A 115,343-nucleotide genomic window follows, 5' to 3' on the forward strand; every position below is an offset into this window, starting at 1 on the left:
CCATGCGAATCTGAAAGCGCGGACCACGGTGCCGGCCGGCACCGTGGCCTACTGGAACTTCGAGGAAGGCAGCGCCAATAGCCATGTCCCGTATGCGCGAACCGCTGCCAATCTCTATGAGGGCAGTCTCTTCGACCTCTCCGGCAATGCCAACCATCTCTCGGTATGGACTTCCGGCTGGCATTGGTACCGCCCGCTGGTTCCCGCAGCGGTCACGCCGCAAAACGGCGCGGCGAATACCCGCAGCATCCAGAATGTCCACGGCTTCCCGGCGATCTCCGCTCTCAGCACTTCTCTAACAAGTTGGAGCCCGGAGACCTGGACCATCGAGGCCGTCGTCCGTCCGGACGATGCCACCAACGGCTACCAAACCTTCATCGGGCGCGATAGCTACGGCGCTTTCCCGGGCGAGCCCGGACTGGCGGCGCTCTACTTCACCGTCATGCCGAATGGCGGTCTGCGGATCTTGTTCGCGGATGCCGCGCGCAACCGCTGGAACGTGGATGCCCCGGCCAACACGATGCAGGATGGCAAGTGGCATGCCGTCGCCGCGACCTCGGATGGCGATACCCTCTCGCTCTACGTGAAGAACCTCAGCAACGGTGATACCTCATACACCTTGATGGGCACGGCGAACATCTCCGCCAGCACGAATCCGGCCCTCTCCACCGGCATGGGCGATGGCGGCGATTGGGATGCCGGGGTCTTCACCTTCGCCCGCGGCCTCTACAATGGCGGCCACACCGACCGTTTCTTCGGACACCTCGACGACATCCGCTTCAGCAACGGCAGGCTAGTGCCGGACTCCTTCCTCTACAGCGAGCCGCAGGATACCTTCGCGAATTGGATTGCTACCTATCCCGCCGTGGGCGGGCAGGCCGGCTTCGATGAGGATCCCGACCGCGATGGCTTGGCCAATGGCATCGAGAACTTCCTCGGAACCCATCCGGACCAGCCGAGCCAAGGATTGGGAGCGATTGTTCGCAGCGGCAATACGCTCAGCTTCCAGCATCCGCAGAATGCGGACCCTGCCGCGGACCTTGTCGCCAACTATCGCTGGTCGTCCGATCTGGCGACTTGGAACAACTCGGGACAAACCGGCAATGGAACAACCGTGGTGTTCTCCGCTTCGCCGAACACCCCGCTGCCGGGAATCACGACCGTGACCGCTACCATCACCGGCACGAATCCCTCCAGCCTGTTCGTGGATCTTCAGGTGACCACGGATTGATGGCCCCGCGCGGGGTAGTAGCGGTAGGCCTCTAAGTTTGTCAGGTCGATATAGCCCTCGAGACTACCGCCGCCATGAGTGGCGAAGTAAGCTTGCTGCGAGCGATGTGCCCGGAACGCGCCAAGGCGCTGCTCGCGGTACCCGGAGCCGTCGATCTTCAGATCCGGCGGATCGTCGCGGTTGAGCAGGCCAGGCAGCGCGTGCCCGTCCTGCCAGGCATGGATCGTCAGCACCGGGATCTTCCCGCCCGCTGCCCGGAAGACAGCCCGGTGGATCAGGATGTGTGCCGGGTGCCAGTACTCGCCGCCGCTGCCGTGCGTGATCAGCAGGGAAGGGGAGCGCTCCGCCAGTAGCGTGCCGATCTGCCGGGCGAGATCATTCGCGGAAACCGCGGGCGCATAAGTCCGGTGAGCCTTACCCAGCGGGTCCACATGATTGAGGAAGTCGACGCGCGAAGCTCCCAGCACCGCCGCCGAGGCCCTCAATTCTGCCTCGCGGATTCTCCCCAGCTCCTCCCGCGTCCCTCCTCCCGTGTCACCACCCTCACCCCGGGTCAGGCACACGATGTGGACCTCGTGCCCCCTGGCCGCCAATTCGCACAGAAGCCCGGAAGCGAACAACTCGTCATCCGGATGCGCGATCAGGGCTAGCACCGGCCCCTCTTTCTCTAACAGATGCTCCAGCCTCGTTTGGCGAGTCGCCCGCGGTCGCCTCAGCGGGCGGACCAATTGTAGGAGCCTCTTCCGGTAGAAGAGCGGGTCCGTCAGCCGCTGCGTCAGTTTGCTCCACATGATTCAGGCTTTGGCCAAGTCGCGGCCCATGAAATCCTGCACGATCTCGACCAGATTCTCCGCGAATCTCTCCGGCCGGAAGCGAGTGACCTCCGTGCGCAGCGACCTCCGCAACTCCGCCTGGGCGGCGGATGATTCGATCATCCGGCAGATTTTCTCCGCCGCATCCTCGGCGTGCCGGAAGATCAGTTGGTCCCGCCCGACGATCTCGCCCACGCCGCCATCCGCCGGCACGAAGGGGATCAATCCGGCAGCAGCCATCTCCGCCACGGCGATGCCGAAGGCCTCCACCCGGCAGGCGTGGATGCCGAAGTTCCGCGTCGAGAAGAGCTCTTCCTTCTTTTGCGGGTCCAAGAAACCGGTCAGGCGGATCCATTTGTTCCGCTCCTCCGCCATGGACCGGATCTTGGCCGAATATTCGTCACCACCGAAGTGCCCGACCAGATCGAGGGTCACGGCATGACCTGCACTCCGCACCCGGTCGAGAATGCCGATGATCGTCTCCACCTCCTTCTCCGGAGTAATCCGGCCCATGCAAACGAAGCCGAGCGGGTCGCGGCGATCGTCCGCATCTTGGCTTTGGAGGCTGGAGGGAGGGTAGAGGATCGGGCTGTCCGGCAGGTGAAAGCGCTGGCTGAGGACCGCGGCGGTCCAGCGTGAGTTTGCCACCACCCAATCGCCCGAGCCTGCGATCTCCGCATCCGTGCGGCCGGCCAATTGTTCGCCCACGGAGACATAGAGGCGCCGCAGGAGCGAGGGCCGGTGGTGGGCTTGCTCGGAGGCATTCGGGTAGAGGTCCAGCCGGGCCTCTTCGTTGAAGCTGAAGTCGCCGATCAATTGGATGGCGGGGCGGCTGAAGCGGATCGGATTGTAGGCACTGATGCAGGTGTCGAAGCGTCCGCTCACCGAGGAACAAAAGCGCTCGAACCAAGCCCGCTGCCAGTAGGCGAAAGACGTGCCCGTCGTGACGCCCGGGAGTCGAGGTGCTGGCAGCAATTCGATCCGTTCCGGGGAAACCTGCGTGCCGTAGGTGGAATTCAGCTTGTCCCAATCCACCGGGGAGGCGGTGGTGAAGGTGATCTTGGCCACATGCTGCAGCGCATGCAGAGACCACATCGCGGTCGCCTCGGACCCGCCACGACCCATCCATGGGTGTGCTACCAGAATCTGTGGCTGGAGGGGGATGGCCATCAGTCGGGACCGTGAGGTGACCGGGCGGGTCACGGTATTGCCGGGAAAAGGGGTTGAGGGGGGATGGCGCATCTTCCTGCGAGGCGCCCTTGGACGCCTTAAGATGAAGGGATGAGGGCCGGAGTTGTCGATTCTTTTGCTGCCGCGACAAGGCGGTGGATGACATTGCAGTCCGCGCGCCCGGGGGGAGGACCATCCTCCGAACGGGTAGGAAGAAGGATCGTCCCCGGTGGGGTTCTCAGGATATAACATGCTCATGGTCCGATCTTCTCTGCCCGCCGCGATCGCCGCCTTCTGCCTGCTCCTACCTGCACGGGGCGAGCGGGTGATGGAGAAGCTCGGGCGCGGGCTGGTGGCAGTGCGACAGGCGGACGGCGGCGTTTTTCTCAGCTGGCGCTCGCTGGCTAGCGATCCCCGCGGTCTCCGTTTCCATGTCTACCGGGTCACGAGTGGGAGGGAGCAGAGGATCACCCGGGAGCCGCTCGATGGCGCGACCCAGTATGTCGACCACGAGAGCGCGGAGGCGGAATCCTACCTCGTCAGGCTGGTCACCAGAGAGGGCGGGGAAGGGGAGCCGAGCCGACGGGCCAAGGTACTTGCACAGCCCTTCGTTGAGATCCCGATCCAAGCCATCCCGGACTATCGTCCGGGCGACTGCTCGGCGGCGGATCTGGATGGGGATGGCGAGTACGAGATCGTGGTCCACCAGGTTTCGCGCGGGCGGGACAACTCTTTTACCGGCATGACCGGCACGCCGGTGCTCGATGCTTACAAACTGGATGGCACGCATCTCTGGCGCATTGATCTCGGCATCAACATCCGGGAGGGCGAGCACTACACGCAGTTCATGGTCTATGACCTCGATGGAGATGGCCGCGCGGAGCTCGCCTGCAAGACCGCGGATGGCACGAAAGACGGCACCGGCACGACCATCGGCGACGCGACGAAGGACTGGCGCAACAAGGAGGAGCGCTCGCAGAAGTTCGGACGTATCCTCAGCGGGCCCGAGTACCTTACCGTCTTCGATGGCAGGACCGGTGCCGCCTTGAAGACGGCAGAGTTCATCCCCGGTCGTGATCCGATTGATGGCTGGGGTGGTATCGGGGGTAATGGAGGAAACGATAGCTACGGCAACCGCTGCGACCGCTTCCTCGCCTGCGTGGCCTATCTGGATGGCGTGCGCCCGAGCTTGGTCATGTCGCGCGGGGTTTATGGGCGCACGGTTCTTGCGGCTTGGGACTGGAGGGGAGGGGAGTTGAAGTCGCGCTGGGTCTTCGATTCCGGTGTCGCCAAACCGCCCTTTGAGAAGGTGTCGCCCTACTCGGGTATGGGCGGGCATGCGCTCTCCGTGGCGGACGTGGATGGCGATGGGAAGGACGAGATCGTTTATCAGGCCATGACCGTGGATGACGATGGCAAGGGGCTCTACAGCACCGGCCGCCGTCATGGGGATGCGCTCCACGTCGGTGACTTCGACCCATCGCGGGAGGGACTCGAGCTCTATCTGGTAACGGAGAATGAGGAGCGGACTGTCAGCTTACAGACCCCCGGTGCCGGGCTGCACGATGCTCGTACCGGGAAGCCGCTATGGAGTCATAGCCCCGGCATGGATATCAGTGATGGCGTCGTGGCGGATATCGATCCCCGGCACCCGGGAGCGGAAGTCTGGGGCGGTTCCGGAGGTTTGCGAACGATCAAGGGCATCGAGATCGGCCCCCGGCCCCGCCACTCCGACTGGGTCGTGTGGTGGGATGGCGATCTCCTCCGCGAGATCTACGGGGGCTTCGCGGTTCACAAGTGGAATCCTGTCGAAGGGAAGGAGCAGAAGATCTTCGACGCCTCGCCCGGCAGCGGTCGTGGCAACCGCTACATGGGTATGCGCCCGAATCTCGCGGCGGATCTCCTAGGCGATTGGCGCGAGGAGTTGCTGCTCCCCGGGCCCGACGGGAAATCGCTACGCCTGCACATCAGCACCATGCCGACCAAGCACCGGCTCGTCACCCTGATGCAAGACCCGCAGTACCGCCTCTCGATTGCTTGGCAGAACGTCTCCTACAACAAACCGCCGCACCCGTCGTTCTTTTTAGGAGAGGGGATGACTTTGCGGGATACTCCGCATTCGCTCCAGCGCACAAGGGAATGATCTTGCGCCGTTAGATCGGCATGGCAGCTTGGAGGAGAAGACCCATGTCCTTTTCCGCCGCGCAGAAGCACCTGTTCTACACCGAGATAGCGAAGCTCCTTGAAGCCGGTTTCGGCATCCGGGATGCCGGGCGCGTGATGCTTGATCACCGCTTGCCGAGCCGGCAGGCCGCGCTGCTCAAGGAGATGGAGCAGGAGCTGGATGCGGGAAAGTCGATCGCGGAGGCCTTCTCCCACGACGCCAGCGTCATCAGCGGCATGGAGCGCAGCATCATCGGGGCGGGGGAGCGCGGCGGGCGGATGGCGCCTGCCTTCCAGCACTTGGCCGACTACTACGGCATGCTCGCGGAAGCCCGACGGGATGCCCTGACCGCGATGGTCTATCCGGTGGTGATGCTTCACCTCGGGATCTTCACGCCCTTCCTGGTGAAATACTTCGGCTCCGGTCAAACGGCGGCGGAGTTGTTTACCAGCTTCGGACTCACGATGCTGGTGGTGTATGCCTGCTGCTTCGGGATCTGGCTCGGGATCAAGGCGCTGCTTGCTGCCGCGACTACCAATCCGGCGGTCGATTCCCTTCTGCAGCGCATCCCGATGATCGGCTCGGCGCGGAAGGCGATGATGATGGCGCGCTTCACCAAGGTCTATCACACCGCGCTCCTGGCAGGCCTCTCGATGCGCGAGACCGTGGAGACGGCCGCGGAGGCCTCGCGCAGCGCCTGCATCAAGCAAGCTGCGGCAGCGATGGCGAATTCCCTGCTGAAAGACGGTGGAGCTTTGGGCCCGATCTTCATGGCGAGCGGTGCCTTTCCTTCCACCTTCGCCCGCTCCTATGCCACGGCGGAAGAAGCCGGTAGTCTCGACAAGGATCTGGCCCGCTGGGCACGCGTCTTTCAGGAGGACGCGGCGCGCGGATCCAAGATGCTGGCGAACGCTCTTCCTAAGATCGCCTACTTCCTCGTCCTGCTCTATGTCGCGTGGACGATCGTTTCCTTTTACGGACAGGCCTACTCCGGTGTGCTCGACATGGAGTAGGCGGGGAGCCCCTTAGCGCCGGCGGCGAATCAGCAAGCCAAGCAGGCCCAAGCCGCCGAGAAGGGCAGCGGAAGGTTCCGGCACCACGGTGCGGATCTGGATTCCGTTCAGAGCGGCGAGATCCGAGGAGCCGCCGGAGCCGTCGGGTGCTGCATCGGTGGTCACATTCAGGCCCGCGATGACGTTCTGCCAGATGAAGTGGATGTTCCCGCTGCCGTCGGCTACGGCCACGAGCCTCACGTACTCGATGCCTTCCGTCAGACTACCGTCGCCGCCTTGGGTTCCGTCCCAACCCGTCTGCCCGCTCGGACCGGTAATCGTATCGTGAGCAGCATTCGTGATGGCGAAGAAACTGTTGGCTCCGGAAGTGGTGGTGCCGCCATTGGCATTGGACCCGTAGAGCTGGCCTTGGCCGTAGAAGTAAATCTCGTAGCTCGTCCCGGAAACAAGCCCGGTGATCGTGCCGTTGATGGTCCCCAGACTGCCTGCGGAATCGGCACCGGGAGCATCCAGTTGCAGGTAGTCGGCCATCAGATCCTCGTAGCCGAGGGAGTTGCCCAGCTCTTGGTGACGGGTTTCGGAGGGCAGGCTGCGCTGCTGGCCGATGTTGGTCTCCGTGGAGCCGGAGCCCGTCGAGGTGAGCAAGATATCCACCGTGGTCGCCACGCCGGAGGAATCGCGGATCGGACCGCCACCCGCGGGGCCGTTGTTGATCGCGGCCGAGCTTGAAACATTGCCGCTGCTGGTGCGCCGCACGCTGTTCCAATAGGTATTGCCGACACTATCCGGTGCCGCTCCGAAGCCGTTGTAGGTATCGGGCACGACATTGGAATCGTCATCGCCGGGAAGACGCACGTTGAAGTCGAAGTTAATCACGGTCGCGAGAGACGACGCGGGATAGGCGACCAAGGCGCAAAGCAGAGAGGTGGCTAGCTTCATGGGACGTGGGGGGGCTGAAACAGCGAAGGCCTTCTAACGGACCTTATAAATTTTTCAAGGGACAAATTACCCCGCCATCCACCCAACCCCTTGAAAACGGGTGATTCACACACCTGAAGTCCGGGAGGAAAGGGAAAGCTAGGAGGCGACAGCGTCTCCCTTATAGCTGTAAAAAGCGTGCTTGGCACCTACGCGATCACGTAGGTGCCCTATTTCCCGCGGAAATACTTAACTTAAATTAATCGATGGAATTAGGTTAAGTAACCCGAACCAAAAAACTTTTAGCGGCTCCTTATCCTAGCCCTCTTCCACCATCAAGGGCTGGAGACACGGTAATAGGCACGGCCTCCCGGCGGCGGGGATAGATCGATGTGTTCCACCACTCCATCGACTCCAGCGGTCACGCTGTGGATCGTAAACCACTGGCTCAAATTGGTGGAGCGCTGGAAGGAATATTGGATCCCTGGCATCCCGTGGAAGCGAACCCGTGCCTGATTCCCGCTCAGCCGTTCGAGCGACGGGGAACCGAGCCCGGTGATCCCGTCCTCCGGCTCCACCGTAAACACGATATCGGCGGAGGTGAAGCCGCCCCGGCCATCCTGCACGGTCACCGGGAAGCTGTCCGTGCCCCTGTAGTCGATCGGCGGTGTGTAGGTCAGGCTGCTCGCGCCCATCGAGACATAGCCACCCGCCGAGCTGCTGCCGCTGGCGATCACCACGCTCACCGGATCGCCATCGGGGTCGCTGACCCCGCCTAGCAAGAGGGTATAAGAGATGAGGCTGGGATTGTTCACCGGGGTGAAGGTCGAGAAGCCGGCGAAGTTCGGAGCCGCGTTCGCGCCCGTGCCCACGACCAGCACCGGCCGGGCGGAGACCGTGGCATTCTCGGCGGACGCGAAAGAGACGTCGCGGGCCACGCTATCGGCCTCCAGGATGAAGCTGTAGACGCCGGGGGAGATCACGCCGGCGGAGACGTCGAACTCGACGACCTGTCCCTCCGCGACGTCGCCGGTGAAGCTGGCCAGCAGGGCTCCTTTCGCGGGCGAGCTGGCGCTGGTGATCGTGCTCTCCGTCCAAGCATTCGACTGCGCGGCGTAGAGCCGCAAGGTCATGGTGCCGCCGGAGGTATCGTCCCCCTCCGTCAGCTTCAGCACGGCATTGGAAGGCGAGTCGCTCAGGCTGCCGAGGTCGAACTGCAGGTAGCTGATCCGCGTGCGCGTGCCCGAGTTCTCCACCCGGAGCTGGGTCAGGTTGTTGTTCGCGCCGCTGTCGGTGTAGGCGTCGTGCACCGCTTCAAAGGTCCGCTGGCCGCTGCTGGCCGGAGGCAGAATGGTCACGGTGATGTCATCGCTCGCGGAGAGCAGGCTATCGGAGGAACTGAAGCGCAGGACGTAGGCGCCCAGCTCGGTGAAGGTCGCGGTGGCGGTCGCCGTGTTGGCGTCGGTCAGCGTGACCGCCGCCGGTCCGGAAACAAAAGTCCAGGACCGGCTCGGGGTGACCCCCGCGGGCAGACCGTCGTCGGTCACCGTGCCGCTCAGGCTGACATTTACCGGTCCATCGCTCAGGAAAGCGGACTTGTCGGCACCCGCGCTTACCACCGGAGCTGCGTTGGTCGCGCCGCCGCCGGTGCTGGTGTTGCGGACGAGCGCCACCCAATCCTGCGTGGTGGTGTCCGGGGGCGAGCCCAAGCTCACCGTGCCGCCGCCGCTGACGGTTGGACCGTTCACCAGCGCCGCACCCGTGCGCGGGTTGAACCACTTCACCGTGTAAGTGCCGGTCACGCCGCTTAGGTTCAGCGTGTGGCCGCCGCCGCCGTGCAGTTGCACCAGATAGGTGTCCCCCGGCTTGGCCAGGCAGCGGTTCGCATTGTTGCCGTAGCCGCTGACCAGCGAGTTGCGATTGGTCATTTGCTCGAAGGGGATACTGTTCTCGCGGATGAAGTTCAGCGTGTAGCGGCAGTAATCCCAGAAGGCGTCGCGGCTGCGGAAATCATTGCAGGTGAGATCCGAGTTCGGCTTGTCGTAGCCGAAGTAGAATTCACAGCCCGCACCGCCGGCCATGATGTTGCCCCAGATCGCGTTCTTGCGGGCATCGATGTGGCTGTTACCCGGGTCGTTGTCCGGCCGCAGCGAGAGCCGCGCGTCTCCCGGTTCGTCGCAGGCCACCACCCAAGGGCGCCCGGCATCTTCCGAGCGGTCGATGTAGTCCTTGGTCATCGCGAACATGTCGGTGAAGTCGGAGGCGTTCAATTGCAGCGAGAAGCCGGTCAACTTCGAGCCGCTACCAAGCAGGTCGTAGTGGTTCGCCCCGTTGTGAATCACGATCGGGTGCTTGTAAGGATCGTTGTCGTGGAAGTACTGCGCCCAAGACTTCTTTTGGTTGGAGCTGGCGTCGTTGATCTCTTCACCCAGATTCCAATTCAAGGCCGGGTGGTGGCCGAAGCGCGCGATCAGCTCGCGGTAGTAGAGCTTGCGTTGGGTGCCCGTCTCGCCGCTGTCGAGCATCAGCTCGTTCTCGGTTTCCTGGGTCTTGAAGTTCATGTGCATGCCCTTGCGGGTGCCGTGTTCGAAGACGACTTCCCACTGGTCGAGCTTCGAGACATCCAGCCGCGTGCGCTCGCTGTAGCTCGTGTAAGGGAAGACGTTCTTGTCATCCCCGTCGATGTTCATGGTCAGGAAGGAGAAAGCGTTCAGGCCTTCGGAGGCCAGATAGTTGATCGCACCGATCAGGCCCTTGCCCCTGCCGCTACCCCAGGTTGGATCGCCGGTCTGCCAATCGGCCACGTGCGGAGCCCAATCCTTGATCAAGGTGTCGCCTTGGCCGTCGGTCTTGAAGTCGCCGTCGAAGTCCGCGTAGGCTAGCAGGTTCTCCGGCGCGTCCACCCCCATCTTCATGAAGTAATCGCCGGTCCCGGCGAAACGGAGGTGGTGCTGGTTTACATACTCCAGGCGCCCCTTGCCGCGGAAGTCGGTGCCACTCTTGTCCGTGGCGGCGATGGTGAAGCTGCCGCTGTCACCATCGAAGAAGCCGGCCCCGGCCCCTGCGGTTCCGCCTGCGATGGTGGCCACGTTCGTGCCGCTGCGGAAGGATGCGGTGTAAGTCCACAGCCCGGTCTCGTCCGGGGCAAAGTGGGCCCGCCAGATATTGCCGGAGTTCGCCCCGGTATTGCCGGCATTGCCGTCCGCCGCGAAGTAGCCGGGCACCACATAGCTCTTGCCGCTGCCGGGATGCGAGAAGGTCAGGTTCAGCCGGTAGTCGGTGAAAGGATTCGGCGTGGCCGTCTCGCTGGTGTTCGGCCCGGTGAAGTTCAGCGTGACCTTGTGCCACTTCTTTAGCTCGCCGGTGATCTGCGCCGTGCCGCCGCTATCCGGTAGCACGAAGGCGGAGACATCGTCGCTCGCGCTATTGCCCGCATTGTCGGTGGCGCGGTAGCGGAAGATGTAGGTGCCCTGCACCAACCCGGAGGCCGTGAGATTCGCCGTCGTGTTTCCGGATAGGCCGGCTGTGTTCGGCCCGCTGAGCTGCGTCCAGAGGTGTGAGGCGATGGTGCCATCCGAGTCGCTGGCGCTTCCGTTGAAGCTGGCACTCGAGGTCGGTAGCACGATGGTCTTGTCCGCACCCGCGTTCACCACCGGGATGCCGGAGATCGTGCTGTTGATCACGGTGAAGACCACGGTGAGCGGCGTGCCTGCCGCTCCCGCCCCTGCGGACTGGGTGTAGGGTGTGGCCGTTAGAGTGTGGGTCCCCAGCGCCGGTACCCATGCGGTGTAGTCGACTCCGCCCACATCACCGTTGATGGTATAGGGCGGGCCGCTCTCGGTCCGCAAATTACTAATGTCATCGTAGGAGAAGCGGACCGATCCCACGGGATTCGGCGAGGTGTCGGCGCGCACGCTCAAGTTCGGCGTGACCGCGAGGTCGATGGTCATGCCGGTGCTCATCGGGCCGATCGCTTGATCCGTATCGGCATTGATCAGCATCAGCGTGGTCACGGACTGGCCGCTGCTGCCGGAAGCATTCACCGTCACGATCGCATCGTCGGAAGCCGTGAGGCCGCTGTTGTCGGTCACGGTCAGGCGAAAGACATAGGCTCCCTGCACCAGGCCGGAAGCGGTCAGATTCGCCGTTGCTTGTCCCGAGCGGGTTGCCGTGTTCGGACCACTTACCTGGGTCCAGGCGTAGCTGGAGATCGAGCCGCCGGTATCCGTGCCCGATCCACTCAAAACCACTGAATTGTTCGGCAGGGTGATCACCACGTCCGGTCCCGCACTTGCCACCGGGGCCCCGGATCCCGCGGAAACCGTGACTGTCGCGTCATCGCTTGCGATCAGGCCGCTGTTGTCGGTCACGGTGAGGCGGAAGACATAGCTTCCCGCCACCAGCGACGAAGCGGTGAGGTTCGCCGTCGTGTTGCCGGAAAGGCTCGCAGTGTTGGGGCCGCTTACCTGGGTCCAGGCATAGCTGGAGATGGACCCGCCGGTATCCGTGCCCGACCCATTCAGAACTACCGAGTTCGTCGGCAGCGTGACCGCCCTGTCCGCCCCCGCGTTTGCCACCGGGGCACTCGATCCGGCCGAGACGGTCACCACGGCTTCGTCGCTGGCGGTGAGCCCGCTGTTATCGGTCACAGTGAGGCGGAAGACGTAGGTGCCCGCCAGCAGCGAGGACGCGGTGAGGTTTGCCGTCGTGTTGCCGGAGAGGCTCGCCGTGCCCGCGCCGCTGACTTGGGTCCAGGCATAGTTGGAGATGGAGCCGCCGGTATCCGTGCCCGTGCCATTCAGGACCACCGAGTTCGTCGGCAGCGTGATCGCCTTGTCGACTCCGGCATTCGCGATCGGCACACCCGTCGCTCCCGCCACGGTCACCGTCACGTCGTCCGCACCGATCAAACCGCTTTCGCTATAGACCTTCAGGCGGAAGATGTAGGTGCCCTCGATCAGGTTGGAGGCGGTGAAGTTCAGGCTGCTTTCGCCGGTACGCGAAACCCAGTTCGGCCCGGACATCTGGGACCAAAGGTAAGCATAGATGGCATCCTCCGGATCGCTTGCCGTCGCGCTCATGGAGACGGAGTTGGTCGGCAGGGTCACCGCCTTGTCCGGCCCGGCATTCACCACCGGTGCGTTTGTAGCAGGAGTGACCGTCACGGTCATGTCGTCGTATCCGCTCAGGCCACTGTTGTCCGTCACGGTGAGGCGGAAGCGGTAGGTGCCTTGGATCAGATCGGAGATCGTGGGGCTGGCGGCCAAGCTGTTCGACCATGCGACGGGTGCCGGACCGGCGACCATGTCCCACTTGTAGCCGGTGATCGAGCCGCCGCTGTCGCTGCCCGAACCGCCGAGGGCGAGCGATGATGTCGGCAGGATGAGGCTCCGGTCCGCACCGGCATTGGCCACCGGGGCTCCGGCGCTCGCTTGATTGATCACGGTGAAGTTGATCGTCACCGGTGCTCCCGCGCTGCCGCCGCCATCCGCTGCGGAGTAGGGCGTTACGGTCAGTGTGTGATTCCCCACGGAGGGGGTCCATGGCAGATAGTCATCCCACACATTGTCGCCGCCGATGGTGTAGGGCGCACGGCTCTCCAGCTTGTGATTCGGATTCCCGTTCAGGTTGAAACGTACTGAGCCGATGATCGGCGGATAGGTATCCGCGCGCAGATTCAGGTTCGGCCCCATCGTGGCCAGTTTGATCGTCCCGCCATCGGTCAACACTGCGGCATCCCGATCGGTATCGGCGTTGACGAGAGTGATCTTCGCCACCGTGGGCGTGGTGCTACCGGGCGTATTCAGCACGGACTCGGGGATCGCCGTGGACTTCGCGCTCGTGTCGAGGATCGTCGAGCGCCGCAGGACGATCCGGTCCATGTTGAACTTGATCGAGCGGCCGGAAATCGTGAGCTGGTAGACCGATCCCGCGTGGAAATTGTAGACCGGCCAGCGCTTGTTGGTGATCGCGTCGAGCTGGTTGGCCCAGCCCCAGCTGGTGGGGGAGCCGCCATACATCTTGGTGTTCGCGGTCAGCAGGCTCTTGGGCGCATCGTTCAGATTGCCGGTCCCGGGGTTCGGCCCGGGACCGAAGTCGGTGCCGCTGATCGTCGCCATCTTGACGTAGCAGTCGTTGTTCTTGTCGCTCGGCGCGCCATCCAGCCGCGCCCGCGCGCGGATGTGCAGGTGGTAGTAGCCGCTCTGGTTGATCTGGAACTTGTAGGTCAGCGGTGTCTTGGCATCCCCGCCGTTCGAGGAGTTTCCTTGGAACTCCAGATGCGCATCCTGCACCGCGCCGTTCACGTAATTCGTTTCTCCCGGCGTGTGGGTCTCCCAGCGGTCGGTGCCCGTGCCTAATGAGGAAGGCGTCCGTTCCGCTTCCATCACGACGATCCCGCCGGATTCCTGATACACGTCGTTCGGTCCCACCGCAGCGGTGGCGACCGAGACCATCCCGGTGAAGGCAAACAAGGCTCGAAGTGGCGACATGAGCTATGTAATGTTTATCTGAAAATCAATATTACTGAAGTGACGGGCGCGAAACCGCCCCGGGCATGAATCCAAGGAGGCGGGCTCTTTCACAGACCTGCGGCCAGGGGAAACCGGAGTAGGTGTCTGTGCAAAGTAAAGACCTGTAACTACGCCTCATCCGGATCATCCGCGAGTAAAAAAGACTAACATTCGCGATATTCCCCCGGGTGAATTTCCGTATCTCCCGATTCTGCGGATGTCGGCTCAAGGCCCCTCGACACGGTAGAATCCCTTGCCCGGCAAAGGATCCGGATCCTGCCACTGCAGCTCTCCTCCGCTTCCCGCACGCTTGTTCCCCACAGCTTCCCATTCTTGCAGATCAGGGGAGCGCCAGATCGAGTAAAGCATTCCCGGTACCCCCGTGAGCTTCAGCTTCGGCCCCGGCGGCAGCGAGAGATCCAGCTCCGGCGCTTGATTCTGCATCAGGTCGGAGGGCACCACGTGCAGCGTGAGCAGGGCACTGGCGAATCCGCCGCGGCCATCCTCCACGAGGAAGGAGAAGCTGTCCGGACCGAAGAAGTCGATCGGCGGTGTGTAGCTCAGAGCTTCCCCGGAGATGGTCACTTCACCGCCCTCCGAGGTGCTACCGCCCTCCGCCACCAGCGAGACGGGATCGCCGTCCGGATCCGAGCTTCCCGCGAGGAGTTCCGGCAGGGGGATTACCAAGGGCAGATCTTCCAGCGTTGCTGCCGTAAAGGCTGCGGCAAGCGGCGGGGAGTTCGGCTTCGTGGTCACGATCAGGCGCGGCCGGTCTGCTGCGATCTCGTATTCCTTGGACGCGAAGACCGCGTCCTTTGCACCCGAATCCGTTTCCACGATGAACCCGTAGGTTCCCGCTGCGGTGACATGCTCACCGAGCTCGAAGCGGATCCTTACACCTTCGCCGCTCATCCCGTTGAAGCTTGCGAGCAGGGGGCCCTTCGTCGGTGCGCTGGCAGAATCGAGCAATTCCTCGCTCCAGGCATCGCCTGCCGCCGCATAGAGCTTCAGCGAAACCTGGCCGTCGGTCTCGATGTCCGCTCCGGTGAGTTCCAACGCGGCATCCGCGGGTTCTTCATCCAAGGCGGTAAGATCGAACTTCAAAAAGCTCTGCCGCACCCGGCTGCTGTTTTCCACCCGCAGGAACTCGCTGTCCACACCGGTCCCGTCGTCCAGATAGGCGTCATCGGCCGGCCCATACACCAAGGTCATGCCGCCTTCCGGTTGGCTCACGAGCACCGTCACCTGATCGGAAACGGTGAACTCCGTATCGCTGACCACGAGGCCCAGCACGTAGGCACCGGGAGCGGTGAAGTGGGCCACGGTGCTTGCCGTGTTGGTGGTGGAGAAATCCACCGCTTGCGGTCCGGAGAGCATCGTCCAAGTCCGCGTGAGCGAGAAGACATCGGGCAGCCCGTCGTCGTTTACCGTGCCGTTCAGCGTGACCTCGGCGAGGCCTTCATTGAGGAAGACCGCCTTGTCCGGGCCTGCATCGACCTGGGGTGGATAGTTCGTCCAACTGCCGCCGCCCGTGGAGCGAACCAGCACGATCCAGTCTTCCGTCGGGGTATCGGGCGGAGCTCCGAGGGCAACCCAGGCTCCGGCCTCGATCACGGGGCCTTCCACCGGTGCTGCTCCCGTGCGCGGGTTGAACCAGAGCGTGGTGAAGGATCCGCTCACCCCGCTGAGGTCCAGACTATGGCTTCCTCCGTCGCGGAGTTGCACCAGGTAGCAGTTGCCGATCTTCGCCAAGCAGCGGTTCGCATTGTCGCCGTTCGCCGTGACCAACTCGTTGTGGTTGGTCATCTCCTCGAAGGGGAAACGATTCGCCTCGAAGAATTGCAGGAAGTGGCGGCAGTTGTCCCAGAAGACATCCCGGCTGCGGAAGTCCTGCAGCGTCATGTCGGATTCCGGATAATCGTAGCCGAAATAGAATTCGCAGCCCGCGCCGCCTGCCAGCGCCGTTGCCCACAGCGCGTCGCGCCGCGCATCGCGGTGGCTGTTTCCCGGATCGTGGTCGGGTCGCACGCTCCGGCGCGAGTCGCCCGGCTCGTCGCAAGCGATCACCCATGGCCGTCCGAAGTCCTCCGAGCGGTTCACGTAGCGCCGAACTTGATAGAAGGTGTCGCTGAAGTTCGACTCGTTCATCTGCAGCGAGAAGCCTGTTAGAACGGAGGCGCTGCCCATCATCTCGAAGTGGCTCGCCCCGTTGTGGATCACGATCGGGTGGCGGTAGGGATCCTTGTCGTGAAAGTACTGCGCCCATGCCGCCTTCTGCGCGAGGGAGGCATTGTTGATCTCCTCGCCGAGGTTCCAGTTCAGCGCCAGGTGATGGCTGAAGCGTGCGATCAACTCGCGGTAGTAGAGCTTCCGGCGGTTGCCCATGTTCCCGTTGTCGAGCATCAGCTCGTTCTCGGTTTCCTGGGTCTTGAAGTGGAGATAGAAGCCCTTGCTCGTGCCGTGCTCGAAGATGATCTCCCACTGGTCGAGCCGCGAGACATCCATGCGGTCCCGCTCGTCGTAGTTCAGGTAGGGGAAGACGTTCCGGTCATCCCCCTCGATGTTCATGGTCAAGAAGGAGAAGGCGTTCAGTCCTTCGGAGGCGAGGGAGTTGATCGCACCGATCAGGCCCTTGCCCTTGTCGCCCTGCCACACCGGATCGCCTTCCTGCCAGTCGGCCACGTGGGGCGCGTAGGTCTTTACCAGCTCGTCTTCCTCGTCGTCCGTTTTGAAGTCGCCGTCGAAGTCCGCGTAGGACAGCAGGTTTTCGGGAGAGTCCGTGCCCGCTTTCATGAAGTAGCGGCCCGTGCCCGCGTGGCGCAGGTGGTGCTTGCCGACATAGTCCAAGCGGCCCTTGGCGCGCATGTCGCGGCCCGTTTTGTCGCTTGGTGCGATCGAGAAGGATCCGCTCGAGCCGTCGAAGTAGGCCGCGCTCGCGCCCGCCTGCGGATCCTCGCTGGTCGCCACGTTCGCGCCCGTCCGGAATGAAGCCGCCCATGTCCATTCGCCTTCCGCATCCGGTGCGAGGTGCACTCGCCAGACATGACCGGTCTCCGCCGAGCTGTTGGCCGCATTCCCGTCCGCCGCGTAGTAGCCGGGGACCAGCAGGGTCCGTCCGCTGGCCGTGTGGGTGAAGGCCACGTCCAGGCGGTAGTCGGTGAAGGGATTCGGAGTGGCCGTCTCCGCGGTTTCCGGGCCCATGAAGTCGATCGTGACCTTGTGCCAAGTCTTCAACTCGCCGCTTGGCGGCAGCACCGAGCCTTGCTGGGCTTCGGCCTCGGGGCAGGGGCATAGTGCTCCTGCGGTCGCTACCAGCATGGCGCGACAGAACGAAGCCAGAGCGGGCCGGGGGGCCCGTGGTGAGGGGGAAAACATCGGTCAGGGGGAAGGAAAGGGGGCCTCCGACGCTGCGCGAATCGTGCCGAATCCTTGAGATAGCAAGGAATAATCACCCTAACGCCCCCAAAAGGAGCAAAAAAGCGGGGCATTTCACGCGGGCGGCGACTCTCAGTCCTCCGGCGAGCGGTTCGTGTCCGTCGCTCGCCAGAGATACCATGCCGCTACCGAACGGAAGGGCCGGAACCTCTCTCCCAGACCGTGGAGTTCCTTCGGCGATGGCAGTTCCGGCAAGCCATAGGCGATCTTGTAGCCGGTGCGCACCCCGTAGTCATCCACCGGCCACACGTCGGGACGGCCGAGGGTGAACATCAGCAGCATCTCCACGGTCCAGCGGCCCACGCCGCGAACTTGGGTGAGCCGCGCGATGATCTCTTCGTCGGAAAGCAGCGCGATCGCCTTCGAGCCCGGCACGATCCCGGACAGGGACTTCTCGGCGATGTCGCGGATCGCTGCCGCCTTGGCCCGTGAGAATCCCACCCCGCGCAGTTGCTCATCGCTCACCATGGCGAGCGACTTCGCAGTCGGGAAGCGGCCGCGCGGGAATAGATTCTGGAAGCGTCCCAGAATCGTGGCGGCCGCCTTTCCATTCAGCTGCTGATGAGCCACGGCGCTGACCAGCGATTGGAAGGGTGAGCGGGTGCCGTGGGTTTCCATCAGGCAGGGCCCGATACGCCGGATCAGCGCCTTCATCGAAGGGCAGGATTTCCGCAAGTGGGCGAGGGCCGGGTCGTGGATCGGAGACATGGCGCGCGAGGATTTCGCAGCATCTCCGGGCCTTTGCAAATCGCAAGCCCGCTGCTGTTACCTTGCGAACTTGTGGGCACAATGTTCTTTCCATCTTCGGGCAGGCCGGATCATATCTCCCAACCATGAGAAAACTTGCCATCGGAACCTTGCTCGGCGCCAGCCTCGCGCTCAGCTCCTGCGGAGAAAAATCGAAGACCGAAGGGGGTGGAGCCGCCACCGCGGAAGAGGCGAAGTCCCAGTCCCACGTGCTCGCCGGCAAAGGCGGCAAGATCCCCGCGAAAGGTGTGACCCACACGGTGGAGAGCAGCGGCGACATGAAGGAGGCCAAAATGAAGATCGAGGCCGCCGGCCAAACCATGGAAGGCTCCATGACCCGCAGCGAGAGCAGCGTGGAGAAGTGGGAGCACGTGGCCGACAACAAGGCGCGCCGCACGCTTGAAAGCAAGACGGTGGGCGGTGCGATGAACGTCGCCGGTCAGGATCAGCCCATCCCGGAAGAGAAGGACGCTCTCGTCGGCGTGCCCGTGATTGTCGAACTGAAGGATGGCAAATACGCCGCGAGCCTGGAATCCGGCACTGCCACTTCGGAGCAGACCAAGGCGCTCGAGAAGCTCGCCGAGACGGTGGAGAAGGACAGCGACTTCGGCATGTATGGCGATGCCCCGCGCAAGGTGGGTGACAAGTGGGATGTCGATCCCAAGTCGCTCGGCGCCTTCGGCGAGGCCTCGGACCTGAGCGGGACCTACTCGATCGAGTTCGTGGAGGTGAAGGATTTCCAAGGCACTCCCTGTGCCGTGCTCAAGTCGGTGTTCGACATCTCCGGCAAGACCGAAGCGGAAGGCGAAGGCGAGCCGGCCATGACCGTGAAGATCAAGGGTGAGGCCATCTCGCATCGTTCCTTGGCGGACAAGACGGATCTCGATGCCAAGATCACCTCGACCATGACCATGGAAGGCAGCCCCGCTCCGCAGGTGAAGATGAATGTGGAGGGCCCGTTCAACCTTCATCAGAAGGCCACGGTTAAGAAGAACTGAGCTTTCCTCTATCCAAGGAACTCCTTTGATGAAACGCCCGCCGCTAGATCCGGCGGGCGTTTTGCCGCCCACCGCCTGCCGGGTTGCCTTGACCGCGGCGGTCCGCTCCCTAAGATCACAGATTGCGAGCGAAAGCTCCTTCAGTCCCGGAAGGATCCATGGCTTCCTCCCCCTTGCATTTCGAGTCTTTCGAAGTTCTCCAGAACGACCAAGGCGAGCCTTGGGTTCTGGGGCAAGGCTCTTTCGGCACCACTTACAAGGTCCGCCACCGGTCTTTGGACCGGGTCTGCGCGCTCAAGGTCATCCGCGATGATGCCGTGCGCGGGAAAGGCCAGGGGGCCGAGAGGGAGACCGCCAGGTTCATCGGCGAAGTGAAGGCGCTGGCGAAGATGCAGCACCATGGCATTGCGGTCGTCTTCGAATATCAGGATCGGCCGGACGAAGGTTATTTCTATTATGCGATGGAGTTCTGCAAGGGTGGCAACTTGGAAGAGCTCGTCGCCCGGGAAGGTCCGCTGTCCTGGCCGGTGGCGCGCTGGATCCTGCTTCAGGTCGCGGAAGCACTGGCGTATGCGCACGAGCGCGGCATGCTTCATCGCGATATCAAGCCTGCCAATCTGGTGCTGGCCGAGCCATGGCCCGAGCAGCAGGTGAAGCTGATCGATTTCGGCATCCTCCAGCCGCCGCAGGGTGCCGTGGAGGGATCGAAGCTGAGTCTTTCCCATGGCTCCCACGGGGTTTTCAACGACACCACCGCAAGCCCGGAGCAACTGCTCTCCGTGAAGCTCGATGCACGCTCGGATCTCTACTCGCTCGGCATCACGCTGTGGTGGTTGCTGATCGGGGCGAATCCTTTCGCGAAGCAGCCGCGAGCCCAGGTGATTGCGGAGCGGCTGCGCTCCGATTACGCGAACGAGTTCCCCGCGGACTTGGATCCGGAAGCCCGCGAGATCTTGCTCGGACTTTTGGCGAAGCGTCCCGAGGACCGCTTCCCTGATGCGCGGACCTTGGTTGGGCGGATCACGGACGGCGTGCTTCAGACTTCCTCGCAGGTCGCCGCCTCGGCCGCGCAGGTGACCGGCAGCCCCGCGACTTACGACGAGACCTATTCGATCCCGAACCCCGGCAGCGACCTGATCGTCAAGATGGCTCAAGCCGCGATCTATCGTGCCAAGCACATGGCCAGCGGTGAGACCGTGGCGGCGATCACGGCGGAGGCAGGCATGAGTCCGGAAACCCGCGAGGGCTTCCGCGCTGCCGCTGCCGCCCGGGAAGACTTCGGGTGCTATCGCATGCTCGATTGGTGTTCCTCGGCGAATGAGGACTACTTCATCGCCACCCTGCCGAGTGGTCAGAGCTTGCTGGATCTGTTGCGGAAGTTCGGAGCTGCCCGTGCCCAGGATGCGTTTCCGCTCCTGACGGTGCTTGCCAAATCCTTTGATGCGAGCGTGGCCCGCACGACCCGTGGCATCCGCTTGGAGCTGGCGGATATCCGGGTCTCCAGTCATGGCGGAGAGAGTGGGATGGCGGCCTTCAGTAGTTGGGCCGATGTCGATCCCGGCTCTGCCACGAGCTTGCCCTCCTTCCAAACGGACGGCGATCAGGACGCCGCGGGAACTCTCGATATCTCGACCGCGGGACCTGCGAACCCGGCAGCCCGCTTCGCCGCGCTGATCTACCGCCTGATCTCGGGAGGCAGTCCGCCCTATGCGTCTTACTTCACCACCAGCGGCTATGTGATGGTGTCAGGCCTTTCGGAAGCAGGGAACCACATGCTCGCGAAGGTCTTGGCCGGCGGGGATCCGGATCTGCTTGTGTCCACCTTGGTGGAGCGGCTCTCGAAATTGGAGATACAACCGCGTCGCGCGCCGAAGCAGGAGCCTGCCGCAGCACCTGTGCCGGTGGCCGTGGCGGAAGTGCCGCCGCTGCCTGTTTCTGCGCCGGAGATTCCCGCTGCGCCTCCTCCTGCGCTCCCTGTGGTTGCCCCGCCTCGTCCGCCACGGAAGGCTTGGCCGGTCTGGGTCTTGCCCGCGGCGATTGCCGGGGTCGCGTGTCTGGTCGTTCTCGGCCTGATGATCTCCGCGGCAAAGGACCGCAAGGACGCGACCGCACGCTTCGAGGCCCAGCGCTTGAAGACGGAGCAGGAAAGCGCCGCCCAGCTCAAGGCTTTGCAAGAGCGGCTCGAGACCGACGCGAAGAAGGCGGCCGAGCTCGCCGCCAAGACCCCGGAGAAAACCACGCCGCCTCCTGCTCCGGAACCACCTCGGCCCAAGGTCGACCCGGTTCCCGTGGTGACCCCGTCCCGCTCGGCGCGTCACGTGCTAGCGTCGCGGAACGCCTTGATCCCGGCCAAAGGAACGACCCGCACTGTCAAAAGCCAGTCCCAGATCACGAGTGTCCGAACGAACCTCATGTTCAACGGCCAGAAACTGGAAGGCGCTTTCTTCCGCAGGGTCAGGAATGAGGAACGTTGGGATCATGTCTCCGAGAATAAAGCGCGGTATCTCCTCAAGAATGAGGAGAACATCAGCAAGATGACGACTGCGGGACAGGAGAAGGACATGCCTTTGGACAAGGATGCGCTGGTCGGCGTGCCCGTGTCGCTCCGCTTCTCGAATGACAAGTATCAAGCCGGCTTGGAATCGGGCAAGGCCAACTCCGCCCAGACCGATGCACTGCAAACCTTGTGCCGGAACGCCATGGACCACGACTTCCGGATCTACACGGACACGCCGCGGAAGATCGGGGACAAGTGGAAGGTGGACCCGAAGTTCCTCACCGCGATCTTCTATGCGGAGGCGATCAAGGGCAGCTTCACGATCGAGTTCGTCGACATCAAGAACGTCCAAGGAACTCCTTGTGCGGTGCTCAAATGGGTCTTCGACATGACCGGCAGACAAGGCACTCCCGCGAATGGTGAGAAGCCCCTGAACTTGAAGCTGAAAGGGGAGGCGATCTGTTATCGCTCGCTCACGGATTTGATCGACCTCGAGGTCAGAGTCGACTCAACCATCATCTTGGACGGGCACCCGAATCCTTACTCCCGGATCATGATTGAAGGCCCTTACTCCCACCACCAGAAGACCACGATCAGCAAACGCTAGGCGGCTTCATCGCCACAGCAGGCGCAGGCTGTTCAGCACCACCAGCACGGTCGATCCCTCGTGCCCGAGCACGCCGATCGGCAGCGCGATCCGCGAGCCCAATGCGGCCAAGCCTAACAGCACGACCACTCCCAGCGAGATCGCGAGGTTCTCGCGGATGATCCGGCGGCAGCGGCGGCTCAGCTTCAGCGCATCGACGATCCGCTCCAGGCGATCCTGGGTAAGCACGATGTCCGCCTGTTCCAGCACCGCATCGCTGCCACGCAGGCCCATGCCGATCGAGATATCCGCCGCGGCCAGGCTCGGCGCATCGTTCACGCCGTCGCCAGCCATCGCCACTTTCTCTCCTTCCGCGCGCCACTGTTGAATGGCGGCTACCTTGTCGCCGGGGTGGAGTCCGGCGCGATAGTCGTCTAAGCCGAGTTCCTTCGCGATCACCGCCGCGGACTCTTGGCGGTCGCCGGTGAGCATCGTCACGCGGATGCCCTGCTGCTCCAGTTCGCGGATCAGCGGGGCGGCTTCCGCGCGCGGGGCATCGCGCAGCAGCAGGCGGCCTTTCAGATCACCCGCCGCGACGAGCACTTCCGTGAGCCCCGGCTCGGGATCGGGCAGAGCACTTAGCCATGGATCGCCGCTGAACATCGCGCGTCGACCCTGGCGCGCTTCGATCCCGTCCACCCTACCTTCCAAGCCCTGACCTGCGATCGATTCGAAATCGCTCAGAGCGCGCTTCGTCCCCAGGTTGCGCCGCATCGCCTCCTTCACGATCGCCCGCGACAGCGGATGCGTGGAATTCTCCGAAAGCGTCGCAGCGATGCCGATCAACTCGTCCTCCCTGCCTGCTACCGAAGCCTCGCAGGATAGAAGTTCCAGTTCGCCCTTGGTCAGCGTGCCGGTCTTGTCGACCGCCAGGCGATTCACCGTGGCCAAGTTCTCCACCGCCACCCCGCCGCGGAAAAGGATGCCGCGCCTCGCACCGGCCGCGATACCCGCCAGGATCGCACTGGGGATCGAGATCACCAGCGCACAGGGCGAACACACCACCAGCAGCGTCATCGCGCGGTAGAAAGCGGAAGGGCCCTCGCCGTGCGAGTAGAAGGCCGGGATCCCCGCGGCGAAGTGCCACCACAAGAACATCACCAGCGACAGCCCCAGGATGCCCACCGTATAGCTCGTGCCGAAGCGATCGGTGAAACGCTGCGAGGGTGCCTTGCTCGCCTGCGCTTCCCGGATCAGGCGGATGATCCGGGCATGAGCGCTATCCCCGGGCTCGCGCGAAACCCGCAGCTCGACCACTCCCCAGGTATTGAGCGTGCCGCCGAAGACCGTGTCGCCCGTGGCCTTCTCCACCGGCAGCGATTCACCGGTCAGGGAGGATTCATCCGCCGCACTCTCGCCGCTCAGCACCGTGCCGTCCGCCGGATACTGCTCGCCGGGTAGCACCCGCACCCTCAAGCCCGCGGCCAGCTCGTTCACCGCCACTTCCTTGGTCGTGCCGTCGCCTTGCACCACCAGTGCTTGCTTCGGCGCTTCGTTGAATAGACTGCGGATCTCCCGCTCCGTTCGGGCCATCGCCATGGCCTCCAGCGCCCCGCTCAGGGAGAAGAGGAAAAGCAGCGCCGCACCTTCCCAGAAAGCTCCGATGATCGCTGCTCCTACCGCCACGGCCAGCATCAGGAAATGGATGTCCAGGCGAAGGCGGCGCAGATTGCTCAGGCTATCCAAGGCCGCCTCCCAGCCCCCGGCCAGATAGGCCATTGCATACAGCCCTAGCGCCAGTTCCGGCGGCGCGGAGGTCCGTTGCAGGATCACCCCGGCGATGGTGGCCAAGCCGCAGATGATGGCGGACCCCAGCAGCCAAGGCCAGCCGGGCTCCCCATGATCGTGGTCATGCCCATGGTTGTGATCGTGCATGGATTCGCTCGGTCATGTTAGACGATCTTCTCCGGAAGACCACGCAATAGTCGGATACGCGCCGGCTATTGCCTGATGAAAGCCCGCGCTGCTTGCTCGGCAAATGCCCGCGCTTCCGGTCCGGAAGTGCAGTCGCGGCCATCGTCGTTGGATGACGCGATCTCCAGACCTGAATCCGCCCTGGAAACCGCCCACCACCAGTCGCGGTCGTTCATCTCCTCGGCTCGCAGAATCAAACCGCCCCAGAAAGCCGTGCAGTCGTCCTCAAGATCTCCGGTCCAAACAATGGGTGAGCTGGCATCGATGTTCATGGCTTGGTTCCGCGGTAGCATCGGGACCATTGGTATGGTTCCGTGGTCATCAAGTTTCCAGCGTCTGTTTCGGGATCTGCTTCCCTGTCCGTGCCAAAGATTGCACCCCTTCTCCCGATCCCTATGCTCCGCGCCCATGCGCAAGCGGCATCTGGTTACGGCTCTCCTCACTCTCCCCACCCTGGTCCTCGCGGATGAGGGCATGTGGCTCTTCACCAAGCCTCCGGTGGAGAAAGTGAAAGCGGCCTACGGCTTCGAGATCACCCCGGCTTGGCTGGAGCATTTGCAGAAGTCCGCCGTCCGCTTCGGCACCGGCGGTTCCGGTTCCTTCGTCTCGCCGAACGGGCTGATCCTCACCAATCACCATGTCGGCTCCGGCATGATCGAGAAGCTCAGCACTCAGGAGAGGGATCTCCGCGCCCTCGGATTCTACGCCGCCACGCTGGAAGAGGAACTCCGCTGCCCGGATCTCGAGCTGAACGTCCTCATGAGCATCGAGGATGTCACCGCCCGCGTGCGTGCAGCGGTGAAGGACGACATGAGCGCGGATGAGGCGAAACTCGCCCGCACCGCCGTGATCGGCCAGATCGAGAAGGAATCCCTGGATGCCACCGGCTTCCGCAGCGATGTGGTGAAGCTCTACCAAGGCGGTGCCTATCACCTCTACCGCTACCAACGCTACACGGACGTCCGCCTCGTCTTCGCTCCGGACGAGCAGGCTGCCGCCTTCGGCCGGGATCCCGACAACTTCGAGTTCCCCCGCTTCTGCCTCGATATGTGCTTCTTCCGCGCCTACGAGGATGGCCAGCCCGTGAAGAGCGAGCACTTCCTGAAGTGGAATGCCCAAGGCGCGGAGGAGGGCGAACTCGTATTCGTGGCAGGCCACCCCGGTCGTACCAACCGCCTCGCCACCCACGCCGAACTGGAAGACATGCGCGACCACGGCATGTCCGGCAAGCTGGAGCAGATCTATCGCTCGGAAGCTCTGCTCGAAGCATGGGCCAGCCGCGATCGTGAGAACCGCCGCCGCGCGACGGGAGCGATCACCGGCATCCGCAACGGCCGCAAGGCCGTCCTCGCCGGGCTCGATGGCCTGCTCGATCCCGAGTTCATGGCCGCCAAGCTCGAGTCCGAGCAAAAGCTCCGGGATGCCTTCCGCGCCAAGCCCGAGTGGCAGGGGGCGGACGAGGCCTTCCAAGAGATCTCCGCCGCGCTCAAGTCCGGCGAGCCCCGCGAACTCCGCGCCCGCATGCTGGAAGGCGGCGAAGCCTTCGCGACCGGCTTTTTCGGCATCGCCCGCACGCTTGTTAGGGCCGCGGATGAATACCCGAAGGAGAACTCCCGCCGCCTGCGCGAGTTCCAAGAGGCAGGCCGCATCTCGCTTGAGCTCGACCTCTTCTCCAACGAGCCGATCTACCGGGACATGGAGACGCTGAAGCTTGCGAACTCCCTCATGGTGCTCTGCGCCAAGCTCGGGGCGAACAACGACCTGGTGGAGAAGATCATGGCTGGCAAGGCGCCGCAGGAGCGTGCCGCGGAACTCATCGCAGGCACCAAGCTGGACGATGTCTCCGTGCGCAAATCCCTCTACGAGGGCGGCAAGGCGGCGATTGACGCCTCTTCCGATCCCATGATCTTGCTGGCCAAGCTTGTCGATGGTCCTGCCAGGGTAGAGCGCGATCACCTGGAGGAAGAAGCCGAGATCCTGCTCCAGGCCCACGAGAAGATCGCCACCGCCCGCTTCGCCATCGAGGGGGATTCCACTTATCCCGATGCTACCTTCAGCCTGCGCCTCGCCTATGGCGTGGTGAAGGGCTATCAGGAGAGCGGAGCGAATGTGCCATGGGCTACCACTTTGGGCGGGCTCTTCGAGCGCTCGGAATTGCAGGGCAATGTCGAACCCTTCGATCTCCCGCAGCCGTGGAAGGCGGCGCAAGACAAGATCAACCGCAAGGCGGAGTTTAACTTCATCTGCACCGCGGACATCACCGGTGGCAACTCCGGCAGCCCGGTGGTCAACAAGGCCGGTGAACTTGTCGGCCTGATCTTCGATAGCAATGCTCCCGGCCTGAAGCTCGGTTACGGCTACAAGGAAGGGAACGGTCGCGCCGTTTCCGTTCACTCCGCCGGCATGCTGGAAGCGCTCGATACCATCTACGGGGCGAAGCGCGTGCTGGAAGAACTCGAGAAGTAGTCGCCATGCTCCACATCGTCCTCGTCGCTCCCGAGATCCCGCACAATGCCGGTGCGGCGGGCCGTCTCGCGCTCGCCACCGGCTCGCGCCTGCATCTGGTCAAGCCGCTCGGCTTCTCCTTGGATGACAAGCATGTGAAGCGCACCGGGCTGGATTACTGGAAGGACGTGGACCTCCATGTCTGGGAATCCTTCGAGGAGCTGAAGGCCGCCGCCGATCCTGCCGCAAGGTACTGGTACCTTAGTACTAAAACCACGCGCGCCCATTGGGATGCCGATTTCAAGGATGGCGACTACCTGGTCTTCGGCTGCGAGACCCGCGGCTTGCCGGAGTCGGTGGTGCAGGCCGCCGGGGATCACGGCCTGCGCATCCCCATGGTGGATGGCGGCACCCGCAGTCTGAACCTCTCGACCGCCGTTGCGATCACGCTTTACGAAGCCGTCCGCCAGCGTTCCGTCGTATCTAACTGATTGAGACGAAGGGGGATATTCTAACATCTTGAGGATATCGTCTCTTCCCTATATGCGGGGAAGCTCCATGAACCGCACCCGGCTCTTCTCCCGTGCCGCGGCACTCCTGGCCCTGGCAGCCTCCTTCCTCTCCCCGGCTGTCGCGGACCAGTTGCCCTTCACCGCAAATCAAGTCGCCCAGCTGGCCTACAACCAAGGCTTCCGCGGTGGCTCGCTGATGACCGCGGTCGCAGTGGCCTCCGCCGAGTCATCCTTCGATCCGGATGCGGTCTGCAATAACCTGCATGAGATCGATGCGGCGAACAACCCGCTCTTCTATCCGAACGGCAAGCCGCGCATCGCGATCATCGCCACCTACGACGGCACCATGCTGCCGCTCAATCAGATCTATAACTTGAGCTCGGGCGGCCGGGGCAGGGTGATCGGTCATTGCCGCGGGCTATGGCAGGTCAATAGCCTGCAGCATCCGACCATCAGGGATTCGGACACCTTCACGCCCTCCATCGCAGTGCGGCGTGCATGGGGGATCTCGCGCGGCGGACGCTTCTGGGGCAAATGGACCAGCGTGGTGACCGGCACCGCATGGGAGCCGACCCGTCTTTCCGCCGCGCGTGCAGCGGCTCGTGCCATCGACCCCACCGTGCTGCAGCAGAATGCGCCGGTCGGCACGCGCGTGCGCGCATGGACCACCGGCGGCGGGGTGCGCGCCACGCCGGGCGGGACCTTCCACCGCGGGATCCGCCTCGGCGATACTGGCACCATCCTTGCCGGGCCGGTGATCGCGTCCATCACGCAGGGACCTCTGACTAGCCAGCACCTGTGGTATCAGGTCCAGTGGGACCACGGCACCACCGGCTGGTGCGTGGAGGAGTATCTCACCCAGACCACGCTCCCGGTTCAGAATGCCTCCCCAGCCTACAATCCGATTCCTGCGGATGGCCAGGTGCGCATGCCGGTGGCGGGAGTCACCCTCGACTGGGCTATCGGAGGAAACACGAAGGAGCTGCGGCTGCGCTTCGGCACCGATCCGGCGCTGACCGCGGCGAATACCCTGAAGCTGAACGGCGGCCTGCCAACCCAGTGGCCCACCGGCCCCCTCGAGACGTATCGGAACTACTACTGGCGGGTCGATTCGGTGAGCAACAATGGCAGCGTGGTCCAAGGACCGACTTGGACCTTCCGCACGGTGCCGCCGGTGGCGCAGCCGGTCACGCTCTCTAACATCACGGTGACACCGCGCCCGGCAGGCCGCGGGCAGACGATCACCATCAGCGGCACGGCCTCATCGCCGGGCCAGCAAGCGGTGCTGCTCGGGGCTAGCGTGGGCAGCTACAGCGATCCCGCGCGCGACGTGGCCTTCACCGTGCCCGGCGGGAATGTGCCCACGCAGTTCTCGCGCAGCTTCGTATTGCCCGCGGACATCCCCTTCGGCACTTACGCCGTCACCGTCGGTGCCTGGCAGGATCTCGATGGCAGCGGCACGATCGAAGCGGGTGACGTTCGGATCACCGAAGCCTCCGCCGCGAACGGTGCCGTGGTCGCCGATGTCACCTTGCCCAGCTTGACGAACCTTTCCGCGAGCTCGCCTACCAACCTGCCCAATCAGCTGGTGCAGCTCTCCGCCACCGCGAGCGATAGCGGTGGCAGCGGACTGGTAGGCGTCTACTTCTATCGCGCCGTCAGTGAGACCACGCCCTCGCTCGGGAGCTGGCAGGTGGTGGCCTACCGCCCGGCGACTGGGAATGGCCCCATCACCCTGACCGCCCAGGACAACCCCACGGTGGAGGGCCGCTATTGGTACGAGATGGAAGCGATCGATGGTGCGGGCAATCGTCGCCGGGTCTCCGCTGGCACCTTTCGCATCCAGATCCCGGACCTCGCGCCGCCGGTAGCGAAATGGCTGAACCCGGAGAACGGGGCGACAGTTGGTGGCGGCGGTATCAGCGTGACCGGTCAGGCGACGGATGACCGCACGGTGGCGAGCGTCTACTACCGGATCAATGGCGGCGCGTGGACGCAGGTCTTCCAGAACTTCAACAACTGGTCGGTCTTCGTGAATCTGGAACCCGGGTCGAACCTGATCGAGATGCGGGCCTTCGACCAAGCAGGCAAGGTCTCCCTCATCGAGCCGCTCTATCTCTACAATCCAGGCGGTAGCTTCGATTCCACCATTTTCGATGATCTTATCAACTTCGACGGCGATCAGGTCAACCAACGCTGGCAGCTCGAATCGCAAGGTCCTTCGTTCGACAATGGGATCGTGAGCGGCCGCCTGCAATCGAACTCCGGGAACTCCGCGCTGATCCGTTCGAACAAGACCGTGCCTGCCAATACCCGCGCGGTGGAGATGCGTTTCGCGGCGGAAGGCGAGGCGGGGATCTATTGGCGGGACAATGCCTTCCGGAACTGGCGCATCGTATTCCAGCAGAACCAGAACCGTCTGGAGATCGGTCACGAGACTTCGCTGCAATACCTCGCCGTGCCCGCCGGTGGTGGCGGACCGCTCGCGAAGGTCCGGAGCCTCTGGCGGGATGGCGGGATCGAGATCGAAGTCTCCCGTCAGGGCAGCACCCTGGCCCATACCATTTCTTTCCCGCAGTTGCGGCTTGCGAATCTCTCCGGCCAGATGGAGGCCCGGACACAGAGCAACTTCAACAGCTCGGTGATGGATGACATCCAACTGCGGGCCTTGCGGCCTTGGGATCTCTTCGCGATCGACTCGCACAGCTTGAAGGCGGGACAGAGTTCCAAGGTGCGCTGGCCTTCCTTCGCCGGTCGCAGCTATACGGTGGAGACCTCGGCCACGCTGAATAATCCCTTGTGGAGCAGCGCTGGCCAAGTGTTCTCGAACGGCACGGTCACGGAGCATACGTTCACGCTGCCGAGCGGATCGAAGCGTTTCGTGCGGGTGCGGGAGCTACCTTGAGCCCGGCCTCCACGCCGCTTGCCGAGTTTGCGGTTGCTGGACCGGCGGATTTCGGGTTTGTGGCAGCTTGAATTGAAGACGGAACTTCTCGCGGTTTTTGGGATCGGCACGATGGCGGCAGCGGCACAGGACGGCTTGCCCGACATCACGGTGCTCGCCGAGCGCCGTAGCGATGGCGTGGTCGATATCCCCGGCTGGACCTTGGCGGAGTGGAACCAGGTGCAACTCTCGGAGGAAGCTCCCCGCACCTTGGATGAGCTGCTGGCCAAGGAGCCTTCCTTCTCCCTCTACCGCCGCCAGACCTCGCTCTTCGGCAATCCCACCTCCGCCGGTGTCAGCCTGCGGAATACCGGGGCCACCGCCGCCTCGCGCACCTTGGTTCTGTTAGATGGTATCCCGCAGAATGATCCTTTCGGTGGCTGGGTCTATTGGGCGCGTCATGATCCCTCGACCCTGGATTCGGTCCGCATCGTCCCCTCGGCGCATTCCGTGGTGTGGGGGAATCAGAGTCCCGCGGGCGTGGTCCAGCTTACCAGCCATTCACCCTTCGAGGAGCGGCACCTGCTGCGCGTCGGTGGTGGCAGCCAGGGCACCGTCTCCGCAGCCAGCACCCACACCCTGGTCGCGGATGATGGCTCGCTCGGTGTCACCTTCTCGGCCTTCGGTCTCCATTCGGACGGCTTCTTCGCCGTCCCCTCCTGGCAGCGCGGCACGCTCGACCGCAGGCTGGATATCGACACCGTCGGTGCCGACCTGAAGCTCGCGTGGAAGGCTGCCCCCGGGCTCGTGGTCGAGCCGATGTTTTCCTTCTACGAGGAAGATCGTGGCAATGGCACCCCTCTCGCGGGAAACTCGACCGAGGCCATGGACTTTGCCCTGCGAGTGACCTCGGAGGAAGCAGGCGGCCTTTCCTGGCAGGCTCTCGCCTATCATCAGCGCCGCCGCTTCGAGTCGATGTTCACCTCGGTGAATGCCACCCGCAGCGCGGAGAATCCCTCGCTCGATCAGTTCCACGTTCCGGGGAATGGCAGCGGCGGTGCCTTCACCCTGATATGGGAACCCGAAGGCCCATGGTCGCTGAATGCCGGAGCCGACTTCCGCCAGATCGATGGTGCCACCAACGAGAAGGCCAGCTTCATCGGCGGCCGCTTCACGCGCTTGCGCCATGCGGGCGGCGAGCAAGGTCAAGCCGGGCTCTTCCTCGCCGCCGGATACGAGACGGACGCGAAGACCCGCATCGATGCCAGCCTGCGCGGCGATGCCTGGTGGCTCGACAATGGCAAGCGGCTCGAGACCTCTCTGGTCACCGGGCTGCCGCTACGCACCGATCTCCAGCCGGATCGCGACGGGCTCGAGCCTTCCTTCTCCCTCGCGCTGAGCCACCCCTTCACGCCCTGCTTGCAGGCCGGACTTTCCGCAGGCACCAGCTTCCGCCTGCCGAATCTCAATGAACTGCATCGCCCCTTCCGGGTGCGGAACGACATCACCGAAGCGAACCCGAACCTCGATCCCGAGCGTTTCTACAGCGTCGAGGGCACCCTCGATTGGCAGGCCTTGGATTCGCTGAGCTTCGATCTCGCGGTCTTCCATCACTGGATCCGCGACGCCATCGCGAACGTGCCGATTACGGATCCCGCTCAGATCGCCGCGATCTTCGGCACCATCCCTGCGGGCGGCTCCGGCCAGCAGCGCCAGAATGTCGATGAGGCGCGGGTGCTCGGCCTCGAGGCGGGTGTCGAGTGGCGGCCGCGCGAAGCGTTTTCCATCGGGCTCGACGGGATCTGGAGCGATACCGAGTTCAGCGAGTCCTCCAAGCAACCCTTGCTGGCGGACAAGCCCTTCCCGCAGGCCCCCGATCTGCGCCTGATCGCCTCCGCGGATTGGCAGGCCTGGGAGCGCCTGACGCTCTCCGCGGGCTACGAGTACGGCTCGCATCAGTTCGACGATGCCCTCGCCGCCCGCCGCATCCCCAGCTACACCAGCGCCCGCGTTGGCGCGACTTGGAAGGCCCGGGAGGACCTGCTTCTCCATGCCCGCGTGGACAATCTCTTCGACGAGGAGATTGCCACGGGCCTCAGCACCGATGGCATCCGGACCATCGCCGGCCCGCGCTCTTTCTGGGTCGGGGCGGAGTGGGGCTTCTAGATTGAAATTTGGTTAGCGCCGAACACGCGGGGAATTGAAATTGCCGCGATCCCTCTTAGAACCCGTGCATCCCATGAAACGCTTCCTCCTCTTGCCGCTGCTGCTGCCCGCGCTTTCCGCCCAGGACAAGCCCGACTTCTCCAAGATGAAGGCGGATCAGATCTTCGATCAGCTCTGCTCGAGCTGCCACGGCAAGGATCTCAGCGCGGGAGTCGGCGGCTCGCTCGTCGATGGCGAGTGGAAGCACGGCAGCTCGGATGACGAGCTGATGAAGTCGATCAAGGAAGGCAATGCCCAGCTCGGCATGACTCCGTTCAAGACCGTGCTCGACGACCGCCAGATCCGCTCGCTGGTCATCTTCATCCGCGAGAAGGAGAAGCAGGCCAAGGAGCGTGGCGTGGAATTTCCAAAGCCGGAGCCCGGGAAGGTCACCAAGACCCAGCACGAGGACTACAAGATCGAGATGGTCGTCGAGGACGGCCTCAAGAATCCCTGGGCCATCGCTTTCCTGCCGGACGGCCGCAAGCTGGTAACGGAGAAAGCCGGTCGCCTCCGCATTATCGAGGCCGATGGCAAGCTGAACCCGGAACCGGTGAAGGGTATCCCGACAATCATCGATCATGGACAGGGCGGCCTGATGGAAGTGGCGACCCACCCGGACTACGAGAAGAACGGCTGGATCTACCTCGGCTTCGCAGATGGCAAGCGCGAGGGCCGCGAGGTGAAGACCATCACCGCCTATGTCCGCGGCAAGCTGAAGGATGGCCAATGGAGCGACCAGGAATGGATCTGGAAGGCGGACCCGAAATTTTACGGCGGTGCCGGCGTCCACTTCGGCACCCGCATCGTCTTCGACAAAGGCTACATTTACTTCCCCGTCGGGGAGCGCGGTGGCTGGCATGACGCGCAGGATGTCGAGAATGCGAAGGGCAAGATCTACCGCCTCCACGACGACGGACGCGTGCCGGAAGACAACCCGAAGTTCGAGGGCAAGACTCCCGTTCCCGGCCTCTGGAGCTACGGCCACCGCAATCCGCAGGGCCTCGACATGGATCCCCGCGATGGTTCGCTCTGGGATACCGAGCACGGCCCGCGCGGCGGCGACGAGCTGAACTTGATCCTGCCCGGCCACAACTACGGCTGGCCCGTCATTACCTACGGGATGAACTACGACGGCACCCCGATCACCGGCAAGACCGCGGAGGAAGGCATGGACCAGCCTGTCACCTACTGGCAGCCGAGCATCGCCGCCTGCGGTCTTTCCTTCTACCGCGGCGATAAATTCCCGAAATGGAAAAATGATCTCTTCGCCGGCGCGCTTGCCCAGCAGGAGATCCGCCGCCTCCGCCTCGTCGATCACAAGGTCGTCGAGCAGGAGGTTGTGCTGAAGAACATCGGCCGCGTCCGAGACGTGACCGATGCTCCCGATGGATTCATTTATGTGATCTTGAACGGACCGGATCGTGTGATTCGCTTGGTTCCTTCGGAATGAAACCGTTCGCGTTCCTCCTCCTTCCCGCCATCGCGGCTGCCGCGCCGCTCTCGATCTCTGCTCCACCCGATGCCGCGCTCGTCACGCCGCACCGGGTGGAGACCATCGCGACGGACCTGGTCGTCCCATGGGAACTGCGCTTCCTGCCGGACGGTCGCCAGATCTTCACCGAACGGGTCGGACGCGTCCGGATCATCGAGAAGGGTAAGCTGCTGGATGAACCGGCGCTCGTCCTGCCCGCCGCGCAGGACAACAAGATGGGTCTGCTCGGCCTCGCGCTCGCGCCGGATTTCGCGCGGACCGGCCTGCTCTTCCTCGCTTGGGATAAGGCACTCGGAAACAACCGCTTCGAGCTCCGCATGGAGCGCTACCGCTTGGAAGGGAACAAGCTGGTCGAACCGAGGACCATTGTCGAAGGCATCGCCGCCAACCGCAACCACACCGGCTGCCGTCTTGAGTTCGGTCCGGACGGCAAGCTCTACATGAGCACCGGCGACGCCGACCGGCAGGACGACGCGCAGAAGCTCGATCACCTTCACGGCAAGATCCTGCGTTTTAATGCTGACGGCTCCGTGCCGCAGGATAACCCCTTCGTCGGCCGGGAAGCCGCCCGCCCCGAGATCTGGTCCTACGGCCACCGCAATCCGCAGGGCCTCGCCTTCCAACCCGGCACCGGTCGCCTCTACGAGTCCGAGCACGGCCCCCTCCACGGCGATGAGGTGAACCTGATCACAAAAGGCGCGAACTACGGCTGGCCGCTCATCAGCCATCGCCGGGAAGCGGAGGGCATGCTCACCCCGCTGATCGAGATCACCCCCGCCGCCGGCCCGGGTCGCCTGCTCTTCTACCAAGGCACCGCCTTCCCGGAACTGCGCGGTTGCCTGCTCATGGCCTGCCTGCGCGGGGAGGGCGTCTTCCGCATCTCCCTCGGCGGCGATGGCCTGCCGACCCATGTCGAGCGCCTCTGGCACCGCAAGTGGGGTCGCATCCGCTTCATCACCGAGGCGCCCGACGGCTCGCTCTGGATGGGCACCTCCATGCAGGACCCTGCCGAGGGTAAGCCGCGCGAAGGTGACGACCGCATCATCCGTCTTGTTCCAGATCCGGCTGGCACGGTCGAGACGGTGGCAGGTCAGGAGGCTGCGCCGGTCGTGCTTACCCCGGAAACGACGGATGCCGAGACGATCATCGCTGCCGCCTGCTCCGCTTGTCACGGAGCCGGGCTCGCGGGAGGGGAGAAGCGCGGCTTGCTTTCCGGCGAGTTCAAGCATCTGAAGGATCTTGCCGAGCTTGAACGGATCATCCGCGATGGCGTGCCCGCCGCTGGCATGCCTCCCGCCGGAGGCTTGCTCACGGAAAGCCAGATTTCGAAAGTGGCGGACTATATCCGTGCGAAACGACGCTAAGGGGAAGGTTCAAGCGGGCTGCAAGGAAGCCCGGCGGATCTCGATGGCACGGAAGAGCTTCAGCTTCCCATAGCTGATCCGGCCTCCGAGATGCTCGAAAACGGGCTTCAGCGAAGGATCGTCATAGCCATCCAGGGCTGCGCGAATCTCCTGTTCTTCCCCGGTGCTGTAGATGCGCCGGGGATCGATGTCCTCGCCTGCTTCGATTGCCGAGACGAGATGACCCTCGATGGTGGAGGCCGCGAACCCCCTTTTGGCAGCGATCTCCTCGACGCTTTTCCCCGCACGCCAGAGTTCCAAGGTCGCATAGGCAGTGCCGTTGAGCACGGGCTTCGGGAACTTCACTCCGGGGATCTCATGCACCGGCAGCGGTGCGAACTCACGCCGTTCATGGTTCTCCAGCCACGCGGAAATCTCGCGGAGAAAGCCGTTGCCGTGGTCGCTCAGCTTGCGCTCCCCCACACCCGGAATGCGGAGGAAGGAAGCATCGTCGCCGGGATACTCGCGCGCCATGTGGCGCAGCGAGACATCGGAGAATACCACGTAGGGCGGCACTCCGGCGGCGTCCGCCACCTGTTTGCGGTGGGCGCGCAGGGCCTCGAAGAGCTCCGCGTCACACTCGATGTCACCGGCCCGGCGGGCAGAAGGTTTCTCGACCGTCATCAGCCGGGTGAGACTGACTGCCTGACGCTCGCGGAGCACGGCGTTGCCTTCGGTGGTGATCGAGACCACCGGATAGTTTCCTCCCTCCACGGCGAACCACCCCTTGTGCACCAGTTGGCGGGCGACCTCCGCCCACTTGGCGGCGGAGTGCTCCTTGCCGATCCCGTAAGTACTGAGCTTATCGTGATTGCGTGCCAAGAGCTTCTCCGCGCGGGAGCCTGCGAGGATATCGGCCAGATGGCGAATGCCGACGGGCGACCCACCGGCTTGCTTCACGCGGATGGCGCAGCTCAGGAGCTTCTGGGTTTCCACCGTGGCGTCCCAGCTTTCCCGTGGGGCGAGACAATTGTCGCAGGCACCGCAGTTATCCACCGCCCATGTTTCGCCGAAGTAGCCGAGCAGACCGGTGCGCCTGCAGGCATCGCTCTCGGCGAAGTCGGCCATGTGCTCGAGCTGGAAGCGGGCTGTCTCCCGCGCGTCCTCGTCCGTGATCTCGCCGAGGAAACGCTGCTGCTTGACGACATCGCCGCGGGAGAAGAGCAGCATGCAATCGGCAGGCAGGCCATCACGGCCCGCCCGGCCGGTTTCCTGGTAGTAGCCTTCAAGGTTCTTCGGCAGATCGGCATGGATCACGAAACGGACGTCCGGTTTGTTGATGCCCATGCCGAAAGCGACGGTGGCACACACCACCCGGATCTCGTCGCGCAGAAAGGCTTCTTGGTTCCGCGCGCGTTCCGCGGTCTCCAGACCGGCGTGGTAACAAACAGCGGGGATGCCGGCACCGCGCAGGCTCGCGGCCAGTTCCTCGCTGCGTTTGCGGGACTGGGCATACACGATCCCTGAATCCCGGCCGCGCTCGCGGATGAATCCAACGATGCGGGCCGTCGCATCCTGCTTCGGCTCGACGAGGTAGTTCAGGTTCGGGCGGTTGAAGCTGGCCAGGAAGACCGCGGGTTCGCGCAGGGAGAGCTGAGTCAGGATGTCTTCTCGCACCCGCGGAGTCGCGGTGGCTGTCAGCGCAATTGCGGGTAGATCCGGCAGCGCCTGCCGCAGTTCGCGCAGGCGCCGGTACTCGGGGCGGAAATCGTGCCCCCATTCGCTGATGCAATGGGCCTCGTCCACGGCCAGCGCAGTGACATTCCAGCGGCGGATTTCGGAAAGGAAGTCCCGGGAAAGAAGGCGCTCCGGCGCGAGATAGACGAGCTTGAAGCCGCCGCCGCGGATCGCCTCAAGCCGCTGGCGGTTCTCCTGAGGGTCCAAGGTGGAGTTGAGGAAAGTGGCCGCCACACCAGCTGCGGTGAGCTGGTCGACTTGGTCCTTCATCAGCGCGATGAGCGGGGATACGACCAAGGTGACCCCTTGCCGGGCCAATGCCGGGAGCTGGTAGCAGAGACTTTTCCCCGCCCCGGTTGGCAGGATTGCCAGCACATCGCGGCGGACGAGCGCCGCTTCCATGATCTCCCGCTGTAGCGGGCGGAAGGCATCGTAGCCGAAATGCCTTTTAAGAAGGCGGGACAGGTCCGTTACCATGGTCATGGTGACGGGAATTGAAAGTGTTCATTTGATCACTTCAAGCAGAAATATCATTGGTCTGATAGGGATGGCCGGTGGCTCCTTCGACGATGGAGGCATACCGGGGCAATGTTGGAAGCTCCGCTCTCGCCAGCGCATCCAGTGGGTGGCCACTGATTATCAGCTGGATAAGCCCTCCGTCGCACTGGTCCGGAGGTAGACGAAAGGTTGGCAAAAACTAAAAATTAGAATTATTCTTGCCTTAGGGGTGGCTGGGCGTAGCTTCCGCCGCCCGACCCATGGTGGATCTTTCAACAGACAGCGATTCCGATTTTTCCGCGGAGACTCCGCAGGAAACGGGAGGGCTGCGGATGACACGCCAGAGGCAGGAAGTCTATCGCCTTCTACTTGAACAGAGGGATCACCCGACCGCGCAGGATGTTTTCATGCGCGTGAAGGACACCCTGCCGAACATCTCGCTCGCCACGGTTTACAACACCTTGGAAGCGCTGGTTCAGCACGGGCTGGTCCGGCAGGTGAATTTCGACCGCGAGCCCTCACGCTTCTGCCCGAATCTCGCCGACCACGGTCACTTCCACGACAAGGCCAGCGGCAAGATTCACGACGTCACTTTCAAGCCGGGCGTCTGCCTTGCCGACCTTCTCGATCTTCCGGAGGGAGCAGTCGTTACCGGTATCGAGATCACTCTCCGCGGCGAGCTGCCCTCCCCTTGATTTGAAATCTGGAACTCAGAATTTGGAAATTTAACGCATCATGTCCCTCGTCATCACCGACCTCCACGCCACTCTGGAAGATGGCACCGAAATCCTGAAGGGCGTCTCGCTGGAGATCCCTGCCGGTGAAGTTCACGCCATCATGGGTCCGAACGGCTCCGGCAAGTCCACCCTCTCGAAGGTGATCGCCGGTCACGAAGGCTACGTCGTGACGGGTGGATCGGTCACTCTGGATGGCGAGGATATCCTCGAGCTGTCGATCGACGAGCGCTCCCGCGCCGGTGTCTTCCTCGCCTTCCAGTATCCGGCGGAAGTCCCCGGTGTCTCGAATGCGAACTTCATCCGTGCCGCCCTCCAGTCCCGTCTGCCAAAGGGCGAAGAGATCGATGCCGTCGCTTACTACAAGAATCTCTACTCGAAGATGGACCTCTTGGAGATGGACCGGAAGTTCACGGCTCGCTCCGTGAACGAAGGCTTCTCCGGCGGTGAGAAGAAGCGCAACGAGATCCTCCAGATGCTAATGCTGGAGCCTAGGTATTGCATCCTCGACGAGACCGATTCCGGCCTGGACATCGACGCGCTCAAGATCGTCGCCAAGGGCGTGAATGCCATGCGTTCCCCCGAGCGCGGCATGCTGCTGATCACTCACTACCAGCGCTTGCTGGATTACATCGCCCCGGACTACGTGCACGTCATGGCCGCGGGCAAGATCGTCCGCTCCGGCGGTCCGGAACTCGCGCACGAGCTGGAGCGCAACGGTTACGACTTCCTCAAGGAAGAAGCATTGGCCACGGCCTGATCCCTGCTACGGCAGGCACTGCCATGAAACTGCGCAAGACACGTCACCCCCTCGATTCACAGAGCCGCGAAAAATCCGTCGCTCTGCTGAATGACTTCCTTGTACTCGTCATCGACCTCCGCCTCCAAGTGAAGCAAGCGCACTGGAACGTGCGCGGGCCGAACTTCATGACCCTTCACGAGCTCTTCGACCGCTTGGCCGGGGAGCTGGATGAATCCACCGACGAGCTGGCCGAGCGCATCACCGCCTTGGGTGGCCGCGCGCTTGGCACCGCCAGCCGGATCGCGAAAAAGACCGACTTGGACCATCTGCCGAAGAAGGCAACCTGGGGGCCGAACCTGGTAGCCCTGCTGGCAGACCGTTACGCCGCCGTCGCCGATTGTGCCGGTCTCGCCATCGAGCGGGCACAGGAAGTGGACGACGAAGTCACCGCCGACCTTTTCATCAAGACCGCGCATGGTCTCGACCGCGCGCTGTGGTTCCTCGAAGCCACGCTCGAACCGGCACCGGAGCCGAAGCAAAAACCGGAACCTGAACCCGAGCAGGCTGCCGCGCCCGAAGAGGCGGTCGCCTAGCCCATCTCCCGATTTTTTCATGTCCTACGACGCATCCAGTACCATCGACGCCGACACGCAGGAGGCCATCGACATCGACCGCTCGAAGGGGGATTTCTCCTTCCCGGAGCGCCACAAGTTCGATGCCGGTCGCGGCCTGACCGAGCGCACGATCGATTATATCAGCGATGTGAAGGGCGAGCCGCAGTGGATCCGCGAGTTCCGTCACAACGCGCTCAAGGTCTTCCGCGAGAAGCCCATGCCCACGAATTGGGCGACGGAGGACTTGGACAACATCGATTTCGACATCATCCGCTATTACCTGTCGGATGGTGAGAAGCCGAAGCGTTCCTGGGAAGATGTGCCCGAGGACGTGCTCCGCACCTTCGAGCGACTGGGCATCCCGGAACAGGAACGCGCGTTCCTGGCCGGGGTGGAAGCCCAGTACGACTCGGAGGCGGCCTACTCCAACATGAAGGAGGAGCTGACCAAGCAGGGCGTGATCTTCGTGAACTCGACCGAGGGTCTGAAGAACCACGAGGAGATCTTCCGTCCTTACTTCGGCAAGGTCATCCCGACCGGCGACAACAAGTTCTCCGCGCTGAACAGCGCGGTGTTTTCGGGCGGCTCCTTCATCTACATTCCGAAGGGCGTGAAGCTGAAGCAGCCGCTGCAGGCCTACTTCCGGATCAACTCGGAAAACTTCGGCCAGTTCGAGCGCACGCTCATCATCGCGGACGAAGGTGCGGAGGTGATGTACATGGAAGGCTGCACCGCGCCGAAGTTCGAGACCTCCACCTTGCACTCCGCAGTGGTGGAACTCGTCGCGCTCAAGGGCGCGAAGATCCAGTATGTCACGGTCCAAAACTGGAGCAGCAATGTCTTCAACCTGGTGACCAAGCGCGGCATGGCGATGGAAGATGCGGAGGTCCGCTGGATCGACTGCAACATCGGCAGCCGCCTGACCATGAAGTATCCCGGCGTGATCATGAAGGGTGAGCGCGCCCGCGGCGAGGTGATCTCGATCGCCCTCGCGAACAGCGGCCAGCACCAGGACACCGGTGCGAAGATGATTCACGCCGCGAACAACACGACCTCCAACGTTGTGTCCAAGTCGATCTCCGTGGGCGAAGGCCGCGCGACCTACCGTGGCCAAGTTCACATCCCGAAGCATCTGAAGGGCTGCAAGAACAACACCGAGTGTGATGCCCTGCTGATCAACACCCGCAGCCGCACGGATACCTATCCGGCGATCACGGTGAAGGGTAACCAGCACGCGACGCAGCACGAGGCCAGCGTCTCGCAGGTTTCGGAAGAAATGCTCTTCTACATGCAGCAGCGCGGCCTGAGCGAGGGCGCCGCCATGTCCCTCGCCGTGAACGGTTTCATCAACGATCTGGTCCGTGAATTCCCGATGGAATACTCCGTCGAGCTCAAGCGCCTGATCGATCTCGAAATGGAAGGCAGCGTAGGCTGATCCCTCTCCCAATCCTCTCTCTACACTTCTTCACTTCATTTCGATGCCCGCCGTGCTCGAACACTCCGCTTCCCTGCTCGAATCCGCTCCCGAAACCTCTGCCGCCCTTCCCGCGTGGTTCGCGGAGCGCCGGCGCGCGGCATGGCAGCGCTTTCTCGAAACTCCCACGCCCAAGCGTGGGGACGAGCCATGGCGTTTCTCTTCCTTCAAGCAGCTCGATTTCTCCGGCTATGCCGTGGCCGAGGCCGCCTCGGTTGCCGGCTTGGTCGAACGCTCGAAGGCTCTCGAAGCCCCGGCGGCCAAGTTCGTGTTCGCGAACGACGCCCTGCTGCATTCGGAGTCGGATCTGCCAGCGGGCGTAATCTGTCTCCCCTTGGCCGAAGCCTTGGTCTCGCATGGCGATCTGGTGCGTGAGCACTTCATGAAGCGTGATACGCGTCTCGGCTCGCTCAAGTGGACGGCGCTCCACGAGGCGAACGTCAGCACGGGCCTCTTCGTGCATGTGCCCGCCGGTGTCGAAGTGGCAGGCAGCATCGAGGTCTACCACTGGCTCTCCGGCGAGAAGAGCGTGATCTTCCCGCACACGCTGGTCGTGACCGGGGCGAACTCCAAGGTCCGCGTTGTCGATTACTTTCAGTCCGCCAATGACAGCGATGTCGGCCTTGCGATCGCAGTGAATGACCTGAATGCAGGTCCCGGCTCGAAGCTCGATTACATTGCCATCCAGGCCTTTAACGAGAAAACCAAGGTGATCCAGGTCAATGAGACCGGTGTTGCCAAGGATGCCTCTGCCACCGGTTTCATCCTGAACACCGGGGCTGCATGGGCGCGCAATGAATCGCTCAGCCGCCTCGAAGGCGAAGGCTCCCGCTCGGACATGCTCTCCGTGAGCGTTCCAGCCCGCGAGCAGGAGTATGACCAGCGCACCTTCCAACACCACGTGAGCCCGGGAGCCTACAGCGACCTGCTCTACAAGAACTCCCTCTACGATGAGTCTCGTACCATTTTCTCGGGCCTGATCTTCGTGGATGAAGGCGCGCATCGCACCGATGCCTACCAGACCTGCCGGAACCTGTTCATGAGCGACAAGGCGGAAGCCAACTCGATGCCCGGCCTGGAGATCAATGCAGATGACGTGAAGTGCTCCCATGGCAGCACCAGCGCCCAGATCGCGGACGAAGAGATCTTCTACCTGCGGGCCCGTGGTATCGATCCGGTCCGTGCCCGCCAGCTCATTGCCCGCGGCTTCTCGGTCGAGGTGATCGAGCGTCTTGGTGACGACAAGGTGGAGGAGATGGTCCTCAAGTTCCTCGACGATAAGTTCGCGCACATCGCGAGCGGAGGAGCCTGACAGGGCACTCTTGCACATCTCTGAAACGTCGGGATCGCCAAGGGCGAATCGATCTGAATCGATTCAGGTGAGACCCGTGTTTGTGGAACTGATAGACAAGTTCTCGTCACGTATCGGAATGATACGTGAGCAGGCCTGACGGGAAGCGGTTTAGTCGCAAATCGCACGTAGGCATTTCTATCTGTTAGATCCTGCGAGTCGCTCTGATCGAGCCACTAACAGGAGGCGGATTCGCAAATTCAGCCGCCATGTGTCTGCGCTGAAAATTATCGGACGCAAGTATAACGATTCCTGCGGGCGACGGTTAGAAAAGCATTGCCCGGAGGGTCATGCAGGTGGTAGGGGCGAGCTTCGATCCTAGAGCTGCCCATTGGATCGGAACACTGCGGAAGCCATGAATTTGCGCCCTGCAATTCTATGAAATTACAACCCAACCCAAACCTGGCAGGGAGCATTTCTTGGCTTCGTGGTAACCCACTAAAAAAAGCCAATGAACTCCCGTATCAACCCGAACCACAGCAGGCGGCGGACATGGAGTAGAGCCGCAGCAGCCACAGCGCTGATCACCCTCGGCATCGTCTTCGTGCCGCGCGGTGAGAAGAACGAACATGATCCCGTCGCGACTCAGGCGAAAGCCTCGGCGCGGCCCGACAAGCCCGCACCTCCCGATCATGAGAAGGAAATGCGGCGGCTCACCGACCTTGTCGAGAAAGGCAAGGCCGCCATCCCGCTTGCGCAATTGCCTGCCGATAGTCCTCCGGTGCCCACCGCGGTGCCCGAGCGTGAACTCACCGCAAGCGCTTGGCTGAAGGACCCTCATCCGGCGATGCAGGATTTCGCCGCGTGGGCTCAACGCTACCTTGCGACCTCGGAAGCCGGCCGCAGCCTGCTTGAGGAAGAGGGTATCGCTGCCGCCACGGCACGTCGTGACGCGCTCGAAGCTCAGATCGGCTCGGATCCGCGGCGCGCGCTCGCCAATGCCGTGCCTCTCAAGGTCCGCGATCAACTTCCAGCCTCGATCCAGGCGCTTCTCGAATCCCGTGTCGATGGTTTCGGGGATCTCTCGATACTGAACGTGATGGCGGTTCCCGGTGGCGAGCCGATTCCGCCGGCCGATCGTGTCGCTGTCGATGGTAACTTCTACGAGGCCTTCCGCTACGGCAATCGCGAGAACGTCTCGTGGATGCGGGACATCTCGCTGCACGGCATCGTCCTCGATAACAAGATGGCTGTCCTCGATAGCCCGGTGCGGATGCTCGAAGAGGGTGAATCGCTTGACGGCGAGGTGGTGAACGAAAGCTGTCCGGTCTCCGGCGAGACGGTCGCGAAGGCGGGAACAGGAATCGTGCCGCAAGGCAGTAGCACCCTCTTCCAGCTCGGCCGCGGTATCTATGAAGTCTGCGAACCGGAACACGTGATCAATGTGGAATCCGGGATCGTGGCGAGCGAGAAGGCGAACGAGCCTACCGGCCAAACGCTTGCGGATCTCGGCCTGCACACGCTGTGCATGCCCAAGCCGCAGGCACTGGGAGACAGTGCGGTGTCGGGTTCGGTCGGCTATCTCGGCAAGCCGCCGACCAGCATGACCTTCGGCGGGAAGAAGATCCTGATCATGCGCGTGCAGGCAAACGACACCGGCTTTCCGGCCAATGGCAGTCCCACCGACTTCAACAACATGGTCTACGGCGCCGGCGGCTTCGATGTCCGCATGCGCCGCATCTCCTACAACAACACGTGGATTTCGCAATCCGACGTGACGCCGGTGATGACCCTGCCGCAGCCGCGAACCTACTATGTGGGCAATCCCCTCGGCGCCGGCTACGACTGCAACCGCTGGATCACGGATGCCAAGAATGCCGCGCAGGCGTTGGGCTACAATCTCTCCAGCTACGCGCAGCTGATCGTCGCGCACGAAAGCTACAATACCGGTGCCGCCGGTCTGGCATGGGCGGGCTACATCTTCCTCAATGGTTTCTTCGGCGTGGAGGTGACGTTGCACGAATACGGGCACACCTTCCGGCTGCCGCACGGGAACTCCTGGTACGCGACGGATGGCAACCCGATCTCCGCGAGCAAGCAGCATCGCGAGTATGGCGATGCCGCGGACCCGATGGGCAATGCCTGGGGTGCCAACCAGTACAACAGCTTCAATCCCTACTATAAAAACATCTGTAGCTGGCTCCCCGACAGCGCGGTCCAGACCGTGAATCGCAGCGGCACCTATCGTGTCTATCAGCACGATGGCTCGACGGCGCTGAATCGCACCGTGGCCATCAAGATCGGCCGCGACTACGAGTACAACTATTGGCTGGGCATCCATGGCGATCCGATCGCCCAAGGCAACTTCAACAACGGCGTGGCTGTTTATGCGGTGTCCTCGTTCAAGTTTTCGGATAGTCACCTGCTGGACTTGAACAACCCGGGCGATGATAACCGGGACAATGCCCCGCTCGCGGTGAACCAGACCTGGTATGACTCGGCGGCGGATCTCACGATCAAGACCGTCGCGGTGGGAGGTACGAATCCCAATCGTTATGCGGATGTGCAGATCACCTTCGGTCCGCGCAATACCGCGAACTATCGTCCCTTGGTCAGCGGCGGGGTCTATCGCTTCAAGAACCGCAACAATGGCAAGTATCTCGGCATCGCCGGGAATAGTTCGGCCAACGGCGTGCCACTGACGGTATTCAACGCAACGAACACCGCTGCGGAAAACTGGGTGGCTTGGCGCGAGAGCGATGGCAGCTATCGTTTCAACCACCAAGGCACCGACAAGTGGATGGACGTGGACAACAACGGCCAGGGCGATGGTCCCGAGATCTGGCAATACACTGGAAACACCAGCGACGCGCAGCGCTGGTACATCGGCCAGAATCCCGACGGGCACATCTACTTCACCCACAAGGGCACGGACGGCAAGGTGATCGACATGGATCCCGGTGGCGTCAACGACGTGCATCAGTGGGGATGCTTCGAGGCCACTTGGCAGCAGTGGTATCCGGAGCTGGTGGGAATGAGCCCGGGCACCTACCGGCTTATCCCGCGTCATGCCCAAGCCCAATGCCTGGATATTTCAGGTGGTGGCACGAACAACGGCGCCGGCACCATCTTGCAGCAGTGGAATGCCAGCGCGAACCAGAGGTTCACCCTGAGCGATGTGTCCGGTTTCGCGGGCCGCATCCGGTTGACACCCACCTCCGCGACGGCCAAGGCGCTCGATGTGAATGCCTCGGGCACTGCCAATGGCACCAAGCTCCAGCAGTGGGATTGGCTGGGCACCGGCAATGCCGCGCAACGCTGGGCCTACACCCGCACGGACGGCAACTGGCTCCGCTTCACCCCGGATTGTGCGACGGGTAGCTGCATGGAAGTGAGCGGCAACGACAACCAGTTCGCCAATGGCAGCGTGGTCCAGCTCTGGCAATTCACCGGCGCGGTGGACCAGCAGTGGCGCTTCGCCGATTCTGACTGAGACTGATTGGACAGCGCATCGCGGCCCCGGGAGGAGACTCCCGGGGCTTTTTTTACTCGATCGAGACCGGCCAGTGCGCCGTCTCCCAAATCGCCGCGCAGACCGCGGTGATGAGCTGCTCCATTCTTTTGGCGCGGATCTTCGAGCCCTTCTCGCGGCCCATGCTTTCCAGGATATCGGCCGCGGTAGCAGCCACTTGCTCCTGCGCGGTTTCCACGAAGAGCCCTTCCAGGCGGTCTTCCATTTCCTCCCCGGGCACCCGGTTCGCCATCTTCAGGTCATACCAAGAGGACATCCGGAAAGCATCCGGCTCGTAGTCCTTGCCCACGGTCGGATGCATCGCCCCGAGCGCCATGATTGTCACCGTGAAGACCGCCTGCAGCTCGTCGTCATTGAGCGACTCGTCCAGATCGGCCAGCTCCTCGAGCAGGTCGCCCAGCCGGATCTCCAGACGATTCCACAAGGCCGGGTCCCCGATCACCGCATCCATCCGCTTCTGCAACAGATCACCCTTCAGCAGCGGCTGGGAAGGTGGGGGATCGAGCGGGGCGTCCTCGTAGTCATCGTCGGGTTCCATGGTCCCAGCGTGGGAAGCGCCACTGCTTCCGTCCATTCTGAAAAGCGTCGCCGGATGGCCGTTACTTACCCTCGACTCCGCACGCGGCTGCGGCATGCTCAGCGGCCCTTTGGAAAGCCAGCCCGACATCCACGGATTCTTCGACGACGAGCTCTGGAAAGAGCGCTTCGAAGAGGAGTGCGCGCAAGCCGGGCATCGGCTGCGGCCTAAGGTGCGCGAGCTGAGTGGCGATTGGGTGGATGCGGATAGTTTCACCCTCAAGGCGAGCATTGCGGGCGAATCCTGCGAGGTGTCCCTCTGGCCCTCCGGCAGCGACTGGGATTTCGAGAGTAACTGTAGCTGCGAGACGGGCCGCTTCTGTGCGCATGCGGCGGCCCTCCTCGAAGAAGCGGGAAAGGGGAAGAATCTCTCCCGCCTGCTCGACGGCCTTTCGGCACGCACAACGGCGCCCTCGTCGTCTGCGGTTTCTACGATTGCTCCTGAAGATCTTCCCCACGTCGAGTTCAAGCCGGGCTTCGTGCTCACGATCCTTCGCGAGCCCACCGAGACGAAGGTCGTGCGGTTGCTGCTTCAGGCGCTCAAAATCCCGGATGCCGGCGACTGGGTCGTCGCGCGTCCCCACGCGATCTACGGTGAACATCGTATCCCGCTCGGCGGCATTCCCGGGCCTCGTGAACACCGGGTCGATACCTCAAAGGGGCCGCTGGTCATCCGCCGTGATATCGCGGCGGAGATGAATGCAATCCTTACCCTCCAGCAGGCCGGTCTCGCCAGTCTTGCGGGGCATTCGCAGTTCCGCTTCTTGCTCGGGTTGGCGGGGAAAGGGAAGCAAGGCACGCCCTCGGAGGCTGGCCTCTGGTTCCCGAATCCCAGCCATGGCTCCTTGGCGGAATTCTGGCCATGGCTGCGCGCGACCGGTGCTGCTTCCTTGGAAGCCGCAGGTTGGGCCGTGGTCTTCGATCCGGAGGTCGGGCATGAGGTGATCGACCTCGATCCCGATGGCTTCATCTACACCCTCGAAGATGATGGCTCGGGATGGTTTCATCTTTCCGTGGGCTTCGAAGTCGGCGGCAAACAACTCGATCTCCTTCCCATCCTCGCCCAGCTCCTCGACCGCGGTGCGATGGAGACCACGCTTGAGTTTCCGGCGGACGGACATTTCCTGCATCATCTCGAGGACGGTCGCGCCTTGCGCCTGCCTTCCGCGCGCATCCGCAAAATTCTGAAGCAGTTCGCCGCGTTGATCGATCCACGCCGCTTCAAGGGCAGCAAGCTCCGGCTCCACCCGCTCGACGCGGCGGCCATCGCCACCTCGGAAGAGCTCGGCATCCAGGCGCCCGAACGCTTGGCCGAACTCGCGCAGAAGCTGGGGAATTTCGCCGGCATCGAGAAGATCCCTTCTCCCCCCGGCATCAAGGCCGAGCTCCGGGAATACCAGGCGGAGGGCTACCACTGGATGCAGTTCCTCGCGCGCCATGAGCTGCACGGCATCCTCGCCGATGACATGGGTTTGGGCAAAACGCTCCAGACCATCACCCACATCCTCGCCGAGAAAGATTCCGCCCGCTCGAAGGGCAAGCCGGCCCTGGTCGTCGCACCGACCAGCGTGGTGCCGAACTGGCGGGCGGAGGTGCAGAAGTTCGCGCCCTCGCTCCGCATCCTCATGCTGGATGGACCGCAGCGTAAGAAGTACTTCCGCTCGATCCCTTACGCGGATCTCGTCCTCACCTCCTACGCTCTGATCCAGCGGGATATCGACAAGCTCAAGGAACACTCCTTCCACCTCGCCGTTCTCGACGAGGCACAGTACGTCAAGAATCCCGCCTCCAAGATGGCACAGGCCGTCTGCCAGCTCGATGCCCGCCATCGTCTCTGTCTCTCGGGAACTCCGGTGGAGAATCACCTCGGCGAACTTTGGAGCCTCATGCGCTTCCTCATGCCGGGATTCCTCGGCGGGCAAGAGGACTTCAACCGCCGCTTCCGCACTCCTATCGAACGCGATGGCGATGAAGACCGCCGCGCCGCGCTCAAGACACGCGTCGCCCCGCTCATTCTCCGCCGGACGAAGGACCAAGTCGCGAAGGAACTGCCTCCGAAAACCATTCTCATCCACCCGGTCGAGCTCAATACCGGTCAGAAGGACCTCTACGAAACCGTGCGCGCCACCATGGACAAGCGCGTCCGCCAGGCGATCGCGATCAAGGGCCTCGAGGGATCGCGCATGGTGTTCCTGGAAGCTCTGCTCAAGCTCAGGCAGATCTGCTGCGAGCCGAAGCTGCTCAAGTTCGAAGGCGAATCGAAGCTCGAAGCCGAAGCCGCTGGCTCGGCGAAGCTCGATTACCTCGTCGAGCTATTGGAGACATTGATCGAGGAAGGCCGTAGGATCCTTCTCTTCTCCCAGTTCACCTCCATGCTCGAGATCATCGAGGGCCTCCTCCAAGTACGGAAGATTCCGTACCTCAAGCTTACCGGGGAGTCCAAGAACCGCGGCGAGTTGGTAGAGAAGTTCCAGGGCGGTAACTATCCAGTCTTCCTGATCTCGCTGAAGGCGGGTGGCACCGGCCTCAATCTCACCGCGGCGGATACCGTGATCCACTACGATCCATGGTGGAACCCCGCCGCCGAGGCCCAGGCTACCGACCGCGCCTACCGCATCGGGCAGACCCAGCCGGTCTTCGTCCACAAGCTCATCTGCCAAGGCACCGTCGAGGAACGCATCCACCAGCTCCAAGCGAAGAAAAGCCAGCTCGCGGACTCGCTTCTCTCCGACGCCGCCCGTGCTGCCGCTCCGGACGAGATCACTTTGTCCGCCTTGCTGGCTCCTTTGGGTTAAAGTCTGCGGAGCGCATCGGTAATCTTCTTCTGAACTTCAGCCCACGAATCTCCATTCAGTGAGATGGGATCGGGTTCCAGTTCCGCATCCTCGAACCAAGCCATGCTGCGCAGGACGATAAAGCGGTCCGAGTTCCGGTACTTGCTTTCGAAGTCCGTCATCATTTCGTCGAGCGACCGATGTTTGAGTAGCTCGCATAGATCGAAGAAATCCTTCTTCGATCCCCGGTTTGCAATCGCGTTCAGCTTCATCGCCGTCACGTCGCGGATCGAAAGCATCGCAACGCCATCGATGTGATCAGGCTTCGCGAGGAGGGGGTAAGCGTGACGAAGGAAATCCAGCTTCACACCGCCTGCATCCAGCGTCAGCGTTCCCGTGCTCCGGCCAACCACGTTCGCACCTGCCATGTTCAAGGCCGTTTGGAGTTGTTCGGGTTCAAAAGTATCCGTGGCAAAGAAATCAAGGTCCACGGAAAGGCGATGCCCGAAACGCAAGGCGAGCGAGGTTCCTCCCCCAAGCTGGAAAGCACGCAACTCCTCTCGCGTGGCAAGTTGCTCTAGCAAGAGCCGGACTGCGACGGGGATGGCATCAAGGTGGAGCATCGGAAGGAAGAAGCGGGTAGATCGAAGATGGCCCGGCAGAACGCAAAGGCACGAGGATCCAGTGTTCTCAGGCGCGTTACCGTCTCACGTAGCCGGGGTTTGCCATAGAGATCGACGATAAGTCTCCAGTCGTTCCAGTAGCCATGTTCCAAGACCCTCCGCACCAGCCAAGCCTCGTGCTTCTCGGGATCGATCTCCCGAGCATCCACATCCCAGAAGAGATGCTTTGATAGGGGCGGCATGCATCCATCATAGCCCCCACGGCTGGGCGGGGAAGAACGAAGATGCGCCGCTTCTAGTTCCGCTTCCGGAACTGGCCCAGAGCGGAGGGCACCGTTCCCCACACTCGCGCTAGAACGGATCTCCCGCCGCCATCGCCTCGTTCTGCAGCGAGCAGAATCCGGGTGCCGCTCTTCTCCACGTCCCATGTTCCGCTGGATTCCCCTGGCTGCCAACCCTGTGCGAGAAGGTCCTCCAAAAAGTCTTCCCTCGATGCTCCATTGGCGGACCAAAGGGAAAACTCGATACCCGGTCCCAATCCCGACGAGTCGTCGTGGCTCTTGGCAGGGCGCCACCATCCACGGCAGCGAAACCAAGCCCGGATCCGCGGTTGTAGGTTGGAGACCAGATCGAGCTGTGTTCTCGATAAAAGATTGTCGAACCGCGTATCCAGGGGGCGCAGCGGCTGCATGCGATCCACCACGCCCTGATAGCCCGCCAGACCCATCTGCCCGTAGTAAATGATCGAGCCCTCCACCGCCCTCACCGGTCCGCCCGAGTAGACAAAGCCCTCCCACTTCGCATCACCATTGGAGGTGAAACGCCGCGGATGCTTCGCGATCAGCAGCGCCTCCGCCTTGCCGTAGCCGATCTGCTGCCGCAGGTAGCCGCGCAGCGCAGGCCGGCGGTGATGCCACACGAAGGCGGTCGGCGCGAAGCCCAGCCGGTAGCCCTTGTCCCGCAGCCGCCAGCAGAAATCCACATCGTCGCCCGCGGTCTTGAACTGCGGATCGAATCCGCCGATGTCGAAGTACGCCGTACGTCGTACCGCGATGTTGCAGCCGGGTAGATGCTCCGCCTCTTCGTCATCCAGCATCACATGGCTGGGAGCACCCGGCGCTGCCGCGACCACGGCCTCCACCGCATCTTTCGGTGGCGGTGGTAGGTTCGGCCCGCCGACCCCATCCCAGCCTTTGGCGAAGGCGGTCGCCAGGCCTGCCAGCCAGTCGCGATCCGGCTCGCAGTCGTCATCCGTGAAGGCCACGAACTCGCCCGTCGCCGCCTCTGCCCCGGCATTGCGCGCGGCGCTCAGGCCTGAGGGCTCCAGCCGGATCAGGATCGCGCCGGGGAATTGCTTCTCCACCAGCCCGGCAGTGCCGTCGCTTGATCCGTCATCCACCACGATCACCTCGTGCGCGGACAGCGACTGCTTCTCCAGCGCCTTCAGACAGGCCCCGATCCGCGGCCTGCCATTCCGCGTGCACACGATCACCGAGATCTTCGCATCCGGGGTTATCGGGGGCTTCACGGCAAAGGCCTTGGCCACTGCCGGGAGTGCCGGCTTCGGCCGGCCATCGCGATCGACCAGGCCGAAATCCCAGTCCTTCACCTCCAGCCCCGCATTCCACCAGCGGTCGCTCCACGCGTAGATCGTGAGCCCCGCCGTGCCTTCCTCTCTCATCGCACGGATGCCCCACGCGAGGGTCTCCGCCTGCCGTTCCAAGCCGTTGCGGCGGGAATCCAAGCCAAATTCCGAGATCATCACCGGACGATCTCCGGCGATGTGGTGGAGCCGCCGCAGATACTTCCGGAAAGCCCCCTCGTCCTCCAAGTACACGTTGAAGGCCGTGAAGTCGGCATTCTCGGGCTCGAGGTATTCCGTGCTCGGGTAGTTCCCGTAGCACCAGAGCAGTCCCGGCCGCAGTTCCTTTCCTAAGGTGATCACGCTCTCGAGGGCTTTCCGAACCTTCACCGGGCCCATCCATCGCACCAGGTCGGCAGGTACCTCGTTGGCTACGAATACCGCCGCCAGAGCCGGATGGTCCTCCAGCGGTCGCAGCGCCTCGGCCAGCGACACCTTGGCTGACGCCAGGATTCGCTCGTCCTTCAAGAAATCCACGGCTTGCGGCCATTTCAGCCCGCCCATCACCCGCAGCCCGTGGGCCAGCGCCGCATCCAGCAGATTGCGCGTCGGCATTTCGTACAGGCGCAGCGCATTGAAGCCCGCCGCGGCAATTCCTTGGAAATCCGTGCTGAAGTCCTCCGGCCAGCCTCCGGGGAAGGGGCCGTAGGTCACGGCGCGCACGGCGATGCGGCTTCCTCCGGCACGGAAGAATTTGCCATCGACGCACAGGGCCTCCATCGGGGCGAAACCCTAGGCGGCGCGGCGGAAGTTCCAAGCTCCAAGCGCGATCAGGCCGCGCTCCAAACGATTCGTTTGGCAAGCCGCCGATCGTGGTTAGAAAGGACTCATGCGCGAAGAGCTCCTCCGGAACCCGGTTTTCTCGATGGCGGCCACCCAGTTCGACCTCGTGGCGGACTTCCTCGGCCTGAATGACGAGATCCGGGAGCGCACCAAGTGGCCCAAACGTCTGATCACCGTGACCGTGCCGATCCGTCATGACGATGGTGCCGTGAAGGTCTACTTCGGCCACCGGGTGCAGCACCACCTCACCCGCGGCCCGGTGAAGGGCGGCCTCCGCTATCATCCGAATGTCGATCTCGGCGAGGTCGCGGCCCTGGCCATGTGGATGAACTGGAAGTGCGCCCTCATGGACCTGCCCTTCGGCGGGGGCAAGGGCGGCATCACCTGCGACCCACGCAAGATGAGCATCGGCGAACTCGAGCGCCTCACCCGCCGCTACACCATGGAGATGATTCCCTTCATCGGGGAGGACATCGACATCATGGCGCCGGACATGGGGACGAACGAACAAACCATGGCATGGATGACGGACACTTACTCCACCCATGCCGGCCGACTGATTCCCGGTATCGTCACCGGCAAGCCGATCGGCCTGCAGGGTTCCGCCGGGCGCACCCAAGCAACCGGCCATGGCGTCGCCTTCCTCGCCTGCCGTGCATTGAACAAGCTCGGCATCAAGCTCACCGACGCCACGGCGATCGTTCAGGGTTTCGGCAATGTCGGCTCGCATGCCGCCTACGGACTCTCCAATTCCGGGGTGAAGATCACCGGCATTTCGGATGTCACCGGAGCGATCTGGAATGCGAATGGGATCGATACCCGCAAGCTCCGCGATCATGTCGCCGCGCGCGGAAGCATCGCGGGATTCACCGAGGCGGATCCCATCGATCCTGCCCTGCTTCTCACACAGCCTTGCGATATCCTCGTTCCGGCTGCGACCGACATGGTGATCACCGGTGACAATGCACCGCAGTTGAAATGTAGGATTCTCGCGGAGGGTGCGAATGGTCCGACCACTCCTGAGGCGGACAAGGTGATCGATGCCCGCGGGGATATTTTTGTGATCCCGGACATCCTCTGCAATGCGGGCGGCGTCACCGTTTCTTATTTCGAGTGGGTGCAAAATCTCCAGCGCTTCCAGTGGTCCGAACGCGAGGTGCTGACCAAGCTGGAAACCATGCTGGAGAGTGCCTTCTCGCGGGTGCTGGTCTTTGCCGAACGCAACAAATTGTCGCACCGCATGGCCGCGCAGTCGCTTGCCGTGAAGACCGTCGCCGATGTCAAGGCACAGCGCGGCCTCTTTCCCTGAACTTGCCGCCATTCGTTTGACCTGCTAGCTTCCCACCGTGAGCCTCGCGATCCAACTGCCGCCGCGGGAGAACCAGATGGAGTTCAATCTCCGCATCTGGGAGCAATTGCTTGCCGATCCGGTGCTGGCGAAGATCGAGGGTCGCATCGAAACGGACCGGCATGGCCGTATCATCATGACTTCTCCTCCCGGGCCGTCCCACGGCAGCAAACAAGCAGAGATAAGCTATGTTCTTCGCGTCCTTCTGAGTGGCCGCGTTGTCACGGAATGCCCGATCTCCACCTCGGATGGCGTCCGAGCTGCCGATGTCGCTTGGTTTTCCGATCTCCGTTATGCGCGGGCTTTCGACCGCCGCTGCTTCCTCGAAGCTCCCGAGATCTGCGTGGAAGTGATCTCTCCCGGGAACACGAAGGCGGAAATGGAGGAAAAGATGGCGCTCTATTTCGATGCGGGAGCCATCGAGGTTTGGTTCTGCGATGAAGACGGGCGGATGCGCTTCCATTCCCCGCAGCAATCCTTGGAGAAGTCTTTGCTCTGTCCTGATTTCCCGGCGATGATCGAAGCCTGATGCAGGCACTACGATTTCATCAGTTCGGCAAGCCCCTCGAAGTGCTTCGCTTGGAGGAGCTCGAGCTTCCGCCGCTGAAGCAGAATGAGGTCTGTCTCAAGATGCTCGCCGCGCCGGTGAACCCGGCGGACCTCAATCTCATCGAAGGCACGTATGGAGTGAAGCCGCCCCTGCCTTCGACTCCCGGGATTGAAGGTTGCGGGGAAGTTGTGGAAAGCACTTCGCCGGACTTCGCGCCAGGCGACCGCGCGATCATTCTCCGCCGGGCAGGAAGCTGGGCCTCGCATGTTCAGATCGATGCGGCATCGCTCTTCAAGCTTCCCTCCGGCCTCGATCCTGCCCAAGCCGCGATGCTGAAGGTGAACCCCGCGACCGCGTGGCGCTTGCTCACCGGCTTCGGGATGCCGGAGAAGGAATCATGGGTCGTGCAGAACGCCGCGAACTCCGCGGTGGGTCGCTGCGTGATCGTGCTGGCGAAGCAACTCGGCCTACACACCATCAATCTCGTGCGGCGGGCGGAGTTGGTCGGGGAGCTCGAAGCCTTGGGTGCCGATGTGGTTGCCCTTGATGACGACGTCGCGGTCGCGGCTCACGGTGACAAGGCTCCCGTTCTTGCTTTCAATTGTGTGGGGGGCGAGAGCGCGCTCCGACTCATGAATCTCCTCGCGCCCGGTGGCACCCACATCACCTTCGGTGCCATGGCCCGGCGTCCGCTCAACGTCCCGAACGGGCTTCTCATTTTCAAGAATCTCAACCTCCGCGGTCTCTGGATCACGAAGTGGATCGAGGCTGCCTCTTCCGAAGAGATTCGGGAAGTTTACGGACGTCTCGCTACCAGCGGTCTGCATATGCCGGTCGATCGCCTCGTTCCTTTGGCGAACTACCCGGAAGCATTGGAGGCTCTCGCCTCACCGGAGCGGAACGGGAAAGTACTACTGGTTCCGTAGCTAGCGCTTCCGCTTGCCCCGCGTGCCCGCCCACTCCCAGAGCTCCGTCAGTAACAGCCTCTCGCAAGAAGCCACCACGGCGGCCGCCGTGGTGTAGCACTTGGCTTCCATCAGCTCGGCCCGTTTCTCGGTGAGTTGATCCGCTACCTGTAGATACACCTTGGCCCGTCGCTTGTGTTCGAAGAGCGGGATCATCGCCAGACACCATGCGGCGATTGCGGGCAGTACCGTTGGCAAGAAGTTGAGGACGACCCGGTTTATCCCCTCCGGTACCTGCCATTTCCACACGCCCGCCGAGATCGCGGTGGCACCCAGGATCATCGCACCGATCGAGGTGATGCGGAAGAGTGTCTGGAACACGCGCAGACGTCGTGCCGCGAGGTGACCTTTCTCCGTGAAGTAGCGGATCTGTCCGTCGAGCCTCTCTGCCAGATAGTGAACGCGGGCCGATCTCCAGTCTTGGCGCTCCCGGACCAAGTGCCAGGCCGAGCTCCGCAAAAAAGGCGCATCCTCATCGAAGAGATCCGCTGCAATGGGGCGCAATGGTGGCGCGAACGAATGTGATGCCAGCAGCGAGCGCAGTAGCTCGGCGTGGAGGCGGTCTTCCATCCACGCATCGCTGATCCGGAAACGTGCTCCCACCCACGGCAATGTTGCCGCGAGCGAGACGACCACGAACTTGATCGCGGGAGCCGCATTCTCCGCCAGCTTGAAGGCGACTAGAACCGCGGTCGCGATCGTCGCAAACTGGTTCAGCGAGATGGATCCGGCAGCGAACCAGCGCGAGCGCGGGGCGCCGTGCACGGCGCGTTGATCCAAGGTGTTGAAAAGTTTCTCCACGTTTGTTGCCGGTGGGAAAGCAGCGAACTCTTGATCGATCCAAGGGAAAGGTTTCGTTCCTTCCACCGGTCCGATCACTCCGCTACCCGCCTCGATGATCCGGAAAGGCAGCTTCCTCTCCCGTGCTTCGGAGATGGTCTCCGCGGTGCCGCCGATCCCGCGTGCCGGCTTGCCATCCCAGAAGAACAGCATCGCGTCGGAAACATCCAGGATCTCCCGCGCCGCCAGATGGTAAGCTTCCGGGGCGACTTCGTTTCCAGGTGCGATCTCAGTAAAGGTCGCGCCTTCCGTCAGCGCTTCCGCCCGAGCCCATTCCGCAGGATCGTCGAAGTCTTCTTGGAAGCGATCCTTCGGGAAGGGCAGCACCACGCTGTAGGCCAGCCCCAGCTCCCGACAGGATTCCAGGAAAATCAAGTCCGCCCCCCCCGCGGCGCTTGCCCGGCCCGTCACCACCCCTTTCGCATGCTGGCAGAAATCCCGCAGCCCGGCGAGGATCGCCGTCTTGGTTGCCACCGCATCGGCAATCGTCCGGTGACCGGCAAACCCGATCACCCAGACGCGCTGGATCTTCCCTTCAGTCATGGTCGAAGTGTTCAAGCTTCACCGCGTGCTCCGCATAGGTCGCCCCCATCTCACCGAGAAAGTCCATCAGCTCGATGTTATCCAGCGTGAAGCCCTTCTTGCTCACCTCCAGCGCGGCCTTCATCTCAGCCTCACCGATCGCCCGGTCATAGCGCGCGTAGAGAAACGCGGCTCGCGGGTTCTCGCGCACCAGCGTGCCCAGCTCGCTATCCAGCGGATCGCCGTAGCGGCATTCCCCTTGCTGGCGGCAGACCAGGTCCTGCATCCATTGCGCCGATCCGATCAGCGCGGCGGGCAACGACTTCGCTTGCGCTAACAGATGCTCGACCAGTTTACCGCCGCGGCCGGTCTTCACTCGCCCCGTGCCGACGGATACCAGGCTCATCCGCTCCTTCCCGTCCGGCCATGCCAGCTTGTATTCCGGCAGCGTGGCCATCGTGTAGAGCAGGTAGGCAGGATTGTTGAAGGGTGTCACGCCCCCGTCCTCGAAGGCGAAGACATGCTTCTTTATGCTCCCATCGATTTGATCCGTGATCTCGATCACCTCCGGCGGGAAAAAGGTCGGCGCGGCTGTGCTCGCACGCACGATCTGCCACAGCGGCAGGTCCAGGTTGCAGCCCGGCTTGCTGCGATCGTTGTAGAGCGCGCGGGGATTGTTCGACATCGGCCACGGTGAGCCAGTCGAAGCATTCCGCGTCACCACCAGCAGTAAGGTCCGAAGCTTCGAGGTTCCGAGTGTCGCCGGGGTGCCGTTGTTCTCGACGAAGAAGCTTCTCAGGAAATCGGAGATTGGTTCGCCATCGAAGCGGTTCTTGAAGATCGCCCCCAGCCCCGCCTTCGTGAACATCAGCTTGGAGTTCTCCCGATACAGCCGGATCACCTCGTTCACCGGCATGCCCCAGGAGAGGAAGGTGGCAATGATTGCTCCCGTGCTGGTGCCACCCATGTAGTGGAAGTGGTCGGCCAACACGAGGTCCGGCTTGCCGGTCTTCTCCCGCAACAGCGTTTCGATCCGTTTCGCGACTTCCAAGGAGAATAGCCCTCGGATACCCCCGCCATCGAAGGCAAGCAAGCGAGCGCGGCCGGAAGGGGGAGCCGTAAGATCCATGGGCGGGTTATCTAACGAATCAAACCGAGCAAGGCCAGAAAGGAACGAGAAATGCGAGGCTTCACTCTGCCTCCGGAAGCCCTCCCTCTTCAGGGACGGGGATGGCTGCCGGTGGTTCGCCCGCGGCTCGCTTGGCCGCGCTCAGGAGGGATTGCTTCAGCTCCTCCGGCCAGTCGATCCCTTTGACACTCTCTTCGGATCCCCACTCCGGGCTGAGCTCAAACAACTCCGCGAAGCTCTTGTCCGCCATCTCCACCCGTTGCGTTTGCTCCGCTGCACAGACAAACATGGCCAGCGTCATTTGCTTCTGTTCCTCGGGGAAAGGGATAGTGAAACCATGTTCGAGGAAGATGCCCGCTTCTTCCGGTCGGCCGTTGGTGAGAAGCATCCACGCCGCATCCAGGGTGAAGCCGGCATCCTCGGGATAGCGGGCCTTGCCCCGGTTCAAAAGCTCGATCGCCGCCGCGGGCTGCATGTCTTCCAAGACGCAGCGAGCCGCCTCCAGGTAGTCGGAGGAGATCACCGCCTTGCCTTCCGTGTCGAAGAGCTGCACCCAGCGGGCGTATCCGCCGGTGAAGTCACCGGCCGCCATGAAGTTACGGGCTTCGATCCGCAGGCAATCCGCGTTCGGTGCCCCGGCCAAGCGGGCACGCTCGACCATTGCCGATACCTGTGCATCAGCGGTCGACTCGTAGGCAAGTTGCAGGGCGCAGTGAACCATCGCGTCCCGCACCCGCTTGATCCCGAAGGTCGCCGTGGTCTCCGGTGCCAGCAGTCGCGTGGCCAGCTCCTGAAGTTGCTCGACGGATGCCTCCGGGTCCGGCTTTAGCGAGGCGACCTGTTGGTCGAGTTTCCCCATGAACTCATGGGTCTCCTTCCATGGCAGCGCTGCCTCCCAGCCGTTCGTGTCCGTGTAGTCGAGCGTCGCTTGGATGTTCGGCACCTCATCGGGCCAGATGCCGAATACCTCGGCATGCTTGCCGGATGCCCACAGCGCCCTCGCCCCCACGTATTCGGCGATCGGGGCGGGTAAATCCTTCGCAAGGGAAAGCGCTGTCGAGATCACTGCGGCATCGTCCGACTTCAGCGCCGCATGCAACGCGGCGAAGCCTGTCGGACCATGTCCATCCGCGGCCTTCATCGCCCGCTCGATGCGCTGTTGCAGCGAGCCGCCGGGTAGTGCCAGCCATGCCTTCCAAAGCCATGGAGAAGCCAAGCGATCCAAGGCCCTGTCGATCGCTTCCGGCGCGGTGGTATCGAGGCGAGCAGCGATCAGGAAATGAGCTTGTGCGAGATCGAGCTCGGCATCTGCGGGGATCTTCCCTTGTAGGAAAGCCTGCGCCTCAGGCATCTGTCCCCGCAAGGCCAAGGCCTCGGCGTGATGGATCGCGTTGCCATGAGACGGCTCCTTCTCGAATGTCGCCTGGGTCTCCGCAACCTTTGCGTCCAGCAAGGTCACGGCCTTGGCTCTCCCGGGCAGTTCGTCGATCACCACTCGCCGCCAGTCGCGCATGTCTCCTTCATTCAGCGCCTCGCGCATCAGCTTCAGCGAATCGGCGTCCAGTTGCTCGAGTGCCTTGAGATCCAGCCCGGGAAACTCGTCGTCTTCCACGCCCTCCGCGAGTTCCTTGCCAAGCCGTGCCGGATCGGTGCGAGCAAGCAGCCAGGCTGCCTGGCTCGCCTCGCCCGCCGATCGCGGATCCCCTGCCAGCTGGTGGTAGGCGACCACCTCGTCATCATGCGGCAGCGGGTTCTGGGGATCGAAGTCGTCCTCCTCCACCGGATTCTCTCCGCGCTGCCACGCATAGAGCTTGGCGTCGGATCCGGCGATGAGACCACGCAGGTAAGTCCGGTACCAGGCATTCTCGGACCCCAGATTGGCGGCCGAGCGCGCGATCTTCGGGCCCGCCCCCGGTTGGGAGGACAAACGCTCCCACAGGGGAACCCAGATTTCGGGCGACGCCGTACGCGGAGCCAGCGCGGCAATTCGATCTAACAGGACCTGCGCTCCCGGCACCACCGCTTCGAGATCGCCGCTGTCGATCCCGGCCGCCAGCTCACGCCGCCGTTCCGGGGAATAAGACATCATCGACCGGGATCCTTCCGCGAAGCCCGTTCCCGCCAAGGCTCCGGCGAGTGCCCGCACCGCCGCCAGCTGCTTCGGATCCAGTCCCGCCGGACGTGCCAGCGGGAGTATCGCTCCGTCTCCCAAAGAGAGGGCGATCGCGCCGTCCTTCTCCACGAACTCCATCGGCTTCCCCGGAGATGGAACTACCAAACCGGAGATCAATGCCCGCCCGTTCTTCAAGGACCAGAGATCCAACCTGCCCTCGCGACGGTATGCCAGCCAACCGCGTGTTGGCTCTTCCGCCCAGTCCTGCGGAAGATCGTTATCCCACCCGCTCCAGCGCTCCGCCACGCTCATCGGCAGCGTAATGATCCGGGAGAAATCTTTCTCATCGAAGAGATGCACTTCATCAGATGTCGCCACCGCCAGTGCCCCTAGCGATTCCACATGATGCAGCGAGAGAGACTCCACCACCGGGATCGTCGCAACTCTTCGGAATCCCTTTTCCGATGCATCGGCAATCACCACTTCGCTGATTCCCATCGCGGCCACGCGATGCGTGTCTCCCAGGAAGATGAGCCCGCTGATCTGATCCACCGGTTCCAGATCACTTGTTAGAGAGCCGCTGGCGGTATCGTTCACCACCATTCCGGAAAAGGAATACCCACCGCTTCCCGAGCTGTAGCCCCCTTGTACCACGAAGGACTCGTCGGCCGGACGCACCGCATACATCGGATACATCCAGTTCGGATGCGCCTCAAGCGACACGTCCTTGCCTTCCTTGTCCTTCAATCTCCAGTCGTGACCCCGGTGCTGCAGGTCCGAGTTCCTTCCCTTGTCTTCGGTCACCCAGCCGTTGTCACTCGTCGTTTCGTCCTCCTTCTTCTCCGCGCTCGGGAAGCTGTAACCGATGCGCGGCAGCACCTCGCGAATCTCCAAGGTCCCCGACGAGCTACCCACCGCCACACGGTTGCCCGAGAATGCCACGGATTCGATCTGCGCATCGGCGCGCACCGGTGCTCGCGGTGCCTGTTCAATGCCATTGATGTCTCTCGTCTCAAGTCGCGTGCCTACCACCTTCAGCGGCGGCGTGGAGTCCCGCGCATCACCCGCATAGTTTTCCCAGAACGGCGATAGCGCCCGTGCCCACGGAAAGCGCTCGGTGAGTGCTGTCGACCCGGTCCAGCGATCATCCGCACCGTATCCCGCGCTCTGCAGCTCGATGTAGCCCTCCTCCGGCTTGGCCGCCACGGCATAGACTTCGCATGGTGACGAATCCTTATCCTCCCGTGTCATCGTCGCCAGCACTTGGCCTCCATCGGGACTGAAGACCGCGGCCTTGAAGGTGCTCAGGGTTGTCCCTCCCCGCAACACCGGTGCCGCGGGATTGATCGGCATCTCTACCAACGATCCATCCGCGGAAACCACCCGCAAGCGCGTGGCGTCGAGCTGCGCCGCCAGCGGTGCCGGACCGCCGGAGATCGGCTCGGATTCACGGATCACCTTTCCCCGTGTAGTGTCGATGATCCGCCAGACATATGGCGAGGCTGCAGCGGCGTCCTCCTCCAGCTTCGCAGGAAAGCCGAGCAGCAACCCGTCCGGCGACCACGCGAAGCAGCTCGCGGGAATCGCATGTGCGCTAGACACGGGCAGACGCGCGATCATCCGCATCGTCTCCGCATCGCAGAGATCCGCATCTTCCAGGAATTTGTAAGCCCGCTGCAGGATCAAACGCTTGCCGCTCGGCGCCACCGAGAGATTCAGCGTCACTTCTCCCCAACTCGGGGAGATCATCCCTTCGATCGCGGTCTTCTCCAGATCCCAGCGCAGCGTCGTATTAAAGCCGGCACCGCTCGATGACGAATCCGTGGATGCGAAGAGCGTGTCGCGATCCGGTCCGAAGCTTAGAGCTCGAAGCGGCAGCGGATGCTTCAGGGTCAGCTCCGGGAAGTTCCATGCCGTATGCCGCAGCGTGCCTAATAGAAGCGCCTGCGCGTCCAGGTTCTCCGGATCGCTCTCCAGCGCTGCCAGCAGATAGGGCAGCGCCTCGTCCGATGCTCCGCTTGCCACCCGTGCCGCACCGGCATCGAAGTCTGCCGCTGCCAGAGAGCGCCGCGTTTCGGCCGCTGAGTTGTTAGCCTTGTCCTCGGCCACCTCCGCCTGCTGCTGCTTCTCTCTCGCGACCATCCCCAGAGCGCCCGCACCGATTGCAAGACCCGCAAAGACCACGGTCGCTCCTTGGAACATCCGTAGCTTCCGTCGCGCCCGGATCCGCGATACCCGCACCAGATCCTCCTCATCCTCGCTCAAACGGAAGACCCCGCTTGAGGTCACCCGCTCCGCCTCGGCCAGTCGGCCTTCTGTTAGATAAAAGCGCGTGGACTTCCGCCCGTCCGTCCACAGCCGGGTCGCATCCTCCAGCCGCCGCCGCGCCAGCAGCAGATCGCGGTGATCCTCGATCCATTGTTTCAGCACCGGCCAGTGTGTGATCAGCGCCTCGTGCGCCAGCGTCACCACCGCGGCCCCGTTCTCCTCGCTCGTCACCAGCAGCTTCGCTTCCACGAATGCCCCGATGAATCCCGGTGCCCCCGGGTGCGCATCCTCTAACAGACTGCGCCGCGTCCTCCGCCGCGTTGCCGGGCCTTCGTTGCCCGTATCGATCGTCACCAGCTCGCCGAAGATCCGCTGCGCCGCCTCGCTCCGTGTCTCGGAGGGCAGTGCGTCGTAAGTCTCCTGCGCCCTTTTCGCGATCGCTCCAGCCAGCCCCCCCAGTTCCTCGTAGGCAGTCCAGGTCAGCACGTGATCGCGCCGCCGCTGATACAGCTCCTCCAGCGTGAACTCCAGCAGCGGCAGAGCATCATGGGCCTCCGCAGCGTCCTGATAGACCTGCTCGGAGAGATCGCGCCCGTTTTGCGGATGCCGCTCGAATTGCAGCCCCGCGGAAAGCGCCGGGTAGCGGATGATCTGGTGCAGCTCCGGCAGCTCCGGCGGGCTCAGGATGTAGCCGCCGCCATGCCGCACCAGTTGGAAGAGATCCCGGTGTTCCGGCACCCGCGGGAAGAACTCGCTCCGCATCGTCGCCACCACCCAGATCCGCCGGGACATCGCCAACGCCGCCAGCACATGGAACCACTGATCCTGCATCTCCTGGGTGACATCCTTCGCCGTGAAGATCTCCTCAAGCTGATCTACTAGGATCAGCAGCTGCGCCGGCTTGCCCGCGCTCACCCGGTCGAGTGCCGCCACGATCGCCGCGATGCCGAAGGCGATTTCCTCCGGCTTGCCCAGAGTCCGCATCAGCCGCGCGCTGTCCCACACCGCCTCTGCCTGCTTCACCGGAGATTTCGCAGCCTGCTGCTGCTTCTTTCCCCGCTTGCCCTTCGCGGATTTCGCGGATGGGGCGGGGGAGGGCGTTGAGGAAGAAGTATCGCGCAGTTTCGCCAGATCCGGCAGCGCATCCACCAGCGCCCGTGCCAGTGTCTCCAGCGGTGGCGAGGTGCCCTCTACCGGCCGCAGCCCGCAGCCGCACCAGGTGCCCACCTCCGGCAGGTAGCCTTCCGCCATCAGGCGCGGGGCCAGACCTGCCTTCATCAGCGAGGACTTCCCGTAGCCGGAGCCACCGTAGATCAGCAGGAAGGCATGCCCTGCCGCGTGATTTTCCTTTAGCTTCGCCAGCGCCTCGGAGATCGGCCGGTTCCGTCCGAAGAAAAGCGGCGCATCCTCGAACTCGAAGGCCCCCAGCCCCTTGAAGGGCGAGCCCTCCAGCGGCAGCGGTCGCACCGCCTCCTCCGCCAGCCCGCGCTGGAAATGAATATGCCGCAGCAGCAGCTTCTCCAGATGCTGCTCGAACAGCGATGAGAACTCGTCCACCGACTCATACGGCGAGAAGGCCCGGCGGATCGTCTTGTCCTTATTGAAGAAGAAGCGCTCGCAAAAGGCATCCAGCTTCTTCCTCTGCTCCTTCCGCGCCCCCTCCTGCGCCGGATCACCCGTCGGCGGCTCGCTTATCCGGCGATACACCAGAATATCCGGCTTCGCCTTCGTCGGGTCCTTCTTCGCCCTCTCCTCGAAGGCCTCCGTCGCCTCCTCCAGCTCCCACTCCGTGCCGGAGTCGAAGCGCGTCCCATCCTTCCGGTTGAACTGCGAGGGCAAGGGAGACCCCAGCCGCGACCACAGGATCCCCACGAAAAGATCGCAATCGGAAGGGCGGATCAGCTCCTCGTTGAAATGGGCCGTCGCCCGCAGCGGCTCCTTCTCCCACAGCACTGGCTCCAACCGGATGAAGTTCCAGTAGCGCGCTTGCAATCGCTCCACGATTCTCCCGACGGCTTGGCGTTCGTCGCGAACGTCGCCGGGGGAGCTGACAAAGAGGGTGAGGACCTGCATCCCGCACGGAGTAAAAACCGCCGGGGCGGAAATTTCTAACTACGATTTCTCCGCAAGATTGTCATTGGTCGATCAATCTACCCAATCCATCCCCATTCTCGCCAGCTCCGCCCTCAACCCTGGCAAGTCCCACAGCACCAGATTCCCGTCTGCCGTGTGTAGGCCCAGCCGCCGCCCGTCCCTACTGAATTGTAGGGTCGCCATCCCCACTTCGCCTGCCTGTTCCGGGACCGCCAGCCGGGCCAGTTCCTGCAAATCCGCGGCCCGGTGAATCACCACTGCCTGCCGCGTCACACTCGCGGCCAAGCCGCCTTCCCGATCCACGGTCAATCCCGGCGGCACCGACCGCACCAGCTCGCCTGCTTGCGACCAGTCCTCGCTGCGCCAGCGGCTCAGGGCCTTGCCACTCCACAGCCACAGCTCCCTGCCCCCGGCCGTGAATGCCGCATTGGTCACCAGTTCCGGATGCTCCAGCCTCTTCTCCAGCCTCCCATCCGGAAGGCTCCAGACCTGTGCTCCCTTGCTGCGGAAACTCCCCGTCACCACCCGCTTCCCGTCCGGGCTGAAGGCCGCACTGAAAGGATCCACCTGCGCCAGCCGCGTGAACTTCCCGTCTTTGGTACTAAGCACGCCCACGAAGTCGTCCTTCGTCTCCGGCAGATTCTGGGTCATCGCCACTGCCGATCCGTCGGCATTCATGGCCACCAGCAGCGGTCCCGGCCCGGGCCCGATTTTCTCCGGCTGGCCGATCTCCGGCCAAGCTCCGGTCTTCACCGGGATCTTCCGCATGGGCGAGTTCCAGCCGACCAGCCACAGCGCGGAGGCATCCGGTGCCAGCGCGCAGGAAAGCCATTCGCGGTCGAGCTTCGGGAACAGCCCCGCCATGCTTCCCGTGTCGGTCGCCCACAGGCGACACCCGCTTTCGTCCGTCGTCGCGGCGAACTTGCCTTCGTGATCGAGATCCAAGCTCGGGATATTCTCCGATCTCGGCTCCGCGATGCCCGGTCCCAGCACCCGCACGTTCCGCGGCCAGTCAAAGCGGAAGACACTCGTCGCGCTGCCATCGAATCGCCGCAGCTTCAGCCGCGTTCCATCGGCAGACCATTCGCCTTGGCCCGCATGTTCCGGCAAGCCGCTCAGGGCCATGACCTCCGCGGCGCAGCCCGCGTGCCACACCCTCAGCATGCCGTCGCGCGCCATGCTGATGAATTCCTGTCCGCCCTTGCGGAACATCACGGTCTCCAGATCCGCCTGATGTCCGCTGAAGCGGTGCAACAAACGGAAGCGCTGCGTGTCCCAGAGGTGGATCAGCCGGTTCGAGCTTCCCCCCGCCACCAGCAGCTCGTCCGCCCAATCGAGGCAGGTCACCGGGTTGTCATGATCCAGCCTGCCGAGCAGCTTGCCGGAAGGCAGCTCGTGGATCTCGATTGCGTTCGCGCTCTTCGGTCCCACCGGGCGCACGATTGCCACCCGCTTGCCCCGGTGATCCAGTTTGAGCAAGGGCGGCTTGTCGTAACCGCCGAATCTCGTGATCTCTCGACCGCTCTCGGTCACGATCACTTCACCCTTCTCGTGCCGCACTTCCCTGCTTCCGTCGGCGCTTCTCCTGTCGGGAACTACGGCGTCCATCGTAGTCGTTTCCAGCCGCAGCCCGGGAAGGGCCAGGCAAGCGATCGCCTCGTTGCGGATCTCGGGGAGGTTTCCGATTTTCCATGCGCTTGCCAGCGCTTGCAGCGCCGCACCCCGCGAGTTCCCCGTCGCCTCCAGCCGTAGTTCGCGTGCTTCGGCCAGCAGCGCCGTCCGTTGCTGCTCGCGGTGTTCCCGCCGCGCCACCATCAGCGAGCCCGCGACCAGGGTCGCACCAAGTAGGATCGACACCCCGAGCAGTGCCGCTACCCACGGCTTCCGCCGACACCAGCGCCAGGCGATCCCCGCCGGCGAAATCGGCCGGGCCCGGATCGGCTCGCGCTTGAGGAATCTTTCCAGATCCGCGGCCAGCTCCGCCGCGCTGGCATAGCGCTTCCGCACATCTTTCCACAGGCAGTGCAGGCAGATAGTTTCCAGATCCTGCGGCACCGCCGGATTCAACCGCCGCGGGGACAGCGGGTCGTCTTCCCGCAGTTGCATCAGGATCGCATCGATCGTCGGACCTTGGAACGGCGGGCGACCTGTTAGGAGGTGGTAGAGCAGAGCCCCCAGACCATAGACATCCGTCTGCACTCCGGTCTCGCCGCCCAGCGCCTGCTCGGGCGCCGCATAGCCGGGAGAGCCTAGGATCTGCCCGGTCCTGGTCAGGGTCGCGTTGTCACCGCTGCTCCCCAGGATCCGGGCGATCCCGAAGTCCGTGACCCGCGGCACGCCTTCCTCGTCTAACAGGATGTTTGAAGGTTTCAGGTCCCGGTGCAGCACCCCGTGCTCGTGTGCGTGTTGAACCGCTTCAGCCACCTGCTTCACGCAGCTTGCGGCGTCCCGCGAATCCATCGGGTGTTCGCGCACGAGTTGTTCCAGACTCTTGCCCTCCACATACTCCATGCTGAACCACGGCGTGCCTTCGTCCTCGCCGATGTCGTGGATCCGCGTGATGCCGGGGTGCCTCAGCCTTGCCGCAGTCTGCGCCTCGCGCAGAAAGCGCTCCCGCTGTTCCTCTCCCGCGAATTTCGCCTGCAGCAGCACCTTCACCGCGATGATCCGGTCCAGCCCCGTCTGCCGTGCCCGGTAGACCACTCCCATTCCGCCCCTGCCGATCTCTTCGTAGAGCTCGTAGTTCGCGATCCGTGTCCATGGCTGTGCCCCGTCCTCCTCGCTTGGAAGCTCCTCCTCAAGATTGCCGAAGGAAGTCTTGAAGAGGCAGCGCGAGCAATGTCCCCCATCCTCCCGCGATACTGGCAGGGGGTCGCCGCATGTCTCGCACAGCGCTGGGGAGCTCGTCGCCATCTTCTAACTACTTACTCCCTACCCGAGCTTCCCCATTACACGCCAGCCTTCGCTCCCGGGAGCGCGATCTTCAGTCCGCTTGGACGGTCGGGCGAAGCACGCTTCTCGTCCCTCCAATCTCGCGTCTTCACATCGCCAACTCTATCCTCCCCCGATGAATTCCAACTCCACCGACGAACAACTGATCCGCAACCTCATCCAGACATGGATCGATGCCAGCGCCGCCGGTAATCTCGAAACCGTCCTCGACCTCATGACGGAAGACGCCGTCTTCCTCCTCCCCGGCCAGCCTCCCTTGCGCGGACGCCCCGCCTTCGCCGCTCGCTCGCAGGGCAACTCCGGCCTGGGAATCTCCGGCACCGCCGAGATCCAGGAGATCGAAATCCACGGAGACTTCGCCTGGTGTTGGAACCAGCTCCGCCTCTCCATCACCCCGGAAGATGCCAGCACGATCTACCGCTCCGGGCCGGTTTTCACCGTTTTCCGCAGGGAAGGTGACGGCAGGTGGCGGCTCCACCGCGATGCCAACCTGCTGACCGTGGAGCCGGTTGATTCTTAGTAATCTATTGGAGGGCACCGGGTGGAAGGTACCCTGTGAACACCCTGCTTCGCGCCATCCTCTCCTTGGGCGTCTTAAGTTTCCTCGCAGCTAGCGCTGCCGCGGAGGAGCCCGTCATCTTCGAATCCGCCCGCATGTATGCGAACTTCGATGGGATCCACAACGGCCAGTTCCAGACCCAGGCTGCCCCGCCCAGCGTCTCCGGAGGTGTCGGCAAGCAGGGTATCCTGCAAGTGGTAAATAGTGTTGCCGCCTATTATCCGAAGACTGGCAACGAGAGTCGCACCCCGCTCTGGCACATGTCGCTCACCGGTGCGGCTTCCGCCTTCCCCACCTCGGTCTCCACCTTCGATCCCCGCGCTTGGTATGATCCTTCCGCGGATCGCTTCGTGATGACGATCCTTGAGATCAAAAATACCGCGCCCAAGTCCTCCACGCTCCACCTCGCCGTCTCGAAGACCGGCCACCCCGATGGCATCATCAACTCCGGGAACCGCGTCTTCGATCCCGCCGAATGGCACCGCTACCGCTACGATCTCACCCGTAGCGGCAGCCTCGGCGGCGATTTTCCTACGCTCACCGGGGATGCCGGCCATCTCCATGTCACTCTGAACTTCCTGGAGATCGCCGATGCCGCGCTCAACCGCCGCTTCATCGGCGGCATCCAGCAGGCCGGCATCTTCGTCTTCGACAAGCCCGCTCTCTACGGCGGTGTCGGCGCGGCTCCGGATGGTTCCGCACCGCCTCCTGCACCGCAGACATACTTCCCGTCCTCCACCGATGGCTCGATCCAGCCGGCGATGCAGCGGTGGGAGACTCTCGCCCCGGGCTGGTGGAACCACGCCTGGTTCAGCAGCCTCGATCAGGATGCCGTCGATACCTTCCTGGATAGCTACTTCATCAGCTACCCGGGCGGCACCGGCTTTGCCACCGATGACGACCAGACCGCTCTCGATGACGTGGCCATGGGCGACCCCGTGCCGCAGCCCGGTGGAGCCCCGCCGATTGGCGTGGAGTGGGACCGCCTGAGCTCCGTCGCCCGCGAACAGGGGGAGATGATCGCCGCCTTTACCGGCGAGTGGCATCAGGGCTACCCGGTCGTTCACACCGCCGCCCTGCGGCCCCTGACCGGGGAGACCACTTTGCTCGCAGCGACCCACCATGACCAGGGCTTCCTCCCGACCATCGCGAGCGGTTACGATCGCTTCTGCATGGTCTATACCCATGCCGACGCCGGGGATAATCCCACGACCAAGATGGCTCTCGTCCGCCGGGTGAACAGCGAGACGGGATTCACGACCCCTGTCACCACGACCCTCATGCGCAGTGCTGTCCCCTACTTCGGGGACTTGGTTCCGGGCGAATCTTATACTCGCTGGGCACGCTATGCCCACGTCTCGCAAGATCCGGTCGATCAGACTTTCTGGATCTGTTACCCGTACGCTCGCGGCACCGGGCCGAACCAGTGGGGCACCCGCTGGTTCAATGTCACCACGCTAACGAATCCGGCCACGGCCGATATCCCGGAGTTCACCAAGCATCCTTACGTCACGGCCCAGGCGGACCCGACACCGCAGAATGGCACGCTGCTGCCGCAGGGCGAGACCGGTCTCCCGGTTCGGACCATCAAGGTGCCTCAAGGCTACCAGGCTTCACTAAATGTCGAGGTGGTGAAGAAGATCTCGCGCGACCCATGGATCGCCCTGGTCACTTGGTTGAAGAACGGCGTCGTCATCCCGAATCTCTATGACCAGCGACTCAACTTCCCCTCGGTCACGCTCGCGGATCAAGGCTACTACCAGGTAGTGGCGAAGAACGAGGTCGGGGAGCTAATCTATAGCGAGGAGATCTTCCTCGATGTCGTCGTGCCACCCTCCGCCACCATCGCCCAGAACAAGCTTCGCCTCTACCCCGGCGCAAATGGTTATCTGGAAGTGATCCCGAATCCCGCGCAGTTGGCGGAGATGGATGAGCTCGCTTATTCATGGAACAGGAGCGGCGGCACCGATGTGCTAAGCGGCAAGGTGAAGGCCTTCCTCGGCATCAACTCCGCCGCGGGCGCCGCGGCCGTGGACGGGTATTGGACTTGCACCGTGGCGAACTTGGCCTGCTCCACCCAGGTCAGCGCGGAAGTCATCGCCGGACCTCGCATCAACAATGGCCCCTTGGTCCCCGGCAATGGGCAGGTTCTCGGACCCTCTCTGGAACTCAGCGTCGAAGCCACCGGCATCCACAATGCCGGCGGCAGCACCACCACCCGCCCTGACTTCCCCGGCTACGAGGCTACCCAGTGGCGGCAGGCCGTTGCCACCGGCATCCATTCCGTCACTTGGCGGAAAGATGGTGTGCCTCTCCCGATCGGTGGCCGCTTCACCACCAGTGGCAGCGCCGCCAGCGATACCTGGCGGCTCTTCATCGCAAACCCCGATTACGAGGACGAGGGCCTCTACGACTGCATCGTCACCGATATCTGGGGCGCGGGCCGCGCCGTCACCTCAGGCAAGCGCGAGCTGCTCCTCAATCCGCTCGCGCCACCCTACATCACCATCCTGAAGGGTCAGGGCCCGGAACAGCGCACGAATTCCGGCATGGTTTACGACAGCCGCCGCAAGCGGACTGTCATCTTCGGTGGTGAAGCCTTCGGCTACAGCCCGCGTTCCACCTTCAACACTCCCATGCACTTCACTTCGAATGATACCTGGGAGTGGGACGGCAAGGTTTGGCTCAAGCGCAATCCCGCCAATCGTCCGCCGCCGATGTCCTCCTTCGGCATCGCCTACGATAGCATCCGCGGCCGCACCGTCGTCTTCGGCGGCTACAAGGACACCCCGCCGAACTATCAGCCCGGTTACGAGGTCATCCACAACGACGTCTGGGAGTGGGACGGAAACGACTGGACCAAGATCACACCGCCCTCATCGCCTCCCGCCCGGCTCAATCCGATCATGTGCTTCGATAGCATTCGCGGCGAGGTCCTCATGCTCGGCGGCGGCAACTTCAATCCCGAGCCATCCGACTACTATGGAGCCCGTAAGACGCTCTGGGGCTGGAATGGTAGCCAGTGGACCCAGCGCGGCGTTCTCCCGAATGGCAACCAATCCCCTTTTGTCAGCGGCTTCAATGCCTTCGGCTTCGATCCCGTGCGTGGGGTCGCCGTCCTCTTCGGCCACTTCGATGACACCAGCTATCCTGTCTGGGAATGGAACGGCTCGGCGTGGAATAAGATCGTCCCGCCCCTCGCACTGAGGGTCGTCGATTCGCGTTACGCCGCCTTCCCGTTCTACGATCCCGTGCGTCGGCGCATCGGTCTCCCGATCATCACGAACAACCTCTTTCCCCCCTCCAGCCAGAGCATCCCGGTTGTCGTCTGGTGGGATGGCGCCAGCTTCATCCGCGGCGACACCAGCACCATCGACGATATCAACAACACGGTCATCACCAACGCCGAGGGCGGTCCCACCGGGCAGATCAGCGACATGGCCGCCTTCGATGCCGACCGCCGCTGCCTCGTCTGGCACGATCTCCAGGGCTTCTTGAACACCGGCGCGGCCTACACCCGCGAAATGCATTTCAGCGCGAAGGTAAAGCACCTCCACCAGCCCGCGGAAGTCTCCTTCGCCCCGAATGGCACCCTCCAGCTCCGCAGCATCAATGCCGGCCTGCGCCCGCTCACCTATCAGTGGTATCGCAATGGCGTCCTCATCACCGATGGCGGCCACTTCTCCGGCGCCACCACCGCCACGCTGACCATCACCGGAGCCACCGCCGCCGATGCCGGCATCTACACCGTCCGAGTCACCAACGCCGGTAACCAGATCGACACCCCGCAGATCCATGTCGTCGTCCAGGGCAACGGCCTCGCCATCGAATCTCAAGGCAACAACCTCGTCCTCACCTGGCCCGGCACCAACGGCATCCTCGAAACCTCCACCACCCTAACAGGAACCTGGACCCCCCTCTACGGAGCCACCTCGCCCTACCCGATCTCCAAGGACGAACCCCGCCGCTTCTTCCGCGTCCGCTATCCCTGAAGCGGGAGCGCAACCGAGCGAATCACTCGTCACCTCAAACTCCCAATGCCGCCGCAAGCGCGCGCATCTCCTCATCCACCATCTCTTTGCTTCTCAAGCCCGCGGCGACCTCTTCCCGCACCATCGTACGGAACTCACCCCGCAGCCGGTGCACCGATACCGCCACGCTCTTCGGATTGATCCCCAGCTTGCCCGCAGCCGCCTCGTATTCCCCCGCCGCTGCTTCCCGCGAAAGGAAGCCGCCTAGCAAGGAGAACAGCTTCCCGCGCCCCGTCGCCTCGCACTCCTCCCGCAGCCGCTCCAGTGCTGCCTCCATCACTGCGTGCGCCCAGCGCTTCTCGAATAGTCCCTCCGGCGTCTCCTCCGTCGCCGGTTCCCGCCCAAACCACCGCTCCGCATCCGCCAGATCCAGCGAGAGCGGCAGCTCTCCGCCACCCCGCTTCTGCGCCACCTCATGGCGGTGCTGCTTGATCAGGAAATTCTTCAGGATTGTCACTAGCAGCGTGCTGAAGCGCGTCTCCCGCCGCTCCACCCGCGCCAGCCAGTCCTGCTCCACCAGCTTCGCGAAGAAAGCCTGCGTCAGATCGCTCGCGTCCTCCGGCCCAGTCCCGCGTCTCCGGATGAAGGCATAGACCGGATACCAGTAGCTCCGGCAAAAATGCGCCCACGCCTGATCACGCCGCGTCGAATCCGCCGCGCCGTCCATGATCGTCCAGCGCGTCGTGCAGAAGCGCGGGGAGGGCGGCAGATCATCGCGGATCATTCGGACAGGGACGGGTGAAAGGCAGACGAACGACTCCCGAATATCATCTGAAATGCGCATCTGGCCAGCCTCCGGACTTCGGGTTCGCATGAAACCCACATCCCCGGAAATCATCGGTCTGTTAGGTGCTAGGGCTAACAAGTTGATTCATCGGACCTTGTCTCTTGATCGCTCATCATGGCCGACCCTCTCGCGGAGAATTCTCCGGAAATCCGGTAATCCTTCCCCGTCTTCCGGGTGAAACCATTCCAAGAGTCCCCCCTCCGTTCGCTGTTCACCCGTTTTCCCCTCCCAGCCTGTCCGCCCGGTCCGCGCGTCTCTCCCCGCGCGACCGGGAGGACAGGTTGCTTCTTTCGTAGCATCCCCGGGAAACCCGTTTGACAGGGTAGGGGCGGCAAGATAGTCCTTCCTTCGTCTCCATGAACCCGTTCTCCACTCCCGCAGCACTTGCAGGCCTGATTGGCCGGCGCGGGGGCATGGCGTAACGGATCGGAATCGCGATCACCGCTTGTCCCCGCCCGCTTGGCTTCCGCCTCGCGGGCTTTTTCGTCTCCCGACCCAACCGTGAATTCCGATTTTCCATGTCTTTCTCCGTCTCTTCGATCCTCGATGAAAGCCGCACCACCTTCCGGCTCGCCATCCCCCTGATCATCGGCCAGCTCGGCCAGATGCTCATCGGTCTTTCCGATACCTTGATGCTCGGCTGGCTCGGCGTCACCCAGCTGGCGGCCTCGTCGTTCGCAAATACCATCATCTACCTGCCGATGATGGTCGGCATCGGCATGTCCATGGCCGTCTCCATCCGCGTCTCCCAAGCACGCGGGGCGGAGGATCCGGTGGTGGCCCGTGCAGCCCTGCGGCACGGCCTCTACATCACCTTTGTCCTCGGCCTGCTCACGATCGCCATGGCCTTCGCGCTGCTGCCCTTCCTGCACCTCTTCAAGCAGGATCCGGCGGTCGTCGCCATCGCGCCCACTTTCTTCGTGCTTATCGCCGTTTCCATGGTCCCGGCCATGACCTCCATGGCGGTGAAAAGCCACGCGGACGCCATGAACCGGCCTTGGCCCGTCTTCTGGATCTCCCTCGGCGGCGTGTTCCTGGATATCTTCCTGAACTGGGTCATGATCTTCGGTAAGCTCGGCTTCCCGGCCCTCGGTCTGGAAGGTGCCGCCATTTCCACCATCATCTCCCGCGCCCTTGTGTTGGGAGCGATGATCTTCTGGTGCGTGCGTGATCCCGGCATGAAGGACTGGGTCCCGCAGCGTTGGTTCCGCGCGCCGGACTGGCCGGCTGTGAAGGACCTGCTGCGCACCGGCTTCCCGGCCAGTATGCAGCTCCTTGCGGAAGTCAGCGCTTTCGTCATGGCTACCTTCATCATCGGGAATATGGGCCAAGCCGCCCTCGCTTCCCATCAGGTCGCCATCACCTGCGCCGCCACCATCTTCATGGTTCCGCTGGGCATCTCCATGGCCCTCACCGTGCGGATGGGGGAGGCCTTCGGGGCGAAGAACCGCGGCGTCATGCGGAATATCGTCCTCAGCGGCTGGCTCATGGGCATCGTCTTCACGGTCTTCAGTGCCGCCAGCTTCGTGCTCTTCAATCACGAGATCGCCTCCGCCTTCATCAAGGGTGAGCGCTCGGCTGAAGTCCTCGAAGTCGCCGCCGCCCTGCTCATCGTGGCCGCCGCCTTCCAGTTCTGCGATGCCCTCCAGATTATCTCCGCCGGGGCGCTCCGCGGCTTGGATGACGTCCACACCCCGGCATGGATCGCCTTCTGGGCCTATTGGGTGGTCTCCATCCCGCTCGGCTGGGCCCTCGCCCGCCCCCTCGGCTGGGGCGTCACCGGCATGTGGTGGGGCATCACCGTCGGACTCACGATGACCTGCATCCTCCTCGGCCGCCGCATCTGGCTGAAAACCGCCCGCGTCGCCATGATTGACGACTCAAAACGGGAAGCTATCCTGAGTGAGTCGTGAGTTCGGAAAAAAAAGCGCCATCGTTTCCGGCCAAGCCTTCAGCGGCTCGCCCGATTCGCTTGAGACCTTCCTCAAGCGACTACGCGACCGCTGTCAGGACCACGGCGGATGCCATGGGCTTGACCGGCCCGGCCGCATCCAAGTCGAAGCCCAGCAAGCGCTTGCTTTGGCTGACGAGCTTGGAATCGTAAGAAGGCCTGCCTTCGGCTGGCAGGAGTTCCTCGCGACCGAGCAAGAGCTCTGGATCGGTACCGAGCACTTGGTCGAGCTCGCGGTGGGGGAGGGGCGGTACCGAAAAACAACTGCTCCTCCCGGCTTTGGACTGGTCCCCGCTGTAGTGGAGATTCCTGTTGTAAACCTCCGCGGCGATCCGGGATTACCCTCCTGTCGCAAGGCGATCGAATTCGTCCATGCGAGCCCGGTAGAATATCTTGAGCGATGGGAAGCCTCGAACGAGATCTTCCAGGACGACGTCCGGCTCGTCTCGGTGATCGAATGGAAGGAGGGCTTCATCTCCTTCGGAATCTCACAGCCTCAATATCACGGGTCGCCAGCCGAATACCGCGATATAGAGCGCTGCTTTCTCTCGGCAGGCTGGACCCGCCTCAAGGATCCCTCCGGTCACGCCGTTTTCTTCAACTACGCTTTCGGCGTCATGGCCATCGATGCCGAACGCCGCAATTGTTACCTCACCGACGGCGAACTCCAGCCCTTCGATGTCATCCTCTGCCGACCCGATGAGGCCATGCAGGCCTACCTCGGAATCTACCCGGATTCCTGAGCGAACCCTAACCATCACATTGCCGGATTGACCGCGCCTCGCCGCTTCCTACTGTCGCCACCTATGAAAATCCGCCTCGCCCTCTACGCTGGCCTCGGTCTGGCCGCCATAGCCCTGTCGTCCTGCAGCGCGGCCAATAGCGTCAATGGCTACGCCAACCGCATGATGGAGTCCGTCCAGCGCACCGTGGGCTTGGCTCAGTGAGGCAAGGTCACTCGCCGCCCGCCCTCGGCCAACACCTCGAAGCGCAGCCAGATCGTCCTCGCCGGCAGCAGATCTGGAAAAAGATCCGCCCATTCCGCGATCACCACCCCCGGCTCGTCCAGAAATTCGTCCCAGCCGATTCCCAGCAGTTCCTGATCATCCTTTAGCCGGTAGAGGTCGAAGTGGAAGACCGGCACCCGCCCGCCACGGTACTCGTGCACCAGCGAAAAAGTCGGGCTCGTCACCTCTCCCGGGAAGCCCATCGCCCGCGCCAAGCCCTTGACCAGCCGCGTCTTGCCCGCCCCCAGCCCGCCCACCAGCGCCAGCACGGAACCCGCTGCCAGCCCGGCCGCCAGCTCTGTTCCCAGCGCCTCCATTTCCGCCTCATCCCGGACGATCCGATCCATGCCCCGCAAAAACCTGATCCGGCGGAGCACGTCGATTTCAAAAAATTCCCTTGCCCGTTCGCCGCACCCGTGGTGATCTCCCCGCCCGCCCGACTCCCGGGTGGACCCGAATCCTTTCTTCTACGGCCATGGCCTACGCAGTGATCAAAACCGGCGGTAAGCAATACCGCGTCCAGCAGGGTGACAAGATCGACGTCGAGAAGCTCGACGCCGAGCTCGATAGCGAACTCACCTTCGACGTGCTCATGGTGGGCGAAGGCGACAGCATCAAGCTGGGTGCCCCGCTCGTGAGCGGCGCCAGCGTCACCGCCAAGGTCGTCCAGCAGCATCGCGGACCGAAGGGTGTTGCCTTCAAGTTCAAGCGCCGCAAGGGCTTCCACAAGACCAAGGGCTTCCGCCGCCACCTCACCAAGCTGGAGATCGTCTCCATCGCGGGTTAATCTTCTTACCACTCTCCAGTCATGGCTCATAAGAAAGGTCAAGGTTCCGTCAAGAACGGTCGCGATTCCCGCTCCAAGCGCCTCGGCGTGAAGAAGTTCGGTGGTCAGGCCGTGATCCCGGGCAATATCATCATCCGCCAGCGCGGCACCAAGTGGCACCCCGGTGCCGGTGTCGAGATCGGTCGTGACCACACCATCTTCGCCGTAGTGGAAGGCCGCGTGTTCTTCGACAAGGACGGTCGCCGCGTGAACGTCGGCGCGAACGCTTCCGCCAACTGAGCGATCCAAGCTTTCCCGAAAGCCGCCACCCGCAAGGGCAGGCGGCTTTTTCGTTTAAAGAAGGAAAGCGAGATGGCCCACCGCGATGGGAGAGACGCCACGTCGCCCCGCCGCCTTCGAACGGCAACGCCGTTCCCTCTTATAGCCCGGGGTCATGCCCGCAGATTCGCCAACCCCATCGGGGTTGCCTCGGGCCACAATTACCTCGTCCCCTTGCTGCGGCTCCCGCTCCGCGACCGCCGTTTCATCTCCCGCAGCCACATCCCCGCGCAGATCAGGAATCCCGCCGCCGCGATCATCACCAGCGCCCAGCCGATCTGGTTTCCCAGCTCCACCGAATTCCGGAATTCTAGCGTGGCATCCACCAGTTGCGGATCTTTCTGGGCTGCCACGAACCGCTGCTTCAGCGCCTCGATCCCCCATGCCATGAAGGCCACCCGTCCATAGAAGGCCAGACCCGCCGCCACCGCGAAGCCCAGCATCCAGTTGAACCAGCGCTTCTCGATCGGGCCCGCCAGCGAATGATCCGGTAACTTGATTCCCATTTCCGGGCTCGATCCTGTCCGCCCCTCCCCCCGCGGTCGAACCCAAATCCCGCCCTACTTCGTCTGGACTCTTGGCCCGTGCCTCTGGACTCTCCCCGCATGTCCGATACCGCCGCCGCGCTCAAAGCCATCCTCCTCGAGAAGTCCGTCCGCACCGGCACCTTCACCCTCGCCTCCGGCGCGCAGAGCGATCTCTACATCGATTGCCGCGTCACCGCCCTCGATCCCTTCGGCGCGAATCTGATCGGCCGGCTCGGCTGGGCGGCTGTCCGTGAAAAAATCCAGGCGGAAGGCCTCAAGATCGACTCCATCGGCGGCATGACCCTCGGGGCCGACCCCATCTCGCTTGCCGTCGGGATGGCCAGCGCCACGCAGCATCCGGAGGAAGCCCTGCAGGTCTTCACCGTGCGCAAGGAGCCGAAGGGCCACGGCCGCGGCAAGCAGATCGAGGGCAACTTCGCCTCCGGCCAGACCGTCATCGTCGTCGATGACGTCATCACCACCGGCGGTTCCACGCTCAAAGCCATCGACGTCATCGAGCGCGAGGGCGGTAAGGTCGCTTTCGCCCTCGTCCTCGTCGATCGCGAGGAAGGCGGCAGGCAAGCCATCGAGGCACGCGGTATCCCCGTCCTCGCTCTCTACTCCCGCAGCACCCTGTTGTGAGTCACCGGGTGCGCTCGCCGCCGCCGTGCTTCCTTGTAAAACTTCCTGAGTCCGCCACCGTAAGGGGAACTTTCCTGAGAAATCCATGAAATCCCTTCTCCTTACCGCCTTGCTCCTTCCTGTCTCCCTTCACGCCGGAGAGACAAAACTCTTCAATGGCAAGGACCTCAGCGGCTGGGAGGGGAATACCAAGCTCTGGTCGGTCCGGGACGGCGCCATCACTGGCAAGACCAGCGACTCGGGCGAAACCAAGATCGCCCACAATACCTTCCTCGTCTGGAAAGACGGCACTGTCGGCGATTTCGAGCTCACCTTCAAATACCGCATCGAGAAGGGGAACAGCGGCGTCCAGTACCGCTCGAAGAAGCTCGAGGACGGTGCCGCCGGCCCCATTGTCTCCGGCTATCAGGCGGATTTCGAGGCCGGCACCACCTACAGCGGCATCCTCTATGAGGAGCGCGGCCGCGGTATCCTCGCCGAGCGCGGGCAAAAGACCGAGATTGGAGCCGACTCCAAACCCAAGGCCACCGGCACCGTCGGCGATTCCAAGGAGATCCAGGCCGCCATCAAGCATGAGGACTGGAACGACTACAAGATTGTCGCCAAGGGCAACCACGTGCAGCACTTCATCAACGGCAAGCAGACCGTCGACGTCACCGACAAGGACGAGGCCCACGCGCCGAAGGAAGGCATCCTCGCCCTCCAGATCCACGCCGGCCCCGCCATGGTCGTCCAGTTCAAGGACTTCGTCCTGAAGACCGACTGAGAGACCCGGGGCCCGCCACATTCTTGTCTCTGGTTTCTTGCGGCCGCTTCGTTCACGCTCAGCCCGTGATCTCCCGCCGCAAGATCAAGTACGAGGTTTCCGCGCCGCTGCGGCAGTATCTCTATCATTTCGACCGCCTCCGGGACATCCCGCTGGTCTACGACGATCTCGCCCGCTTCGTCGGCTCCATGCCCTATGAGGACCCGCGCGGAAAAGAGACCCTCTGGCTCACGGTCTACTACGATCCCGATCTCATGGCCGAGCTCCGGCCGAAGCTCACCAAGATCTATGCGGAGCTGAAGATCGGCGGGGAAACCGACCTGCACGAGCACCTCACCGTCGATCGCATCGACTTCGGCGAATTCGGCAATTCCCGCCCCTTCCGCATCCGCATCACCAACCTCTACAACGACAACTCCGACTACTTCTATGTGAAGCAGGCGGATGCCTCCCGCATCTACGGCCTCGAGCTCGAGCACATCCTCTCGCCGAACCGCATCAATTACCTCGTCAATGGCAACACCCTCATCGAGGAACACATCGCCGGCGTTCCCGGGGATGTATTCCTCGCCAATCACCTCCCGCGTCCCGAACTGAACAAGGTCCGCATCGCGAAGGAGTTCACCAAGTTCAACGAGCGCTGCTTCATCCGCCTGCTGGGTGACATGCGCAGCGTGAACTACGTCGTCGATATCACCCCGGACTTCGAGGAGGTCCAGTACCGCGTCCGCCCCATCGACTTCGACCAACAGAGCTACGAACGCCGCGGCAAGACCTACCTCGCCTACCGCTTCGATTCGAACAAGACGGTCACCAAGCTGGCCTTCGATGTCCTCAATCGGAAGACCATCGACCAGTATGTCGCGGAAGAGCACGCCCAGATGACCCGGCGTGCGAAGGTTGAGGGCGGCCGTCTCAAGGGCCTGCTCGGCATCATGCGGCGCGATGAGATCGCTCCCTCCCACCATGTGGCCTCACTTGCGGCGGATCTGGCGAAGTATCATCACACGGACATCTTCCGCGATTGCACCACGATGGGCGAGCTGACTGCCGCACACGTGGCCCACATGCTGGAGCTCTAGTACTTCGGGTCCACGCACAGCGCTTGGTATCTCCGGGTCGCGAGCAGCACCGAGAAGAACGCCAGATACACCATTTGCATCCCCGCCGCTCCCCAGTCCTGCACCGAGCAAGCACCGAAGAGCAGCGTGAACATCAGCAGGTGACCGGCGATCAGCGTCGCCCGCATCTGCCACCCGGCCAGCAGCATCGCCCCGATCACCGATTCGGCGATTACGATGCCGTAGGAGCTCAGTCCCACCAGACCCACCGGCAGGAAGCTCGGTTCGAACTTCACGCGCATCCCCGCGGCGAATTCATGGATCATCGGAATCCGTGTCCACCCGTGCAGCGCGATGTTGATCCCCAATCCGATCCGGGCCAGCCCATGGGCCCATTGTGCGTCGCTGAGATCCTTCATGATGTTGTTGCATCATGGGAGCCCTTCATGCGTCTACACCTTCCCGGAAAGTCTTCACGGGGCCACCCGGCCCGTTTGAATCATTCGAAGTGAATCCACGCCCGATCCTCGATCACCAGCGGCATCTTCTGTCCCTCACACCATGCGGCGGCATCGGCACGCACTCTTTCCCATTGTCCCGCCGCCCACTCCGGGGCCGCCTGTTCCCACTTCGCCTCGCTCGGCAGGTAGGCAGTGTAGACTCCCATCGTCATCTCGATGATGAACTGCCTCCCGTCCATCATGCAGACGAGTTCCTCTTTCCATCGCGGATTGAACTGAACCTTCGAGGGGATGCTCATGGAATGCGGGGGCTCTGATACGGATCATTAAATCGGGCATCAACGCAAGACCGCACTTGTGGTAGTCGTTGAGGAGTGATGACCCGGAGGCTTCTCTTGTGTGCCCTCTTCGTGCTGTCCGCTCTTCCTCTCCGCGCTCTCGACACCACCTTGCTCCAGCCGGACAATCTCATGGCCTGGTGCATCGTCCCTTTCGATGCAAAGAAGCGCGGCCCGGAGGAACGCGCCCTGATGTTGAAGCGCCTCGGTATCCACAAGCTCGCCTACGATTGGCGCGAGGAGCACATCGCCAGCTTTGATGCCGAGGTGGAGGCGATGCAGCGTCACGGCATCGAGATTACTGCATGGTGGATGCCCGGATCGCTAGATCCTACCTGCCGCAAGATCATCGAAGTCATGCGTCGTCATGAGATTCACCCTCAATGGTGGGTCCTGATCCCTGAACCTCTCCTTGGTAACACCGATCAAACGGCCAAGGTCAAAGCCGCGGCGGATCAGCTCCGCCCGCTCGCCTTGGAAGCGCAAGCCCTCGGCTGCAAGCTCGCGCTTTACAACCACGGCGGCTGGTTCGGCGAGCCTGACAACCAGCTTGCTATCATCCGAGCCCTCGACCTGCCGCATGTCGGCATGGTCTACAATTTCCACCATGGCCACCATCACATCGCGGACTTCCCCCGGCTCTTCGATCTCATGAAGCCGCATCTCTTCGCCCTCAATCTGAACGGCATGCTCGCTGATGCTGAAGCACGCGGCATGAAGATCCACCCCATCGGCCATGGCGACCAAGAAGCCACCATGATCCGACATGTCCTCCGAAGCGGTTGGAAAGGCCCCGTCGGAATTCTGAACCACATCGACACCGCCGATGCGGAAGCAACGCTGCGCGTCAATCTTCAAGGCCTCGATCGCCTGGCGAAGGAACTCAGGTCCCAACCCTGAACTCCACTTGGGCGAAGCACCAAGGAGAGGGTGCGTCTCGCGCCCTCCGATTCTCATCCTTGAGCTTGCTCGGATATTCGGCTGTTATGTCGCCGCTTTCTCCCTTTCCACCATGAACCGAATCAACCGCTATCTCCTGGCGGCCGGGCTGCTCTTGGCTGCCATCGCCCTTCTCCCGCTGCACTTCAGCTCGCAGTCCGCCGGCACGCCTTCCGGGCAGATATCCTCCTCCCTCGCCGCATCGTCTCCGGCACCGGTTGCCCCCCACCTTTCCTCCTACTCGGAATCTCTCAATGCCCACCCGGACCTTGCGAAGGTAGTCACTGCATCCTTCCATCAGATCCGCCCGATCAGCGGCGAGGAAAGCCTCCTCCCTAAGAACGAGGGCTCGCTCTACTTCGCGAACAATCCCGGCCAGTCCTATAGCGCCCGCTTCCAGCAGGATGGCGTCCTGATCCGGAATGCGGACGGTGCCAGAGACCTTAAGATCGCCAGCCGCTCCACCCAGACCGCGTCCATTACCGTTCAAGGCTCGCGCATCAGCTACAAGCGGGCCGATGGATCGGGCGAGTGGTTCGAGAATGGTCCCCGCGGCCTGGAGCACGGTATGACCCTTGCCGCCCGCCCTGCCGATGCCGGGGTGCAGCTTGAGATCCCCTTCACGATCGAAGGCATGAGTTCGGCTCGCGATGCCTCGGGCAACATCGCTTTCAAAGATAAGGACGGCACCACCGCTTACGCCTATAAGGACATCAAGGCATGGGATTCCCGTGGCGAGATTCTCGATGCTTCGCTCGCTGCCATCGATGGCGGAGTGGCATGGATCGTGAATGACCGTGAGGCGGTCTATCCGATCACGATTGATCCCTTGATCGTGAATACTCAGACCCTCCCTCTCCCTTCACCGGGGAATGGCTATGGGACTGCCGTCGACTTGAACGGAAATCTTGCCGCGGTCTCAGCCTTGGGAGAGCCATCTGCTCCGGCTCAGAACTCGGGCGCGGTTTACGTCTACCGAAAGACCGGGACCACGTGGGCACAGGAAGCCCGCCTCACATCGTCGACTCCGAACGATAACGAAGGCTTTGGCGCAGCTGTGGCAATCGAGGGAGACGTACTCGCCGTGGTCACCCAGTTCGACAACAGTCCGTCCAATACCTCATCGATCCAGATCTTCCGTACCTTTGGATCCAGTTGGAATCATCAGGAGACCATTCAGCCGAATCCCTTGGGCTATTATTTCATCGGATCTCCGATCGATATGGACGGCGGGGTTTTGGTGGTCGGTGTGCCCGGTGAAGTGTTCGGACCATCGGTGGTGGGGGCCCTGTGGGTCTATCAGGTGAACCAAGGCGGAGTCACCGGGCCAACCAAGATTTTCAGTTCGGGGATGGTGCCGCAGGAAGGCTTCGGAGGCAGCGTCGCGATCAAGGGCAATCAGATCGCGGCGGGTGCTAGCTGGGCGACCAAGGATGGCGTCCAGAATGTTGGAGCGGTTTACGTTTTCAGTGGCTTTGGAGCCTTCTGGAACCAGCAGGCGAAACTCCACTCTCCCGAGCCGACAGCCAATGAGGCCATGGGGACGGCGGTTGCGATCGATACCGACAAGATCCTTGCCGGAGCCGTGAACCGGAAACCGGGGGCCTATCAGCATGGGGCAGCCTATGTCTTCACGCGCAATGGCGGCTCTTGGGGGCATGAGACGAGCATCCGGGTGAATCCGGCGATACAGCGCAATATCTTCCTGGGAGAATCGGTGGCCATTTCCGGCAACCTGCTCGCCCTCACTGCGGCGATCTCACCGCTCGATGAGACCAACCGGATCGTCCTCTACCAAAGAATCGGGAGGACCTGGTTCCGTCGCAACAATCCGGAGACGGAGTATCTGGGTGATACCCGCTACCCGAAGATCTCCTTGGATGGATCGGCCATGGTCGCCGGTTACAGCTTGGCCGGGGTGGCACGCGCTTACTCCCTCGGAAACGCCAACTCGGCTCAGGAGATCGCCGTCTACACCGGGGAGGATACCGCCTTGGTCGAGACCCTGAATGGCGCCCCACTGAACTTCGGCGATGTGCCGGTATCCACGAACAAGAGTTGGCCGATCACCATTTACAACGACGGGCTCACCGATCTCGAAGTCACCGCGGCAAGCCTTCTCCCCGGAGCCAGCAGCGACATCTCGGTCGATCCGATTCAGACCTTCCCCTTCGGCTCCCTGATCATCGCCCCTGGTGCTACGGCCAAGATCACGGTCAGAACCAACTTCTCCACCACCGGCAACAAGACCGCCACCCTACGCTTGGAGAGCAACGATGCTGATGAACCGAACTTCGATATCCCGCTCAGCTTCCGGTCCTACGAGCCACCCGCCCCCGGTGGCCTGACAATCACCCGCGAAAATGGCATCCCCGTCCTTCGCTACCCGCACCTCCAGTTCTTCAACTATCAGGTCGAAGTCTCTACCGACCTCAACCAGTGGAACCACGCCGGCTTCATGCAAATGGAGTTCGATCCCAACTCCGGAGCCCAAGTAAGGATCTTCCGCGACTTCAACGCCCCCTTCGGCAAGTCCTTCTACCGTGTGAAGGTGAATTGAGTCGATGGCGCCCCGAGCCGTTGAATTTTGATAGTATCATATGATACTATCGCTCCCTTGCCGTTGGCTATGCGTGGAGGCCGACATCTCGGATACTTAGGTGGCCTTCTACTGGTCCGAGGGGGAGGCTGGCTTCTTAGATTTCTTAGTTTGGCGCGTCGAAGGATCTGGATTGGGAGATCGACGGTTGAACAGGATAGAGAACATCGCCAGACGAGTGGCGGCATCGCTCTTTTCAGTGAGGGCTATTATTCCCAAAACTTGGGCTATCCATTTGAGAACTCCGACTGCGATGAGAATGGTGATTGCTGTCAAAGCGTCTGGTAAGAGCTCGGGAGGAATGGAGTGGAAAATCCTCATAAGATCCGAAATGAAGATCGTCATAGTGGATTGGGTGAAGTGAGTTTTGTCTTCGGGCGGACATTACTTCGCACACCCAGTTAGTTCTTAAAAGTAGTATATAATCTAAAGCGCAAGATCTCATTTTTTAGAAATAACTAGTTATTTCTTCTATGAGAGCTATAGGTCTTTTTGATGTCTCTCTCCCCGTCCCCGTTCTCCTCTGCGGAGCTTCATCTTAGCGAGGCAGCATACGATGAACTTCTTTATGTTAGAGAAATGTTGAGTCGGCTTCAATATGCACCTTCTCGGAAGACCATCTTGAATGCATTTCTGGCGGTTCTGCCCGATTGGTGCGTTGAGAACATCGAGAAACTGCCGGATATCCGAAGCCACACTATTTGGAAGAGAAGGATCGCTTTCAAGCTTGATTCCAAAGTTCACGATCTTGTTCGTGGCGATCTATTTGCCACGCCTATGAAAGAGGTGGATCTCTCTCAGTTACTCGACTATCTTCTAGTTCATCAGAGAGAAAGTGGTCATGGACGCGATCTTCAAGGACGTCTCCTCGCTAGTATGGCTAGGAGTCAATATCTTAAAAAGAAGGGAATCCTAATGTTTCGGCTTCCGGAAGCTTTGGAGCAGGGGGTTCATCCAATGTCGAAACAGCTGGTGGGACAAACGCTCGAGGCAGACACTTGGAAGCGGAGATGCTCTGGATCATCGAAGGAATATCAAGAATCCATCCAAAGTCGCATTGAAGAGCTTTTTCTTCATAGGAAGTTCAGCCCGAAAGTCTGGCCTCCCTTAAGAGAGGAGCATGCGTCCTGTCGTGAAGAGGCGGCTCGGCTCTTGAGGAATCCCTCTACGCTTCGACTTATTTCAATTCAACTAAGGGAAGAGGCTTTTGGGAAGGTTAGGAAGATGGACCCGACCGATCTTGAAACCGCTGCTGTTGCCACACTCGTTTGGTGCAAGAATAATAATCTTCTTCAATGTGGGTGATCAGAAATCGAACTGATCGATGTTCTCCTTCGTGAAGGAGAACGGGGTGCCCAAGAGGATGTTGTCTCCTTCCACCTTAAGCGTTCCCAGCTTGCCCGCATTGAACTCCGTATCGCCTTTCTTCAGCGATCCATCCGCCAGCGCGGCACCCGCCTTGATCGCGAGATAGCCGAGATCCTCGACTTTCCACAGGACTACCGATTGGGTCACACCCTCCTTCACGTAGGCCTTGTTCTCGCTCGGCAGACCCAGACCCACGACCTTCACGGTGCCGGTCTTGCCCGCCTGCTTCACCGCTTCCGCCGCTCCGGGCACGCCCGGGGAGCACACGGAGATCACGGCCTTCAGGTTCGGGTAGGCACTCAGCAGGTTGGTGGTCTCCTGCTGCGCCTTGTCCTTCAGGTCGTCGCAGGGCTTGATGTCCACCAACTTCATGTCCGGATACTTCTCGGCTTGGCGCGCCTTGATCGCTGCGATCCACGCATTCTGGTTCGCGGCCGTGAGATTCGCCGTGATGATCGCGAACTCGCCTTGGTTCCCCACCAGCGATGCCGCGTTATCCAACAGCGCATCGCCGATGCCCTGCTCGGTCGCCTGGTTCACGAAGAAAGTCCGCGCATCCGGCAGTGCGTCCGCATCGTAGGTGATCACCTTGATCCCGTCCGCCTGTGCCTTGCGCAGCGCCGTCGAGAGTCCCTCTTTGTTCTCGCAAGCCGCCACGATCACATCCACGCCCAGAGAGATCCAGTTCTCCACGATCTCGTTCTGCTTCGCCGGATCCGAGTTCGTTGGCCCGTCGAAGAGCAGCTCCGCGCCGATCTCCTCCGCTGCCTTCTCCGCACCCTTGTGGCAGGTCACGAAGTACTGGTTGCCCTTGCTCTTCGGCAGGAAGGCGATCGTCAGTTTCTCGCCGCCACCGGCGGATTCACCGGACTTCTTGCAAGCACCCAAGAAGGGCACGGCACAGACAGCGAGCGAGCAGAGAAGAAAGCGGGTGCGTTTCACGGGAGCTTGGGTTGATGGGTTGAGTTCGATCTAAGGTTTGAGAATAGCCTGTCTGCGGGAACGCCGCGTGGCGAGGATTCTTGCGAGCGGGTTCACCGCCAGCGCCACAATCAGCAGCAGCCCCGTCAGCATTCCGGAGAGCTCCGCGGAGATGTTCGAGATCGGCCGGTCGAAGATCTCGATGCTGGTGATCCGCTTCAGCCCGTTCTGTAGTACCGCGATCACCACATAGCCCAGCAGCGTGCCGATCACCGAGCCGGAGCCGCCGAAGATGCTCGTGCCGCCCAGCACCACTGCCGTGATTGCCAGCAGCTCGTAGCCGATTCCCGCATTCGCCCGCGCCTCACCCAGCCGCGCCACGAAGATCACCGCCGCCAGTCCCGCGATTGCCCCGGCCAACACATAGGCCAGGCTGACGTTTCGCCCCACCGGCAACCCCGCATAGCGCGATCCCTCCGGCGAATACCCGATCGCCCGGAACGAGCGCCCGAAGCTGGTGTGATGCACCAGCAGGTAGATCCCCACCGCGACCAGCAGGAAGATCCACACCTGCGCCGGCAAACCCGCCACCGAAGAATTGCCCAAGGCCAAGAATGAGTCAGGAAAACCCGAATAAGATCTCGATCCCTTCGTCAGCGCTTCCGCCAACCCACGGAACAGCGAGAAGGTCCCCAGCGTCACGATCAGCGGCGGCAGCTTCAGCCGCGCGATCAGGAAGGCATTCACCCCGCCACCCATTGCCCCGATCAGGATCGAGATCGCCCCAGCCACCACCGGCGAGAGCGCCGCATCCTTCACCAGCATGCCGAAGCACACCGCGCACAGTCCCATCATCGATCCCACCGAGAGATCAATCCCGCCTGTTAGAATCACCGGCGTCATCGCCAGCGCCAGCAGCCCGATCTCCGTCGAGTGCCGGAAGATGTTCGCCACGTTGGAGCCATCCGTGAACTTCCGCCCCAGCATGCTGAAGATCACCACCTCGATGGCGATCACCAGCAGCAGCACCACCTCGTGGCGGGCCAGTAGCGCTTTAATCGAAAAGGGTTTCGCGTCCGGCATGGTGTTTCACTTCTTGCTCCGGCGCAGTCCGTCGAAGACCACGGCCAGAAGGATTACGAGACCTTGGATTGCCCGCTCCCAGTAGGGCGGTTGATGGAAATGCGTCAGCGCCGGGTTCACGTTCACCAGCAGCATCAGGCCCAGCAGCACACCGATCAAATTGCCTCGGCCTCCCGTGATCGCCACTCCGCCCACCACCGCCGCCGCGATCACCTTCAGCTCCAGACCCTCGCCCGCGCTCGGCTGCACCTGCGGCGATTGCACCATGTTCAGCACCGCGGCGATTCCCGCCAGCGCACCACTCAGCGTGAAGACGCCGAAGGTCATCCAGCGCGGATTTATTCCCGCCAGTCGCGCCGCTTCCGCATCCGTGCCGGTCGCATACACGTAGCGCCCCAGCGCCAAGTTCCGCATCGCCCACGCGAAGAACACCAGCAGCACCAGCGAGCAGCAGATCACGATACCTTGCCCGCCCGCCTGGCTCATCCCGAACCACTGCACCCCGCTCGGCAGCGGCATCAGCCGTCCTTGCTGCCATAGCCGCAGCAGTTCGTTCCAAGTCACCATCGTCGCCAGCGTCACCACGATGCTCGGCAGCCCGAGCCCCGCTACGAGCAGGCCGTTGAAAGCACCCATCACCACACCCGTGCCCACCGCCGCCAGCATCGCCACCGGTAGCGGCATCCCCGCTCCCGCCACGACCCCCGCGACCACCGCGCACATGCTGAATTGCGCCCCGATCGAAATGTCGATCTGCCGCGTGATGATCACCAGCGTGATCCCGATCGCCGCCACCAGCGCCGGCATCTGCGCCGTGAAGCGCGACAGCAGCGGCTGCCCGTCGAAGAAATTCGGCGCACACACCGCCAGCGCCACGAATAGCAGCACCAGCGCCACTGCCACCGTCAGCTCGCGCGAATACTTCCCGATCATGCGACCTCCTTCCCGCGCTGCCCCAGCGCCGCCGCCATCACCGTATCCGCATCGCTCCCGCCCGGAAGTACGGCAGCCAGCGTACCTTCCCGCATCACCGCGATCCGGTCGCTCATCCCCAGCACCTCCGGCAGATCGCTTGAGATCATCAGCACCGCCAGTCCCTCCTTCGCCAGCTCGCGGATGATCCGGTGGATCTCGCTCTTTGCGCCCACATCCACACCCTGCGTCGGCTCGTCCAGGATCAGCAACTTCGGCTTCGTCGCCAGCCAGCGGGAAACGCTCACCTTCTGCTGGTTCCCGCCGCTCAGGCTACCACCCGGAGCCTCCGGCCCATAGGCCTTGATTCCCAGGTCCGCGATGAACTTCTTCGCCAGATCCGTCTCGGCCTTCCCGCGCAGCCAGCTCCCGCGGAACAGCACCGGATGCACCGCCATCGAAATATTGTGCGCGATTGGCATCTCCAGAATCACCCCGTGACGCCGCCGGTCCTCCGGCACATACGCGATCCCTTGCGCAATCGCCTCCCGCGGCGAACCGATCCTCACCGGCCTGCCCTCTAACAAAATCTCCCCGCCATCCGCCGGCGTGATCCCGAAGAGGATCCGCGCCAGCTCCGTGCGCCCGGCGCCCACCAGCCCCGCCATCCCCACGATCTCTCCCGCCCGCACCTCCAGCGACACATCCCGCACCCCGCTCTCCTTGCAGCAAAGCTCCTTCACCGACAGCACCGTCGCTCCCGGCTCGCCCTCCGCAGGCGGATACAGCGTCGCCACCTCGCGACCGACCATCAGCTTGATCATCGCCGCCTCGTTCAAATCCTTCACCGCGTGCGTGCCCACGCTCTCGCCATCCCGCAGCACCGTCACCCGGTCCGCCAGCGCGAAGATCTCTTCCAGCCGGTGCGAAATATACACCACGCCCACACCGCTCGCCCGCAGGTCCCTCACCACGCCGAAGAGCAAGTGCTGCTCCTTCTGGGTCAGGGATGCCGTCGGCTCGTCCATGATCACGATCTTCGCACCCGATCCCAGCGCGCACGCGATCTCCACCAGTTGCTGCTCCGGCATCGAGAGCTCGCGCACCTCCTTGTCCGGCGGAATCTCCGCACCCACCCGCTTCAGCAGCTCCAGCGCCTTCCGCCGCTGCTCGCCCCTGCTCACGATTGAGAAGGCCTTCGGCTTCTTCAGCCGCAGCCCGATGTTCTCCGCCACGCTCAGATCCGGAAACAGCGCCGGCTGCTGATAGATACACGCGATCCCCAGCGCCCGCGCATGGGCAGGCGTCAATGCGGACAGCGTCTCCTCGCCCACCTTCAGCACGCCCTCATCCGGCGCATGCGCCCCGGTGATCACTTTGATCAGCGTCGATTTACCCGCGCCGTTCTCGCCCAGTAGGGCGTGTACCTCTCCCTCCAAAAGGTCGAACGAAACACCCTTCAGTGCGCGCACGGCACCGAAGGACTTCCGGACATCGGAAAGTTGGAGCAGGGTTTTCAAGGCGCTTGGGTTCACGCGTTGGAGCTGCCGTCAGGCGTCGTGCTCACGCATAGCTATGCTCCGTTGCGATGCCAAGTTCCTGCCGTCGCTTCGAGCGTTCCGCCGCCGCCTTCTCCGCGTAACCGGAAGCCCGGTGCGCCGCCAGCGGATCCGCGTCGAGGCCCTTCGACTTCCGCCACTCCGCGATCGCTTCCGTCACATCCGTGTTGAAGGCCTTCTTCAGGCAGCTCTCCGCATCCACGATGTTGCCCTTCCGCTGCGCCTGCTGCAGCGCCGCGTGATCCACCAGTGCCGCCTTCGCGTACAGCTCCTGCGCCGTGCACACCGTCTGGATCATCGCCTCGATCTTCGGCTTCAGGTTGTGCGATTGGTCGATCATGTATTCGATCTCCGGATACTTCCCGCCGTGATCTGCCGCGTAGCTGTGGATCTCGTGGAAGATCCGGAAAATCTGATAGGGATCGATCGAGCCGAGGGTCAGGTCGTCGTCCGCATACTTGCGATCGTTGAAGTGGAAGCCGCCCAGCATTTCCTCGTCCAGCAGCCAAGCCACGATCTGCTCGATGTTCTGCGAGAGATAGTGATGCCCCGTATCCACCAGCACCTTCGCCTGTGGCCCTGCCTTCTTCGCCGTCAGGAAGGACATCCCCCAGTCGGCCAAGTCTGTCTGATAAAAGGCCGGCTCGAAGGGCTTGTACTCCACCAGCAGGATCTGCTCCGGGGACAGCCGCGCATGCGCCTCCTTCAGTGCCGCCTCGAATCGCTGCTTCCGCGCCCGGATGCTGTCCTGCCCCGGATAGTTCGTGCCGTCCGCGAACCACAGCGAAACCGCCCGACTCTCCGTCGCCTTCCCGATCTCGATGCAGTCTAGGATATGCGCCAGCGCCTGATCCCGCGCCGTCTCGAAGGGGCTCCCCACGGACCCCAGCTTGTAGAGCTGGTCTTGGAAAAGGTTCGGATTGATCGAGCCGATCTTGATCCCCAGCTCCGCCGCCTTCGCCGCCACCACACTCGCCTCCGTCCCCGGCGCGAAGTCCCACAGCACGTGCGTCGCCACCGTCGGGCAGCAGGCCGTCAGCCGGTGCACATGCGCCGCATCCGCCAACTTGTCGTTCAGATCGATCGCCGCCGCCGGCTGATGGAACTTTCCGAAGCGGGTCCCCGTGTCCGCATAGCCCCACGACGGGGTCTCGATACGGAACGACTCGAGCGCCCGGAAAACGGTGTCTGAAACGGGAGACATGATGGGTTAGCACCGTGGGTTGAGCGGCGCGAAAGCAATGAAAGTATCGTTTCTTATGAATCCGCAAGACATTTCCATGTCCCCCTACCCGAACGGGCTATTCCGGCAATCCATAGCCCAAGAATACCCCCTTGGATCCTGCTCTCGGAAGCTTGAAATCAAACACCCCGTAGCCCGCCCGCTTCGTATCGCGATAAGTCCGGCCCTCGCTCGCCCCCGCCATCACCGGCTTCCCGCTCGCTTTCTCATGTCCTAGGAAAATCTGCACGTGGGAGACCGGCACCTCGCGTCCATCCTTCGGCTCATAGGTACCGGACCAGAAGAGCAGGTCCCCCGGCTTCAGCTTCGCGAAGACCTCCGAGCTCAGCGTCGTCGTCCCCGCTGGCACCTCCGTCAGATCTCCCGCCTCCTTCACCCAGGTAAACTGCGCCGCTGAGCTCCGCGGCGGCTGGATTCCCGCCTCCTGCAGCACGAAATAAGCCGACCCCGAGCAATCCAGCCCTCCGCTCGCCGGATCCGCACTGCCGAAGACATACTTGATCCACGTATCCCGGGCCGCCAGCTCCAGCGCCTCGTCCACGATCTTCTTCCGCTGGCCTGTCAGCGAATCGTATTCCTTCAGATCCTCTTTCGCGATCGCGCCGGGCCGCACCTCGCCTGTTTCCGCCCCCGTCAGCGGGAGCAGCAGCAGTAGAAAGACACGAGCAGTCATCCTTCACCCTAACACGATTCGCCACCTGCCGCCACTCTTCTTCCAAGAACGGCAACGCCGTTCCCTCCTACAGCCCAGGGTTGGCCGCAGGCCTACCTTGGGTATCGCCCGAAAACATCACCAACCCCGAAGAGGGTTGCCTCGGCGCCCCCTCCAAAGATTACCCCTGATCAACTCCCCCCCCCTCCAAACCTCCGCGATCCCTCCGCGACCTCTGCGTCTCCGCGGTTCCTTCCACCCGTCCCGACTCCATCAAGATTCGTCCCATTCGCGTGATTCGTGGTGCCTTCCTCACCTCTCTCCGCCCAGATGCGCCTTGAAGAAATCAACCCGTCTCCGCTGCGCGTACCTCTCCTCCCCGGACCCATGATTCCTCCCCGTCATCGGCAGGAATTCGAAGTCCTTGTCCGCCGCGATCAGCGCGTTGATCACTTGGTACGTCGATGAGGGGTCCACGTTCGTGTCCACCTCGCCCACGGTGAGCAGCAGCGCGCCCTTCAGGTTCTTCGCATGTGTCACGTTCGAGTTGTCAGCATACTCAGGTCCGATCGGCCAATCCATCCACTGCTCGTTCCACCAGATCTTGTCCATCCGGTTGTCGTGGCAGCCGCAGTCCGCCACCGCCGCTTTGTAGAAATCGCCGTGGAAGAGCATCGCCCCCAGCGCGTTCTGTCCGCCGGCCGACCCACCCAAGATTCCCACCCGCTCCAGATCCATCTGCGGATACTTCGCCGCCGCCGCCTTCATCCACGCCATCCGGTCCGGGAAGCCCGCATCCTTCAGGTTCTTGTAGCAGAAGTGGTGGAACTCCCGCGAACGGTTCGCCGTCCCGCGTCCGTCGATCTGCACCACGATGAAGCCGTGCACCGCGATCTCGTGCTTCGGCATCATCCAGGGATTCCAGCCCTTCGGCACGAAGGAATCCTGCGGCCCCGCATAGATGTTCTCGATCACCGGATACTTCTTCGCCGGGTCGAAGTCCGGCGGCCGGCAGATGATCCCGTGGATGTCGAACTTTCCCTCGCGATCCTTCGCCACGAAAGGCTCCGCGATCGGCCATCCCGTTGCGCGAAGCTTCGCATCGTCGGCCTTCGCCAGCTCCGTCACCAGCTTGCCGTCCTCCCAGCGCCGCAGTTCCGTCACCGGCGCTTGATTCACCCGCGACCAACGACACACATAGTACTTCCCGTCCGGTGAGCGCTCGAAACGGTCGTGCGTCCCGTTCGCTTCCGTCAGCGGCACCAGCTTCCCCGTATCGATCGAGACCCGCGCGTAGTGGATGTAGTAGGGGTCCTGCTCCTTGTAGCAGCCGGAGATCTTCAGCAGCACCTCGCGGTTCTTCTCGTCCACCTGCTCCACCTCGCGCACCACCCATTCGCCCTTCGTCAGCTGCCGCCGCGTCGAGCCATCGCGACCGTCCAGCAGATAGAGATGCTTCCACCCGTCCCGCTCGGACATCCACAGGATCTCCTCGCCATCGTTCAGTTCGCGCCGGAAGGCGTTCCCGTACACGAACACGAAGGTATCGCTCTCCTCCCGCACCAGCACCCGCTGCTTCCGCTCCGTGCTGTCGATCTCGATGATGTTGTGCTTCCCGAAGCCGCGCTCGATGTACTCGAAGGTCAGCCGCCGCGAATCTTGCCGCCATCCCAGCTCCCGGCACTCGAAGGGATTCGCGATCAGCCCAGCATCCGTCGCGATCGGCTCCTCACCCGTCGTCGAGAAAACCCACGGTGCCCGCGTATCGATCGTGTCGCCCGGCTTCGGATACTCCCGCGTGAAGTGCTTCGGCTGCAGCTGGTCCTTCGGAGAGGACTCGATGTAGTGCACGATCCGCTCTTCCACATCCTTCTCCTTCCACATCGCGAAGCGTGAGGAATCCGGCGCCCACACCGGCTCGCCACGGAATTCGCCGCCATCGTCGTTCTTCGCCAGCTCCCGCTCCTTGCCTTCCTTCGTGTCCTTCAGCAGTACCGCGCCCTCGCGCAGCGCCACCTCCCAGCGACCGTCCGGCGATTGCCAGGAGACGTGTTGGCGGCTCTCTGCTGGCCGCGGGCCCCGCCGCCTCCGCTCATCGCGCCGCGGCGGTCCTTCCGGTGGCTCGGCCTCGTTCAGCTTCTCGCCCTCGACCTTGCGCCATCCTTCTTCCACCCGCAGGAAGATCCCGCCCTTCTCCCCGGCGCGGAATTCCTTGAAAGCCGGGCTCCCCGGCACCGCCGCCTCGCTCTGCCCCCGTGCCGGATCCAGCTTCATCAGCCGTTTCCCTTCTGCGGTATCGACCGCGAAGAGCAGCACCGATCCATCCGGTGCCCACGATACCTCCACCGTCTCGTTCAGCACCGGTGTTTTCGCCACCCCGTACCAACGGCCCGTCAGCTCGTTGAAGGAGGCCAGGTTGCCGTGGTCGGCCCGCGCCGCCGCAAGTGACAGCAGGAAGAGGAGAACTGGACGTGCTTTCATGAAGATCCTATCTCAAGGGAACGATGAGATTGCCCGCTCCCCTTCAGGCTCTCCAGCGATTCCATGGACAACGGCTGAATCTCCAGCAGCCGGTCTCGAAATGGCCGAATCGGATCGCGCTCGTGCTGGGCACTGCGGCCCTCTTGGCGGCATGCACGCCTCCCGCGCCAGCCACTGGAGTCGCTCCAGTGGACTCCTCCGGCTGGTCCGGCAGTGAGGCCGCCGCCTATCGCTCCGGTCATTCGGATGGCAGCCGCGACAAACGCCAAGGCCGGCCCCATTCCCCGCGTCCCGGCGAGCGCGTCGAACTTGGTAAGCGTGAATACCTCCGCGGCTACGAGGACGGCTATCGCCGCCCCAATGACAACCCGTGGAGCCAAGCCCGCGCTCGCGAGCTAGGCATGAAACAAGGCCAGCGCGATAAACTCGCCGACCTTTCCATGGATCCCGACCGCAGTCTCGCGAAGGAGGTTCCCCAAGCCGTCCGCGACCACTTCAGGAGCGGCTACCGCGAGGGCTGGCGGGCCGCTCAGTAAGTCGGCAGGTTGTCCTGCTGCTGCTCTTGGCCACCATCCCAGGTACGCCCGTGAGCCTTGTTCTCCATCCCGATCCCGAGCTGGCGAAAATCGCGCCCGATCCCGATGGCGGTGTTGCAGGAAGTCAGTGAAGAGACGGCGACGGCGGCCGCCAGCAGAAGCAGCTTCTTCATGGCGAAATTTTGTAATTCAGAATCAGAACGATGCAAATGCTTAATTTTCCTTAAGTTCTTTTCGCAGATTCACGATTTCTTCTCGGATCTCGAAAATCGAATCGCGCAGCGCTTCCAAGGCCCGGCCGTGATCCGGGTCCTCCGCGACCGCCACCAGTTCGCCGCAGGCCGCCAGCGCATCGTTCTGCCAGCACAGGCAACGCTTCAGCATTGCCAGCACGTAGCCCGTCTCGCGCTCGTAGTCGCCGTTCAGGGCTCCCGCCAGCTTTCCGGCCACCTGCATCAGCGCGGTGTTCAGGGTGATCGCCGCCGCGTGCTCGCCTGCGGCCCGGGTCAGGTCGTAGCTGCGCAGCACCAGATCCTGTGCCTTCTCCTGCAGCGGGTGCTGCCGGAACTCCGCCTCCGGGTCCCAGCCCTCATCTTCGCTTTCCTCCGGCTGCCAGCCCGGTTCTGGTGGGGTGGGGGACTCTTTCTCCTGCGCCATCGATTCCAGCAGGCCGTCCCAACCCATCGCGAAGGCCTCTTTCCGCTCCGCATCCGGATCATCCAGATACTTCTCCAGCACCTCCTGATACGCATCCGCCAGCCGGTCGGATTCCTTCAGTCGCTCCTCCCACTGGAATTCGTCCTCTTCCTCCAGGCTCTCGGAGCTCCGGTCCGCCGGCTCGATCCGGCTTACCAGCTTGTTCATGAAGTCCCTCATCGCCTGCATGTTAGCCAGCTTCTGGGCTTCCTCCTCGTCCTCATCCATTTCCCATTGCCGCTCGGACAGCTCGAGTTCGAAGTCGCAGGTCTCGATCACCACCCGCCCGTTCGCCTCGCTGAACCACTCCAGATAGAGCGTGTTCTTCCAGCAGAAGGGGATCTTCTGCCGCGCCGCATACATTGCCGCGAACTCCTCGTCGGATACGGTCGGTACCTTGTTCTTCCGGGAGGCCGTCATGTCGCCCACCACTCCTTGCTGGAGCGGGAAGAGATCCATGTTTGCCTGTGGCTTCGGCGTCGGGTTGCGGAACTTCAAACGCGTCCCCGCGAGGTCGCGCCAGCAGTCACCGGTCAGATCGAGTGCCACCGGTTGCTCGCGACCGAGGATCCACAGCAGCCCCGTGGTTTTGCCTAGGACCGTGTTGTCGATCTCGCCGCGCTCCAGCGCTTCGTCGATTCGCCATGCCACGCTCCCGATTATCGGAATTCCCGCCCCGCCCCGTCAACAGTTGTTGGAGTCGCGCAAGGTTTAACTTCTTGAAGCATTTACAGTCGCAGCTAGGATAGCGGCGCACGCCCTCTTTCATGGAAGCTCTCGTCAAACTCTCGCAGACCGCGCTCCTGATCCTCGTGGTCATTGCGATCTTCAATCTCATCATCTTCGTCCACGAGTTGGGCCACTACTGGGCGGCCAAGTGGCGCGGCCTGAAGATCGACCGCTTCCAGATCTGGTTTGGTAAGCCGATCTGGAGCAAGACCATCAATGGCGTCCAATACGGCCTCGGCTGGATCCCCGCTGGCGGCTTCGTCGCTCTGCCCCAGATGGCGCCCATGGAAGCCATCGAAGGCGGCAATCTCGAGCGCGCGCCGCTGCCGCCCATCAAGCCGCTCGACAAGATCATCGTTGCCTTCGCCGGCCCGCTCTTCTCCTTCCTGCTCGCCTTCGTAGCCGCCTGCACCGTCTGGGTGATCGGCAAGCCCGCGGAAGTCTGGACTACCCAGACCGTGGGTTGGGTTGAGCCCGGCAGTCCTGGCGACAAGGCCGGACTCAAGCGCGGCGACGTCATCGAGGCCGTCAATGGCGTGCCCGTGAATAGCTGGGATGGCACGCTGGACAGCATCCAGCTGAACATCATGACCAGCCGCGGCAGTCACATCGAGTTCAAGGTGGACCGCCCGGATGTCGGCAAGCTCACGCTGCACTCCGAGTTTGAGATTCCCAAGACCGAGTGGTACCAGCGCCGTGCACCGCGTCGCGTCGGCATCGAGCCCATCGCTACCGCCCCGGTGATCATCAGCGATGTCGTCGGCAAGAATGCCCCGGCGGAGAAGGCCGGACTCAAGAAGGACGACGTCATCCTCGCCATCAACGGGGAGGAAATCGTTTCCGATAACCAAGCTCTCTTCCTCATCCAGAAGAACGGCGGCAATCCGCTCGAACTCCGCTACAAGCGCGGGGAGGAAGTGGCCACTGCCACCGTCACGCCGCAGGTTCCCGTCAGCCCCGTTTCGGATCCGCCCCGTTTCCAGATCGGCATTGGCATCGGCCAGGACATCCGTGCCGACGTCCGCCAGGATATCGTCAAGCCCAGCCCGATCCAGCAGATGCAGGAAACCGTCCGGATGATGGTCCTCACCATCGTCGCCGTGGTCTCGCCGGACTCCAGCATCGGCATCCAGCACCTCAGCGGTCCCATCGGCATCGGCAAGGTGCAGTACAATTTCCTCCTCATGGATCACCCGATCCTCCGCATCATCGCCTTCCTGGTGCTGATCAATATCAACCTCGCGATCCTGAACATGATGCCCTTCCCCGTCCTTGATGGCGGGCACATCGTCCTCGCCATCATGGAGTGGATCGCCAAGCGCCCCGTCCGCGTCCGGCTGCTCGAGTACATCCAGCTCTGCTTCGTCTTCCTCCTCTTCGGCGTCATGATCTATGTCAGCTCGAAGGACCTCTTCGACGACTTCGGCCGCGGCGGTGGTGGGAAGAAAGCCACCGAGACCGTCTTCCCCGGCTAATCCCCGGGAGCGCGGAGCCTCCGGCCCGCAGAAGCAACCCTCGTCGTTTGCCTCATCTCAAGCCTATCGGCTACGCGAACTTCGCGCAGCGAAGAAGTCCGACTGACCCGTTTGATCGGACAACTTCAGTCCGCTTGGACAGTCAGGCGAAGCACCTCTCGCGCGCGCCACACCCTCATGTAGCGGAAGGACTCTCGTCCTTCCGGCAGCTCGCGCGCTCCTCTGCATCGCCGTCTCCTAAACTCTAGCGGCCTTCCCGGGAGCGCGGACTTCAGTCCGCTTGGACGGTCGGGCGAAGCACCTCTCGCGCTCGCCACACCCTCATGTAGCGGAAAGACTCTCGTCCTTCCGGCGGCTCGCTGTCACCCCTCGCATCGCCGCTCTCTATTCTCTAGCGCCCCTCCCGGGAGCGCGGATCTTCAGTCCGCTTGGACGGTCGGGCGAAGCACCTCTGCGCTCACCCCGCCCTCCCTTAGCGGAACGACTTCGCCCCCTTCACCAGAAGCTCCAAGTCTCCCACGCGTCCCAACGGAACCCCAACGGAACCCCTTATCATAGCCACACCCGGCGCCGGGTCTCCTCACCACATCATCGCATCCCGTAAGGAATCCTCACGCAGTGAGCGTCCCCTCTAACACCCCCGGTCTCAATACCCTTTCCAGAACATCAGCGCGCAGCCGATCACCGCCACTCCATAAGCAAGGCCGCTCGCGCTCAAAACCTGCCAGCGCTTCTGTGAGGCCGTCGCCCAAGTCACCGCGTCACGGAACAGGTAAGGCATCCCCACGAAGTAAAGCGATGCGATGATCATCGCGAAAGCATAGGTGGGCACCAACAACCGGCTCTGCGGATCTTTCAGGAACGCCGCGTCCAACAGGGGTGCCGCCGCCATCAAACCCAACAAACCCAAGGCCCGCACCGCCAGAAACTCCTTCACCGCAATCCCCACCCCGATGATCGCCAGCGGCACCAAAATCCGCAGGTAGTTCTTCAGCGGGTTGAACTCGCCCAGATCCATCGCCAGCGCATGCAGGATGCCCTTGCCCGGCTTCGCCACCAGCAGCCAGAACCACAGCAGGCCGATCGCCAGCAGCACCTGACCGATCTGCTTGTCGCGCGGGAAACGCTTCAGGAATTTCTGCACCGGCTCCGGCTTCGCTAGCATCACCGCATGCAGGGCCACCAGCCACACCCCTAGGACCAAGCCCGTGCCGTAGAGCGGCAGGCGTTCGTAAAGGTGCATCGCGTTATCCATCTGCGCACGGGGAATTAGGGGAGCACGGGCCCCGGGACAAGGCGGAAGTCACCGGGCCCCTTTCCAATAAACCCGCCATTTTCAACCCCTCCCCGGGATTTGAAGAAAGCCGCCCCCGGCGAACCGGAGACGGCTGTTAGCGGGTCGGAGGAGAAAAGAATCAATCTTCATCCAAGTTCGCGAAGCCATCGAGGGACTTCGGCACCATGACTTCGCCGATCGAGTGCATCACGCCGTTGCTGAGGACCAGGTCGGCCTTGAACACCTTCTTGTCTTCCACCTCGATCTTGCCGCCGGCTTCCACGTCGATTTCCACCTTCTCCCCGTTGGAGGTGGTGACTTCACCGTCCTTCAAGTCCGAGGACGTGAATTGGCCGGGAATCACGTGGTAAAGCAGCAGCGAGCGCAGCTTCTCCTTGTTCTCCGGCAGCAGCAGCTTGTCGAGGGTGCCTTCCTTCAGCTTCATGAAGGCTTCGTCCGTCGGAGCGAAGATCGTGTAGGAGCCCTTCGTGCCGAGGGTGCTTTCAAGGTCCGCCGCTTTCAGCGCCTTCGAGAGGATCGAGAAGGTCACGCCGTCATTGATCGCGGCAGCGATGGTGCCGGGTTCCGCCACCTTGGCCACTGTCGTCTCCGTGGTGGTGGTCGTGGTCTTCTTCGTTTCTTCGGTCTTGGTTTCCTGAGCGGAAACGGAGCTAAGCGGCGCGATCGCTAGGATTAGCGCGAGTCGAGTAAGGTTGGTTTTCATGGCTTTCTTCTGGTGATGGTTCATCCCCGCCCGGACCACAGGCAATCCTGCCCGCGGCCCCCGGCGGGGCTACTGGATCCCCAGACGCAAGCCGGGTGCCACTAACCGCGACTGAGTTAAAAAATATTAACCATTAATGAGTTATGCTTTAGATTGGCTTTGGTCCCTACCATCCTCCCCTGCTTGAACCCTTGCAGAACCAAGCCCGGACCTTGCACCCTGCACCCTCTCACCCGTTTCCGAATCTCATGACTTTTCCTGACCTTTTCCCTCCCGCCCGCGTAGCGCCCAGCCCATCGCATCCAGCACTCCCGCATACGGTCGATCCCTCCCCGCATAGCCTTGGAGCACATGGAACAGGAAGTAGTAGAAGCGGCAGAACCCCCATACCGCGATCGTCAGAAGCCCGAGTCGCGGCCAGCTGAAGTCCTCCACCATCAGCAAGCCCGCAGCGGCAAGACCCAGTATAAGGAATAGCCATCCCTTCAGCCGCAATGCCACCGGACTCTTCAAGTCATCACCCAGCTTCATCCCGCCATCCTGACTCCCTCCCGCCTACACACAAGAAAAGCGGCCGGAGTCACCCCCGGCCGCCTTGAAATCAGTTTTAGGTCTCAGCCCATTCAGTCGCGCGACATGAACAGCTGGAGCACATACCAGAACAGTAGCGCCACGCTCGCGAAGAGCGACAGCGAGGCGGCCACGTGCTGGCCAGGCGCGTAGTGATACATGATCGCGCTGGTGTTGTAGAGGATCGACCCGGAGGCCAGCAGCACCATGGCCAGCGAGAACCAGATGCCCATGCCGCTCATCAGGCCCGGCATGAAGACTCCCGCGAGGATCACACCGAGAGCGATCAGGAAACCGACCTTCAGGAAGCCACCCAGGAAGGTGAAGTCTTTCTTGGTGGTGAAAGCGATTGCCGTCAGGCCCAGCACCATGAAGCCCGTCACCACGCCCGCCTTACCGATGGCTGCGGGATCGTAGAGCGTCGCCATCATGATCAGCGGCAGGAAGATCACCGCCTCCGCGAGGGTGTAGAGAACCAAGCCCGCATACTGTGTGCTCTTGGAGGCGCCGTTGTTCGCCCACTTGTTCGCGATCCAGGAGACTCCCATGAACGCGCCCAGCACGATCAGCCACGAGAAGCGGCTGGCACCCAGCAACTGCAATGCGATCCGGCCGAAGCCCATCTGGATCAGCAGCGTCTCGATCAGCGCGAAGGCACCGATTGCCCCCGCGAGGTGAAGATAGGTCTTCCGCACGAAGTCGGTCCGGGTCTCCATCGGAGCCTCCGAGACCGAGCCCACGGCGTAGGGATTGTAGGAAGAGTTCATAAATCGTCGGAGTTATGCTGTCGGAAGCCCACTGCTTCAAGGACTTTCGAGCGCTAGAGCCGGGCGATTACAAAACCTTCCCGCTTTTCCAACCGTTCCTCAGAGCGCGTAGGCATCCCGATATCGCAGCACCGGATCGCCCGGTGCGGATGGATGGCAGAGCCGCGTGATCAGATCCTCCCATGCCTCGTGGCCCTTCAGGATCTCCACCTCGATCCGCAGGAAGTAGATCGGCACCGTGATCTCCTTCGGGCGTGGGAAACGCACCGCATCCTTCTCCGTCGTCACCACCAGCTCCATGTCCCGCTCGATGCAGCGTTCCATGAACTTGTCGATCTCCTTGCGGGAGAAGCGGTGATGATCGGAGAAGCGCCGCCGGATCTCCACCCGCGCGCCGAGCTTTTCGATGCTGCGCTCGAAACCTTCCGGCACCGCGATCCCGCTGATCGCCGCCGTCCACTTGTCCTGCAGGAACTCCAGCGGCTTCCGCTCGCCCGTGAAAACCTCCTCCAGATAGCGCGGTCCGTGGGTACACTCGATGATCGGAGCCACGCGGTTGTGGCGACGCAGCTTCTCGATCAGGGCGTCGTTCGGCGTGCCGTCACACTTGGTGATCAGGATGTAGCTCGCCCGGCACAGATTCCGCGGCGGCTCGCGCAGGGTTCCGCGCGGAAGCAGGGCGCCGGTGCCGAAGGGAGCACTGCGATCCACCAGCACGATGTCCATGCCATGCGAGAGATGCAGGTACTGCAGGCCGTCATCCAGCACCAAGGTGTCCGCGCCCAGTTGGCCGACGGCGAAGCGCCCGCCCTTGACCCGGTCCTTGTCCACCACCACCGCCACGCCATCCAGATTGCGGGCCAGCATGAAGGGCTCGTCCCCGGCAAATTTCGAATCCAGCAGCAGCGCCCGCCCGGTCGATACCAGCTTCGGCATCTTCTCTGCCGGGAATTTCGTTCCGTCGTTGCTCTTCCAATTCTGCGGCTCCTTCAGACGCCGGCTCTTGTAGCCGCGGCTCAGGATGGCCACGCGCCGACCGCGGTCGCGCAAGGTTTTGGCCAGCAGCTCCACCACCGGGGTCTTGCCCGTGCCGCCCACCGTCAGATTGCCGATGCTCACCACCAGCGTGCCCAGATGGTGCTGCTGGCGCCAGCGCTTGCGGTAGATCTTCAGCCGCGTCTGCACCACCACGCGGTAGACGCCGGACAAGGCGCTCATCGCCAGCCGCATCATGCTCGCCCGGAAGCCTTTCGCCCGGCCGAAAATCACGTCGGAGCCCCAGCGCTCCAGTTCGGCCAGCGTTTCCTTCATCCGCGGCGGCAGGGGACACCGGAACCGCCCCGGAATCCAAGCCCGAAAAGGCAGTCGCCCCGGCTCTTGCCATCGGTCCGCCCCTTCCGTTCACTTTTCCCATGTCTCTCGCTCGCCACGACGGCCGCCAGCCCGACCAGCTCCGCCCGATCTCCTTCATCCCGCACGTCGCCCCGTATGCCGCCGGTTCCGTACTCGTTTCCTTCGGCCAGACCCGGGTCATCTGCACCGCCACCATTGAGGAGGACGTACCCCGCTGGATGAAGATGCAGCGGGTGGAGGGCGGCTGGCTCACCGCCGAGTACAGCATGCTGCCCTACTCCACCTTGGAGCGAAAGCAGCGGGATATCACCCGTGGCAAGCTTGATGGCCGCTCATCCGAGATTCAGCGCCTCATCGGCCGGGCCCTCCGTGCCGTCACCGATCTGAGCAAGCTCGGCCAGCGCACCATCTGGATCGACTGCGACGTGCTCCAAGCGGACGGCGGCACCCGCACCGCCTCCATCACCGGCGGCTGCGTCGCTTTGGCCATCGCGCTGAACCGCCTGATGGCGCAGGGCAAGCTGAAGGCTTTCCCGCTCACCAAGCTCGTCTCCGCCATCTCCGCCGGGGTCGTGGAAGGAAACCCGGTCCTCGACCTCGATTACATCGAGGACAAGGGAGCCGCGGTCGATTTCAACGTGGTGATGACCGAGAGCGGGGATTTCGTGGAAGTCCAAGGGAGCGGCGAGGAGGCGGTTTTCTCGGGCGACGAGATGAGCGCCATGCTGGATCTGGCGAAAAAGGGTGCCGCCGAACTCACCGCCCTGCAGCGCCAAGCCATCTTGGATGCGGACCGGCCCTCCGGCGACTCGCTGGCGGCGCTTGCAGCCGCCTTTTCCCGCTGAGGATGGGCTTCTTTCTCCTTGCACCGCCCCCGGGCGGCCTTAGCTTCACGTGATCCTCTACCGTTTTCGGACGGTGGCGGATTCATATAAAACCGGGGCACTTAGCGGCCCCACTCATAGTAGACCAGTAAACCAAAACCAAAACATGAAAGCCAAATATCGCCAGCACGGCGGTTTCACCTTGGTGGAGCTGCTCGTGGTGATCGTGATCATCGCGGCCCTCGCGGGCCTCTCGGCTCCCGTGATCCTGAAGCAGCGCAAGGCTGCCGACCGCACGGAAGCGCTGAATAACATCCGCCAGATCGGGATGTCCCTGTTCGAATTCGACAGCGAATACGGCACCTTCCCGGACAACAACACGTCGGAAGACGTGAAGGAGAATACCGGAACGAGCCTGAACTTCGCCGGCACCTTCTCGAATGACTACTTCCGCCAGCTCATCGCTGTCGGTCTGAAGTCCGAGAAGCCTTTCTGGTGCAAAACCTCGTTCTCGCCCAAGAAGCCGGACGATGTCTATCAGACCCCGGCCAAGGCGCTGGAAGCCGGTGAAGTCGGCTTCAGCTACATCATGGCTAGCCAGACCGAAGGCCAGAGCAGCTCCGGTGACCCGGGCCGCCCGGTCGTCGTCTCGCCGTCTTACAAGGCTCAGACCGACTGGACCTTCGACCCCGAGCCCTACGGCGAAAAGGCGATCGTCCTGAAGCTGGATAACAGCGCTGCGGCCATGAACATCCGCGTGGACAACAAGTACATCGCGACCGGTGTGGCCGGCCGTTACCTCCAGACCGTGGGTGACAATACCCCCTGGGGTTCCGACGCCAACCCGATCCTCCGTGCCCCGCAGCCCCGCGGCGGTGGCAACTGATCGGATCACGATCGATTAATTCACTCCAGCCGGGGAGCCCTCACGGGCTTCCCGGCTTTTTGTTTCATGGGTGACGGGAGGATCTTGCCCTCCCGTCCGGGTGCTTCCACCTCTGCCTCCCCCGACTTATGTCTGCTTCTCCCGCTTCCCGTCGCAGGAAGGGATTCCGCTTCGCGCATCTCATTCTCATGCTCGTGCTTTTGGCCGGGCTCATCGGAGCCGCCATGCCGTGGATCCGTCGCCAAGGTCCCGCCGCGCGGCAGGCCGAGGCCCTCAATAATCTCCGCCAGTTGGGCACCGCCTTGTTCGAGTTCGACAGAGAGTACGGCACCTTCCCGGACGACGATACGGCAGTAGATGTGAGGGAAAACACCGGAAGCCCCCTGATCTTCTCCGGCACCTATTCGAATGACTACTTCCGCCAGCTTATGGCCTGCGGCCTGACGAACGAAGAGGTGTACTGGTGCAAGACCTCCTTCTCCCCGAAACGACCGGACAGCCAGATCGATGCTCCCACACATTCCCGCTCCGAGGCTCGCGCCTTGGCAGCCGGCGAGGTCGGATTCAGTTACGTCAGAGGCTATTCTAGTTCAGGCATTCCGGGGTGGGTAGTGGTTGCGGCAGCGTCTGACAAAGCTAGGGCGGACTGGACCTTCGATCCGAATACCTTCGGAGGAAAGGCGCTTGTTCTGAAGCTCGATGGTAGTGTTGCTGCATTGACAATTGATCCTGCGACCAAGTTCGTCTTAACCGGAGGGGCGGGCCGTTATATACAAACCATCGGCGCTCGGGTTCCATGGGGATACGACCCTGTCATGGTAGCCCCTCTGCCTGCGATCCCGCCAAGGTGATGAAAAACGAAGAGACATCGCCACCCCAAGCCGAGCCCGCCGAGCTCCCGCCCGTGCGGCGCGATTGGTCTCACTTTGGATGGCTTCTTGTCGTCATCCTCATTGTCATGGCTTTGGCAGGCCTGAGCAGTCCGGTGATCTTGAAGTCGAGAAAGGCTTCGGATCGCACCGAGGCACTGAACAACATCCGACAGATCGGCATGTCGCTGTTCGAATTCGATAGCGATTACGGATGCTTCCCCGATGACCAAACGGCGAACGAGGTCCGCAAGCGGACTCACACGGAGCTGAAGCTCACCGGCGAGTTCTCGAATGATTACTTCCGCCAGCTTCTCGCCGCGGGGCTGAAGTCCGAGAAGCCCTTCTGGTGCCTGACCTCCTTCTCGCCGAAGAAGCCCGACGACAAGTTTCAGCGAGCGGACAAGGCACTTGAACCGGGTGAGGTCGGCTTCAGCTACATCATGGCCGCTCCGACCAAGGGTCAAAGCAGCTCAGGTGATCCCGGCCGCCCCGTGATCGTTGCAGCGTCTTATCAAGCACGCGCCGACTGGACTTTCGACCCCGGAGCCTTCGGTGAAAAGGCAATCGTTCTGAAGCTTGATAACAGCGCTGCGGCCATCAACGTCCGGACGGACAATAAGTTCATCGCGACCGGAGTTGCAGGTCGCTACCTCCAGACCACCGGCGAAAACACGCCGTGGGGTGCAGATGCCACGCCCTTCCTTCGCGCCCCGCAGCCCAAGAAACGCTAATCCATGGCTTCAAGCGAATCGAAACCACCCGCGAGCCGGAGCCAAGTTCGAGTCCTCTGGATTCTAGGAGCAATTGTCCTGATCGCTCTTGTGGTGGTGATGAGGCCGGTGATCATCAAGCAGAAGAAGGCGGTGGCCCACGTAAAGGCCCTGAGCGGCCTGCGCCAGATCGGGGCGTCGCTCTTCGAGTTCGATAGCGAATATGGCAGCTTTCCCGATGATGCCACCGCTTTGAAGCTCCCGGAAGAAGCCAAGGCTGGGTTCAAGCTGAGCGGGGATCACTCGAACGACTACTTCCGCCAGTTGATTGTCGTCGGCCTGAAATCGGAGAAGCCTTTCTGGTGCAAAACTTCATTCTCTCCCCGGAAACCGGACGATGACTTAAGCCCTCTGCAGGCGCTCCAAGCCGGTGAGGTGGGATACAGCTATATCATGGCCGCGCCGGGCTTGGGCCAGAAGAGTTCCGGTGATCCTGGTCGCCCTGTAGTGGTCGCCGCCAGCAAGCTTGGCGGTGCGCTATGGACCTTCGATTCCGACGTGTATGGAGGCAAAGCAGTGGTTCTCAAGCTCGATAATAGCGTTGCAGGGATGAACATCGACGAAGAGAGCGGTTACATTCGGACCGGTGCAAGCGGTCGCTTTCTCCAGACGACGGGAGAGGATACCCCATGGGGTCCGAAGGCCACCCCTTACCTGTTGTTACCTCAGACGCAGGATCAGTAATTCCGCTTTGCCGCGTAACGGAGACATGACGGAAGATCGGCAATCACTTCGCTACCCGCGGCTTGATCAGCACGTGCTTGTCGGTCTTCTGCACGTCGAAGATGCCGATGGCTTTTACCAAATCGCTGAGGCGGGCGTAGCCGTAGTTCCTTGAATCGAAGTCCGGCATGAGCTTGGTGAGGCTGGAGCCGACTCCGCCCAAGGAGGCCCATTCGTCCTCGTCGTCCGTGATGGCTTCGATCGCCTTGCGGATGGCATTGATCAGCTTCTGCTCCTTCTTCAGTTCGGCGCTGCTCAGTTTCTTGATCGTGGTACCCGTGCCTTCTCCTCCCGAGGCTTCCTGTGCGGCGGCTTCGATTACCTCGGTGTAGATGAACTTGTCGCAGGCCGCTACGAAGGGGGCGGGGGTCTTCTTCTCACCGAAGCCGTAGACATTGAGACCCTGCTCGCGGATCCGTGCGGCTAGGCGGGTGAAGTCGCTATCGCTGGTCACGAGGCAGAAGCCTGAAAAGCGGTTGGTGTAGAGCAGATCCATCGCATCGATAATCATCGCGCTATCGGTTGCATTCTTGCCCGTGGTGTAACCGAACTGTTGGATCGGCTGGATCGAATGCTTCAACAATTGGTCCTTCCAGCTCTTCAGGTGATCCTTGGTCCAATCGCCGTAGATCCGCTTCACGCTGGCGGTGCCGTAGGTCGCGACCTCCGCCAGCACCGAAGGAATCACCGCGGCCCGGGCATTGTCGGCATCGATCAGGACAGCCAGCGGGCGGAGCGCGGCATTCGTTTGGGAATCACTCATCTCTTGTTCTTATCCTCTCATCCTTCATCGGGGCCTCAACGAAAAAGCGGCGGTCCATGACCGCCGCCCCATCGAACGCGAACTCGATGTGAACCGTTCGCTGCTTGCGTGATTACTTCTTCTTCGCCGAGTCGAGCTTCTCGCGCACCTTGTCGGAGATCTCGTTGTAGAGGGCCTCGTCCGCCTTGAGCGCGTCCTTTGCCGCATCGCGACCTTGGGCGAGCTGGGTGCCGTTGTAAGCGAACCACGAACCGCGCTTCTGGATCAGATCCATCTCAAGTGCCAGGTCGAGCAAGGAGCCGACCGAGGAGATGCCCTCGTTATACATGATGTCGAACTCGCACTCGGTGAAAGGCGGCGCGACCTTGTTCTTCACCACCTTGATCTTGGTGCGGCTGCCCTGAGTGGAACCATCCGTCGCCTTGATCTGGCCGATGCGGCGGATATCGATGCGGACGGAGGCGAAGAATTTCAGCGCACGACCACCCGGGGTCGTTTCCGGATTACCGAACATCACGCCGATCTTCTCGCGGATCTGGTTGGTAAAGATACAGACGGTGCGGGCCTTGGAGATGAAGCTGGTCAGCTTGCGCATCGCCGCGCTCATCAGGCGGGCTTGAGCACCCACGGTGGAGTCGCCGATTTCGCCGTCGAGTTCCTGCTTGGTGACCAGCGCGGCCACGGAGTCGAGCACGATGACGTCGATGGCATTCGAGCGGACAAGGGCCTCGCAGATCTGCAGAGCTTCTTCACCGGAGGAGGGCTGGGAGACCAGCAGGTCGTCCAGATTCACACCCAGCATCTTCGCATACTGCGGGTCGAGCGCGTGCTCCACGTCGATGAAGGCGGCCAGTCCGCCCTTCTTTTGGGCCTGGGCAATCGCCGTCAGGGTAAGAGTGGTCTTACCGGAAGATTCCGGACCGAAAACTTCAATGATGCGGCCGCGCGGGAAGCCTCCCACGCCGAGCGCGCGGTCGATCAAGAGGTTCCCGGTCGGGATCACATCCACGTCCACGCGGTGGCCATCGCCCATGCGCATGATGGCGGCCTCACCGAATTCCTTCTGGATGCTGGAAATCGCCAGATCGAGGTTGCGTTTGCGGGCGTCGGCGAGCTTGTCGGAGGAATCTTCGGATGTTTTAGCCATAATTCAGTCTAGTTGGGATGCGCGGACTCTGGCCCGGGCTGAACAGCTCCGTCAACGCAAAAAGATGTTCACTCGAACAAAAATGAGCCTTTTCAAATTTAGGCCGTCGACACGAAAAAGGCCCTGCGGAGGTATTCCGCAGGGCCTGAGATCCTAGGATAACTCCTTACTTTTCAGTCTCTTCCTTTTCTTCTTCCTTGGGCGCCTTCTCAGCCCCGCCCGCAGCACCGGCCTTGGCCTGTTCAAGCTGGGCTTTGAAGCCGTCCAACTGTCCCGCGATCTCGCTATCCGGAGCAGCGGCCTTGGCTTCTTCAAGGAACTTCAGGGAGTCGTCGAACTTACCCATGTTGGCCAGGATGCTGACCTTCATCAGCAGGGCCTTTTGCTTGTTTTCGCCGGAGAACTTGCCGCTTTCCAGAGCCTTGTCGACGTGGCCGAGAGCACCTTCCATGTCCTGCTTCGCACCGAATTCCTGCAGGCCTGCTTCGAACTCCGCCATCTGGGCCTTCTCCGAGAGCTTCTTGGCGTAGCCGGTCTCGTCCTTCGGGTCGGCTTCCTTGATCTGGGAAACCACGGTCGGGTAGAAATTCGTGACGGCCATGTCCGGCAGATCGCCCAGAGCGGAGACAAGGGCCTTGGCCTTCTCCACGCCTTCGCTCTTCTCCGCTTTTTCCAGCGAGCCCTTCATGGTCTCGCCTTTCGTGCGCAGCTCGTCGAGGTGCTTCACATACTCCTCCGGGCCGCCGGGCTGGAATCCAGTGTAAGCGTACGGCTTGCCGCCCGCATCCGTCAGAATGAGCGTCGGGAAGCCTTCCACCCCATACTGCTCAAGCAGCTTCTGGTTCCGCTCCCGGTCCGCATCGGACTGCTTCTTCACGTTTTCCTCCTGACGCGGGAAATCCAGCTCCACGAGCACGAACTTATCCTTGGTCAGGGTGCGGAATTCTTCTTTCGAGAGGACTTGGGCGGTCAGCGCTTTGCAGGGCGGGCACCAGTCGGAGCCGGTGAAGTCGATCAGAAGGTCCTTCTTTTCCTCGGCCGCCTGTTTCTTGGCGGTCTCGAAATCTTGCGTCCACCCTTCGCCGCCGGCGAAAGCGGAGTTCAGGCCGAGGGATGCGGCAAGTGCGGCCGCGAACAGGTGTCTGGTTTTCATATTAATAACGGGTACTGGGCGCCCCAAGAGCGTCAAGGGACGACGCATCAGCGCCTCCGGCTAGGAGTTTTCTCCAAAATATTTTTCCGCTCAGGGAAATACGGATTCAGAACGGCAAACGCCGCTCCGAGGTGGAGCGGCGCTTTTTTTAGAAGTAGATCAAACCGGTGCGGATCATGATCCCTGCGGTTCGTGCGGATGCTTCATCTCATGGAGATCGTGTATGCGTTGCTGCAAGCGCTGGTTCTCCTCGGCCTTGTGCTTCTTCTGCTGCTCTTGCTGAGCGTGGAGCTTCCGTAGTGCTTTTGGATTCTTGTCGCCCATAATTGTGTTTTGGGGTTCGGCAAGACTCTCGGCTTGGTTCGGAAGCGCGCAAGTCGGAGGACAGGTAAAATTGATCTAATCTTCTGATTATAATAATCTTGTGTCGGATTAATTTCCCGATATTTTGTCATTTCCGGTCACCAGGCACGCTCGCCACGGGCATCGTAGGGCAGCCAGAGGAGCGCGATGGAATCCACCTTCACGTTCGTCTTGGTGGGTTTCACGCTTTCCGTTTCCAGTTGCAGTGATGCGGGATCGTAGCTGCGGGTGAGTTCCTCGATCTCGGCCTGCAGTTCTTTCTCGATGATGGCGATGTCCTCTTGGACCGCCTCCACCTTGTCTTCGGCCGCCCCTACATCCTGGCGCTGCTTGTAGACGCTGGTGCCCTTCGTGATCAGCGAGCCGCCGCGGCCTTTCCGGCCGAGTAGACCGCCGAGTAGCCCGCCCAGGATCGAGGCTCCTGCCTGAACCATGGCGCCTTGAGACTCCGCCTTTTGGCGGGCCAGTCCGGCCTCCGCGGTTTGGAGGCGGCCTTGCAGGGTATCCAATTTTTTGTTGGTCGCGGCGCGGACCTTCGCGAGCGCGGCATCGCGGGCTTCACGGGATTGCTGGGTCAGCCGGGTGCGGAACTCCGCTTCGGATTCACCGAGCTGCGAGTAAGCCTTGAGAGCGGCGCAGGAGAAAACATCCGCGCGCTCGTTGCGATACAGCCATTCGGCGAAGTCTTTTTCCACCTGCTTGTAGTTCGCGGCATTCATCGCGAAGCCGGGCAGGGGGGCGAAGCCCGCGCCAGCGGCCGGGTCGGAGCCGAGTTCCTCGGGCTTGAGGGGAGGCGGCAAGTCCTTGTCCCAATCGATTGCTTCAGGGAGAATGGCATTCACCTTTCGCACCTTGCGGCTGCCATCCACCCCGGTCTTCGCGGACGTGAAGTGGACGGTGCCCACGCGGAGCAGGTGAGGGCGATAAACCACCTCTGAAGCATCGCCTGCGGGAGGGGCAAACTTTTCGACGATGCCATTGCCCACGAGCGGACGAGCTGAGGGTGTCGCAGCGGGTTCGGCGGCCATTCCCGGCATCGCCATCGGATTGGCTCCGGCGGCTGCCTTGGTCTCCTCCTTGCCGCTGCCGAAGGCTGTGCGCTTCGGGTCCATCAGCGCCTTGATGCTGCTGCGGGTGAGAGGCCCGGTCAGGTAGCTCATCACCCAGCGCACGTGGAAGAGCACCGGATGATCCTCGTGCACGTTGTTCATCAGGAAGACCCGGTTTCCCAAGCCGGAGAGCAGCTTCTCCATCTCCCCGCGATCGAATTTCGCGTTCTGTGAGCCGGCGGCTCCTTCCAGCCCATCGAGCACGCGCAGCTTGTCGCGTTCCGTCTGGAGACGACCGAGGAACCAGGTGCCGATGTTCGAGAGCGCCTTGTAGTCCAGATCCACCGGGTTCTGCGTGGCGAGCAAGCAGCCGAGGCCGAAGGCGCGGGCCTGCTTCAGCAGCGTCATCATCGGGCGCTTGCTCGGCGGATTGGCGGAGGGCGGCAGGTAGCCGTAGATCTCGTCCATGTAGAGCAGGGCGCGCAGCGAGGTCGTGCCGCTCTGCGCCCGCATCCAGCCGAGCGTCTGGTTCAGCAGCAGGCTCACGAAGAACATGCGCTCCGCATCGCCGAGATGGGAGATCGAGAAGATCGAGATGCGCGGCTTGCCATCCGGCGCGTGCAGCATCTTCGCGATGTCCAGCGGCGGACCCTCAAGCCAAGTGGCGAAGCCGGGCGAGGCGAGGAGATTGTTGAACTTCAGCGCGAGCGCTTGCCGGTCTTTCGGCGGCAGGAAGCTTTCCAGATCGATCACGCCCACCTTGTCGAAGGCTGGCTTCTGGATGTGGCGGATCAGGGTCTCCAGCGTGATATCGCGCTCCGCCTGCCATTCCTTCTGGAAGATCGTGGAGAGCAGGATCGCTTGCGGACTTTGGATCGGATCGGCATCCACCCCTACCAGCGAGAGCAGGGAGGAGACGGTGCTTTCGATCCGCTCTCCCAGCAGCTCGGCATCGTCCATGATCTCGAAGGGCGGTGCCTCCAGCGAGCTGAGGATGGACACCGGGATGCCCGCCCTCGAGCCGGGGGTGAAGATGTTGATGTCCACCTTCTCCTTGAGCTGGGCGATGCGCTCCGGTGCCTGACCCCAATCGGCGAGGCCCTTTTTCCAAGTCTCCGCGGTCTTCGCGGCGAACTCGTCGGGAGAGACATCCTTCTTCGCGGCATCGTCCTCGTTGATCCACGGGCGGAAGTCAGCTGCGGCGAGATTCGGGAAGGTGAGCAGAAGGTTCGAGATATCGCCCTTCGGATCGATCACGATCGCAGGGATGTTATCCATCGCCGCTTCCTCCAGCAGCGCGAGGCAGAGGCCGGTCTTGCCGGAGCCGGTCATGCCGAGGACCACACCGTGGGTTACGAGGTCCTTCGAGTCGTAGAGCACCAGCTCGCCCTCGGCGGACTTGGTATCCAGATCATACTCGCGGCCTAAGTAGAAGGCACCGAGCTTCTCGTAGTCTGAGACGGACGGGGTCATGACCCGATACTCTAACCAGCCCGATCCGTCTGGCGAGTGGGAAGCATGGCGGCCAACTCATCAGGGACGGAAAAGGGAAGTCCTCCCCTATCCAAAGGGCCCCGAGGCCCCTCAACTCATTGCGGAGAGGAGCCAGGCTCCACCGCGAACTCGATCGTGCGACGGGCCTTGGCCGGTTGGACGCCCGGTTCGGCACGGTAGCGGTTCACTTCGTGAATGGCTTCCTCCTGGAGCTGTTTCGGCGCATCGGTCTTGATCACCTTTGCGTTGCTCGACTTGCCGTCTGTGCCGATCGTGTACTCCACGTCGACGAAATAGGAGGTCTTGGTCGGGTCAATCGGTGGTTCGGCCGCGCAGCCGGCTAGAAGGAGGGCGAGCAGCAGAGCGGGACGGAAGGCGGGTTTCATGAGTGGATGAGTGATCGAGACGCGCCGTGGCGTCAATCGGGTTTCACCTCGTAACCCTTGTAGTAGAAGGTTTGATAAAGGATGCGAGACCTCTTCATGGGAGGAAGCTTGAAGGTTCTCACGGCGCGCACGCTGACCCATTGGAGTTTCAGCGGAGCATCGGAGCGGACCACTTCCGCGTGTTCCACCTTGCCTTCCTTCGTCGCGTACAGAGCCACGGTCACGGTGTAGACTTTCACTCCGTCCACGATTCTGCCGTTGAGGCCCTTCCCGTAGACCGGCTTTAGCGGCTTCGATCCCCAAGTGATCTGGGGTGATAACTCTGCTGCTTCCTCAGGTGCCCGGGTGGAGCAGCTTGCGAGCAGGGCGAGGAAGAGGAGAATGAGTGTCCGGAACATAAGCGGGGGGATTTCGAGATTCTTGTCGCTTCTCGGCGGGCCGCCCCCTATCGTGCCCTGTTGGTTCACGCCTTGGCAAGATCAAGGCCTGGAGTATTGCCAGGCGAGTCTGACAAATTCGGTGGTGATCTGAAACCCGACGAACGGGAACAGTTGCAGAGACACGCGCAAGGCGCGGACCACCGGATGTTATGAAAATGTATGTAGGCAATCTGTCGTTCAAGACGACCAAACAGGACATCGAAGCCCTGTTTTCCCAGCATGGCAAGGTGACCGATGTCCACCTCCCGGTGGACCGCGATAGCGGCCAACCCCGCGGCTTCGCCTTTGTGACCATGGATTCGCCTGCCTCGATGCAGAGCGCGATCACCGCCCTTCACGGCAAGGAACTGGACGGCCGCAATCTCAAGGTGAACGAGGCCCAGGCCCGCGAAGAGCGCGGTGGTGGTGGCGGCGGCGGCTATGGCGGTGGCAAGCCCTCCGGCGGCCGGCGCTACTGAGCGGCTCCCGAGCGATGATCTTCACGGCGGCACTCCTCGCGGGGTGCCGCTTTTTCGTTCCGCGCCGATGCCGGGCGGTGTCCTGCTTCGCCGGTGCTGCGGAGGTGTATCCTCCTCCAAATCACCCAACAGGTTTGAGCGCGGCAATCAGCTCGGCAAGGTCGACTGTGGAAATGGCCGTGGAAGTGTCGCTCAAGCCGTAGGGGAGGATCAGCTTTCCCGCATGTGCCATGGCACCACAGGTATAAACAACGTTGGGGACGTAGCCGTTTCTCACGGGTTCGTCAGGCTCGATCAGCGGCATGACCAGGTGTCCTAGGACGATCGAGGGGTCTTCGAGCTGAAGGAGCATCGCGCCGATGCAATAACGTCGCATCGGCCCGACCCCGTGGGTCAGGACCAGCCACCCGGCTTCCGTTTCGATTGGTGATCCGCAGTTTCCGATCTTGACGGCCTCCCATTCCTCCCGAGGCCGTCGCAGCAGGAGAGCGTCCTGCCAGAGGTGAATGTCATCGGAATACATCAGGAAGAGGTTTTCTTCATCATGACGCGAGATCATCGCATATTTCCCGTGGATCTTCCGGGGGAAGAGCGCCATGCCCTTGTTGCGGGCGGAAGGACCATTCAAGGTCGAAGCCCGGAAGTTCAGGAAGTCTTGGGTTTCCAGTAGCTGTGGCAGGATCGCCCTCCCGTTATATGCGGTGTAAGTGGCGTAGTAAGTCACCGATCCGTCGTCGTTCGTGAAGTGGACGAATCTCGCATCCTCCATGCCATTGCTCTCCGTGGGTGAGGAGGGGAATATGACGCGTTCCGAAAGCGCCACTGCCGGCGTGAAGTCGACCTCGTAATTCACCTCCGCCAGCCACCGCATGCATTCGACCGTGCGCCGCGCTGCCCGGGAGGCCTCGCGCGTGGCACCGCCAGCCGTGCGGATGGCCGAGTTCATTTCACTACGGGTGAAGCGGTCCCCCAGCGATTGCATTAGCTCGCGGGTCCACACGCTGTCGAAGTCCATTTCGTGAAGTTTGTGGAAGAAGGTGACGCGTCGGAAGGAAGGATCCGCTTTCAGATCCGGAGCGGTCACGAATCGGGAAGGCTCCTCCATCACAATGGTATGGTCGCCACGGATGATACCGGTGCGAAAGGCTATGGACGAAATGTGGCCTTCTCCCGTGGCACGGAGGCTCATGATGAAGCGGAGCTCGCCTGTGCTCAGACCTCCTTGGTCGGGGTGGGGAACTATCGAAGGGTTGAAGAGAGCGGCGGACTCCAAAGCATATTCTCCGGAGAACAATGCACCGATGTAAAGTCGGCGCTCATCGGAGAGCGAGTCGTTGTGCGGTACGTGTCCCTTGATCTTGTCATAGTGCCGCAGCCAAACCTTCCCGAGCCCCTGATGTCTTGCATCGAAATGGACATGGAGTTGCTGGAGCCGGGTGGCGATCTCATCTTCGCTGAGCACCATTGCCCTCTCGATAATCCGGAGGATCGAACTGCGATCTCCCGGAATGAAGGCACGAACGAGAACGCGGGAGTTGTTCGGGCGGATGTGAATCCCCGTGGAGACGGGTGAGATCGGGGTCATGAAAGGGCAGCGGAAATGCGGTGTTGTCGGCTCAGATCGATTCGCGACAGATGGAATGCGAGCGTCGATTCGGCTCCTTGGTTCTGATTGATATGATCTCTCAGGAGGGCGTCGCGGCATCCTCCGGAACTCTCGTCGTAAAGTGGTAGACCAAGATCGTTGCGGCCAAGGAACCATTCGAAGCAACGCAAGGCATGGCCGGACCAAGCTACGTCACCAGTGACTTCGTACGCAGCGGTGCAGGCGGAGATGATTGCGTGTGCTTCCACCGGCTGTTGGTCGAACCGGGCCTTTTCGCCTTCGCGTGGCCAGAAGCCATGGCAGCCTATCGGTGAAAATTGTCCGCCGTCCCCCGTTTGCTGTTCGATTAGCCAAGCCAGCGAGCTGAGGCCGATCTCCACCGCCGGGGCTTTTCCGGAAATGATGAGGGCATGGGGTAGCTTCGCATTGTCGTAGGTGGCGATACGTTCGAACCAACGCCAGCCGGGACCGGAATTGGCGTGGAAGAGATCAATTAGCCGGGCTACCAGAATATCTTGCATCCTGGCTACCTCCCGGTCCCCGGTGAAG

At 62.6% G+C, this 115,343-nt stretch carries 86 protein-coding genes (2 of these 86 only partly in view); 42 read left to right on the forward strand and 44 right to left on the reverse strand.

The genetic code is table 11. From position 1 onward, the window contains the following. Positions 1-1,231: the end of a LamG-like jellyroll fold domain-containing protein gene (locus OJ996_RS07190; RefSeq protein WP_264512719.1), read on the forward strand. 2,327 nt of this gene lie to the left of the window's left edge; only the last 1,231 of its 3,558 coding nucleotides appear in the window; the start codon falls outside the window, past its left edge; its stop codon occupies positions 1,229-1,231. Here OJ996_RS07190 and OJ996_RS07195 read toward each other — a convergent pair. After that, positions 1,213-2,022, reverse strand: coding sequence for a PIG-L deacetylase family protein (locus tag OJ996_RS07195; protein ID WP_264512721.1), 810 nt, complete (start codon positions 2,020-2,022; stop codon positions 1,213-1,215). The two genes, OJ996_RS07190 and OJ996_RS07195, sit on opposite strands and share 19 nt — an antisense overlap. Positions 2,023-2,025: 3 nt before the next feature. Continuing rightward, positions 2,026-3,213 (reverse strand): glycosyltransferase family 4 protein, encoded by a 1,188-nt coding sequence (locus OJ996_RS07200; protein WP_264512723.1) that lies wholly within the window; start codon positions 3,211-3,213, stop codon positions 2,026-2,028. Positions 3,214-3,469: 256 nt separating this feature from the next. Between OJ996_RS07200 and OJ996_RS07205 the strand changes: the two genes are divergently transcribed. Beyond that, the gene (locus tag OJ996_RS07205; RefSeq protein ID WP_264512725.1) at positions 3,470-5,356 is read left to right on the forward strand and encodes a rhamnogalacturonan lyase; all 1,887 of its coding nucleotides are present in this window, start codon (positions 3,470-3,472) and stop codon (positions 5,354-5,356) included. 44 nt (positions 5,357-5,400) lie between these two features. Further along, positions 5,401-6,390 (forward strand): type II secretion system F family protein, encoded by a 990-nt coding sequence (locus OJ996_RS07210; protein ID WP_264512727.1) that lies wholly within the window; start codon positions 5,401-5,403, stop codon positions 6,388-6,390. A gap of 12 nt (positions 6,391-6,402) precedes the next feature. Here OJ996_RS07210 and OJ996_RS07215 read toward each other — a convergent pair whose 3' ends face one another. The 4 genes from OJ996_RS07215 to OJ996_RS07230 form a co-directional block, all read right to left on the reverse strand. Then, positions 6,403-7,329, reverse strand: a complete 927-nt coding sequence (locus tag OJ996_RS07215; protein ID WP_264512729.1) for a PEP-CTERM sorting domain-containing protein — start codon at positions 7,327-7,329, stop codon at positions 6,403-6,405. Between the two features lie 314 nt (positions 7,330-7,643). Further along, positions 7,644-13,799: a PKD domain-containing protein gene (locus OJ996_RS07220; RefSeq protein WP_264512731.1), complete on the reverse strand. Its 6,156-nt coding sequence runs from the start codon at positions 13,797-13,799 to the stop codon at positions 7,644-7,646. A gap of 246 nt (positions 13,800-14,045) precedes the next feature. Beyond that, positions 14,046-17,138, reverse strand: a complete 3,093-nt coding sequence (locus OJ996_RS07225) for a DUF5060 domain-containing protein (protein WP_264512733.1) — start codon at positions 17,136-17,138, stop codon at positions 14,046-14,048. 189 nt (positions 17,139-17,327) lie between these two features. Next, positions 17,328-17,963 carry a DNA-3-methyladenine glycosylase family protein gene (locus OJ996_RS07230; RefSeq protein ID WP_264512735.1) on the reverse strand — a complete coding sequence of 212 codons (636 nt, stop codon included), beginning with the start codon at positions 17,961-17,963 and terminating at the stop codon, positions 17,328-17,330. Between the two features lie 125 nt (positions 17,964-18,088). Between OJ996_RS07230 and OJ996_RS07235 the strand changes: the two genes are divergently transcribed. Next, on the forward strand, positions 18,089-19,000 hold the full coding sequence (locus OJ996_RS07235; RefSeq protein ID WP_264512737.1) for a hypothetical protein: 912 nt from the start codon (positions 18,089-18,091) through the stop codon (positions 18,998-19,000). Positions 19,001-19,158: 158 nt separating this feature from the next. Then, positions 19,159-22,104 carry a serine/threonine protein kinase gene (locus OJ996_RS07240; protein ID WP_264512739.1) on the forward strand — a complete coding sequence of 982 codons (2,946 nt, stop codon included), beginning with the start codon at positions 19,159-19,161 and terminating at the stop codon, positions 22,102-22,104. A gap of 6 nt (positions 22,105-22,110) precedes the next feature. Here OJ996_RS07240 and OJ996_RS07245 read toward each other — a convergent pair whose 3' ends face one another. Together OJ996_RS07245 and OJ996_RS07250 are read right to left on the reverse strand one after the other, a co-directional pair. Continuing rightward, positions 22,111-24,018 carry a heavy metal translocating P-type ATPase gene (locus OJ996_RS07245; RefSeq protein ID WP_264512741.1) on the reverse strand — a complete coding sequence of 636 codons (1,908 nt, stop codon included), beginning with the start codon at positions 24,016-24,018 and terminating at the stop codon, positions 22,111-22,113. Positions 24,019-24,083: 65 nt separating this feature from the next. Continuing rightward, on the reverse strand, positions 24,084-24,329 hold the full coding sequence (locus OJ996_RS07250) for a hypothetical protein (protein WP_264512743.1): 246 nt from the start codon (positions 24,327-24,329) through the stop codon (positions 24,084-24,086). A gap of 136 nt (positions 24,330-24,465) precedes the next feature. Here OJ996_RS07250 and OJ996_RS07255 point away from each other — a divergent pair, with 136 nt between their 5' ends. From OJ996_RS07255 to OJ996_RS07280, 6 genes are all read left to right on the forward strand, one after another. Beyond that, positions 24,466-26,523, forward strand: a complete 2,058-nt coding sequence (locus OJ996_RS07255) for a S46 family peptidase (RefSeq protein ID WP_264512745.1) — start codon at positions 24,466-24,468, stop codon at positions 26,521-26,523. A gap of 5 nt (positions 26,524-26,528) precedes the next feature. After that, positions 26,529-26,993 carry a tRNA (cytidine(34)-2'-O)-methyltransferase gene (locus tag OJ996_RS07260; protein WP_264512746.1) on the forward strand — a complete coding sequence of 155 codons (465 nt, stop codon included), beginning with the start codon at positions 26,529-26,531 and terminating at the stop codon, positions 26,991-26,993. 67 nt (positions 26,994-27,060) lie between these two features. Next, entirely contained in the window at positions 27,061-29,919 is a 2,859-nt protein-coding gene (locus OJ996_RS07265) for an Ig-like domain-containing protein (RefSeq protein WP_264512748.1), read from the forward strand. A gap of 72 nt (positions 29,920-29,991) precedes the next feature. After that, entirely contained in the window at positions 29,992-32,064 is a 2,073-nt protein-coding gene (locus tag OJ996_RS07270; protein ID WP_264512750.1) for a TonB-dependent receptor, read from the forward strand. A gap of 73 nt (positions 32,065-32,137) precedes the next feature. Next, positions 32,138-33,556, forward strand: coding sequence for a PQQ-dependent sugar dehydrogenase (locus tag OJ996_RS07275; protein WP_264512753.1), 1,419 nt, complete (start codon positions 32,138-32,140; stop codon positions 33,554-33,556). After that, the gene (locus tag OJ996_RS07280) at positions 33,553-34,962 is read left to right on the forward strand and encodes a PQQ-dependent sugar dehydrogenase (protein ID WP_264512754.1); all 1,410 of its coding nucleotides are present in this window, start codon (positions 33,553-33,555) and stop codon (positions 34,960-34,962) included. The genes OJ996_RS07275 and OJ996_RS07280 overlap by 4 nt, the downstream gene beginning before the upstream one ends. 9 nt (positions 34,963-34,971) lie before the next feature. Here OJ996_RS07280 and recQ read toward each other — a convergent pair whose 3' ends face one another. Then, entirely contained in the window at positions 34,972-37,161 is a 2,190-nt protein-coding gene (gene recQ / locus OJ996_RS07285) for a DNA helicase RecQ (RefSeq protein ID WP_264512756.1), read from the reverse strand. A gap of 275 nt (positions 37,162-37,436) precedes the next feature. On the opposite strand from recQ, the gene OJ996_RS07290 reads away from it, so the two are divergent. From OJ996_RS07290 to OJ996_RS07315, 6 genes are all read left to right on the forward strand, one after another. After that, positions 37,437-37,871: a Fur family transcriptional regulator gene (locus OJ996_RS07290; protein WP_264512758.1), complete on the forward strand. Its 435-nt coding sequence runs from the start codon at positions 37,437-37,439 to the stop codon at positions 37,869-37,871. A 40-nt stretch (positions 37,872-37,911) separates the two neighbouring features. Beyond that, positions 37,912-38,670, forward strand: a complete 759-nt coding sequence (gene sufC, locus OJ996_RS07295) for a Fe-S cluster assembly ATPase SufC (RefSeq protein WP_345783769.1) — start codon at positions 37,912-37,914, stop codon at positions 38,668-38,670. Between the two features lie 23 nt (positions 38,671-38,693). Continuing rightward, positions 38,694-39,245 carry a DNA starvation/stationary phase protection protein Dps gene (dps, locus tag OJ996_RS07300; RefSeq protein ID WP_264512761.1) on the forward strand — a complete coding sequence of 184 codons (552 nt, stop codon included), beginning with the start codon at positions 38,694-38,696 and terminating at the stop codon, positions 39,243-39,245. Positions 39,246-39,264: 19 nt separating this feature from the next. Next, positions 39,265-40,701 carry a Fe-S cluster assembly protein SufB gene (sufB, locus tag OJ996_RS07305; RefSeq protein WP_264512763.1) on the forward strand — a complete coding sequence of 479 codons (1,437 nt, stop codon included), beginning with the start codon at positions 39,265-39,267 and terminating at the stop codon, positions 40,699-40,701. Between the two features lie 43 nt (positions 40,702-40,744). Continuing rightward, on the forward strand, positions 40,745-42,052 hold the full coding sequence (gene sufD / locus OJ996_RS07310; RefSeq protein WP_264512765.1) for a Fe-S cluster assembly protein SufD: 1,308 nt from the start codon (positions 40,745-40,747) through the stop codon (positions 42,050-42,052). Positions 42,053-42,542: 490 nt separating this feature from the next. Beyond that, positions 42,543-45,524, forward strand: coding sequence for an RICIN domain-containing protein (locus tag OJ996_RS07315; protein ID WP_264512767.1), 2,982 nt, complete (start codon positions 42,543-42,545; stop codon positions 45,522-45,524). A 52-nt stretch (positions 45,525-45,576) separates the two neighbouring features. Here OJ996_RS07315 and OJ996_RS07320 read toward each other — a convergent pair whose 3' ends face one another. Further along, positions 45,577-46,101 carry a hypothetical protein gene (locus OJ996_RS07320; protein WP_264512769.1) on the reverse strand — a complete coding sequence of 175 codons (525 nt, stop codon included), beginning with the start codon at positions 46,099-46,101 and terminating at the stop codon, positions 45,577-45,579. Between the two features lie 94 nt (positions 46,102-46,195). Between OJ996_RS07320 and OJ996_RS07325 the strand changes: the two genes are divergently transcribed. Then, positions 46,196-48,934 (forward strand): DEAD/DEAH box helicase, encoded by a 2,739-nt coding sequence (locus OJ996_RS07325; protein WP_264512771.1) that lies wholly within the window; start codon positions 46,196-46,198, stop codon positions 48,932-48,934. Here OJ996_RS07325 and OJ996_RS07330 read toward each other — a convergent pair. Genes OJ996_RS07330 through OJ996_RS07340 form a run of 3 tightly spaced genes read right to left on the reverse strand, consistent with a single transcriptional unit; the run spans position 48,931 to position 51,898 of the window. Then, positions 48,931-49,536: a nucleotidyl transferase AbiEii/AbiGii toxin family protein gene (locus OJ996_RS07330; RefSeq protein WP_264512773.1), complete on the reverse strand. Its 606-nt coding sequence runs from the start codon at positions 49,534-49,536 to the stop codon at positions 48,931-48,933. The two genes, OJ996_RS07325 and OJ996_RS07330, sit on opposite strands and share 4 nt — an antisense overlap. Beyond that, positions 49,491-49,778: a DUF6922 domain-containing protein gene (locus tag OJ996_RS07335; RefSeq protein WP_264512776.1), complete on the reverse strand. Its 288-nt coding sequence runs from the start codon at positions 49,776-49,778 to the stop codon at positions 49,491-49,493. The genes OJ996_RS07330 and OJ996_RS07335 overlap by 46 nt, the downstream gene beginning before the upstream one ends. A gap of 53 nt (positions 49,779-49,831) precedes the next feature. Next, entirely contained in the window at positions 49,832-51,898 is a 2,067-nt protein-coding gene (locus OJ996_RS07340) for a glycosyltransferase (protein ID WP_264512778.1), read from the reverse strand. Positions 51,899-52,007: 109 nt separating this feature from the next. On the opposite strand from OJ996_RS07340, the gene OJ996_RS07345 reads away from it, so the two are divergent. Genes OJ996_RS07345 through OJ996_RS07355 form a run of 3 tightly spaced genes read left to right on the forward strand, consistent with a single transcriptional unit; the run spans position 52,008 to position 54,785 of the window. Further along, positions 52,008-53,270, forward strand: a complete 1,263-nt coding sequence (locus OJ996_RS07345) for a Glu/Leu/Phe/Val family dehydrogenase (protein ID WP_264512781.1) — start codon at positions 52,008-52,010, stop codon at positions 53,268-53,270. Positions 53,271-53,307: 37 nt separating this feature from the next. Beyond that, positions 53,308-53,838, forward strand: coding sequence for a Uma2 family endonuclease (locus tag OJ996_RS07350; RefSeq protein ID WP_264512783.1), 531 nt, complete (start codon positions 53,308-53,310; stop codon positions 53,836-53,838). After that, the gene (locus OJ996_RS07355) at positions 53,838-54,785 is read left to right on the forward strand and encodes an MDR family NADPH-dependent oxidoreductase (RefSeq protein ID WP_264512785.1); all 948 of its coding nucleotides are present in this window, start codon (positions 53,838-53,840) and stop codon (positions 54,783-54,785) included. The genes OJ996_RS07350 and OJ996_RS07355 overlap by 1 nt, the downstream gene beginning before the upstream one ends. Here OJ996_RS07355 and OJ996_RS07360 read toward each other — a convergent pair whose 3' ends face one another. The 4 genes from OJ996_RS07360 to OJ996_RS07375 all read right to left on the reverse strand — a co-directional run bounded on the left by OJ996_RS07360 (position 54,786) and on the right by OJ996_RS07375 (position 66,703). Then, positions 54,786-56,207: a hypothetical protein gene (locus OJ996_RS07360; RefSeq protein ID WP_264512787.1), complete on the reverse strand. Its 1,422-nt coding sequence runs from the start codon at positions 56,205-56,207 to the stop codon at positions 54,786-54,788. Further along, entirely contained in the window at positions 56,200-57,315 is a 1,116-nt protein-coding gene (locus OJ996_RS07365) for a patatin-like phospholipase family protein (RefSeq protein WP_264512789.1), read from the reverse strand. The genes OJ996_RS07360 and OJ996_RS07365 overlap by 8 nt, the downstream gene beginning before the upstream one ends. A 61-nt stretch (positions 57,316-57,376) precedes the next feature. After that, the gene (locus OJ996_RS07370) at positions 57,377-63,769 is read right to left on the reverse strand and encodes an nSTAND1 domain-containing NTPase (protein WP_264512791.1); all 6,393 of its coding nucleotides are present in this window, start codon (positions 63,767-63,769) and stop codon (positions 57,377-57,379) included. A gap of 72 nt (positions 63,770-63,841) precedes the next feature. Then, complete coding sequence (locus tag OJ996_RS07375; RefSeq protein ID WP_264512793.1) at positions 63,842-66,703, reverse strand: WD40 repeat domain-containing serine/threonine protein kinase; 2,862 nt, start codon at positions 66,701-66,703, stop codon at positions 63,842-63,844. Positions 66,704-66,857: 154 nt separating this feature from the next. Here OJ996_RS07375 and OJ996_RS07380 point away from each other — a divergent pair, with 154 nt between their 5' ends. After that, on the forward strand, positions 66,858-67,262 hold the full coding sequence (locus OJ996_RS07380) for a YybH family protein (protein ID WP_264512795.1): 405 nt from the start codon (positions 66,858-66,860) through the stop codon (positions 67,260-67,262). Between the two features lie 35 nt (positions 67,263-67,297). Next, on the forward strand, positions 67,298-71,293 hold the full coding sequence (locus OJ996_RS07385; RefSeq protein WP_264512797.1) for an immunoglobulin domain-containing protein: 3,996 nt from the start codon (positions 67,298-67,300) through the stop codon (positions 71,291-71,293). A gap of 34 nt (positions 71,294-71,327) precedes the next feature. On the opposite strand, the gene OJ996_RS07390 is transcribed toward OJ996_RS07385, so the two are convergent. After that, a complete protein-coding gene (locus OJ996_RS07390) occupies positions 71,328-72,056 on the reverse strand; it encodes an RNA polymerase sigma factor (RefSeq protein ID WP_264512799.1) in 729 nt (242 codons plus the stop codon). Positions 72,057-72,637: 581 nt separating this feature from the next. Here OJ996_RS07390 and OJ996_RS07395 point away from each other — a divergent pair. The 3 genes from OJ996_RS07395 to OJ996_RS07405 all read left to right on the forward strand — a co-directional run bounded on the left by OJ996_RS07395 (position 72,638) and on the right by OJ996_RS07405 (position 75,017). After that, positions 72,638-74,032 (forward strand): MATE family efflux transporter, encoded by a 1,395-nt coding sequence (locus OJ996_RS07395; protein ID WP_264512801.1) that lies wholly within the window; start codon positions 72,638-72,640, stop codon positions 74,030-74,032. Continuing rightward, positions 74,022-74,813 carry a hypothetical protein gene (locus OJ996_RS07400; RefSeq protein WP_264512803.1) on the forward strand — a complete coding sequence of 264 codons (792 nt, stop codon included), beginning with the start codon at positions 74,022-74,024 and terminating at the stop codon, positions 74,811-74,813. The genes OJ996_RS07395 and OJ996_RS07400 overlap by 11 nt, the downstream gene beginning before the upstream one ends. 63 nt (positions 74,814-74,876) lie before the next feature. After that, entirely contained in the window at positions 74,877-75,017 is a 141-nt protein-coding gene (locus OJ996_RS07405; protein WP_264512805.1) for a hypothetical protein, read from the forward strand. Here the strand turns inward: OJ996_RS07405 and tsaE are convergent. After that, entirely contained in the window at positions 75,011-75,424 is a 414-nt protein-coding gene (tsaE, locus tag OJ996_RS07410) for a tRNA (adenosine(37)-N6)-threonylcarbamoyltransferase complex ATPase subunit type 1 TsaE (protein ID WP_264512807.1), read from the reverse strand. The genes OJ996_RS07405 and tsaE overlap by 7 nt on opposite strands. A gap of 128 nt (positions 75,425-75,552) precedes the next feature. Between tsaE and rplU the strand changes: the two genes are divergently transcribed. Continuing rightward, complete coding sequence (gene rplU / locus OJ996_RS07415; protein WP_264512809.1) at positions 75,553-75,864, forward strand: 50S ribosomal protein L21; 312 nt, start codon at positions 75,553-75,555, stop codon at positions 75,862-75,864. Positions 75,865-75,885: 21 nt separating this feature from the next. Then, positions 75,886-76,143: a 50S ribosomal protein L27 gene (rpmA, locus tag OJ996_RS07420; RefSeq protein ID WP_264512811.1), complete on the forward strand. Its 258-nt coding sequence runs from the start codon at positions 75,886-75,888 to the stop codon at positions 76,141-76,143. A gap of 200 nt (positions 76,144-76,343) precedes the next feature. Here the strand turns inward: rpmA and OJ996_RS07425 are convergent, their stop codons facing one another. Continuing rightward, the gene (locus tag OJ996_RS07425) at positions 76,344-76,688 is read right to left on the reverse strand and encodes a hypothetical protein (RefSeq protein ID WP_264512813.1); all 345 of its coding nucleotides are present in this window, start codon (positions 76,686-76,688) and stop codon (positions 76,344-76,346) included. A 99-nt stretch (positions 76,689-76,787) separates the two neighbouring features. Here OJ996_RS07425 and pyrE point away from each other — a divergent pair, with 99 nt between their 5' ends. The 3 genes from pyrE (at position 76,788) to OJ996_RS07440 (ending at position 79,199) form a co-directional block, all read left to right on the forward strand. After that, entirely contained in the window at positions 76,788-77,351 is a 564-nt protein-coding gene (gene pyrE, locus OJ996_RS07430) for an orotate phosphoribosyltransferase (protein WP_264512815.1), read from the forward strand. Positions 77,352-77,436: 85 nt separating this feature from the next. After that, positions 77,437-78,117: a 3-keto-disaccharide hydrolase gene (locus tag OJ996_RS07435; protein ID WP_264512817.1), complete on the forward strand. Its 681-nt coding sequence runs from the start codon at positions 77,437-77,439 to the stop codon at positions 78,115-78,117. 65 nt (positions 78,118-78,182) lie between these two features. Then, complete coding sequence (locus OJ996_RS07440; protein WP_264512819.1) at positions 78,183-79,199, forward strand: hypothetical protein; 1,017 nt, start codon at positions 78,183-78,185, stop codon at positions 79,197-79,199. On the opposite strand, the gene OJ996_RS07445 is transcribed toward OJ996_RS07440, so the two are convergent. Continuing rightward, entirely contained in the window at positions 79,196-79,597 is a 402-nt protein-coding gene (locus OJ996_RS07445; protein WP_264512821.1) for a hypothetical protein, read from the reverse strand. The two genes, OJ996_RS07440 and OJ996_RS07445, sit on opposite strands and share 4 nt — an antisense overlap. An 80-nt stretch (positions 79,598-79,677) precedes the next feature. Beyond that, positions 79,678-79,938: a hypothetical protein gene (locus tag OJ996_RS07450; RefSeq protein WP_264512823.1), complete on the reverse strand. Its 261-nt coding sequence runs from the start codon at positions 79,936-79,938 to the stop codon at positions 79,678-79,680. Positions 79,939-80,016: 78 nt separating this feature from the next. Here OJ996_RS07450 and OJ996_RS07455 point away from each other — a divergent pair, with 78 nt between their 5' ends. The 3 genes from OJ996_RS07455 (at position 80,017) to OJ996_RS07465 (ending at position 84,820) form a co-directional block, all read left to right on the forward strand. Next, positions 80,017-80,877, forward strand: a complete 861-nt coding sequence (locus OJ996_RS07455; protein ID WP_264512825.1) for a sugar phosphate isomerase/epimerase family protein — start codon at positions 80,017-80,019, stop codon at positions 80,875-80,877. A gap of 112 nt (positions 80,878-80,989) precedes the next feature. Next, complete coding sequence (locus OJ996_RS07460; protein WP_264512827.1) at positions 80,990-83,476, forward strand: hypothetical protein; 2,487 nt, start codon at positions 80,990-80,992, stop codon at positions 83,474-83,476. Between the two features lie 534 nt (positions 83,477-84,010). After that, on the forward strand, positions 84,011-84,820 hold the full coding sequence (locus OJ996_RS07465) for a hypothetical protein (protein WP_264512829.1): 810 nt from the start codon (positions 84,011-84,013) through the stop codon (positions 84,818-84,820). Here OJ996_RS07465 and OJ996_RS07470 read toward each other — a convergent pair whose 3' ends face one another. The 7 genes from OJ996_RS07470 to OJ996_RS07500 form a co-directional block, all read right to left on the reverse strand. Then, on the reverse strand, positions 84,821-85,825 hold the full coding sequence (locus OJ996_RS07470; protein WP_264512831.1) for an autoinducer 2 ABC transporter substrate-binding protein: 1,005 nt from the start codon (positions 85,823-85,825) through the stop codon (positions 84,821-84,823). A gap of 30 nt (positions 85,826-85,855) precedes the next feature. After that, entirely contained in the window at positions 85,856-86,887 is a 1,032-nt protein-coding gene (locus tag OJ996_RS07475) for an ABC transporter permease (RefSeq protein WP_264512834.1), read from the reverse strand. 6 nt (positions 86,888-86,893) lie between these two features. Next, positions 86,894-87,820: an ABC transporter permease gene (locus OJ996_RS07480; protein WP_264512836.1), complete on the reverse strand. Its 927-nt coding sequence runs from the start codon at positions 87,818-87,820 to the stop codon at positions 86,894-86,896. Continuing rightward, positions 87,817-89,319: a sugar ABC transporter ATP-binding protein gene (locus OJ996_RS07485; RefSeq protein ID WP_264512838.1), complete on the reverse strand. Its 1,503-nt coding sequence runs from the start codon at positions 89,317-89,319 to the stop codon at positions 87,817-87,819. Before OJ996_RS07485 ends, OJ996_RS07480 begins: the two co-directional genes overlap by 4 nt. 43 nt (positions 89,320-89,362) lie before the next feature. After that, entirely contained in the window at positions 89,363-90,562 is a 1,200-nt protein-coding gene (locus OJ996_RS07490) for a sugar isomerase (RefSeq protein ID WP_264512840.1), read from the reverse strand. A gap of 97 nt (positions 90,563-90,659) precedes the next feature. Further along, the gene (locus tag OJ996_RS07495; protein WP_264512842.1) at positions 90,660-91,274 is read right to left on the reverse strand and encodes an NlpC/P60 family protein; all 615 of its coding nucleotides are present in this window, start codon (positions 91,272-91,274) and stop codon (positions 90,660-90,662) included. Between the two features lie 291 nt (positions 91,275-91,565). Further along, positions 91,566-93,734 (reverse strand): S9 family peptidase, encoded by a 2,169-nt coding sequence (locus OJ996_RS07500; protein ID WP_264512844.1) that lies wholly within the window; start codon positions 93,732-93,734, stop codon positions 91,566-91,568. Between the two features lie 23 nt (positions 93,735-93,757). On the opposite strand from OJ996_RS07500, the gene OJ996_RS07505 reads away from it, so the two are divergent. Continuing rightward, the gene (locus OJ996_RS07505) at positions 93,758-94,270 is read left to right on the forward strand and encodes a hypothetical protein (protein WP_264512846.1); all 513 of its coding nucleotides are present in this window, start codon (positions 93,758-93,760) and stop codon (positions 94,268-94,270) included. Here the strand turns inward: OJ996_RS07505 and OJ996_RS07510 are convergent. After that, positions 94,264-94,443: a hypothetical protein gene (locus OJ996_RS07510; protein ID WP_264512848.1), complete on the reverse strand. Its 180-nt coding sequence runs from the start codon at positions 94,441-94,443 to the stop codon at positions 94,264-94,266. The genes OJ996_RS07505 and OJ996_RS07510 overlap by 7 nt on opposite strands. Positions 94,444-94,483: 40 nt before the next feature. Then, a complete protein-coding gene (locus OJ996_RS07515; protein WP_264512850.1) occupies positions 94,484-95,617 on the reverse strand; it encodes a hypothetical protein in 1,134 nt (377 codons plus the stop codon). Positions 95,618-95,733: 116 nt separating this feature from the next. Between OJ996_RS07515 and rseP the strand changes: the two genes are divergently transcribed. Further along, entirely contained in the window at positions 95,734-97,170 is a 1,437-nt protein-coding gene (rseP, locus tag OJ996_RS07520) for an RIP metalloprotease RseP (RefSeq protein WP_264512852.1), read from the forward strand. Positions 97,171-97,816: 646 nt separating this feature from the next. Here rseP and OJ996_RS07525 read toward each other — a convergent pair. From OJ996_RS07525 to lpxK, 5 genes are all read right to left on the reverse strand, one after another. Next, on the reverse strand, positions 97,817-98,413 hold the full coding sequence (locus OJ996_RS07525) for a hypothetical protein (RefSeq protein ID WP_264512854.1): 597 nt from the start codon (positions 98,411-98,413) through the stop codon (positions 97,817-97,819). 172 nt (positions 98,414-98,585) lie between these two features. Continuing rightward, positions 98,586-99,170: a fasciclin domain-containing protein gene (locus OJ996_RS07530; RefSeq protein WP_264512856.1), complete on the reverse strand. Its 585-nt coding sequence runs from the start codon at positions 99,168-99,170 to the stop codon at positions 98,586-98,588. Positions 99,171-99,416: 246 nt separating this feature from the next. Beyond that, entirely contained in the window at positions 99,417-99,701 is a 285-nt protein-coding gene (locus OJ996_RS07535) for a hypothetical protein (RefSeq protein WP_264512858.1), read from the reverse strand. Between the two features lie 92 nt (positions 99,702-99,793). Further along, entirely contained in the window at positions 99,794-100,507 is a 714-nt protein-coding gene (locus OJ996_RS07540; protein WP_264512859.1) for a Bax inhibitor-1/YccA family protein, read from the reverse strand. Between the two features lie 99 nt (positions 100,508-100,606). Further along, entirely contained in the window at positions 100,607-101,818 is a 1,212-nt protein-coding gene (lpxK, locus tag OJ996_RS07545; protein WP_264512861.1) for a tetraacyldisaccharide 4'-kinase, read from the reverse strand. Positions 101,819-101,919: 101 nt separating this feature from the next. Here lpxK and rph point away from each other — a divergent pair, with 101 nt between their 5' ends. The 5 genes from rph to OJ996_RS07570 all read left to right on the forward strand — a co-directional run bounded on the left by rph (position 101,920) and on the right by OJ996_RS07570 (position 105,896). Beyond that, positions 101,920-102,705, forward strand: a complete 786-nt coding sequence (gene rph, locus OJ996_RS07550) for a ribonuclease PH (protein ID WP_264512863.1) — start codon at positions 101,920-101,922, stop codon at positions 102,703-102,705. A 145-nt stretch (positions 102,706-102,850) separates the two neighbouring features. Further along, entirely contained in the window at positions 102,851-103,570 is a 720-nt protein-coding gene (locus tag OJ996_RS07555; protein WP_264512865.1) for a type II secretion system protein, read from the forward strand. Positions 103,571-103,698: 128 nt separating this feature from the next. After that, positions 103,699-104,421 (forward strand): hypothetical protein, encoded by a 723-nt coding sequence (locus tag OJ996_RS07560; protein ID WP_264512867.1) that lies wholly within the window; start codon positions 103,699-103,701, stop codon positions 104,419-104,421. After that, positions 104,421-105,173 carry a hypothetical protein gene (locus OJ996_RS07565; RefSeq protein WP_264512868.1) on the forward strand — a complete coding sequence of 251 codons (753 nt, stop codon included), beginning with the start codon at positions 104,421-104,423 and terminating at the stop codon, positions 105,171-105,173. The genes OJ996_RS07560 and OJ996_RS07565 overlap by 1 nt, the downstream gene beginning before the upstream one ends. 3 nt (positions 105,174-105,176) lie before the next feature. Further along, positions 105,177-105,896, forward strand: a complete 720-nt coding sequence (locus OJ996_RS07570; protein WP_264512870.1) for a hypothetical protein — start codon at positions 105,177-105,179, stop codon at positions 105,894-105,896. A gap of 43 nt (positions 105,897-105,939) precedes the next feature. Here the strand turns inward: OJ996_RS07570 and OJ996_RS07575 are convergent, their stop codons facing one another. The 6 genes from OJ996_RS07575 to OJ996_RS07600 form a co-directional block, all read right to left on the reverse strand. Further along, positions 105,940-106,698, reverse strand: a complete 759-nt coding sequence (locus tag OJ996_RS07575) for an NYN domain-containing protein (protein WP_264512872.1) — start codon at positions 106,696-106,698, stop codon at positions 105,940-105,942. A gap of 112 nt (positions 106,699-106,810) precedes the next feature. Continuing rightward, positions 106,811-107,845 (reverse strand): recombinase RecA, encoded by a 1,035-nt coding sequence (gene recA, locus OJ996_RS07580; RefSeq protein ID WP_264512874.1) that lies wholly within the window; start codon positions 107,843-107,845, stop codon positions 106,811-106,813. A 166-nt stretch (positions 107,846-108,011) separates the two neighbouring features. Then, positions 108,012-108,998: a thioredoxin family protein gene (locus tag OJ996_RS07585; protein WP_264512876.1), complete on the reverse strand. Its 987-nt coding sequence runs from the start codon at positions 108,996-108,998 to the stop codon at positions 108,012-108,014. A gap of 461 nt (positions 108,999-109,459) precedes the next feature. Continuing rightward, positions 109,460-111,883, reverse strand: coding sequence for an ATP-binding protein (locus tag OJ996_RS07590; RefSeq protein WP_264512878.1), 2,424 nt, complete (start codon positions 111,881-111,883; stop codon positions 109,460-109,462). Between the two features lie 116 nt (positions 111,884-111,999). Continuing rightward, positions 112,000-112,290 carry an energy transducer TonB gene (locus OJ996_RS07595; protein ID WP_264512880.1) on the reverse strand — a complete coding sequence of 97 codons (291 nt, stop codon included), beginning with the start codon at positions 112,288-112,290 and terminating at the stop codon, positions 112,000-112,002. Positions 112,291-112,322: 32 nt separating this feature from the next. Then, positions 112,323-112,688, reverse strand: coding sequence for a hypothetical protein (locus OJ996_RS07600; RefSeq protein ID WP_264512882.1), 366 nt, complete (start codon positions 112,686-112,688; stop codon positions 112,323-112,325). Between the two features lie 191 nt (positions 112,689-112,879). Here OJ996_RS07600 and OJ996_RS07605 point away from each other — a divergent pair, with 191 nt between their 5' ends. Then, positions 112,880-113,188, forward strand: coding sequence for an RNA recognition motif domain-containing protein (locus tag OJ996_RS07605; protein ID WP_264512884.1), 309 nt, complete (start codon positions 112,880-112,882; stop codon positions 113,186-113,188). Positions 113,189-113,309: 121 nt separating this feature from the next. Here the strand turns inward: OJ996_RS07605 and OJ996_RS07610 are convergent, their stop codons facing one another. Continuing rightward, positions 113,310-114,773 carry a glycoside hydrolase family 130 protein gene (locus tag OJ996_RS07610; protein ID WP_264512887.1) on the reverse strand — a complete coding sequence of 488 codons (1,464 nt, stop codon included), beginning with the start codon at positions 114,771-114,773 and terminating at the stop codon, positions 113,310-113,312. After that, positions 114,770-115,343, reverse strand: the end of a protein-coding gene (locus OJ996_RS07615) for a glycosyltransferase family 4 protein (protein WP_264512889.1). 1,541 nt of this gene lie beyond the right edge of the window; only the last 574 of its 2,115 coding nucleotides appear in the window; its start codon lies off the right edge, out of view; it ends in the stop codon at positions 114,770-114,772. The genes OJ996_RS07610 and OJ996_RS07615 overlap by 4 nt, the downstream gene beginning before the upstream one ends.

This window comes from Luteolibacter rhizosphaerae, from assembly GCF_025950095.1.
Lineage (GTDB): Bacteria > Verrucomicrobiota > Verrucomicrobiia > Verrucomicrobiales > Akkermansiaceae > Haloferula > Haloferula rhizosphaerae.

Coding starts and splice junctions, on each gene's coding strand:
- OJ996_RS07195 (WP_264512721.1), bottom strand. CDS start 2,022: ATGTGGAGCAAACTGACGCAGCGGCTGACGGACCCGCTCTTCTACCGG.
- OJ996_RS07200 (WP_264512723.1), bottom strand. CDS start 3,213: ATGGCCATCCCCCTCCAGCCACAGATTCTGGTAGCACACCCATGGATG.
- OJ996_RS07205 (WP_264512725.1), top strand. CDS start 3,470: ATGGTCCGATCTTCTCTGCCCGCCGCGATCGCCGCCTTCTGCCTGCTC.
- OJ996_RS07210 (WP_264512727.1), top strand. CDS start 5,401: ATGTCCTTTTCCGCCGCGCAGAAGCACCTGTTCTACACCGAGATAGCG.
- OJ996_RS07215 (WP_264512729.1), bottom strand. CDS start 7,329: ATGAAGCTAGCCACCTCTCTGCTTTGCGCCTTGGTCGCCTATCCCGCG.
- OJ996_RS07220 (WP_264512731.1), bottom strand. CDS start 13,799: ATGTCGCCACTTCGAGCCTTGTTTGCCTTCACCGGGATGGTCTCGGTC.
- OJ996_RS07225 (WP_264512733.1), bottom strand. CDS start 17,138: ATGCTGGTAGCGACCGCAGGAGCACTATGCCCCTGCCCCGAGGCCGAA.
- OJ996_RS07230 (WP_264512735.1), bottom strand. CDS start 17,963: ATGTCTCCGATCCACGACCCGGCCCTCGCCCACTTGCGGAAATCCTGC.
- OJ996_RS07235 (WP_264512737.1), top strand. CDS start 18,089: ATGAGAAAACTTGCCATCGGAACCTTGCTCGGCGCCAGCCTCGCGCTC.
- OJ996_RS07240 (WP_264512739.1), top strand. CDS start 19,159: ATGGCTTCCTCCCCCTTGCATTTCGAGTCTTTCGAAGTTCTCCAGAAC.
- OJ996_RS07245 (WP_264512741.1), bottom strand. CDS start 24,018: ATGCACGATCACAACCATGGGCATGACCACGATCATGGGGAGCCCGGC.
- OJ996_RS07250 (WP_264512743.1), bottom strand. CDS start 24,329: ATGAACATCGATGCCAGCTCACCCATTGTTTGGACCGGAGATCTTGAG.
- OJ996_RS07255 (WP_264512745.1), top strand. CDS start 24,466: ATGCGCAAGCGGCATCTGGTTACGGCTCTCCTCACTCTCCCCACCCTG.
- OJ996_RS07260 (WP_264512746.1), top strand. CDS start 26,529: ATGCTCCACATCGTCCTCGTCGCTCCCGAGATCCCGCACAATGCCGGT.
- OJ996_RS07265 (WP_264512748.1), top strand. CDS start 27,061: ATGAACCGCACCCGGCTCTTCTCCCGTGCCGCGGCACTCCTGGCCCTG.
- OJ996_RS07275 (WP_264512753.1), top strand. CDS start 32,138: ATGAAACGCTTCCTCCTCTTGCCGCTGCTGCTGCCCGCGCTTTCCGCC.
- OJ996_RS07280 (WP_264512754.1), top strand. CDS start 33,553: ATGAAACCGTTCGCGTTCCTCCTCCTTCCCGCCATCGCGGCTGCCGCG.
- recQ (WP_264512756.1), bottom strand. CDS start 37,161: ATGACCATGGTAACGGACCTGTCCCGCCTTCTTAAAAGGCATTTCGGC.
- OJ996_RS07290 (WP_264512758.1), top strand. CDS start 37,437: ATGGTGGATCTTTCAACAGACAGCGATTCCGATTTTTCCGCGGAGACT.
- sufC (WP_345783769.1), top strand. CDS start 37,912: ATGTCCCTCGTCATCACCGACCTCCACGCCACTCTGGAAGATGGCACC.
- dps (WP_264512761.1), top strand. CDS start 38,694: ATGAAACTGCGCAAGACACGTCACCCCCTCGATTCACAGAGCCGCGAA.
- sufB (WP_264512763.1), top strand. CDS start 39,265: ATGTCCTACGACGCATCCAGTACCATCGACGCCGACACGCAGGAGGCC.
- sufD (WP_264512765.1), top strand. CDS start 40,745: ATGCCCGCCGTGCTCGAACACTCCGCTTCCCTGCTCGAATCCGCTCCC.
- OJ996_RS07315 (WP_264512767.1), top strand. CDS start 42,543: ATGAACTCCCGTATCAACCCGAACCACAGCAGGCGGCGGACATGGAGT.
- OJ996_RS07320 (WP_264512769.1), bottom strand. CDS start 46,101: ATGGAACCCGACGATGACTACGAGGACGCCCCGCTCGATCCCCCACCT.
- OJ996_RS07325 (WP_264512771.1), top strand. CDS start 46,196: ATGCTCAGCGGCCCTTTGGAAAGCCAGCCCGACATCCACGGATTCTTC.
- OJ996_RS07330 (WP_264512773.1), bottom strand. CDS start 49,536: ATGCTCCACCTTGATGCCATCCCCGTCGCAGTCCGGCTCTTGCTAGAG.
- OJ996_RS07335 (WP_264512776.1), bottom strand. CDS start 49,778: ATGCCGCCCCTATCAAAGCATCTCTTCTGGGATGTGGATGCTCGGGAG.
- OJ996_RS07340 (WP_264512778.1), bottom strand. CDS start 51,898: ATGGAGGCCCTGTGCGTCGATGGCAAATTCTTCCGTGCCGGAGGAAGC.
- OJ996_RS07345 (WP_264512781.1), top strand. CDS start 52,008: ATGCGCGAAGAGCTCCTCCGGAACCCGGTTTTCTCGATGGCGGCCACC.
- OJ996_RS07355 (WP_264512785.1), top strand. CDS start 53,838: ATGCAGGCACTACGATTTCATCAGTTCGGCAAGCCCCTCGAAGTGCTT.
- OJ996_RS07360 (WP_264512787.1), bottom strand. CDS start 56,207: ATGACTGAAGGGAAGATCCAGCGCGTCTGGGTGATCGGGTTTGCCGGT.
- OJ996_RS07365 (WP_264512789.1), bottom strand. CDS start 57,315: ATGGATCTTACGGCTCCCCCTTCCGGCCGCGCTCGCTTGCTTGCCTTC.
- OJ996_RS07370 (WP_264512791.1), bottom strand. CDS start 63,769: ATGCAGGTCCTCACCCTCTTTGTCAGCTCCCCCGGCGACGTTCGCGAC.
- OJ996_RS07375 (WP_264512793.1), bottom strand. CDS start 66,703: ATGGCGACGAGCTCCCCAGCGCTGTGCGAGACATGCGGCGACCCCCTG.
- OJ996_RS07380 (WP_264512795.1), top strand. CDS start 66,858: ATGAATTCCAACTCCACCGACGAACAACTGATCCGCAACCTCATCCAG.
- OJ996_RS07390 (WP_264512799.1), bottom strand. CDS start 72,056: ATGATCCGCGATGATCTGCCGCCCTCCCCGCGCTTCTGCACGACGCGC.
- OJ996_RS07395 (WP_264512801.1), top strand. CDS start 72,638: ATGTCTTTCTCCGTCTCTTCGATCCTCGATGAAAGCCGCACCACCTTC.
- OJ996_RS07405 (WP_264512805.1), top strand. CDS start 74,877: ATGAAAATCCGCCTCGCCCTCTACGCTGGCCTCGGTCTGGCCGCCATA.
- tsaE (WP_264512807.1), bottom strand. CDS start 75,424: ATGGATCGGATCGTCCGGGATGAGGCGGAAATGGAGGCGCTGGGAACA.
- rplU (WP_264512809.1), top strand. CDS start 75,553: ATGGCCTACGCAGTGATCAAAACCGGCGGTAAGCAATACCGCGTCCAG.
- rpmA (WP_264512811.1), top strand. CDS start 75,886: ATGGCTCATAAGAAAGGTCAAGGTTCCGTCAAGAACGGTCGCGATTCC.
- OJ996_RS07425 (WP_264512813.1), bottom strand. CDS start 76,688: ATGGGAATCAAGTTACCGGATCATTCGCTGGCGGGCCCGATCGAGAAG.
- pyrE (WP_264512815.1), top strand. CDS start 76,788: ATGTCCGATACCGCCGCCGCGCTCAAAGCCATCCTCCTCGAGAAGTCC.
- OJ996_RS07435 (WP_264512817.1), top strand. CDS start 77,437: ATGAAATCCCTTCTCCTTACCGCCTTGCTCCTTCCTGTCTCCCTTCAC.
- OJ996_RS07445 (WP_264512821.1), bottom strand. CDS start 79,597: ATGAAGGATCTCAGCGACGCACAATGGGCCCATGGGCTGGCCCGGATC.
- OJ996_RS07450 (WP_264512823.1), bottom strand. CDS start 79,938: ATGAGCATCCCCTCGAAGGTTCAGTTCAATCCGCGATGGAAAGAGGAA.
- OJ996_RS07455 (WP_264512825.1), top strand. CDS start 80,017: ATGACCCGGAGGCTTCTCTTGTGTGCCCTCTTCGTGCTGTCCGCTCTT.
- OJ996_RS07460 (WP_264512827.1), top strand. CDS start 80,990: ATGAACCGAATCAACCGCTATCTCCTGGCGGCCGGGCTGCTCTTGGCT.
- OJ996_RS07465 (WP_264512829.1), top strand. CDS start 84,011: ATGTCTCTCTCCCCGTCCCCGTTCTCCTCTGCGGAGCTTCATCTTAGC.
- OJ996_RS07475 (WP_264512834.1), bottom strand. CDS start 86,887: ATGCCGGACGCGAAACCCTTTTCGATTAAAGCGCTACTGGCCCGCCAC.
- OJ996_RS07480 (WP_264512836.1), bottom strand. CDS start 87,820: ATGATCGGGAAGTATTCGCGCGAGCTGACGGTGGCAGTGGCGCTGGTG.
- OJ996_RS07490 (WP_264512840.1), bottom strand. CDS start 90,562: ATGTCTCCCGTTTCAGACACCGTTTTCCGGGCGCTCGAGTCGTTCCGT.
- OJ996_RS07495 (WP_264512842.1), bottom strand. CDS start 91,274: ATGACTGCTCGTGTCTTTCTACTGCTGCTGCTCCCGCTGACGGGGGCG.
- OJ996_RS07500 (WP_264512844.1), bottom strand. CDS start 93,734: ATGAAAGCACGTCCAGTTCTCCTCTTCCTGCTGTCACTTGCGGCGGCG.
- OJ996_RS07505 (WP_264512846.1), top strand. CDS start 93,758: ATGAGATTGCCCGCTCCCCTTCAGGCTCTCCAGCGATTCCATGGACAA.
- OJ996_RS07510 (WP_264512848.1), bottom strand. CDS start 94,443: ATGAAGAAGCTGCTTCTGCTGGCGGCCGCCGTCGCCGTCTCTTCACTG.
- rseP (WP_264512852.1), top strand. CDS start 95,734: ATGGAAGCTCTCGTCAAACTCTCGCAGACCGCGCTCCTGATCCTCGTG.
- OJ996_RS07525 (WP_264512854.1), bottom strand. CDS start 98,413: ATGCACCTTTACGAACGCCTGCCGCTCTACGGCACGGGCTTGGTCCTA.
- OJ996_RS07530 (WP_264512856.1), bottom strand. CDS start 99,170: ATGAAAACCAACCTTACTCGACTCGCGCTAATCCTAGCGATCGCGCCG.
- OJ996_RS07535 (WP_264512858.1), bottom strand. CDS start 99,701: ATGAAGCTGGGTGATGACTTGAAGAGTCCGGTGGCATTGCGGCTGAAG.
- OJ996_RS07540 (WP_264512859.1), bottom strand. CDS start 100,507: ATGAACTCTTCCTACAATCCCTACGCCGTGGGCTCGGTCTCGGAGGCT.
- lpxK (WP_264512861.1), bottom strand. CDS start 101,818: ATGAAGGAAACGCTGGCCGAACTGGAGCGCTGGGGCTCCGACGTGATT.
- rph (WP_264512863.1), top strand. CDS start 101,920: ATGTCTCTCGCTCGCCACGACGGCCGCCAGCCCGACCAGCTCCGCCCG.
- OJ996_RS07555 (WP_264512865.1), top strand. CDS start 102,851: ATGAAAGCCAAATATCGCCAGCACGGCGGTTTCACCTTGGTGGAGCTG.
- OJ996_RS07560 (WP_264512867.1), top strand. CDS start 103,699: ATGTCTGCTTCTCCCGCTTCCCGTCGCAGGAAGGGATTCCGCTTCGCG.
- OJ996_RS07565 (WP_264512868.1), top strand. CDS start 104,421: ATGAAAAACGAAGAGACATCGCCACCCCAAGCCGAGCCCGCCGAGCTC.
- OJ996_RS07570 (WP_264512870.1), top strand. CDS start 105,177: ATGGCTTCAAGCGAATCGAAACCACCCGCGAGCCGGAGCCAAGTTCGA.
- OJ996_RS07575 (WP_264512872.1), bottom strand. CDS start 106,698: ATGAGTGATTCCCAAACGAATGCCGCGCTCCGCCCGCTGGCTGTCCTG.
- recA (WP_264512874.1), bottom strand. CDS start 107,845: ATGGCTAAAACATCCGAAGATTCCTCCGACAAGCTCGCCGACGCCCGC.
- OJ996_RS07585 (WP_264512876.1), bottom strand. CDS start 108,998: ATGAAAACCAGACACCTGTTCGCGGCCGCACTTGCCGCATCCCTCGGC.
- OJ996_RS07590 (WP_264512878.1), bottom strand. CDS start 111,883: ATGACCCCGTCCGTCTCAGACTACGAGAAGCTCGGTGCCTTCTACTTA.
- OJ996_RS07595 (WP_264512880.1), bottom strand. CDS start 112,290: ATGAAACCCGCCTTCCGTCCCGCTCTGCTGCTCGCCCTCCTTCTAGCC.
- OJ996_RS07600 (WP_264512882.1), bottom strand. CDS start 112,688: ATGTTCCGGACACTCATTCTCCTCTTCCTCGCCCTGCTCGCAAGCTGC.
- OJ996_RS07605 (WP_264512884.1), top strand. CDS start 112,880: ATGAAAATGTATGTAGGCAATCTGTCGTTCAAGACGACCAAACAGGAC.
- OJ996_RS07610 (WP_264512887.1), bottom strand. CDS start 114,773: ATGACCCCGATCTCACCCGTCTCCACGGGGATTCACATCCGCCCGAAC.